This window comes from Curtobacterium sp. PhB137 (assembly GCF_003814955.1).
Taxonomy (GTDB): domain Bacteria; phylum Actinomycetota; class Actinomycetes; order Actinomycetales; family Microbacteriaceae; genus Curtobacterium.
On record NZ_RKQO01000006.1, the window covers coordinates 1 to 115,343 of the forward strand.

Annotated in this window: 105 protein-coding genes and 1 other RNA gene (1 of these 106 running past the window's edge); 39 read left to right on the forward strand and 67 right to left on the reverse strand. The window is 71.0% G+C overall.

From position 1 onward, the window contains the following. Positions 1–199: 199 nt before the first annotated feature. The gene (locus EDF28_RS09680; RefSeq protein WP_123938131.1) at positions 200–430 is read right to left on the reverse strand and encodes a hypothetical protein; all 231 of its coding nucleotides are present in this window, start codon (positions 428–430) and stop codon (positions 200–202) included. 141 nt (positions 431–571) lie between these two features. On the opposite strand from EDF28_RS09680, the gene EDF28_RS09685 reads away from it, so the two are divergent. From EDF28_RS09685 to EDF28_RS09695, 3 genes are read left to right on the forward strand one after another with little or no spacing between them, the layout of a single operon-like run. Next, the gene (locus tag EDF28_RS09685) at positions 572–1,129 is read left to right on the forward strand and encodes an RNA polymerase sigma factor (protein WP_123938132.1); all 558 of its coding nucleotides are present in this window, start codon (positions 572–574) and stop codon (positions 1,127–1,129) included. Then, positions 1,126–1,707 carry a hypothetical protein gene (locus EDF28_RS09690; protein WP_123938133.1) on the forward strand — a complete coding sequence of 194 codons (582 nt, stop codon included), beginning with the start codon at positions 1,126–1,128 and terminating at the stop codon, positions 1,705–1,707. Before EDF28_RS09685 ends, EDF28_RS09690 begins: the two co-directional genes overlap by 4 nt. 9 nt (positions 1,708–1,716) lie before the next feature. Beyond that, the gene (locus EDF28_RS09695; RefSeq protein ID WP_123292741.1) at positions 1,717–2,103 is read left to right on the forward strand and encodes a hypothetical protein; all 387 of its coding nucleotides are present in this window, start codon (positions 1,717–1,719) and stop codon (positions 2,101–2,103) included. Positions 2,104–2,126: 23 nt separating this feature from the next. Here EDF28_RS09695 and EDF28_RS09700 read toward each other — a convergent pair whose 3' ends face one another. Together EDF28_RS09700 and EDF28_RS09705 are read right to left on the reverse strand one after the other, a co-directional pair. After that, positions 2,127–2,786, reverse strand: a complete 660-nt coding sequence (locus EDF28_RS09700; protein ID WP_311394737.1) for a response regulator transcription factor — start codon at positions 2,784–2,786, stop codon at positions 2,127–2,129. A 5-nt stretch (positions 2,787–2,791) separates the two neighbouring features. Then, positions 2,792–3,892 (reverse strand): sensor histidine kinase KdpD, encoded by a 1,101-nt coding sequence (locus EDF28_RS09705; RefSeq protein ID WP_185094202.1) that lies wholly within the window; start codon positions 3,890–3,892, stop codon positions 2,792–2,794. A gap of 184 nt (positions 3,893–4,076) precedes the next feature. Here EDF28_RS09705 and EDF28_RS09710 point away from each other — a divergent pair, with 184 nt between their 5' ends. The 5 genes from EDF28_RS09710 to EDF28_RS09730 all read left to right on the forward strand — a co-directional run bounded on the left by EDF28_RS09710 (position 4,077) and on the right by EDF28_RS09730 (position 8,913). Then, entirely contained in the window at positions 4,077–4,871 is a 795-nt protein-coding gene (locus EDF28_RS09710) for a hypothetical protein (protein WP_123938136.1), read from the forward strand. After that, a complete protein-coding gene (locus EDF28_RS09715) occupies positions 4,868–5,536 on the forward strand; it encodes a DedA family protein (RefSeq protein WP_221182556.1) in 669 nt (222 codons plus the stop codon). Before EDF28_RS09710 ends, EDF28_RS09715 begins: the two co-directional genes overlap by 4 nt. Positions 5,537–5,675: 139 nt before the next feature. Further along, positions 5,676–6,428: an ABC transporter permease gene (locus tag EDF28_RS09720; protein WP_123292737.1), complete on the forward strand. Its 753-nt coding sequence runs from the start codon at positions 5,676–5,678 to the stop codon at positions 6,426–6,428. Positions 6,429–6,673: 245 nt separating this feature from the next. Further along, positions 6,674–7,372 (forward strand): phosphatase PAP2 family protein, encoded by a 699-nt coding sequence (locus EDF28_RS09725; RefSeq protein WP_123938137.1) that lies wholly within the window; start codon positions 6,674–6,676, stop codon positions 7,370–7,372. A 29-nt stretch (positions 7,373–7,401) separates the two neighbouring features. Next, on the forward strand, positions 7,402–8,913 hold the full coding sequence (locus tag EDF28_RS09730) for a hypothetical protein (RefSeq protein WP_123938138.1): 1,512 nt from the start codon (positions 7,402–7,404) through the stop codon (positions 8,911–8,913). Positions 8,914–8,941: 28 nt separating this feature from the next. Here EDF28_RS09730 and EDF28_RS09735 read toward each other — a convergent pair whose 3' ends face one another. The 6 genes from EDF28_RS09735 to EDF28_RS09760 form a co-directional block, all read right to left on the reverse strand. Continuing rightward, a complete protein-coding gene (locus tag EDF28_RS09735) occupies positions 8,942–9,667 on the reverse strand; it encodes an FAD:protein FMN transferase (protein WP_123938139.1) in 726 nt (241 codons plus the stop codon). Beyond that, positions 9,664–10,155, reverse strand: coding sequence for an FMN-binding protein (locus EDF28_RS09740; protein ID WP_123292733.1), 492 nt, complete (start codon positions 10,153–10,155; stop codon positions 9,664–9,666). The genes EDF28_RS09735 and EDF28_RS09740 overlap by 4 nt, the downstream gene beginning before the upstream one ends. Continuing rightward, entirely contained in the window at positions 10,152–11,477 is a 1,326-nt protein-coding gene (locus tag EDF28_RS09745) for a ferric reductase-like transmembrane domain-containing protein (RefSeq protein WP_221182557.1), read from the reverse strand. Before EDF28_RS09745 ends, EDF28_RS09740 begins: the two co-directional genes overlap by 4 nt. A gap of 268 nt (positions 11,478–11,745) precedes the next feature. Continuing rightward, a complete protein-coding gene (locus EDF28_RS09750) occupies positions 11,746–13,110 on the reverse strand; it encodes a HAMP domain-containing sensor histidine kinase (protein ID WP_123938141.1) in 1,365 nt (454 codons plus the stop codon). Next, positions 13,107–13,790, reverse strand: coding sequence for a response regulator transcription factor (locus tag EDF28_RS09755; RefSeq protein ID WP_123292731.1), 684 nt, complete (start codon positions 13,788–13,790; stop codon positions 13,107–13,109). Before EDF28_RS09755 ends, EDF28_RS09750 begins: the two co-directional genes overlap by 4 nt. 1 nt (position 13,791) lies before the next feature. After that, positions 13,792–14,511: a VIT family protein gene (locus EDF28_RS09760; RefSeq protein WP_123292861.1), complete on the reverse strand. Its 720-nt coding sequence runs from the start codon at positions 14,509–14,511 to the stop codon at positions 13,792–13,794. Between the two features lie 124 nt (positions 14,512–14,635). Here EDF28_RS09760 and EDF28_RS09765 point away from each other — a divergent pair, with 124 nt between their 5' ends. After that, positions 14,636–15,100 (forward strand): DUF2231 domain-containing protein, encoded by a 465-nt coding sequence (locus EDF28_RS09765; protein ID WP_123938142.1) that lies wholly within the window; start codon positions 14,636–14,638, stop codon positions 15,098–15,100. Here EDF28_RS09765 and EDF28_RS09770 read toward each other — a convergent pair. The 19 genes from EDF28_RS09770 to EDF28_RS09860 all read right to left on the reverse strand — a co-directional run bounded on the left by EDF28_RS09770 (position 15,097) and on the right by EDF28_RS09860 (position 30,998). After that, on the reverse strand, positions 15,097–16,095 hold the full coding sequence (locus tag EDF28_RS09770) for a cation diffusion facilitator family transporter (RefSeq protein WP_123938143.1): 999 nt from the start codon (positions 16,093–16,095) through the stop codon (positions 15,097–15,099). The genes EDF28_RS09765 and EDF28_RS09770 overlap by 4 nt on opposite strands. Then, a complete protein-coding gene (locus EDF28_RS09775; protein ID WP_260154814.1) occupies positions 16,092–16,454 on the reverse strand; it encodes a metalloregulator ArsR/SmtB family transcription factor in 363 nt (120 codons plus the stop codon). Before EDF28_RS09775 ends, EDF28_RS09770 begins: the two co-directional genes overlap by 4 nt. A 110-nt stretch (positions 16,455–16,564) precedes the next feature. Next, positions 16,565–17,740, reverse strand: coding sequence for a flagellar hook protein FlgE (locus EDF28_RS09780; protein WP_123292728.1), 1,176 nt, complete (start codon positions 17,738–17,740; stop codon positions 16,565–16,567). Positions 17,741–17,796: 56 nt separating this feature from the next. Then, positions 17,797–18,240 carry a flagellar hook assembly protein FlgD gene (locus EDF28_RS09785; RefSeq protein ID WP_123292727.1) on the reverse strand — a complete coding sequence of 148 codons (444 nt, stop codon included), beginning with the start codon at positions 18,238–18,240 and terminating at the stop codon, positions 17,797–17,799. 25 nt (positions 18,241–18,265) lie between these two features. Next, positions 18,266–19,732, reverse strand: a complete 1,467-nt coding sequence (locus EDF28_RS09790) for a flagellar hook-length control protein FliK (protein WP_123938144.1) — start codon at positions 19,730–19,732, stop codon at positions 18,266–18,268. After that, the gene (locus EDF28_RS09795) at positions 19,729–20,463 is read right to left on the reverse strand and encodes a C40 family peptidase (RefSeq protein ID WP_123938145.1); all 735 of its coding nucleotides are present in this window, start codon (positions 20,461–20,463) and stop codon (positions 19,729–19,731) included. Before EDF28_RS09795 ends, EDF28_RS09790 begins: the two co-directional genes overlap by 4 nt. Further along, on the reverse strand, positions 20,460–20,891 hold the full coding sequence (locus tag EDF28_RS09800) for a flagellar FliJ family protein (protein ID WP_123292724.1): 432 nt from the start codon (positions 20,889–20,891) through the stop codon (positions 20,460–20,462). Before EDF28_RS09800 ends, EDF28_RS09795 begins: the two co-directional genes overlap by 4 nt. After that, on the reverse strand, positions 20,891–22,234 hold the full coding sequence (locus tag EDF28_RS09805) for a FliI/YscN family ATPase (RefSeq protein ID WP_123938146.1): 1,344 nt from the start codon (positions 22,232–22,234) through the stop codon (positions 20,891–20,893). Before EDF28_RS09805 ends, EDF28_RS09800 begins: the two co-directional genes overlap by 1 nt. Next, a complete protein-coding gene (locus EDF28_RS09810) occupies positions 22,231–22,893 on the reverse strand; it encodes a hypothetical protein (protein WP_123292722.1) in 663 nt (220 codons plus the stop codon). The genes EDF28_RS09805 and EDF28_RS09810 overlap by 4 nt, the downstream gene beginning before the upstream one ends. Then, complete coding sequence (gene fliG / locus EDF28_RS09815) at positions 22,886–23,944, reverse strand: flagellar motor switch protein FliG (protein WP_123938147.1); 1,059 nt, start codon at positions 23,942–23,944, stop codon at positions 22,886–22,888. The genes EDF28_RS09810 and fliG overlap by 8 nt, the downstream gene beginning before the upstream one ends. A gap of 8 nt (positions 23,945–23,952) precedes the next feature. Continuing rightward, the gene (fliF, locus tag EDF28_RS09820) at positions 23,953–25,626 is read right to left on the reverse strand and encodes a flagellar basal-body MS-ring/collar protein FliF (protein WP_123938148.1); all 1,674 of its coding nucleotides are present in this window, start codon (positions 25,624–25,626) and stop codon (positions 23,953–23,955) included. After that, the gene (fliE, locus tag EDF28_RS09825; protein WP_123338355.1) at positions 25,626–25,961 is read right to left on the reverse strand and encodes a flagellar hook-basal body complex protein FliE; all 336 of its coding nucleotides are present in this window, start codon (positions 25,959–25,961) and stop codon (positions 25,626–25,628) included. Before fliE ends, fliF begins: the two co-directional genes overlap by 1 nt. Further along, positions 25,961–26,356 carry a flagellar basal body rod protein FlgC gene (locus EDF28_RS09830; protein ID WP_235035933.1) on the reverse strand — a complete coding sequence of 132 codons (396 nt, stop codon included), beginning with the start codon at positions 26,354–26,356 and terminating at the stop codon, positions 25,961–25,963. Before EDF28_RS09830 ends, fliE begins: the two co-directional genes overlap by 1 nt. Next, a complete protein-coding gene (locus tag EDF28_RS09835) occupies positions 26,353–26,697 on the reverse strand; it encodes a flagellar basal body protein (RefSeq protein ID WP_123938149.1) in 345 nt (114 codons plus the stop codon). The genes EDF28_RS09830 and EDF28_RS09835 overlap by 4 nt, the downstream gene beginning before the upstream one ends. A gap of 217 nt (positions 26,698–26,914) precedes the next feature. Continuing rightward, positions 26,915–27,253 carry a hypothetical protein gene (locus EDF28_RS09840; protein ID WP_123938150.1) on the reverse strand — a complete coding sequence of 113 codons (339 nt, stop codon included), beginning with the start codon at positions 27,251–27,253 and terminating at the stop codon, positions 26,915–26,917. Beyond that, positions 27,243–27,716: a flagellar export chaperone FliS gene (gene fliS, locus EDF28_RS09845; protein WP_123671835.1), complete on the reverse strand. Its 474-nt coding sequence runs from the start codon at positions 27,714–27,716 to the stop codon at positions 27,243–27,245. Before fliS ends, EDF28_RS09840 begins: the two co-directional genes overlap by 11 nt. 10 nt (positions 27,717–27,726) lie before the next feature. After that, the gene (gene fliD / locus EDF28_RS09850) at positions 27,727–29,115 is read right to left on the reverse strand and encodes a flagellar filament capping protein FliD (RefSeq protein WP_260154820.1); all 1,389 of its coding nucleotides are present in this window, start codon (positions 29,113–29,115) and stop codon (positions 27,727–27,729) included. A gap of 104 nt (positions 29,116–29,219) precedes the next feature. Further along, entirely contained in the window at positions 29,220–30,062 is an 843-nt protein-coding gene (locus EDF28_RS09855; RefSeq protein WP_185094203.1) for a flagellin, read from the reverse strand. Positions 30,063–30,179: 117 nt separating this feature from the next. Next, on the reverse strand, positions 30,180–30,998 hold the full coding sequence (locus EDF28_RS09860; protein WP_123938152.1) for a sigma-70 family RNA polymerase sigma factor: 819 nt from the start codon (positions 30,996–30,998) through the stop codon (positions 30,180–30,182). Between the two features lie 486 nt (positions 30,999–31,484). On the opposite strand from EDF28_RS09860, the gene EDF28_RS09865 reads away from it, so the two are divergent. From EDF28_RS09865 to EDF28_RS09885, 5 genes are all read left to right on the forward strand, one after another. Continuing rightward, complete coding sequence (locus tag EDF28_RS09865) at positions 31,485–31,970, forward strand: flagellar protein FlgN (protein ID WP_123292716.1); 486 nt, start codon at positions 31,485–31,487, stop codon at positions 31,968–31,970. Positions 31,971–31,974: 4 nt separating this feature from the next. Continuing rightward, positions 31,975–33,396, forward strand: a complete 1,422-nt coding sequence (gene flgK, locus EDF28_RS09870; RefSeq protein ID WP_123938153.1) for a flagellar hook-associated protein FlgK — start codon at positions 31,975–31,977, stop codon at positions 33,394–33,396. Positions 33,397–33,398: 2 nt separating this feature from the next. After that, a complete protein-coding gene (gene flgL / locus EDF28_RS09875; RefSeq protein WP_123938154.1) occupies positions 33,399–34,280 on the forward strand; it encodes a flagellar hook-associated protein FlgL in 882 nt (293 codons plus the stop codon). Beyond that, entirely contained in the window at positions 34,277–34,645 is a 369-nt protein-coding gene (gene fliW, locus EDF28_RS09880) for a flagellar assembly protein FliW (RefSeq protein ID WP_111086356.1), read from the forward strand. The genes flgL and fliW overlap by 4 nt, the downstream gene beginning before the upstream one ends. Positions 34,646–35,116: 471 nt before the next feature. Next, positions 35,117–36,076, forward strand: coding sequence for a hypothetical protein (locus EDF28_RS09885; RefSeq protein WP_123938155.1), 960 nt, complete (start codon positions 35,117–35,119; stop codon positions 36,074–36,076). A 35-nt stretch (positions 36,077–36,111) separates the two neighbouring features. Here EDF28_RS09885 and EDF28_RS09890 read toward each other — a convergent pair whose 3' ends face one another. Beyond that, positions 36,112–36,741 carry a hypothetical protein gene (locus tag EDF28_RS09890; RefSeq protein ID WP_123938156.1) on the reverse strand — a complete coding sequence of 210 codons (630 nt, stop codon included), beginning with the start codon at positions 36,739–36,741 and terminating at the stop codon, positions 36,112–36,114. A gap of 38 nt (positions 36,742–36,779) precedes the next feature. On the opposite strand from EDF28_RS09890, the gene EDF28_RS09895 reads away from it, so the two are divergent. After that, a complete protein-coding gene (locus tag EDF28_RS09895; RefSeq protein ID WP_185094204.1) occupies positions 36,780–37,709 on the forward strand; it encodes a hypothetical protein in 930 nt (309 codons plus the stop codon). A gap of 58 nt (positions 37,710–37,767) precedes the next feature. Here the strand turns inward: EDF28_RS09895 and EDF28_RS09900 are convergent, their stop codons facing one another. Next, positions 37,768–38,736 (reverse strand): beta-ketoacyl-ACP synthase 3, encoded by a 969-nt coding sequence (locus EDF28_RS09900; RefSeq protein WP_123938157.1) that lies wholly within the window; start codon positions 38,734–38,736, stop codon positions 37,768–37,770. Positions 38,737–38,881: 145 nt separating this feature from the next. Here EDF28_RS09900 and EDF28_RS09905 point away from each other — a divergent pair, with 145 nt between their 5' ends. Beyond that, positions 38,882–39,853, forward strand: coding sequence for an aldo/keto reductase (locus EDF28_RS09905; protein WP_123938158.1), 972 nt, complete (start codon positions 38,882–38,884; stop codon positions 39,851–39,853). A gap of 139 nt (positions 39,854–39,992) precedes the next feature. On the opposite strand, the gene EDF28_RS09910 is transcribed toward EDF28_RS09905, so the two are convergent. The 3 genes from EDF28_RS09910 to zapE form a co-directional block, all read right to left on the reverse strand. Further along, on the reverse strand, positions 39,993–40,643 hold the full coding sequence (locus EDF28_RS09910) for a tyrosine-protein phosphatase (RefSeq protein WP_123938159.1): 651 nt from the start codon (positions 40,641–40,643) through the stop codon (positions 39,993–39,995). A 143-nt stretch (positions 40,644–40,786) separates the two neighbouring features. Then, positions 40,787–42,061, reverse strand: coding sequence for an ammonium transporter (locus EDF28_RS09915; protein WP_111086361.1), 1,275 nt, complete (start codon positions 42,059–42,061; stop codon positions 40,787–40,789). Positions 42,062–42,266: 205 nt separating this feature from the next. Beyond that, positions 42,267–43,286 carry a cell division protein ZapE gene (zapE, locus tag EDF28_RS09920; protein ID WP_123292707.1) on the reverse strand — a complete coding sequence of 340 codons (1,020 nt, stop codon included), beginning with the start codon at positions 43,284–43,286 and terminating at the stop codon, positions 42,267–42,269. 136 nt (positions 43,287–43,422) lie between these two features. Between zapE and EDF28_RS09925 the strand changes: the two genes are divergently transcribed. From EDF28_RS09925 to EDF28_RS09950, 6 genes are all read left to right on the forward strand, one after another. After that, entirely contained in the window at positions 43,423–44,328 is a 906-nt protein-coding gene (locus EDF28_RS09925) for a sulfurtransferase (RefSeq protein ID WP_123292706.1), read from the forward strand. Further along, positions 44,325–44,783: a SufE family protein gene (locus tag EDF28_RS09930; protein ID WP_123938160.1), complete on the forward strand. Its 459-nt coding sequence runs from the start codon at positions 44,325–44,327 to the stop codon at positions 44,781–44,783. The genes EDF28_RS09925 and EDF28_RS09930 overlap by 4 nt, the downstream gene beginning before the upstream one ends. A 144-nt stretch (positions 44,784–44,927) precedes the next feature. Beyond that, on the forward strand, positions 44,928–50,303 hold the full coding sequence (locus tag EDF28_RS09935) for a DUF6531 domain-containing protein (protein WP_123938161.1): 5,376 nt from the start codon (positions 44,928–44,930) through the stop codon (positions 50,301–50,303). Beyond that, on the forward strand, positions 50,291–50,710 hold the full coding sequence (locus EDF28_RS09940) for a DUF6188 family protein (protein ID WP_123938162.1): 420 nt from the start codon (positions 50,291–50,293) through the stop codon (positions 50,708–50,710). The genes EDF28_RS09935 and EDF28_RS09940 overlap by 13 nt, the downstream gene beginning before the upstream one ends. A gap of 274 nt (positions 50,711–50,984) precedes the next feature. After that, positions 50,985–51,434 (forward strand): hypothetical protein, encoded by a 450-nt coding sequence (locus tag EDF28_RS09945; protein ID WP_123938163.1) that lies wholly within the window; start codon positions 50,985–50,987, stop codon positions 51,432–51,434. A gap of 199 nt (positions 51,435–51,633) precedes the next feature. Continuing rightward, on the forward strand, positions 51,634–51,993 hold the full coding sequence (locus tag EDF28_RS09950; RefSeq protein WP_123938164.1) for a hypothetical protein: 360 nt from the start codon (positions 51,634–51,636) through the stop codon (positions 51,991–51,993). A gap of 128 nt (positions 51,994–52,121) precedes the next feature. On the opposite strand, the gene EDF28_RS09955 is transcribed toward EDF28_RS09950, so the two are convergent. Beyond that, positions 52,122–53,345, reverse strand: coding sequence for an alpha/beta fold hydrolase (locus EDF28_RS09955; RefSeq protein ID WP_165918834.1), 1,224 nt, complete (start codon positions 53,343–53,345; stop codon positions 52,122–52,124). A 23-nt stretch (positions 53,346–53,368) separates the two neighbouring features. Here EDF28_RS09955 and EDF28_RS09960 point away from each other — a divergent pair, with 23 nt between their 5' ends. From EDF28_RS09960 to EDF28_RS09975, 4 genes are all read left to right on the forward strand, one after another. Continuing rightward, complete coding sequence (locus EDF28_RS09960; RefSeq protein ID WP_123938166.1) at positions 53,369–53,950, forward strand: DUF3000 domain-containing protein; 582 nt, start codon at positions 53,369–53,371, stop codon at positions 53,948–53,950. Beyond that, entirely contained in the window at positions 53,947–55,203 is a 1,257-nt protein-coding gene (locus EDF28_RS09965; protein ID WP_395875083.1) for an HRDC domain-containing protein, read from the forward strand. Before EDF28_RS09960 ends, EDF28_RS09965 begins: the two co-directional genes overlap by 4 nt. Before the next feature lie 148 nt (positions 55,204–55,351). Next, on the forward strand, positions 55,352–56,551 hold the full coding sequence (locus EDF28_RS09970; protein WP_395875172.1) for a thiolase family protein: 1,200 nt from the start codon (positions 55,352–55,354) through the stop codon (positions 56,549–56,551). Then, complete coding sequence (locus EDF28_RS09975; RefSeq protein ID WP_123938167.1) at positions 56,548–58,692, forward strand: 3-hydroxyacyl-CoA dehydrogenase NAD-binding domain-containing protein; 2,145 nt, start codon at positions 56,548–56,550, stop codon at positions 58,690–58,692. Before EDF28_RS09970 ends, EDF28_RS09975 begins: the two co-directional genes overlap by 4 nt. 150 nt (positions 58,693–58,842) lie before the next feature. Here EDF28_RS09975 and EDF28_RS09980 read toward each other — a convergent pair whose 3' ends face one another. The 6 genes from EDF28_RS09980 to dut form a co-directional block, all read right to left on the reverse strand. After that, the gene (locus tag EDF28_RS09980; protein WP_123938168.1) at positions 58,843–59,577 is read right to left on the reverse strand and encodes a hypothetical protein; all 735 of its coding nucleotides are present in this window, start codon (positions 59,575–59,577) and stop codon (positions 58,843–58,845) included. 68 nt (positions 59,578–59,645) lie between these two features. Next, positions 59,646–61,577, reverse strand: a complete 1,932-nt coding sequence (dxs, locus tag EDF28_RS09985) for a 1-deoxy-D-xylulose-5-phosphate synthase (RefSeq protein ID WP_123938169.1) — start codon at positions 61,575–61,577, stop codon at positions 59,646–59,648. 200 nt (positions 61,578–61,777) lie between these two features. Continuing rightward, a complete protein-coding gene (acnA, locus tag EDF28_RS09990; protein ID WP_123292691.1) occupies positions 61,778–64,594 on the reverse strand; it encodes an aconitate hydratase AcnA in 2,817 nt (938 codons plus the stop codon). Positions 64,595–64,723: 129 nt separating this feature from the next. After that, positions 64,724–65,515, reverse strand: a complete 792-nt coding sequence (locus EDF28_RS09995; RefSeq protein ID WP_123938170.1) for a DUF3159 domain-containing protein — start codon at positions 65,513–65,515, stop codon at positions 64,724–64,726. Positions 65,516–65,540: 25 nt separating this feature from the next. Next, positions 65,541–66,278: a DUF3710 domain-containing protein gene (locus tag EDF28_RS10000; RefSeq protein WP_228505736.1), complete on the reverse strand. Its 738-nt coding sequence runs from the start codon at positions 66,276–66,278 to the stop codon at positions 65,541–65,543. Then, positions 66,275–66,766: a dUTP diphosphatase gene (dut, locus tag EDF28_RS10005; protein WP_111086382.1), complete on the reverse strand. Its 492-nt coding sequence runs from the start codon at positions 66,764–66,766 to the stop codon at positions 66,275–66,277. Before dut ends, EDF28_RS10000 begins: the two co-directional genes overlap by 4 nt. A gap of 66 nt (positions 66,767–66,832) precedes the next feature. Between dut and EDF28_RS10010 the strand changes: the two genes are divergently transcribed. Further along, on the forward strand, positions 66,833–67,270 hold the full coding sequence (locus tag EDF28_RS10010) for a DUF3093 domain-containing protein (RefSeq protein ID WP_123938171.1): 438 nt from the start codon (positions 66,833–66,835) through the stop codon (positions 67,268–67,270). A 29-nt stretch (positions 67,271–67,299) separates the two neighbouring features. Further along, positions 67,300–69,417: an acyltransferase family protein gene (locus EDF28_RS10015; protein WP_123938172.1), complete on the forward strand. Its 2,118-nt coding sequence runs from the start codon at positions 67,300–67,302 to the stop codon at positions 69,415–69,417. A 99-nt stretch (positions 69,418–69,516) separates the two neighbouring features. Here EDF28_RS10015 and EDF28_RS10020 read toward each other — a convergent pair whose 3' ends face one another. After that, entirely contained in the window at positions 69,517–69,816 is a 300-nt protein-coding gene (locus EDF28_RS10020; RefSeq protein WP_031263038.1) for a DUF4193 domain-containing protein, read from the reverse strand. Positions 69,817–70,092: 276 nt separating this feature from the next. Here EDF28_RS10020 and sepH point away from each other — a divergent pair, with 276 nt between their 5' ends. After that, positions 70,093–71,118 (forward strand): septation protein SepH, encoded by a 1,026-nt coding sequence (sepH, locus tag EDF28_RS10025; RefSeq protein ID WP_185094206.1) that lies wholly within the window; start codon positions 70,093–70,095, stop codon positions 71,116–71,118. Between the two features lie 28 nt (positions 71,119–71,146). On the opposite strand, the gene EDF28_RS10030 is transcribed toward sepH, so the two are convergent. Beyond that, positions 71,147–72,313 carry an alkaline phosphatase family protein gene (locus EDF28_RS10030; protein ID WP_123938174.1) on the reverse strand — a complete coding sequence of 389 codons (1,167 nt, stop codon included), beginning with the start codon at positions 72,311–72,313 and terminating at the stop codon, positions 71,147–71,149. Positions 72,314–72,374: 61 nt separating this feature from the next. Here EDF28_RS10030 and EDF28_RS10035 point away from each other — a divergent pair, with 61 nt between their 5' ends. Further along, positions 72,375–74,861, forward strand: coding sequence for a DNA topoisomerase (ATP-hydrolyzing) subunit A (locus EDF28_RS10035; protein ID WP_123938175.1), 2,487 nt, complete (start codon positions 72,375–72,377; stop codon positions 74,859–74,861). A gap of 257 nt (positions 74,862–75,118) precedes the next feature. On the opposite strand, the gene EDF28_RS10040 is transcribed toward EDF28_RS10035, so the two are convergent. After that, positions 75,119–77,245: a type IIA DNA topoisomerase subunit B gene (locus EDF28_RS10040; RefSeq protein WP_123340520.1), complete on the reverse strand. Its 2,127-nt coding sequence runs from the start codon at positions 77,243–77,245 to the stop codon at positions 75,119–75,121. Positions 77,246–77,413: 168 nt separating this feature from the next. On the opposite strand from EDF28_RS10040, the gene EDF28_RS10045 reads away from it, so the two are divergent. Then, positions 77,414–77,638, forward strand: coding sequence for a hypothetical protein (locus EDF28_RS10045; protein WP_071255055.1), 225 nt, complete (start codon positions 77,414–77,416; stop codon positions 77,636–77,638). A gap of 137 nt (positions 77,639–77,775) precedes the next feature. On the opposite strand, the gene EDF28_RS10050 is transcribed toward EDF28_RS10045, so the two are convergent. The 5 genes from EDF28_RS10050 to EDF28_RS10070 all read right to left on the reverse strand — a co-directional run bounded on the left by EDF28_RS10050 (position 77,776) and on the right by EDF28_RS10070 (position 83,659). After that, positions 77,776–78,549 (reverse strand): type 1 glutamine amidotransferase, encoded by a 774-nt coding sequence (locus EDF28_RS10050; RefSeq protein ID WP_123938176.1) that lies wholly within the window; start codon positions 78,547–78,549, stop codon positions 77,776–77,778. Next, positions 78,546–79,805 (reverse strand): MurT ligase domain-containing protein, encoded by a 1,260-nt coding sequence (locus EDF28_RS10055; protein WP_123938177.1) that lies wholly within the window; start codon positions 79,803–79,805, stop codon positions 78,546–78,548. Before EDF28_RS10055 ends, EDF28_RS10050 begins: the two co-directional genes overlap by 4 nt. 4 nt (positions 79,806–79,809) lie before the next feature. Further along, positions 79,810–81,060 carry an RNA polymerase sigma factor gene (locus EDF28_RS10060; RefSeq protein WP_123292681.1) on the reverse strand — a complete coding sequence of 417 codons (1,251 nt, stop codon included), beginning with the start codon at positions 81,058–81,060 and terminating at the stop codon, positions 79,810–79,812. Between the two features lie 193 nt (positions 81,061–81,253). Then, positions 81,254–82,573 (reverse strand): nitrate/nitrite transporter, encoded by a 1,320-nt coding sequence (locus tag EDF28_RS10065; RefSeq protein ID WP_123938178.1) that lies wholly within the window; start codon positions 82,571–82,573, stop codon positions 81,254–81,256. Positions 82,574–82,729: 156 nt separating this feature from the next. Next, positions 82,730–83,659, reverse strand: a complete 930-nt coding sequence (locus EDF28_RS10070) for a proteasome assembly chaperone family protein (protein ID WP_123938446.1) — start codon at positions 83,657–83,659, stop codon at positions 82,730–82,732. 75 nt (positions 83,660–83,734) lie between these two features. Between EDF28_RS10070 and EDF28_RS10075 the strand changes: the two genes are divergently transcribed. The 3 genes from EDF28_RS10075 to sucB all read left to right on the forward strand — a co-directional run bounded on the left by EDF28_RS10075 (position 83,735) and on the right by sucB (position 88,314). Continuing rightward, positions 83,735–85,213: a leucyl aminopeptidase gene (locus EDF28_RS10075; RefSeq protein WP_123938179.1), complete on the forward strand. Its 1,479-nt coding sequence runs from the start codon at positions 83,735–83,737 to the stop codon at positions 85,211–85,213. Positions 85,214–85,367: 154 nt separating this feature from the next. Beyond that, a complete protein-coding gene (gene lpdA, locus EDF28_RS10080) occupies positions 85,368–86,741 on the forward strand; it encodes a dihydrolipoyl dehydrogenase (protein WP_123292677.1) in 1,374 nt (457 codons plus the stop codon). A gap of 73 nt (positions 86,742–86,814) precedes the next feature. Then, positions 86,815–88,314, forward strand: a complete 1,500-nt coding sequence (gene sucB / locus EDF28_RS10085) for a 2-oxoglutarate dehydrogenase, E2 component, dihydrolipoamide succinyltransferase (protein WP_123938180.1) — start codon at positions 86,815–86,817, stop codon at positions 88,312–88,314. A 110-nt stretch (positions 88,315–88,424) separates the two neighbouring features. Here sucB and EDF28_RS10090 read toward each other — a convergent pair whose 3' ends face one another. Beyond that, on the reverse strand, positions 88,425–89,252 hold the full coding sequence (locus EDF28_RS10090; RefSeq protein ID WP_123938181.1) for a hypothetical protein: 828 nt from the start codon (positions 89,250–89,252) through the stop codon (positions 88,425–88,427). A 128-nt stretch (positions 89,253–89,380) separates the two neighbouring features. Here EDF28_RS10090 and EDF28_RS10095 point away from each other — a divergent pair, with 128 nt between their 5' ends. Further along, positions 89,381–90,094, forward strand: coding sequence for a DUF4191 domain-containing protein (locus EDF28_RS10095; protein ID WP_111087017.1), 714 nt, complete (start codon positions 89,381–89,383; stop codon positions 90,092–90,094). A gap of 184 nt (positions 90,095–90,278) precedes the next feature. Here EDF28_RS10095 and EDF28_RS10100 read toward each other — a convergent pair whose 3' ends face one another. Continuing rightward, entirely contained in the window at positions 90,279–90,734 is a 456-nt protein-coding gene (locus EDF28_RS10100; RefSeq protein ID WP_123292673.1) for an RDD family protein, read from the reverse strand. A gap of 142 nt (positions 90,735–90,876) precedes the next feature. On the opposite strand from EDF28_RS10100, the gene glnA (EDF28_RS10105) reads away from it, so the two are divergent. After that, positions 90,877–92,301 (forward strand): type I glutamate--ammonia ligase, encoded by a 1,425-nt coding sequence (gene glnA / locus EDF28_RS10105; RefSeq protein WP_123938182.1) that lies wholly within the window; start codon positions 90,877–90,879, stop codon positions 92,299–92,301. 395 nt (positions 92,302–92,696) lie between these two features. Here glnA (EDF28_RS10105) and EDF28_RS10110 read toward each other — a convergent pair whose 3' ends face one another. The 6 genes from EDF28_RS10110 to EDF28_RS10135 form a co-directional block, all read right to left on the reverse strand. Next, positions 92,697–94,124 carry a UDP-glucose/GDP-mannose dehydrogenase family protein gene (locus EDF28_RS10110; RefSeq protein ID WP_123292672.1) on the reverse strand — a complete coding sequence of 476 codons (1,428 nt, stop codon included), beginning with the start codon at positions 94,122–94,124 and terminating at the stop codon, positions 92,697–92,699. Further along, positions 94,121–95,731 carry a glycoside hydrolase family 26 protein gene (locus EDF28_RS10115; RefSeq protein WP_123938183.1) on the reverse strand — a complete coding sequence of 537 codons (1,611 nt, stop codon included), beginning with the start codon at positions 95,729–95,731 and terminating at the stop codon, positions 94,121–94,123. The genes EDF28_RS10110 and EDF28_RS10115 overlap by 4 nt, the downstream gene beginning before the upstream one ends. Next, positions 95,724–97,325 (reverse strand): glycosyltransferase family 2 protein, encoded by a 1,602-nt coding sequence (locus tag EDF28_RS10120; RefSeq protein ID WP_123938184.1) that lies wholly within the window; start codon positions 97,323–97,325, stop codon positions 95,724–95,726. Before EDF28_RS10120 ends, EDF28_RS10115 begins: the two co-directional genes overlap by 8 nt. A 503-nt stretch (positions 97,326–97,828) precedes the next feature. Beyond that, the gene (locus tag EDF28_RS10125; RefSeq protein ID WP_123938185.1) at positions 97,829–100,780 is read right to left on the reverse strand and encodes a bifunctional [glutamine synthetase] adenylyltransferase/[glutamine synthetase]-adenylyl-L-tyrosine phosphorylase; all 2,952 of its coding nucleotides are present in this window, start codon (positions 100,778–100,780) and stop codon (positions 97,829–97,831) included. A 13-nt stretch (positions 100,781–100,793) separates the two neighbouring features. Continuing rightward, on the reverse strand, positions 100,794–102,131 hold the full coding sequence (gene glnA / locus EDF28_RS10130; RefSeq protein WP_111087010.1) for a type I glutamate--ammonia ligase: 1,338 nt from the start codon (positions 102,129–102,131) through the stop codon (positions 100,794–100,796). Positions 102,132–102,251: 120 nt separating this feature from the next. Continuing rightward, positions 102,252–102,431, reverse strand: coding sequence for an SPOR domain-containing protein (locus tag EDF28_RS10135; RefSeq protein ID WP_111087009.1), 180 nt, complete (start codon positions 102,429–102,431; stop codon positions 102,252–102,254). A gap of 184 nt (positions 102,432–102,615) precedes the next feature. Between EDF28_RS10135 and map the strand changes: the two genes are divergently transcribed. From map to rnpB, 3 genes are all read left to right on the forward strand, one after another. Next, entirely contained in the window at positions 102,616–103,479 is an 864-nt protein-coding gene (gene map, locus EDF28_RS10140) for a type I methionyl aminopeptidase (RefSeq protein WP_123292854.1), read from the forward strand. 58 nt (positions 103,480–103,537) lie between these two features. After that, complete coding sequence (gene ppgK / locus EDF28_RS10145; RefSeq protein ID WP_111087008.1) at positions 103,538–104,287, forward strand: polyphosphate--glucose phosphotransferase; 750 nt, start codon at positions 103,538–103,540, stop codon at positions 104,285–104,287. A 250-nt stretch (positions 104,288–104,537) separates the two neighbouring features. Then, positions 104,538–104,898, forward strand: an RNA gene (gene rnpB / locus EDF28_RS10150) — RNase P RNA component class A. Positions 104,899–105,195: 297 nt separating this feature from the next. Here the strand turns inward: rnpB and EDF28_RS10155 are convergent. The 11 genes from EDF28_RS10155 to EDF28_RS10205 all read right to left on the reverse strand — a co-directional run. After that, positions 105,196–105,930: a zinc ribbon domain-containing protein gene (locus EDF28_RS10155; protein ID WP_123938186.1), complete on the reverse strand. Its 735-nt coding sequence runs from the start codon at positions 105,928–105,930 to the stop codon at positions 105,196–105,198. 2 nt (positions 105,931–105,932) lie between these two features. Beyond that, a complete protein-coding gene (locus EDF28_RS10160) occupies positions 105,933–106,778 on the reverse strand; it encodes a Nif3-like dinuclear metal center hexameric protein (protein WP_123938187.1) in 846 nt (281 codons plus the stop codon). A 71-nt stretch (positions 106,779–106,849) separates the two neighbouring features. Beyond that, positions 106,850–107,932, reverse strand: a complete 1,083-nt coding sequence (locus EDF28_RS10165) for a hypothetical protein (protein WP_123938188.1) — start codon at positions 107,930–107,932, stop codon at positions 106,850–106,852. Positions 107,933–108,050: 118 nt separating this feature from the next. After that, complete coding sequence (locus EDF28_RS10170) at positions 108,051–108,653, reverse strand: alpha/beta hydrolase (protein ID WP_123938189.1); 603 nt, start codon at positions 108,651–108,653, stop codon at positions 108,051–108,053. A gap of 29 nt (positions 108,654–108,682) precedes the next feature. Further along, on the reverse strand, positions 108,683–109,642 hold the full coding sequence (locus tag EDF28_RS10175) for an AraC family transcriptional regulator (RefSeq protein ID WP_123938190.1): 960 nt from the start codon (positions 109,640–109,642) through the stop codon (positions 108,683–108,685). Positions 109,643–109,755: 113 nt separating this feature from the next. Continuing rightward, positions 109,756–110,169 carry an ATP-binding protein gene (locus EDF28_RS10180; protein WP_123938191.1) on the reverse strand — a complete coding sequence of 138 codons (414 nt, stop codon included), beginning with the start codon at positions 110,167–110,169 and terminating at the stop codon, positions 109,756–109,758. Continuing rightward, positions 110,169–110,504 (reverse strand): STAS domain-containing protein, encoded by a 336-nt coding sequence (locus EDF28_RS10185; RefSeq protein WP_123672788.1) that lies wholly within the window; start codon positions 110,502–110,504, stop codon positions 110,169–110,171. Before EDF28_RS10185 ends, EDF28_RS10180 begins: the two co-directional genes overlap by 1 nt. A 60-nt stretch (positions 110,505–110,564) precedes the next feature. Continuing rightward, positions 110,565–111,773 carry a multidrug effflux MFS transporter gene (locus EDF28_RS10190; protein WP_260154845.1) on the reverse strand — a complete coding sequence of 403 codons (1,209 nt, stop codon included), beginning with the start codon at positions 111,771–111,773 and terminating at the stop codon, positions 110,565–110,567. Positions 111,774–112,078: 305 nt separating this feature from the next. Next, a complete protein-coding gene (locus EDF28_RS10195; protein ID WP_123938193.1) occupies positions 112,079–114,736 on the reverse strand; it encodes a phosphoenolpyruvate carboxylase in 2,658 nt (885 codons plus the stop codon). Positions 114,737–115,014: 278 nt separating this feature from the next. Next, entirely contained in the window at positions 115,015–115,308 is a 294-nt protein-coding gene (locus EDF28_RS10200) for a DUF2470 domain-containing protein (RefSeq protein WP_200849248.1), read from the reverse strand. Next, positions 115,305–115,343: the end of a heme oxygenase (biliverdin-producing) gene (locus tag EDF28_RS10205; protein ID WP_123938194.1), read on the reverse strand. 645 nt of this gene lie beyond the right edge of the window; the window shows 39 of its 684 coding nt (coding positions 646–684); its start codon lies beyond the right edge, outside the window — the gene reads right to left on this strand; its stop codon occupies positions 115,305–115,307. The genes EDF28_RS10200 and EDF28_RS10205 overlap by 4 nt, the downstream gene beginning before the upstream one ends.

Sequence of the window (115,343 nt, forward strand, 5' to 3'; positions counted from 1 at the left end):
CGGAAGTCACGCGGGCCCGACTCCTTCCAGCGAAGTCCCAGAAAGACGGCTGGAGGGCCCGGTCCTTGTCCCCCGACGCGCATCGCGACGGCGTCCGGCGCGCAAAGCGGCCGCGGCGGGACGCGTGCTGTCCCGTTCCCGCGCCGAAGCGACTCAGGCCGTGACCACGCGTGCGCGGCGACGGGAGCAGGACGAGTGCCTACAGGTCCTTGAGGCGGCGCCCGGCGAGCCGGTCGCTCCACCGTGCAACCGCACCGGCGACGGATTCGTGGTGTCCCGCGTGCCCCTCGGCGAGACCGCACCGCCAGCGGTCGAAGACGCTGATGCACAGGTCGCGGGACTGCCGATCGGGCGCGGCGCCGGTCAGCGCTGCGCCTCCGACCGGATCGGTCGCGTCGGACGGGTGGGTGGTGTGGTTGTCGTCGGTCATTCCGCGGTGTGGACGACACGACCACCGGATTCGTCACGGATCGGTCGGGCTCCGGTCCGCCCGGGCGTTTCGCGGCCGCCCGGTGCATCGTGGACGCACGACGGTCGGACGGCCGCCCTGGACGACGACCGGAAGGCGGGGATGGACCACGACGATCCCCTCGTGCGCGCGGTGGACGCCACCCTCGTGGTCCGCGCCGCCGACGGTGACGTGCACGCGTTCGAAGTGCTCGCCCGTCGCCACGGTCCGCTGATGCGGGTGTACGCGGAGCAGATGCTCGGCTCCAACGTGGAGTCGGACGACGTGGTGCAGGAATCGTTCCTGACCGGTTGGCGACGACTCTCGGACCTGAACGACCCCGCGCGGTTCCGCCCGTGGGTGATGCAGATCGTCACCCGCAAGGCGCTCGACCGTCTGCGTCGGCGCCGTCACCACGACGACGTCGAGACGGCGCAGCACCGGGCGGACGCCGCCCGGCAGCCGGAGCGTATCGTCGAGACGCGGATGCAGCTCGATGCGATGTGGGCCGCGCTGGACCGGCTCCCCGCAGACCAGCGACGGTGCTGGCTGCTCCGCGAGACCGCCGGCTACAGCTACCAGCAGATCGCCGACGAACTCGAACTACCGGTGTCGACGGTGCGCGGGCTGCTCGCTCGGGCTCGTCGGTTCCTGACCGCGGAGATGGAGGCATGGCGATGAGCGACCTCGACGACGTCCCCGTGCCCGAGGACGACCTCGACGGCCACACGATGGAGGAACTCGCCGAGTACCTCGACCGGGGCCGTTCGCCCCGTGACCCGTCCATCGAGCGCTCCGCCTCGTGCCGCCTCGCCTTGTCGAACATGGAGCGCCTGCGCGAGCTGTCGCTCGGCGCCCTGCAACACCGGGCCGACGCCGAGCCGGACCGCGAGACCGACTGGGTCGACCGTCTGCTGGCGACGATCCGCTCCGAGGTCCGACCCGGCCGCGACGTGCCGGTCCCCCATCCCGACCCACGACTGCGCCTCACCATGACCGAGGCCGCCGTCCGGGGATTGGTTCGTCGGACCGGTGACACGATAGGCGGGGTCGTGATGGGGAGTTGCGCTCTCGACGGGGAACTCGGCGACCTCGGAGCCCCGGTCCACGTGCGGGTGACCGCCGGGTTGGTGTACGGGGCACCTGCGGCGGAGACCGCGGACCTCCTGCGGTCGCGGATCGCCACGGCTCTCGACCGCCACACTGCCCTGACCGTTGCGTCCATCGACGTCGTGTTCGACGACGTCTCCCTGCCCTAGGAGCACGACGTGAGCGACGAAGCCCTGTCCCGAGTCCTCACCGACCGGATCCGCACCGTTCCGGGAGTCACCGGCGTCTACCCGAGGAGACCGATCGTGCACGCCGCCGCCGAGGCCGTCGCGTCGACCCTCTCGCTGCAGGAACCCGACGTCCTCGTGGACGTGCAGCGCGACGGCGCGGCCCTCCGGGTCGGGGCGGGCATCGCCGTCGACGACACCCGGCCGGCGACCGACACGATCCGTGAGGTCGGCGAACGCATCCGCGACCTGGTCGACGAGCGCACGGGCGCACCCGCTGACGTCGTCGAGGTGACGATCCGGCTCGTCGAGGGCATCGGCCTGGCCGCCGACGCGCCCTCCGGCACCGGTGCGGGCGAGCACGCGTCGACCGGCTGATCTCGGGCGCGCTCCGAGCGGGGTCAGGCTGGCGTGCCGAGCTGGTAGCCGGTGCCGCGGATGGTGGTGATGAGGTCGCGGTCGGTCTTCCGCCGGATGTAGTGCACGTACGTGTCGACGGTGTTCTCCTGCTCGCCGTGTTCGAACACCGCGGAGAGCAGGTGTCGCCGCGAGAACGCGCGGGCGGGTTCCGCAGCGAGGACCCGGAGCAGGGAGCTCTCCTTCTCGGTGAGGAGGACCCGACCGGTGTACGGCGAGTGGATGCTGTGGTCATCGGGGTAGAAGGTCCAGCCTCCGATCTCCACGCCCGTTCCGGTGCCGGTGTAGTCGCGGGTGAGCGCCCGGAGTCTGGCGGCGAGTTCGTCGAACTCGAACGGCTTCACGAGGTAGTCGTTCGCTCCGGCGTCGAGACCGGAGACGCGGTCGCGGAGCTCGCCGAGTGCTGTGAGCATGAGCACCGGGGTGCTGATCCGCTGGCTCCGGATCGCGCTGATGAACTCGGTGCCGTCCATCCCGGGAAGCCGCCGATCGACGACCATGACGTCGAAGTACCGTTCCACTGCTGTGACGAGTGCCTGCTCACCGTCGGACGCGAGGACGACATCCCAGCCCTCGCTGAGCACCTCGGCGACGAGCGGTCCGAGCCTGGGGTCGTCCTCGACGAGGAGCAGGCGTTGTCCCATGGTGTTCATCTTCCCTCGGCGCGACGAGTGATGGTCGGCGCGGACGTCGCCGCGTGCACTGTCGGGATGCGGAGCGCGAGGACGGTGCCGTAATCACCGGTGGACTCGACGGTGACGTCACCGCCGGCGCGGACCACGATCTCACGCACCAGGGCGAGCCCGATGCCGTTCCCCGTGCGGGTTCCGTCCGCGCTGTGGCCGTGGCCTTGACCGTGGCCGCGGCCGGTTCCGTGTGCGAACCGGTCGAACACCCGCGTCGGTTCGATCCCGGAGATGCCGGAGCCGTCGTCCTGCACGCGGACGCACACCCGGTCGTGTTCCGGCGTGGTGGTCACGGTGACGGTGCCGCCCGGTGGGGTGTGGCCGATGGCGTTGTCCGTGAGTGCGACGAGACAGCGGTGCAGCTGTGTCGGCGTCATGCCCACGCTGGCGCTGTGGTCAACGACGTGGAGACGCACGTGCCGATCATCGGCGAGCACGCTCATGTCACGTCGAAGCCTTGCCAGTCCCTCCTGCAGGCCGGCGACACCCGGCTCGGATCGGGTACCTGCAGCAGCTTCGAGGAGGTCGTCGACGATGTCGATGAGGATCCGCGTGTCGCTGGTGAGATCATCGACGATCCGGCGGCGCGGGTCGTCGTCGGGGGTCTGCATGCGGAGCCGCTGGACGCGGGCATGCAGGACGGCGAGCGGTGTGCGGAGTTCATGACTGGCATCCGCGACGAAGGTCCGCTGCACATGCAGCGCCTCCGTCAGCGGCCGGACCGCGCGTCGCGCGATCAACCAGGAGGCGACTCCCGCGAAGAGGATCGCGAGCCCGCCGACCCCGATGATCGCGACCGTCAGGTCGAGCGTGTCCAGGGTGATGTGCACGTCGAAGGGACCGGGCTGCTCCCGCTGCTGGCCTGGGGTGAGCTGCCAAGCGACGTACGCGACGACCAGGGCGATGATCCCGATCACCAACGCCGCAGACACCCCCGCGACGCGGATGGAGATGCCGATGACCGACCGTCGAGAGACGAGGCGATCCGCATCCCGGTCCGGAGCGCCACGGAGGGACCACCGCGCAGTGGCGTCGACGAGTCGATTCCATGCTGTGTCGATCAATCGGTTCCTCCGTTCCTGACACCGCCGTCCGGGGTGCTCCGAGGCTCCCTCACCCAGGGCAAGGAAACACCAAGGATGCGGTCGAATCCGGACACGCGGGTTTCTTGGTGGAGTCTTGCAGGCACGTTCGTACCGTCGACGCACCGACCCGGGCACGAGGCCCGGTCACGACGAGGAGCACGCCATGACCCAGCTGACCGCTCGGCCCCGCCCGAAGCGCAACAAGGTGCCAGACCCCACCCCGTCGTTCTGGATCATCAAGGTCCTCGCCACAACCGTCGGTGAGACCGCAGCCGATCTGCTCAGCGACACCCTCGGGTTCGGTCTCCCGCTGACGACGGCCGTGATGGCCGCGGTCCTGGTCGTGTTCCTGGTGTTGCAGTTCCGCACCCGCGCCTACCAGCCGGTCACGTACTGGGTCACCGTCGTGCTGATCAGCATCGTCGGGACCTGCATCACGGACAACCTCACCGACGGGCTCGGCGTCCCGCTGGGGGTGAGCACGACAGTGTTCGCGGCGGCTCTCGCGGTGGTGTTCATCGTCTGGTACCGGAGTGAGCGCACGCTCTCGATCCACGAGATCGACACCACCAGGCGGGAAGCGTTCTACTGGCTGGCGATCCTGTTCACCTTCGCTCTCGGCACCGCAGCCGGTGACCTCATCGCCGAGCAGACCGGCCTCGACTACCTGCCGTCGCTGCTGCTGTTCGCGGCAGCGATCGTGGCGGTCACTGCCGTCTGGTTCATCGGCCGTCGCGGTGCCGTCACCTGCTTCTGGATCGCGTACATCCTCACCCGCCCGCTCGGTGCGTCGACCGGGGACCTGCTCTCCCAGCCGACACACGACGGCGGACTCGGCATCGGGACCATCACCACCAGCATCGTCTTCCTCGCGGTCATCGCAGCGCTCATCGCATGGGTCTCAATCGGCCGTCGTGATCGCGTCGGGGCCGGCACCCGTGAGCAGCTCTCGTCGTGATCGACCGGTTCCCCCTCGCTGTCCACCTGTTCGACGCCGGATCCGTGCTGCACGCCTTCGGCCCTGCTGTCCTCGCCGGGATCGCGGTCCTGGTCTTCATCGAGTCCGGGGTGCTGTTCCCGTTCCTCCCGGGTGACTCGCTCCTGGTCACTGCCGCGATCACCAGCGCCGCGCTGGGCGTCGCACCATGGCAGGTCGCGGTCGTCGCGTCCTTCGCCGCCGTCGCCGGGGACCAGGCCGGTTACTGGATCGGTCGACGCTTCGGCCGCCGACTCTTCCGTGACGGCGCACGGGTGCTCACGACCGCTCGGCTGGACGAGGCCGAAGCGTTCTTCGCCAGGTGGGGCGGCCTGTCCCTGGTCCTAAGCCGGTTCGTGCCGGTGGTCCGGACCTACGTCCCGCTCGCGGCGGGGACAGCCGACATGCGCTACCGGAGGTTCTTCCTGTGGAACGTCGTCGGTGCGGTGGGCTGGGCGTGCGGACTCACGGCAGTCGGGGTGCTGCTCGGCGGGATCCCGCTCGTCGCGCACAACATCGACGTCCTGATGATCGTCATCGTCATCGTCTCGATCCTGCCGATCCTGATCGGAGTGGTCCGCAAGCGGCTGAGCAGCCGAACGGACCAGGACGACCAGGACGAACAGCCCATCGCGAGCGACCGCTGAGCGCGACCAGCACCCGAACGGTGCCGAACCAGATCACGGATCGGTCCACCGGTGACCGTCAGCGTGGCGGGCGGCGCACGGCCTTCGACGGATGACACCGTGCCGGCCGTACAGTGCACCTGATGACTGAGCAGCAGGCATGACCGCGGACGCCCTGGTGCGCACCCTGCTCGGTGTGCTCGCTCTCGTCGCGGTCGCGACGGTCGTCCTGCTTGCTGCTCGCGCGTCGGCGCCGTGGGCTCCGGCAGTGGCGATCGTCCGCGGCGCCCTGCAGCTCGCCGCCATCAGCCTCGTGCTCACCGGAGTCATCAGATCGCCCCTGCTGATCGGCCTCGCGCTCGGAGTGATGTTCGTCGTCGCGTCCTGCACGTCGGCTCGACGGCTCGGGGACCTCCCGACGATGGTGCTGCCGGTCGCCGGAGCAATGGCGACCGGCATCCTGGTCAGCGCGGTCGTCGTCTTCGGGAGCGGAGCGATCACGCTCTCACCCCGCTACGCCCTCGCGATCGGCGGCATCGTCATCGGGAACGCGATGTCCATCGCGACCATCGCCGGCCGTCGATTCCGCGAGCTCGTCGACGATCGCTGGGACGAGGTCGAGGGGTGGCTCGCGCTCGGAGCGACACCGCGCCGCGCCACCGCGGACCTGGTTCGACGCGCTGTGAGCGCCGCTCTGATACCGACAGTCGACCAGACGAAGACGACCGGACTCGTCACCCTCCCTGGCGCGTTCGTGGGCGCCGTGTTCGGTGGCGTCTCCCCCCTCGAAGCCGGGCGCTTCCAGATCGTCGTCCTCGCGGCGATCATGGCGACGGGAAGCATCACCGCCGTCCTCGTGACCCGCTGGATCGGCCCGGTGCGGACCCGGCCGCACGTGGTCCCGATCCGCTGACGACTCGTCCCGACGACGATCGTGCCGGACCGTCCGGGGTGCTCGCTCGTCTGGTGCATCTGGGTGGTTCCTTGGAGCGGCGGCGGAACGGTGCTGTTCGGAGGTCGTGGACATGACTGTTGGAGTGCTCGGAGGTGCCGGCGCTGTCTCTGCGCTGACCGTGGCGACGGCGGTAGCTGCCGCGTTGCTCGCCGTGGCGACCGTGGCGACCGTGGCGACCGAGGCGGATCGAGGGCGGTCGTCCGATGCGAGGTGAACGCGCACTGTGGCAACTCGGATCGGCGTTCACAGCAGCGGTGATCGTGGTGCTCATCGGAATCACGTTGACAGCCGTTCCGGGTGTCGGAGCGACCGAGACCGGCTTCGACCAGCTGCTGCATGAACGCCTGACGCCGACCGCGCTGCTCATCGCGTCCGGGATCGGCGTGCTCCTCGAGCCCGCCGGCGGTCTTGCGATCCTCGTGGCCATCGGAGCGGTCGTCTGGTGGCGGTCCGATCGGGTCGCCGCGATGCAGTTCGTGGGGATCGCCGGGGTGTCGTGGGTGTCGGTCGAGCCGGTCAAGCTGCTGGTGCACCGGTCACGCCCGGTGCTCTCCGGCGTGCACCACGCGGTGGAGAGCTGGTCGTACCCGTCCGGGCACGTCGCGCTGGTCACTGCCCTGGTGCTCGGACTCGTCGCCGTGACGCACGGCAAGGCTCGAGCGCAGGTCGCCTCTATCGGGACCGTCGTCGTGATCGTGGTCGCGACCTCCCGACTCGCACTCGGCGTGCACTACCCGACGGACGTCCTGGCCGCGATCGTGTGGACGTCCGCAGTCTGGGTCGTCGTGCGTCACATCGCGCTGACCTGGACGAGAGCAAGTCAGACGCCCACTCGTCGCGGCCCCACCGCTGTTGCCGGTCTCCGGCCTCGATCACTCGTGGGGAAGGCGCGAGACCGATGACCGCCGTCGCGTCGCCGAGTGTCGTACCGGTGCGCAGCACACGCGCCCAACCGGTACGGCTGTGGGTGGTCCCCGCACTGGTCGGTGTCGGAACCACGTCCGTGGCGGCGGCGTTCAGCTGGGTGCCGTCCATCTGGTACGACGAGGCCGCGACGGTCGTGTCCGCCACCCGCCCCTGGGCGGCGCTGGCACGCGAGGTGCAACAGGTCGACGTCGTCCACGCGACGTACTACGCCGTGATGCACTGCTGGTTCGCGCTCGTCGGGTACACGCCGTTCACCCTGCGTCTCCCCTCCTCGATCGCGATCGGTGTCGCCGCGGCACTGCTCGTGGTCCTCGGACGCACACTCGCCAGCCCGAGGACCGGTCTCGTCGCCGGGGTCCTCTTCGCGCTCTTCCCACGGGTGACGTGGATGGGGTCGGAAGGGCGGTCGTTCGCCATCGACACCGCCCTCGCAGTCGGGACGACGATCCTCTTCGTCGCCGCCCGTGATCGCACCCGACAGGGAGCCCGGTCGTGGCCGTGGTGGGTGTCGTACGCGGCGATCTCGATCCTCAGCGGCGCGGTGTTCCTCTACTTGGCACTGATGACGGTCGGTCACGGCGTGACCGCGGCGCTGCCGCTGTTGCGGCGTTCTGGCCGTGATCGAGACAGGCGGAAGGTGCTCCTGCGCTGGGGTGCCGCAACTGCCCTGTCGGCGTGTGCGCTGCTGCCGCTCGCCTCGGCATCCGCTGGCCAGGATCGTCAGATCGCCTGGATCGATCCCATCAGTGCGCACACGATCCAAGAGGTGCTGCTGACGCAGTGGTTCACCAAGAACCCGGGCTTCGCGGTCTTCGGGTGCACCCTTGCTGTCGTCGGGGTCGTCCTGATGCACCGGAACGACACTCGCCGGCGGCTCCTCGTGGTGGCGCTGCCGTGGGCGCTCGTTCCCACGATCGGCCTGATCGCCGCGTCGTTGGTGACGAACCCGCTGTACTCCCCGCGGTACGCCGCGTTCACCGCCCCGGCGGTGGCGCTGTGCCTGGGTGCCGCCGTGACCGCCGTACCGACTCGGTGGTCACGACGCGCCGTAGCCACCGTCCTCGTCGTCGCCGCGGCGCTCACCGCACCGACGTGGGCGCAGCAGCGCACGGTCGCAGCGAAGGACGACGCCGCCTGGAACGAGGCAGCCGCCGTCATCGTCGCGCACCGGTCCGAGGAGCCCGTCGGGGAACGCGACGCGGTTGTCTTCGGGCCCCTCGAACGCCATCCCCTCGCCACCTCCAGGACCATCGCGGATACCTATCCAGCGGCGTTCTCCGGACTTCGCGACCCGCTCCTGGTTGCTCCGGCGAGCGAGTCCGCTGGCCTGTGGGGAACGCAACGACCACTGCGGGACATCCGTGAGGAGGTCGGTGCCGCGAAGGTGGTGTGGTTGCTCACCGCGGTCGAGCCCGATGTCCGCACCATCGTGACGCAGGCACTCACCCGCGACGGCTTCCGTCGGAGTCGCACTTGGCAACGCACCCGCACCTGGGTCGTGCAGTACGTGCGATGACACCGACGAAGGGCGTCCACGAGGTTGCTCATGGACACACGACCGACTCGGCCCCCGGTGTCGCCCACGCGATGCCGTCCGTGTCGAACGCGAGCACGTCGACGCTCCCGTTGCCGGTGAGCCCGCGGAGGTCGTCAGCATCGCCCGCGACGACCGCCGTTGCCAGCACGTCCGCGGTGACGATGTCGTCAGCGATGACGGTCGCCTGCACGAAGGTGGGGGTCGCTCGTCGCCAGATGTGCTCGCCGCGCTCGGCGGTCCCCGAGGTCGCGACGGCGCGGCGCGGCGCATCGAGGTGGACGACGCCGACGACCGTGTCGCGGCGTGCCGGTTCGACCACCCCGACGCTCCACGATTCGTCGTCGCGGTAGTGTCCCCGGACGAGCACGTCCCCTCCGGCGCTGATCATCCAGTCGTCGGCGATGCCGTCGAGGACTGCTCCGGCGTCACGGATCGCCAGGGCCTTCACCACACCGGACAGGTCGACGACGCCGTCCGGGCGGTGCGGCGTGAACGCACCACCGGTCCGTTCCCGCCAGTCGAGCGCGAGCGCGTACACGTCGCGCACCGACGCCGGGGTGTCGGACAGCCGGAGCGATCCGTCGGCGACGCGGCTCAGCACCGACGCCGGGTCGTACAGGCTGTACCGGTGGTCGTAGGAGGCGAAGACGGCGCGCACCTCGGCGGCGGCCTCCGGGGTGGCTCCCCGGAGGCTGACGACGGTACCCATGGTCTCGAGGGTCTGGACGCTCACAGCCCGGCCTTGTCGATCGCGGACTGGAGCGACGTCGTGTAGCCCTGACTCGTGAAGGTCGCACCGCTGACGGACTGGATCTGTGCGGACTGCGCCTGCAGTCCCTCCTGGCGCAGGACCGGTGCCGCCTGCTGACTGATCTGCACCGATCGGCCGTCGCTGTTCGTGAGCTGCAGCGGGGTGACGTCGGTGATCGTCCCGTTCGCGACGGTGATCTGCACCTGCACCGGGCCGTACCGGGTCTGCGTCGTGTCGCCGGCGAAGGTGCCGGAGGCGGACGACCCAGCAGTGGTGCCGGTGCCGCTGCTGCCGCCGTTGGTCCCGCTGCCGGCGCTGTCGCTCGTCGACCCGGTGCCGGTCGTGCCGACACCCGACGTCGTGCCCTGCTGTGCCGGTGCGGTGACCGCGGGCTGGCCGCCGAGCTGCCACCCGATGGCCAGGACCGCGATCGACGAGACGACACCGCCGGCGATGATGCGTGCTCTCATGACTCGAACCGTTCCTGGTGGATCTGGTGTTCCGGCACCCCTGCCGACCGCGCTTCGCGGACCACGAGGTCGGACCACGCCCGCGGCCCGCACACGTACAGGTCCGACTGCAGCAGGTTCGGGAACACGGACCGGAGGGAGACCCCGCGCCGGACGTCCTCCTCGGTCATCCAGCTCTCGCGGGAGCGGGATCGGTGGCCGACCATCGTGTACAGCCGGTTGCCCGTCGCCTCGGCGAGGTCCGCGATCTCGTGCCACAGGTACTGCTGGTCGGCGTCGGTCCCGCGCAGCAGCACGGTGGCCTCGCCCGGACGGAGGTCGGTGTCCTCCAGCAGCGAGCGCACGGGGGTGATCCCGATGCCGGAGGCGACGAGCGCGAGGTACGGGGCCGTCCGGGCCCGGCTGGTGAACAGGCCGTACGGACCCTCGAGGGACACGAACGCCCCGGGCGTGATGCGTCCGAGACGGGCGGAGCCTGCACCGAGGTCGCGGACGGTGATCCGTGCACGACCGCGGGCGGGGACCGCCGAGAACGACACCGGGTTCGCGTGCCACCACGTCTTCGCGGTCCAGAACCGCCAGACCCCGTACTGCCCGCCGCGGGCTCCGAGGCGGTCGAGGTCCCGTCCGGCGAGGTGGATCGACACGACCCCCGGCGCGACGGTCTCGATGCCGGCCACACGGATCCGGTGCCGGAACGTCACCACGATCGGCACCGCGAAGCGGTACAGCGCGATGAGTCCGAGCGCCACGACGTACAGGGCGATCCAGTAGACACGCTGCCAGGTGCCCTGCGCGAGGACGCTGCCGACGCTGAGCATGTGGGGCAACGCGACGAGCACCGCGGCGTAGCTGAGCAGGTGGATGAGGTGCCATGCCTCGTACGGCAGCCGACGGCGCACGGCGACCAAGGACGAGACCACCACGACGAGGAACAGCACGAGGCCGAGGAAGGCGAGTGGCATGTCGGGTGTCGAGAAGAGCGCGATCGTCTCGGCGATCGGACCGGTCCCCGCGGACGCGCCGTAGCCGAGTGTGAGCAACGCACCGTGCGCGAGCAGCAGGTACAGCACCGGCTTGCCGAGCGAACGGTGGACCGCGACGGCGTTGTCGTGGCCGAACGTCCGGTCGATGAGCGGTACCCGGGCGGCGAGCACCAGCATCACGAGGACGAGGTCCGTGGCGACGAGCCCTGCCACGATCCCGGCGTCGGTGAGCCAGCCGCCGATCCCCACGACCCTGTGCGAGCCGGGCGAGGCGAGCCAGAGCGTCACGGCGATCGAGGCGGAGACCCATGCGAGGATCCCGAGCAGATCCGTCATGGCCCTCCGGCGGCGACCGGCTCGACGGCGGCGGCGCGCGGCGATGTCGAGGGACTCCGCCGGGGGTACGGCGTCCCGCAGGCGCGCGCGTTCGGTCGTGCTCGGGGGTGTCCTCGGTGTGGCGCGAGCGGTCTCGATCATCGTCTCGGTCCTCTCCAGGATGCGATCGGGTGACTCACAGCATCAGGAGCGGTCCTGTGGACGGACCCCGAACGGAGCGCCCCGTTCGTTCGAGACCTCGAGTGATCGGCGTGGACCGAGGTCCCGGTCAGCGCGCGGGGACGCTGACCGTCGCGACGGCACCGCCGGACGCCGCGTTGCAGAGGTCCGCCGTCCCGCCTGCGCGTTCGACGATGCCGCGGACGAGGGCGAGCCCCAGGCCGCTCCCGCCGAGGACGGCACGTCGGGCGCTGTCGGCCCGGGTGAAGCGGTCGAAGGCCTGCGGAAGGAAGTCGTCCGGGACGCCGGGGCCGTCGTCGACGACGCACAGGTCGAGTCGACCGTCGGCGGACTGGTCGAGCGTGACCCGGACCACCCCGCCGTCCTCCCCCGCGGCGATCGCGTTGGCGACGAGGTTGTCGACGACCCGCGCGAACGCCGCGGGCTCGAGTCCGTAGTGCTCGTCCGGCGCCGTCAGTTCGACGGAGAAGTCGATGTCGCGCGCCCCGACGTGTGTCAAGGCGCGGGCGCGGTCGATCGATCCCATGAGTTCCGTGACGAGCGCAGCGGCCGACGTCGACGGAACACCCTCCGCCTCGTCCAGCCTGCTGAGTTCCAGGAGGGCGTTCGCGAGCGCGACCAGCCGTGCCGCATCGCCCTCGGCGGCGCGCAGCTCGCGCTCGAGCGCGACGGCGTCGCCCGACGAGCGGTGTGCCAGTTCGAGTCGGGCGGTGAGGGCAGCGAGCGGCGTGCGGAGCTCGTGGCTGGCGTCGGAGACCATCCGTCGCTCGCGCTCGGTGTTCTCACGCTGGCGGTCGATGAACGTGTTGAGCGTCCGGGCGAGGGCCGCGAGTTCATCGTCGGAGGCGCCGACTGGCAGGTGGCCGCCACCGTTCCCGGCGCTGAGGCGCTCGGCGGTCCGGCGCATCCGCCCCACTGGGCGGAGGGCGATGGTCGACAGCAGCCAGGCCGTCGCCGCGAAGGCGAGCAGTGCCAGGAACGTTCCGACGACCAGGGACCGGTCGACCCGCGCCACCGTCTCCTGCCCGGCCCGGCCGTCGTGCGCGGCCCACACGACGAACGATCCGGCGTCGTTCGTGACCGGGATGCCGACGACGGTCACGACACGGTGGCCGGTGTGCAGTCGCAGCGTGACGTCGTCGTCCGGGACCGGCGAGGGCAGCACGGCGCGGACGTCGCGCGGCAGCGAGTCCACGACCCAGTCTCCGGTCGCTGACCGGATCCCGACGAGGACGTCTTCTGCTGGACGGTCAGGCGGCTCGTCCGGGTTGTGCCGGAGGTCGGACACGAACGGCGCCGCGTCACCGGATGCGAGGGAGCGGTCGGTCGCGAGCGTCGCGCGTTCGATCTGCACGTGCAGCACGAGAGCGACCCCGGAGAGCACGACCGCACCGACGAGCAGGCTCCCGAGGGTGATCCGAGCGCGGATCGACAGGCGACGGAGGAACCTCACGGAGACGGCACGACCTCGAGCGCGTACCCCACACCGCGCACCGTCCGGATCGCGACGTCGGCGCCCGAGGCCTGGAGCTTCTTGCGAACGTAGCTGACGTACTGGTCGACGATGGTCGGGTCGAAGTGCTCGGCGCTCCCCCAGACCTCTTCGAGCACCTCGGTCCTGGTGCGCGGGTCGGGCGCCCCCTGCATGAGGAACCGCAGGAGCGAGAACTCCTTGACGCTCAACGGCATGTCGCGCCCGCGCACCGACGCACGCACGGCCACGGTGTCGAGCCGCACCGCGCCGGCTTCCACGGTGGTCGTGCCACCGGCGGCACGACGTCGCAGGTGCGCCCGGATCCGCGCGTTGAGTTCGGCGATCGCGAACGGCTTGGTCAGGTAGTCGTCGGCCCCGGAGTCGAGCCCGAACACGCGGTCGTCGACGGCGTCGCGTGCGGTGACCAGGATCACCGGGAAGTCCGACCCCATCTCACGGAGTCGTCGACAGACCTCGAAGCCGGTCATCTCGGGCAGCATGACGTCGATCGCTGCGGCGTCGAACGCCTGCGACCGCGCCTGGACGAGTGCGGCGACGCCGTCCGTCACGACCGTGACGGTGTGCCCCTCGCCGGTCAGTCCGCGCTCGACGAGGGCACCCATCTCGGGGTCGTCCTCAACAACCAGGATGTTCGCCATCTCAGACCACCCCGCTCGTCCCGAGCAGGGATCCGATGACGAAGGTCGCCGCCAGGGCGAGGGCTCCGCCGACGACCACGCGTGCGGTCGCCCGCCGCACCGAGCCACCTCCGATCCGGGCGCCCGTGGCCCCGGTCAACGCGAGTGCGACGAGGACAACGACGAACGTCACGGGTACCCGGACGGCCTCGGGCGACAGGAGGATCGCCAGCAGCGGCAGGACGGCACCGATCGAGAACGCGGCCGCCGACGCGAACGCGGCGTGCCACGGGCTGACGACCTCGTCCTCGTCGATCCCGAGTTCGGTGGTCAGGTGCGCGGCGAGGGCGTCCCGCTCGGTCAGTTCGGACGCCACACGTTCGGCCGTGGACCGTCGGAGACCACGGCCCTGCCACAGCTGGGTGAGCTCCTCGAGCTCGGCGACCGGGTCGTCGGCCAGTTCGCGGCGTTCCTTCTCGATGAGGGACTGCTGGCTGTCCTTCTGACTGCTCACCGACACGTACTCGCCCAGCGCCATCGACACGGCACCGCCCACGAGCGCTGCGATCCCCGCGGTCGCGATCGCCGGGACGGACGACGACGCGCCGGCGACGCCCACGACGATCGACGCCGTCGACACGATCCCGTCGTTCGCGCCGAGGACTCCGGCTCGCAGCCAGTTCAGGCGCGCAGCGAGGTCGCCCGTGTGGGCTTCGCCCGCGTGCGGCTCGGAGGTGCTCATGGTCACAGCGAACCATGTCCGGGTCGCCCCGTTCGTGTGAGGTTTCGAACGATGCGGACCGCGGGATCCTGTTGTCTGGTCGAACACCGCCGGCACCGTCCGGCGCACGACGTGAAAGGCCGTCATGGACTGGCAGTTCGGCGGGATCCCGCTCCACCCCCTCTTCGTCCACCTGACCTCCGTCGCGGTCCCCGTCGCGGCGCTGACCGCGATCGTGGTCGCGGTGTGGCCCGCAGCGCGACGGTGGCTCGCAGTCGGCGCACCGATCATCGGGCTGGTCGCCCTCGTCTCGGTCCCCCTGGCGACCTCGTCCGGTGAATGGCTCGAACACCGCGAGCAGGAGACCGCGCTGCTCGAGCGGCACACCGAGCTCGCCGACGGGCTGCTCCCCTGGTCGATCGCGGTGTTCGTGCTCCTGCTGCTGTGGTGGGGATGGCACCGGTTCGGGACAGCTCGGGTGACGAGCGGTGGCGCGCTGCGGGCAGTCGCGATCGTCGGCCCGGTGCTGCTGCTCGCAGTCGGCGTCGTCTCGATGATCGAGGTCGTCGTCATCGGACACGCGGGCGCCGAGTCCGTCTGGAAGGGCTAGGAACGCACTGCGGAGCGCGTTGGGGTCACCGTGAAGGCGTCGAGGTTTCCCATCGCCCGCCGGACGTGTTCCGCGGCCTGGTCGGTGACGTCCGTGGCGTCCTGCAGATCCGTCGTCATCACCTCGACCGTTGCCGATCCGGTCAGCCGGTGCCCGATCCACCGGAGACGGAGGTCGCGGACCCTGTGGACGCCGTCCGTGTGCTCGCGGACGTGCTCGGCACGTTCGACGAGCGCCGGGTCGACGGCGTCCATCAGCCGCGCGCCGATCGACTTCACCGTGCCCCAGAGCAGCACCAGGATCGAGATCGAGATGAGCAGGCCGATGACCGGGTCGGCGAGCGGGAAGCCGACCATCACGCCGACCGCACCGAGGACCACCGACAGTGAGGTGAAGCCGTCGAGCCGGGCGTGCACGCCGTCGGCCAAGAGTGCCGCCGAACCGATCCGCTGGCCGACCCGAATCCGGTACATCGCGACGACCTCGTTGCCGGCGAAGCCGATCAGGCCCGCGGCGACGAGCAACCAGGGCGCCTCGACCGGGCGTGGGTGCACGAAGCGATCGATCGCCTGCCACCCGGCCACCACTGCCGAGAGCGCGACGACGAAGACGATGAACATGCCGGCGAGGTCCTCGGCGCGGCCGTACCCGTAGGTGAGCCGCCGGGTAGCCACGCGTCGGCCGAGCACGAACGCGACCCACAGCGGCACGGCGGTCAGCGCGTCCGCGAAGTTGTGGGTGGTGTCCGCCAGCAGGGCGATCGAGCCGGTGAACGCGACGAGCACGGCCTGCAGGACGGTGGTGCCGAGGAGCACGAAGAGACTGATCTTGAGCGCGCGGACACCGGCCGAGCTCGCCTCCATGGCGTCGTCGATCGAGTCGGCGGAGTCATGCGTGTGTGGGACGACGAGGTCGTAGAGGAGGCCCCGCACGCCGCCGTGCGGGTGCGCGTGGTCGTGGTCGTGCTGGTGCCCGTCGTGCTCGTGGTCGGTCACGCGCCGGCCTGCTCCCCGCGGTGGTGCGGCGCGGCACCCACGACGTGTTCGGCCTGCTTCACCGCGTCGATCACCAGCTCCGACGCGTGCTCGTCGGTGAGTCGGTAGAAGACCGTCGTGCCCTCACGGCGAGTGGACACCATCCGCGCGAGCCGGAGCTTCGCGAGGTGCTGCGACACCGCCGCGGGGCTCTTGTCGACCACATCGGCCAGGTGGTTCACGGACATCTCCTCGGCGTTCCGGAGCGCCAGGATGATCTTCACCCGGGTCGCGTCGGCGAGCATCGCGAAGACCTCGACCGCCAGTTCGACGTACTCCGACTCGGGATCGAGCCCGCATGGCTGCTTGTCTACGTGCACACGCAGATACTAAGTCATCAGATCCCGAACGGACAGCCGAACTCGTGAGCAGGAATGGTCGGGTTGCCCGGCTTGGACCCGACCATTCCTGCTCACGAAGCGCCGCCCGCCTACCGCTTCAGGTTCGTCAGCTCCTGCAGCACCTCGTCCGAGGTCGTGATGATGCGCGCGTTCGCCTGGAACCCGCGCTGTGCCACGATCAGGTTCGTGAACTCCTGCGACAGGTCGACGTTCGACATCTCCAGGGTGCCCGCCGCGAGCGACCCGACGCCGGCCGAACCGGGACCACCGACGGTCGCGGTGCCCGAGTTGCCGGTGGCACGGTAGCCCGAGGCGCCGGTCTTCTCGAGGCCCGCCGGGTTCGCGAACGTCGCGAGGGCGATGCGGCCGAGGGCGAGCGACGCACCGTTCGAGAACGTGCCCGTGACGGTGCCGTCCTTCGAGATGGCGTAGCCCTGCAGGGCGCCGGCCTCGCGGCCGTTCTGCGAACCGATCGACGCGGTGTTGAGCGAGGCGAAGCCGGTGAGCTCCCCCATGTCGACGGCGATGCCGCCGACCGTCAGGGCGCCGCCGGAGGTCAGCTTGCCGTCGGTGCCGAACGTGAGCGACCCGTTCGTGGTGGTCCCCTGCCCGTTGCGCGCGGTGACGTCCCAGCCGGTGCCGGTGCGCGTGTAGGCGAGGGACATCGTGTGCTTGGCGCCCGAGGCGTCGTAGACGGTGGCCTCGCGGGTGATGGTGTCGCCGACGGCGGTCTCGGACGGCAGGTTGCCGGCGACCGAGGCCGAGGTGGTGCGGACGGCCGGTGCCGCCGCGTCGAGCGGCAGCGTGATGTCGGCGAGGCCACCGTTGTCGTTGACGACGCCGTTGGTGGCCGGGTAGCCCTGCACGATCTTGCCGTCGGCGGTGACCAGGCGGCCGTCCGCGTCGAAGTCGAACGCACCGGCGCGGGTGTAGACGGTGTCGTTGCCGAGGCGGGTGACGAAGAAGCCGTCGCCGGAGATCATCAGGTCGGTGGCCTTGCCGGTGGCCTGGGCCGAGCCCTGCGCGAAGTTGGTGGAGACGCCGGCGACCTGGACGCCGAGGCCGATCTGCGCCGGGTTGGTGCCGCCGACACCGGTCTGCGGTCCGCCGGCACCCTGGGTCATCTGCGACAGGGTGTCCTGGAAGACCGTCGACGAGGCCTTGAAGCCGACGGTGTTGACGTTGGCGATGTTGTTGCCGGTGACGTCGAGCATCTGCTGGTGCGAGCGGAGGCCGGAGATCCCGGAGTAGAGCGAGCGGAGCATGGTGCGTCCTTTCGGAGAGGCAGGGAGAGCAGGAAGGAGAAGGGGAAGGAGAACGGTCAGGAAGCCGGAGCGGTGGTGGTGATGCCGGAGATCACGTCGAGAGCGACCTCCTTCCCGTTCACGGTGACCGTGGGCACGCTGTTCGCGTAGGACACGGCCGAGGCGGTCCCGGTGACGGCGGTACCGGTCGCAGCATCGGTGTAGCTGACCTGCTTGCCGACGAGGTTCGCGGCGGCGATGCGCATCTGGAGCGAGAAGTTCTCGTTCCCCGTCGTGGTCTGGTTGGTGATCTGCTCCATCATCGCGAGCTGCGTCTGCTGGCTGATCATCTGGTTGGTGTCCATCGGCGACGACGGGTCCTGGTTCTGCAGCTGCGTGACGAGCAGCTTCATGAACACCTCGGAGTCCATCGTCTGGGACTTCTTCGCGGTCGAGTTCGCGGCGAGGGCCGCGGCCTGGGCAGCCTGGTCCACGCTGCCGGTGATGCCGTCGATGGGCATGGTCTGGTTCCTGTTCGTGAGCCGGTCAGGCGAGGACGTCGAGTCCCGCGGTGCGGATGGTGGAGGTGGTGGCGGAGGACGCTGGCTGCGCGGCGGAGGTGCGCCGTGCCTCCAGGCCGGTGTCGGCACGCAGGCGGCCGTCGGCCGGTCGCTGGTCGTGACCCGCCGACGTGCCCGGGTGGTTCTGCGACGACAGGTCGAGTGTGGTGCTCAGCCCGGCGCCGGCGGCGTCGCGCCGCAGGTCCGGCAGCACCTGGCGGACCGCGTCGCGGCCCGCCTCGGACGCCGCGAACAGCTCGACGTGCATGCCGTGCGCCGTGACGTGCGCGCGGACCGTGACCGGTCCGAGGCTGTCCGGCACGACCTGCACGGTGACGACGTGCTCACCGGGGCCGGCCTGCGCGAGCGAGAACACCGGGCGCGCGAGCTGCTGCCCGAGGGGCGCGGGCGTGGCCGTCTGGGACGTGACCGGCGCGGCGGCAGCGACGGGGGCGGGCGCGGCGGTCGGCGTGGTGGGCAGGACGAAGGGCGTCTCGCCGCCGCGCGTGGTGGTGACTGCCGGGAGGCCCGGATCACCCGCCGTCGATCCCTGCTGGTCCGCCCCGTGGCCGGTCTGCCCACCCCGCGCGGCGGTCGCCGCTGCCACCGTGACGACGGCCGGGGTCGCGGTCGCGGAGCCGTCGGTGGGCTGGGTGGGCTGGGTTGCCGCGGCGATCGGCTGGAGCGTCGCGGCGGCCGCAGCGGCAGTGGCAGCGGGCGCGCTGCTCGTGCTCGCGACTCCGACGGTGCCGGTGCCGGTGCCGGTGCCGGTCGTCCCGCCGGACGGGGTGCCTGGCCTCGGGGCGGACGCCGGTGACGGTGCGGGGCCGTCCGCGGGGACTGCGGCCGTCGTACCCGGTGCCTGTGCCGTGGCGGATGCAGCGGACGCCGTGGTGGTTGCCGACGGCGCCGTGGTGGCCGGCAGCGGGACCGCGGCGCCCGTGGCAGTGGCAGCCCCGGTGGCAGCGGCGGGGACGGGAGCAGAGGTCGTCGGCGTGGTCGTCTCCGGGGCGGGCGCCGGGGCCGCCGTCGTCGCGGTGACGACCTGCGCCGTCGGCTCGGGCGCGGTCGACGTCACCGGTGAGACCGTCTCGGCAGGGGTCGTCGACGCGACCGGAGGGAGCGAGGCAGGCACCGTCCCGGTGAGCATGGGCGTGGGCGTGAGCGCCTGCCCCTCCCCGGCAGCAGCGGCCGAGCCGTCAGCGGCAGCCGCCACGTCCGTCCCGGTGGCGGTCGTGGCAGCGCTCGGCGGCGTGGTCGAACCGGTGTCGTCGGCTGCGCGGGAGTCGTCCCGGCGCGCCGGTGCACGCTCACCGGCACGACGATCCGTCGCGGCGGCCGCGGACAGGGCGGCGTCGAACGAACCGGCACCGCCGGCGTCGGTCGTGGCGCGGCCGGGCGCAGCGCTGCTCGTCGGAGCGGGCGCGGGCTGGGTGGCGATGGTCAGGCTCATGCGGCGCTCCCGGACTGCATCATGGACAGCAGCGCGGCGGTCTGCAGGTCGGTGGCGCTGCTCGCGGCGGTGGTCGCGGTCGTCGCCGGGGTAGCGGACGCCTGCGCCGGCACGATGCGGCGGATGGTGGCGATGTCGGCGTCCGAGTACCAGTTGTCGACGATGCGGACGTCCTTGCCGGGGCGCGGCGCGTGCAGCACCTTGCCGTCGCCGACGTAGATGACGACGTGGCCCTCGCCCTTCGGGATGATCAGGTCGCCGGGCTGTGCGTCCTTCAGGGAGCCGACCTCGACGCCCATCTTCGCCTGGTCCGGCACGACCCGCGGCATGGTCACGCCGAGGTCCTTGAACACCGTCTGCACCAGGCCCGAGCAGTCCATGCCGGCGGTCGTCGTGCCGCCGAACACGTAGGGCACGCCGAGGTACTTCTTCGCGTCCGCGACGACGTCGGACCCGGTGGCGCCGCTGCCCGTCGCGAGCGTGCCCGCGCCGGCGTCGACGGACGTGGCGGGCGCGCTGCTGGTGGTCGCCGCAGCGCCGGCAGCAGCGGTTGCGGTCCCGGTGCCGGTGGTCCCGGTCGCCGTGGCCAGGGCATCGGCGAAGGCGCTCGACGAGGCGCTGGTCGACGCGGCGGACGACGACGAACTCGTCGCCGCGGCCGAGCCACCGCGCAGGGTGTCGATCTGGGACCGGATCTCGGAGATCCGGGAGAGCACCGCTTCGACGCTCATCGGGCACCACCTTCCGTGCGGCGTCGTGCCGCGATCTCGTCGAGGGCGTTCTGTTCGGTGCGGAGTTCCTCGGCGGCCTGCTCGGCGGCGTGCTTGCCCTCGAGCTTCTCCAGGCCGACCGCGGCACGGCGTGCGGCGGTGTACTCCTCCTGTGCCCGGTCGGCGTCCGCGCGGCGGGTCCGGACCACGGCGTCGAGCTCCTCGAGCATCCCGCGGGTCGCAGCACGCGCAGCGGCGACGGCGCTCAGGGTCGCGGCGTCCTCGATCGGCTGCGCGCCCTCGGCGTCGGCGAGGCTGCGGCGCGCGGCGATCCGGGCGTCGGCGGCGTCGCGCACGCGCTCGTTCGCGGTGGCGAGCGAGGCAGCGGCGCGGTCCTGTTCGGTGTGCCGCAGGCGCAGGAGCCCCGCGAGCGGGAAGCGGCGGGCCATCACGACACCCCCAGCTGCTGCACGAGACCACCGAGTCGCTGCCAGGACGCGTCGGCGGTCGCCCGCTCGTCCATCCCCTGGCGCAGGAACGCGTCGATCGCGCCCTGGTGGTCGACGGCGGCGTCGACGAGCGGGTTCGAGCCGCGCTGGTACGCGCCGACGTCGAGCAGGTCCTGGGCGGCGGCACGTGCTGCCATCACCTTGCGGAGGGTGGTCGCGGCACCGCGCTGCGCCGGGTCCGTCACCTTCGAGGCCACCCGGGACACCGAACCGAGGGCGTCCACCGACGGGAAGTGCCCGGTGATCGCGAGCTTCCGGTCGAGCACGACGTGACCGTCCAGGATGCTGCGGGCGGCGTCGGCGATCGGCTCGTTGTGGTCGTCGCCGTCGACCAGCACGGTGTACATGCCGGTGATGCTGCCGACGCGGTCCGTCCCGGCACGCTCGAGCAGCCCGGCGAGCACCGAGAACGTCGACGGCGGGTAGCCCCGAGTGGCCGGCGGCTCCCCCACCGAGAGCCCGATCTCACGCTGCGCCATCGCGACGCGGGTGAGCGAGTCCATCATGAGCACGACGTCCTGGCCGGCGTCGCGGAACGACTCCGCGATTCGGGTGGCCACGAACGCGGCGCGCAGACGCATGAGGGCGGGCTCGTCCGAGGTCGACACGACGACGATCGAGCGGGCGAGGCCGTCGGCACCGAGGTCGTCCTCGAGGAACTCGCGCACCTCGCGGCCACGCTCCCCCACGAGTGCGATCACGTTGACGGCGGCGTCGCTCCCCCGGGCGATCATCGACAGCAGCGAGGACTTGCCGACACCGGAGCCCGCGAAGAGCCCCATGCGCTGGCCACGGCCGACGGTGGTGAGGGTGTCGAGCACCCGCACACCGAGCTGCATCGGGGTGTCGATGCGGGTGCGTGCCATCGCGTTCGGGGTCGCGTGGTCGAGCGGCACCCAGTCGACGGGCTCGCCACCGGCACCGACGATCGGTCCGCGGTCGTCGATCGGTCGGCCGAGCCCGTCGAGCACACGGCCGAACAGCCCGGCACCCGTCGGCACGAGCACCGGCCGGCCGGTGGGGCGTGCGGGGGTGCCGGCGGTCACACCGGTGAGGCGGCCGAGCGGCATGCAGCGCACGCCGGTGGCGTCGGTCGCGACGACCTCGACGGCGGTCTGCACGCCGTCCTCCGGTCCGACCGTGACGACCTCGCCGACGTGGGCGTCGAGCCCGGCGATCGTCAGCCCGAGGCCGACGGCGCTCGTGACGACGCCGACCCGCTGGGGTGCGGCCTGCTGCAGGGCGTCGTCGAGCCCGCGGGGGCGGAGCAGCGTGGCGGTCACGCGGACACCCCCTGCAGCTCGACACCCAGTGCAGTGCGGGCACGGTCGAGTGCGGTGGCGATCCGGGCGTCGAGGATGCCGTCCGGCAGGTCGACGACGGCGTCGCCGTCCCGCAGCGCGGGGTCGGCGACCACGGGCACCGGCAGGTCGACGTCGGCGACGCGGGCGGCGTCCGCCGGGCTGAGCCGGACGGCCACCGGGACGCTGCGGTCGATGGACGCGAGCGCCCGCCGGACGGTGGTCTCGGCACCGGACGTGATCCGGGCCTCCCGGTCGTCATCGGTACCGACCGCCGGACGGGAGGCACGGATCTCGTACCCGACGATCGCCTCGGCCAGGTCCGTGGCCGCGCTGGCGACGGACGCCTCGGCGTCGCTGAGGACGGGCGCGACCGTGGACAGCATCGCGTTCGTCGCGGCGTCGAGGACGGCGATGCGGCGGACGGTGTCCGCGCGCAGCGACGCGGTCAGCGCGGCGTGCTCGGCCTGCAGGCGGGCGCGCAGGGCGTCCGTCTCGGCCTGTGCGGCGCGGAGTCCCGCGGTGTAGCCGGCGGCGTGGCCGCGGACGTCGGCACCCGACGCACGGTCGGTCGCGGCGGCGGTGCCGATCGCGGGGAAGGCGATGCGCTGCACGGTGCCGGCGGTCGTGGTGTCAGTCAACGAGCTCGTCCTCCTCGGCACGGTGCACGGTGATGACGCCCTGCGCCTCGAGCTCGCGCACGGAACGGACGACCTCGGCGCGCGCTTCCTCGACCTGCGAGACGCGGACCGGGCCCATGGCCTGCAGTTCGTCGTCGAGCAGCGAGCGGTTGCGCTCGGACACGTTCGCGCGGATCGTCTCGACGACGGGTCCGGCGGCACCCTTCATGGCGGTCGCGAGGAGCTTCGAGTCGATGCCACGCAGCACCTGCTGGATGTCGCGGGACTCGAGCTTCACGATGTCCTCGAAGGTGAGCATGCGCGAGCGGATGTCCTCGGCGAGTTCCGGGTCGCGGGCCTCGAGTCCGTCGAGCACGGCCTTCTCGGTGGCGACGTCGGAGCGGTTGATGATGTCGACCAGGGGCGCGATGCCGCCGACGACCTCGACGCTCTCGCGCGGCGACACGACGGCGCCGGCGCGCTGCCGCAGGACACCGGCGACGATCCCGACGGCCTCGGGGGTCGCGCTGCCCATCGTGGCGAACGCCTGCGCGACGTCGGTGCGGACGCGCTCGTCGACACCGGCGAGGACGGCGCTCGCCTGACCGGGCTTGAGGTGTGCGAGGACGAGGGCGATGGTCTGCGGCAGCTCGCCCTCGAGCAGGGTGATGACCTGCCCGGGCTCGGCGTCGTCGAGGAAGTCGAAGGACTGGCCGGCGAGGTTCGAGGCGAGCCGGTCCATCACGCCGGCGGCGCGCTCGGCGCCGAAGGACGCCTCGAGCAGCCCGAGCGCGGTCTCCTTGCCGCCGCGCTTCTGCAGTCGGCCGCTCATCGTGATCCGGTGGAACTCCGACATGGTCTGGTCGACGACGGTGTCCTCGACGCGGCGCATCCGGACGATCTCGGCCGAGATCTCCTCGGCCTCCATCTCGGTGAACTGCTTCATCACCTCGGCCGCGCGGTCGGTGTCCATCTGCATGAGGATGAGCGCGACCTTCTGGGCGCCGGTCAGCGCTCGGTTGTTCGAGCCCTTGCCGGTGCCCGGGCCGTTGCCGTTGCTGCCGCTCGGCATCAGGGCGCTCACACCGGTGCCCGGTCGTCGAGGAGCCCGCGCAGGAGCTCGGCCGTGCGCTTCGGGTCGCGTTCGGCCAGCGCGGAGATATCCTGACGGCGGCGCTCGGCCGTGATCTCGTCGGTCGTCAGCACCTCGGTCGGCGGGTCACCGGCGGGCATCGTCGAGAGCACGGCGGTGGGGGCGTCACCGGCACCGAGGGTCGCGCGGTCGGCGGCGCCGTCCATCGCGAGGGGCAGCTGGAACGTCTCGCCGGCGAAGGCGTCGAGTTCGCCGAGGTCGACGGCCTCGCGTTCCTGCTTCCGGCTGCGACGGGCGATGACGAACATGACGGCGATGAGCGCGAGCAGGATGCCGATGACGATGCCGGCGGTGCGGATCGACGACCACAGGGCTTCCTGCTGGTCGGCCTTCTGCTGCGCCTCGAGGGCCTTCGCAGCCTGGTCGGCACCACTGGTGTCGAAGTCCATCATCGCGACCTTCACCTGGTCGCCGCGGTTCTGGTCGACACCGGCGGCGGCCGACACCAGGTCGTTGATGCTCTGCAGGTTCGCGTTCTGCACGGCGTCGGCCTTCGAGTTCAGCGCGACCGAGATGGTCTGCCGGTCGAGGGACCCCGAGGGGATCTGCGTGGTCTCGGTGGTGTGGTCGACGGCGTTGTTCTTCGTCGCCGACTCGTTGGTGTAGCCGCCGTCACCGGTGCCGCTCGTGGCGGTGCCGTTCGGCACGGCGATGTTGTCCGGGCCGAGGACCCCGGTCGCACCGCTCGACGCGCCCGCGGCGCCGGAGCCGTACTGCTCGGTGGTGCTCGACTCGTTGAGCGCGACCGGACCCGAGGTCGGTGACGTGTAGCTCTCCGACGTGCGCGTGCCGGACTCCTGGTTCATCGTGCCGGAGACCACGACCGTCGCGTTGCCGGCCCCGAGGGTGGTGTCGAGCAGGTCCTGGATCTTCTTGCTCGTGGCGGCGTCGTAGTCGGCGGCCTGGTCGGCGCCGCTGCCGGTCGCACCGGTCCCGACGGCGGACAGCGTCTGCCCCTTGGCGTCGACGACCGAGACGTCGGTGGTCTGCATGCCCTCGACCGAGGCGCTGGTCAGGTGCACGATCGCCTGCACCTGGTCGGTGCTCAGCTGGGTGCCGTTGTCGGTGGCGATGAACACCGACGCCGTCGGGTCCTTCTCCTCGGACACGAACACGGACTTCTCCGGGATCGCGAGCTGCACGGTCGCGGTCTGCACGCCGTCCATCGCGCCGATGGTCTTGGCGAGCTCGCCCTCCATCGCCCGCTTGTAGGTGACGTCCTGCTGGAACTCCGAGCTCGTCACGCCCATCTGGTCGAGCAGCGAGTAGCCGCCCTCGTTCGACGACGGCAGCCCGTTCGACGCGGCTTTGAGGCGCTCCGAGTACACCTGCGCCTGCGGCACCAGGATCGTCGCGCCGCCGTCGGTGAGCTGGTACGGCACACCGTCGGTCTGCAGCTGGTCGGTGATGGAACTCGCGTCGGCCGCGGCCAGCCCGGTGAAGAGCGGCGCGTAGGACGCCTTGCCGAGCCACGCCGCCAGGGCGATCCCCCCGAGCACGAGCGCGGCGATCACCAGGATCGCGATGGTGCGCTGGGCGGCGGAGAAGCCCTTCACGTACGCGGACAGGCGCGCGAAGACGTTCTTGACGGCGACGGGCATCAGGCCTGCATCCTCATGATCTCGTTGAACGCGTCGACGCCCTTGTTGCGGACGGCGGAGACGAGCTCGAGCGTGACCTGCGCGCGGGTGGCGGCGATGGTCGCGTCGTGGATGTCGTCGAGGTTGCCGGTGACGGCCTTGAGCGCGAGGGTCTTCGAGTCGCTCTGCAGCGCCTGCAGCCCGTCGACGGCGTTCCCGAGGCTGGCGGCGAACCCGCTGCCGTCGGTGCTGGTCGCACCGGCGGTGCCGGTGACGTCGCTGGAGGTGCCGGACACACTGGTCAGTGCGTTCGTCATCGCGTTGGTGGTCACACCGTTGACGGCGTCGATGGGCATCAGTTCTTCCCGATCTGCAGTGCCGCCTCGTAGGCGGTCTTGGCACGGTCGACCACGGCGGCGTTCGCCTGGTAGCCGCGCTGGGCCATGATGAGGTCCGCCATCTGCGTGCCGAGGTCGATGTCCGGCATGCGGACGTAGCCCTCGTCGTTCGCGAGCGGGTTGTCCGGGTCGTAGGTCACGCGGCCGGCGGCGCTGCCGAACGCGGCGCCCTTGACGTAAGCGCCGGACACGCCGTTGCCCTCCTGGACCTCGACGTATCGGGCCTGGAACGCGGTGTCGTCCATCGACTTCACGGTGTTCGCGTTCGCCATGTTGTCGGCGACGGCGTCGAGCCACTTCCGGTGCACGGTCATGCCGGTGCTCGCGATGCCGATCGCGTCGAAGGTCGTCACGAGTTCGTCCGCATCGCCGCACGGACGCTCGTGAGCTCGGAGTTCATCGCCTGCGTGGCGAACTGGTACCGGAGCACGGTGTCGACGTTGGAGAGCGTCTCCTCGTCGAGGTTGACGTTGTTGCCGTTCGTGTTCGTCGGCTCGAGGCTGCGGGCGACCGTCGGGGCGGTGTTCCCGCTGCCGTCGGTGATCGACTTCGCCAAGGCGTCCTCGAACTGGACCTTCTCGGCGTGGTAGTCCGGCGTGTTGATGTTCGCGATGTTGTTCGCGATCACCTTCTGGCGCATCGACAGGCCGTCGAGTGCGCTCTGCAGCGCGACGCTCGTCACGGAATCGAACACGGTGGTCCCCTCGTCAGGCGTCGCCCGTGGGACGTCGCCGTGCGGTGGTGGCCGATCCGTGGCCGAACTGGTGAGCGATCCGTGCTCGTGTGGCGCTATCGGTGCCCGTCCCCGGCCGCGTTAGCCCTCGCCCCGAACGGGGGTGGCACCACTTCTGCGACAGACCACTCGTCGATCGACGCGTGCTTCGTCGCGGAACAGGTGGCGGGAGCGCGGGTCAGGCGGACGCGTCGAGGTACACCGCGCCACGGGGCTCGCGGGTCGCGTCGACGGCGCGCAGCGCACCGAGGTGCTCGAGCGTCGCCCGTCGGTCCGACTCCAGTTCCGCGATGCGGTCGCGCTGCGCAGCGAGCAGCCGGGAGGCACGCCCCACCAACTCACGCGGCACCGGACCCAGCCCGGCCGGCTCCGACCACCCCACCACGGCCGTGGGGTCGGCCGCCTGTCGGGCGGCGTCGTGCTCCAGGGAGTCGAGCAGGGCCTCCCAGGCGAGGCGGTGGTCGACCTGCTCGGGCGACGGTGTCGTTTCACGCGACGGTGCCGGTTCAAGCGACACCGAGGGCTCCGCCCGTCGGCTGCTGGCGGGCCGGCGTCGCCGGCAGCGACGCCGCGGCGTCGTGCCACGACTGCCGCAGGGGTTCGAGGATCCGGATGCAGTCGCGCGTCGCCTGCACGTCACGGTGCACGTTCGCGGTGATGAGGGACGTCGACGCGTAGTTGTAGACGGCGAGCAGGCCCTCGCCCCCGTCCCAGACGTCGATCCGCAGCGTGGACGACAGCTCGCCGACGATCGCCTGCGCGTGCAGCAGCTGCTCGCGGGCGGCGTCCCAGTCGGCGCTGGTCTGAGCGGCCTCGGCGCGGTGCAGGTCGAGCAGCAGCCGGTCGTAGAGCATCGTGACGAGCTGCGCCGGGGTGGCCGACAGGACGGCCTCGTTCGTGTACTGGGCGCGACGCTGGTCGGTCACGGTGCGGGGCTGCGCGGCCTGGCGGAAGGCGGCGGCCTGGAAGTCGAAGGTCATGGTGATCCCGTCAGCTCGTCGTCGCCGCGAGCTGGCTGGCGAGCCAGCTGGACTGGGACTGGAGCTTGCTGAGGCTGGTCTCGAGCGACGAGTACAGCGTCTGGAGCGATGCGCGGCGCATCGTGAGTCGGTCGGTCCAGCTGTCGATCTGGGTGTTGAGGTCCTTGGCGACCGCCTGCTGGCCGGTGATCGTCGTGGTGATGGACCCGTCGTACTTGTCGGACGCGGCGGTGGCGGCGGCACCCACGTTCGCGGCGACGCCGGACAGCATCGCCTGCGTGCCCTCGGGGTCGGTGGCGAGGGCCTTCTGGAAGACCTCGGCGTCGAAGGTGAAGCTGCCGTCCTTGGTGATCGAGATGCCGATCGACGACGGCGACTTCCCGCCGACGGGCGCCGACATGGTGCTGCCCAGGCGCTGTACGGCGTCGCGCGTGGTGCCGTCGCCCATCAGGACCCCGGCGGTCGTGGTCGTCGATCCGCTGGTGGCACTCGTGGTGCTCGTCACCGCGGTGTTCGTCTTGTGGTAGGCCGAGACCGCGTTCATCGCGTCGACGAGTCCGGACGCCACGGACTGGGCCTTCGTGGTGTCCTGTGCGACGCCGACCGTGACCGGATCCGTCGACGCCTTGGACACGGTGACGCTGAGCCCGGGGACCAGGTCGGTGAACGTGTTCGTCGCGCTCGTGATCGTCTGCTCGGCGGCGGTGCCGGCCCACAGCGTGACGCTGGCGTCCTTCGCCTGGGCGACGACCGCGGCGCCGACCTCGGTCAGCACGTTCGTCGCGGTACCCGCGGTCACCTGGTCGGCGGTCCCGCGGTACACCTCGAAACCACCAGCAGCCCCGGTCTTGGCGGACGTCAGCTGCAACCGGTAGAGCTTGGTGCCGTCGGCGGCCGCACCCGCGGCGACCTTCGTGGCGGTGACGCCGGCCCCGGACTTGTTGATCGCCGACACCGTGTCGTCGAGGGAGCCCGACGACGGCGTGACGGTGGTCTTCGTGCCGTCGGCGCCCACCAGGGTGATCGGTTCGGCAGCGGCCGACCACGTGGACATCGCGGCGGTGACCCCGACCTGGGCGGACGCGGTCGAGCCGACGCTGAACGTCAGTGACCCGGCGCTCGCGTTCGAGCCGGTGACGGCGGTGACGCCCGACGACGAGCTCGTGGCCGTGAACAGGTCGAGCGAGGTCGCCTTCGCGGCGTCCTTCGCCTTGGTCGCGAGGGCCTGCACCAACCCGTTGATCGTCTGCAGCGACGAGATGAACGAGTTGGTGCTCGTGAGCTTGTTCTTGAGCAGGGTCTGCGGCACGCCCTCGACGCTCATCAACGAGTTGATGAGGTCGGTCGTCTTGAGCCCGCTGACGAGCCCGTCGATCGCGAGGCTGGTGCTCGAGGACACGGACGATGACATCGTCGACACTCCCTGGCGTCGTGGGGATGGTCAGGAGGGCGACGCCGCCTCCCGGGAAGCCTGAACGATCCCGGAAGGCGGCGTCGTGGGTGCTAGCGCAGGAGCGAGAGCACGCCCTGCGTGCTCTGGTTCGCCTGCGCGAGCATCGACGTGCCGGCCTGGCTGAGGATGTTGTCGCGCGTGTACTTGACCATCTCCTCGGCCATGTCGACGTCGGTGATGCGCGAACCGGCAGCGGTGAGGTTCTCCTTGGCCACGTTCGTCACGTTGATGGCGTGGTCGAAGCGGTTCTGGACAGCACCGATGTTCGAACGAGCGGTCGACACGTTCTTGATCTGCGTGTCGATCGCGGTGATCGCAGCCTGCGCGTTGGTGGCGTTGTCGAACGTGAGCGTGCTCACCGCGGTGGCAACGCCCGCGACGTCGGCCCCGGTGAGGTCGACGGTGATCTGGCTGGCGACCCCGGCGTTCGCGCCGACCTGGAAGGTCAGCGAGGCGCCGTTGTTGTTGCCGGCACCCTTCAACAGGTCGATCCCGTTGAACTGCGTGGAGTCCGCGATGCGGGTGAGCTCCTTGGAGAGCTCGGTCACCTCGGTCTGAATCGACGTCCGCGAGTCAGCGTTGTTCGAGTCGTTACCGGCCTGGACGGCCAGGTCGCGCATGCGCTGGAGGATCGAGTGGGTCTCGGTGAGGCCACCTTCAGCGGTCTGCACGACGGAGATGCCGTCCTGCGCGTTGCGGGCGGCGACCGTGAGGCCACCGACCTGGGACTTCAGCCCCTCGGAGATCGACAGACCGGCCGCGTCGTCGGCAGCACGGTTGATGCGGAGACCCGACGAGAGCTTCTCGAGGGACTTCGACAGGTCGTTCTGCGTCGAGTTGAGGTTCCGGTACGTGTTGAGTGCCGAGAGGTTGGTGTTGATGGACATACCCATGGTGGTTTCCTCCGTGAATGCTGGGTCGTACTACAGCCCGTCCGTGGGCTGACGTGGATGACTCTCGACCGGGTGCCGGGAGTCGTTAGGGAATCGACGGAAATACCCGTCGACGGTTCAGCTCGCCGCCACGGCGACCGGCGCGGTCGCGTCGTGGACGGCACGTGCGACGCCGGCGGCGGCGTTCGACGCGACGCGTGCGAGGTAGGCGCTCCGGCGGGCCGCGGTGGTGCGCGAGGCGGGTTCGGCGGCGGCACCGCCGTCCCCGTAGTGGGCGGCCAGTCCGTCGCGGAGCAGGCGCATCGCCTCGGAGCGCTGCTGCGAGACGGCGGAGTGCGTGATGCCGAGTTCCGCGGCGACGTCGGTCACCGAGCGGTCCCCGAAGTAGACGGCCTCGACGACGAAGCGCATCCGCTCGGGCAGTGCCTCGACGGCTGCGCGCAGGTAGCGACGCTTCTCGGTCTCGAGCAGGTCGTCGCCGGGCAACGGCAGGTCGGCTGCGACGAGGTCGTGCACGGTCTCGTCGAGGGGCGCGACGATGCGGGCCGCGTCGCTCATGGCGTCCGAGGCGGTCTGCCGGTCGACACCCATCGCGTCCGCGATCTCCTGCACGCCGACGCTCCGGCCGAGTCGGGCGGACAGGGCCTCCTGCGTGGCGAGGGTCTCGCGGATCCGCTTCCGGGTGCCGCGGGACGCCCAGTCGGCCGAGCGCATGTCGTCGGCGAGGGCTCCGGCGATCCGGGTCCGGGCGTAGGCGCCGAAGGGGACGCCGAGGGTGGGGTCGAACGCGTCGGCAGCGGCGACGAGGGCGAGGGAGCCGACGGCGGCGAGGTCGTCGCGGTCCAGGTGCGTGGCGCGGGAGCGGACGTCGGCGACGATGTAGCCCACGAGCGGGAGGTGCTCCACGATCATCGCGTTGCGTGCGGTGCGGTCCATGCTGATCCCCTGATCGACCTGACGTGACTGTCTCGACTCACCCGTCCCTGGGCACGACGGACGCCGGCCTCGGATGGCCGGTGCGTACGCCGAAGACCCGCCCGGTTCCCTCCGAGCGGTGCACCCCGCGCCCCTTTGAGGCGGTTCGAGGTCGCCCTCGTGGTGCGTTCTGAATGTATCGGCTGGCAATGTCCTGAACAGGGGTTCATCCGTCCCCAGTGCGGGGGCATTCGCGGTGTTTCCCGGTCCACATTTGGGGGGACCCACCCGGCAGAACGCCCGTTCCCGTCCCCCGGACGGGAGGCATCCGCTGGTGCGCATCGCGCCAGCGATGCCGGATGCCTCCGGGCGAGCCTGCGAGCACGGTGCCGAAGACCAGCCGTCTCCACTTACGCGCCACCACCCGCGGTCGATAGGTCTCGGTGTCCGCCGGATGGTGGACCCGAAGACCCGAACACCCGACGACGACCCACACGGGAGGAGCTGATGAGCGTGAACGACCTGTCCGCCGTGCTCTGGCGCGAACGCGAACTGCTCGAGCTGCTCACCTTCAAGCTCGAGGAGGAGCAGCTCCTGCTCACTGCGGGCCGTTCCCGGTGGGTGTCGCACGCCAGCCGCGAGGTCGAGCAGGTCCTCGAACGACTCCGCAGCACCGGACTCGAGCGCGCCGCGTCGAGTGCCGAGGTCGCCGAGGAGTGGGGCGTCCCCGCCGATGCACCCCTGCGCGACGTCGTCGCCGCAGCGCCGAACGGCCCGTGGGGCGAGATCCTCGCCGCGCACCTGACCGCGATGGTCGAGCTGACCACCCAGATCGGCGCCCTGCGCGACGAGAACGACCGCTTCCTGCGCACCGCCGCCCAGGCCACCGAGGAGACCCTCGCCGGCACCGTGACGACCGCCGCGACCTACGACGCCTCGGGCACCTCCGGTCCCGGCTCCGACGGCGCTCGCCTGTTCGAGGGGACCCTGTAACCCCGTGGTCAGCACCTTCGGTTCCCTCGCCACCGCGTACTCCGGCCTCGCCGCAGCCCGCGCCGGCATCGACGTCACCGGCCAGAACATCGCGAACGCCGGCACCGCCGGGTACACGCGGCAGCGCGTCACGCAGAACTCGATCCCGGCGACCCAGACAGGGTTCATGCGCGGCACCGCCGCCCTCGCCGGTCAGGGCGTCTCCGTCGACGGCATCGCCCGCCTGGCATCGCTGACGCTCGACGTCGGCGTCCGGGTCGCCGCGGGGTCCTCCGCCTACGCCGACGCCCGTGCGACGGCACTGTCCGCCCTCGAGACCGGCCTGCACGAGCCCGGCAAGGACGGCCTGAGCGCCAAGCTCGATGCCTTCTGGTCGTCGTGGAGCGAACTCGCCAGTCACCCCGACGACCCGGGTGCCGCCAGCGCCGTCCTCGGCGCAGCGGGCACCGTCGCCGCGGCCCTGGCCGCCGGGTCGAAGTCGGTCGACGCGCAGTGGTCCTCGGTCCGGGGCACCGCGGCCGGCCAGGTGACCCAGCTGAACGACGCCGCGAAGCAGGTGGCCGACCTGAACGGGCGGATCCGCACCGCACTGGCCTCCGGCGGCAACGCCAACGAACTCCTCGACCAACGCGACCAGCTCACCGAGCAGATCGCGACGCTCGCCGGCGGGACGACGCGCACCAACGCGGACGGCACGGTCGACGTGCTGCTCGGCGGCAACCCGCTCGTGCAGGGCACCGACGCCCGCGCCGTCGCCCTCGGCGGTGGCGAACGCCTCGCCGACGGCGCCGCGGTCACCCTGACCTGGACCTCCGGCACCGCCGGCGCGGTGTCCCTGAGCGGCGGGTCGATCGGTGGCGCCCTCGCCGTCCTCGCCCCGGCGAACGCGAACGGCACGGGCGGCGCGCTCGCCCAGGCCGCCGCGTCCTACGACGCCGTCGCGACCCAGCTCGCAGCGACCGTCAACGCCGTCCATGCCACCGGCACGACCCCGGCCGGCACCACCGGCACCGCGTTCTTCGCCCTCGCGGCGGGCGTCCCCGCCGCGCAGGGCCTGTCGGTCGTCCCGACGGACGGCAGCGGCCTGGCGACGCGGAACGCGGCGGGGCAGCTCGACGACTCGTTCGCCGACGCGCTCTCGCGACTCGGCACGGGCCCTGGGGCCGCCGACACGACCTGGGCGACGTTCGTGGCGGGGGTGGGCACCGCCTCCCGGTCGGCCGCGACGGAGTCGACGCTCACCGGACTCGCCCTGACCAACGCGCGCACCCAGCAGCAGTCGAGCGCCGGCGTCGACCTCGACGAGGAGAACGTGAACCTGCTGAGCTACCAGCACGCGTACCAGGGCGCGGCACGCGTCCTGACCGCCGTCGACGAGATGCTCGACACCATCATCAACCGCGTCGGACTCGTCGGGAGGGGCTGATCGTGATCACCCGGGTGACCACCCAGATGTCGATGGCCGCGGCCTCGGCACGGCTGCAGACCGGTGCGGCGCGCGTGGCGCAGCTGACCGAGCAGGCCACCACGCTGCAGGCGATCCAGAAGCCGTCCGACGACCCGGTCGGCACCGCGTCGTCGATGCAGGTGCGCAAGGAGCAGGCCGCCGCCGCGCAGTACACGCGCAACGCGAACGACGCCGTGGCCTGGCTCGCGACCACCGACAGCGCCCTGTCCAGCGTCTACTCGGTGCTGAACAGCGTGCGGGACCTGACCGTGCAGGCGGCGAACTCCGGCACCATGAGCGACACCGATCGCGACGCCTTCATCACGCAGTTCCAGTCGCTGAAGTCCGACCTCGAGGCACGGGCCAACACGACCTACGGCACCCGCTCGGTCTTCGCCGGCGCCTCGACCGCCGCCGCCGCGTACGACCCGGCGACCGGGTGGGCGGCCTCCGGCACGGACGTCTCCCGCCGGATCGGCGACGGCACCACCGTGCGCGTCGACACCGCCGGGGCCGACGTCTTCGGCACCGGGTCGTCGTCGGTGTTCGGGGTGCTCGACTCCATCGTCAGCGACCTGCAGAACGGGGTGAACGTGAACGCGCGGATCAACGACGTCGACGGCGCGCTCGGTGCCGTCCGCGGCGCCCAGGCCGACGTCGGTGTCCGGCACGCGACCGCCCTCGCTGCCCAGGACTCGCTGAAGACCGCGGCCGTCTCGCTCGAGAACCGCCGCGCCGGCATCGAGGACGTCGACCTCGCCAAGGCCGTCCTCGACCTGCAGGTGCAGCAGACCAACTACCAGGCAGCCCTCGCCGTCACCGCGAAGGTCCTGCAGCCGACCCTGATGGACTACCTCCGATGAGCATCTCCCTGACCTTCGCCGTCCCGCCGTTCGGCCTGTCCCCCGCACCGGTCTTCACGCTGACCCCGGTGGACGGCGCCGAGGGCCTGTTCACCCTCGTCGGGGGTTCCTCGCGCTTGTTCGTGCTCGACGCCGCGGTGCACCTGCCGTCGTACTCGCCCGAGCTCACCGACGAGCAGGCCGCTGGGCTCGAGCTGACCGACCCCGCCGACGCGATGCTGCTCGTGGTGGCGAACCCCGGCGCGTCCGGGACGACCGTCAACCTGCTCGCGCCGATCGTCGTGAACGCCCGGACCGCCGTGGGCGCGCAGCTCATCCTGGAGGACCAGGACCTGCCGCTGCGGGCGGAGCTCGCGCGGGCGTAGGTGCTGCGGGGGCTGGTCGGCTGCACGAGCTGCCTGGCTGGTCGACTCGGAACGACGTCCTCGATGTCGTACGACATCGAGCTCGTCGCACCTGCGCGGGTGCAACAGTTGCACGCGCCGCCCGACGACAACATCGACGTCGTGCGACATCGGTGTTGTCGCAGCTTGCACGGGCGTCGGTCCGGATTCGAACACGCGTACGCCCTCGGCCCGGGGCACCGACCCCCGCAGGACCCTGTCACCGGTCGACCCCGAACGAAGTCCTCGATGTCGTACGACATCGAGTTCGTCGCACCCGCGCGGGTGCAACAGTTGCACGCGCCGCCCGACGACAACATCGACGTCGTGCGACATCGATGTTGTCGCGCCGTGCGTCCGCCTCATCCCTCCACAGACTGGAGGCCCGGCTCGTTTCCCACAGATCGTCGCTCCGAACCGACGTGGTCGGCTCGCACCGCCGATCGTTGAGACATGAACGACCGAGTCCTGGCCATCCCCCTCATCCGCACCGGCGACCATCCGAGCGCTGAACGGCGTGCGCTCCAGCGTCGCGTGCATCGCGGCTCGCTTGCCTCGATCCGGCCCGGCGTGCTGGTCGATCCGTCGCTCGTACAGGGGCTGCGGAGCGAAGACCGTCTGCTCCTGCTCGTCCGGGCGACGGTCCCGTCGGTCGGACTGCCCCGGGCGTTCTCGCACTCCTCCGCGGCAACCGTGCACCGGCTGCCCTTCACCGCAGCGGCTCCCGACCGAGTCGAGGTCGTCGACCCTCGGTTGACCAGCCCGGACACCACGGCGCTTGCCCGGGTCAGGCCGGGGCATGCGATCGACGACTCCGGCGGACGATGGGCAGGGACGCCGCCGACCGTGCCGATCGAGATCGACGGGGCGCCGGTGACGTCGTTGGTCCGGACGCTCGTCGATCTCTCGGCCACCGCACCGTTGGACCAGGCCGTTCCGATGATCGATCAGGCGCTGCGCGAGCGACGGGTCCTGCCGGAGATGCTCCGCGACGAACTCTCGTCCCACGAGCGCAAGGGGTCCGAGAAGGCGGGGGTGGCGATCGAGATGGGGTCGGCGCTGTCGGGGTCGCCGGCGGAGTCGGTGTGCCGGGTGCGCTTCCGGCAGGTCGGGGCGCCGGAGCCGGTGCAGCAGCACGAGTTCCGACGGACCGGAGGTGGGACGGCCGTCGTGGACTTCTGGTTCCCCGATCAGGGCGTCGTGGTCGAGGTCGACGGCCGCGCGAAGTACGAGGACCCGACGATGCTCGAGGGGCGGAGCACCGCCGAGGCGCACTGGCAGGAGAAGCGTCGCGAGGACTTCGTCCGCTCGTTCCCCGAGGTCCGGTTCGTCGTCCGGTTGTCGTGGGCCGACCTCATGCAGCCCGACCGCGTGCGTGCAGCACTCCGCCGGGCGGGTGTCCCATGCCGGTGACGAACAGGCGAGCGGCTCCGAGGGGCCGGCCGGGGTCAGTGGCGCGGCGCCTCCGGGTCGTGTTCGCGCTGCCGTTCGATCACGAGCGGTGCACTCGGCACGCCACCGCCGACGATCACTTCGCCGATACCGACCCGCACGCCGTGGACCCGCCCGACACCCTTCACCACACCGGCACGGCGATCGGGGTCGGGCTCGCGGTGGTCGCCCCCGGCTGCGAGCTCGGCGTCGCGGACGGCGACCGTCCCGAGCACCTGGGCACCGGCGCCGAGCTCGGCGGGGCCCTCGACGAGGCAGCCGCCCGACAACCGAGCGCCGTCCCCCACGAGCACGTCCGCCCCGGTCGCCGTGATCGTGACGGGCCCCGGGCCCAGTTCGGCACCGGAACCGATGATCACCCGGGCCGCGGTGGCGACGAGGGTGACCTGGCCCGGACCGAGCCGCGCGCCGGACCCGACGGTGATCGAGCCCCCGGCACGCGTCTCGAGTACGGCTCCGGGGTAGAGCACCACCCCGGCTGCAAGGGTGACGTCCGCGCCGACGAGCACGGAGCCGGGGTCGAGCACCACGACCTCGGGCAGCAAGCCGCGCACCTCGGCGACCGTCAGGAACCCGGAGGCCCGACGAGCGTCGTCAGCCGGACCGGGCGCGCCGTCGATGTCCATCCAGCGAGCCTCCCACATGCCCGGCGTACGGTGAGCGCATGGCCCGCTCCCCGAAGGACCAGGCGATCGTGCCGCTGCCGAACGCCCAGGTCTCCCCCATGCCCGACGACTCCCGGACCCCGCAGCCGCAACAACCCGGTGGGTGGGTCAAGTGGCTCGACCGCGCCATCAGCGTCCAGCGCCCGGTGGTCGTGGCGCACGTCAACGCGATCCGCCGACGCAAGCCGGATGCCACCCCCGCCGAGGTCATCCAGATCCTCGAGCGGCAGTACCTCGCCGCGGTCACCACCGGTGGCGCAGCGGTCGGTGCGAGTGCGGTCATCCCGGGCGTCGGGATGGTGGCCGCCCTCGGGCTGAGCGGCGCGGAGACGGTCGGGTTCCTCGAGACCACCGCGCTGTTCGCCCAGTCGGTGACCGAGGTGCACGGCATCGCCCTGGATGACCCCGAACGGGCACGGACCCTGGTGATGGCGATGATCCTCGGTACTCCGGGCACACAGCTCATCAAGCAGCTCGGCGGGCAGATCGCCGGCGGTCAGGCGCGTACGGCGTTCTGGGGCGAGATGGTGACCTCGTCCCTGCCGAAGCAGGTCGTCAACGGCCTCGGCGGGCAGGTCCGCGACCAGTTCATCAAGCGGTTCGCAGTGCGTCAGGGGACGTCGGTGCTCGGCCGTGCACTGCCGTTCGGGATCGGCGCTGCCGTCGGCGGGCTCGGCAACCACGCGCTCGGGCGGAAGGTCATCCAGGCCTCGCGGACCGGGTTCGGGCCGCCGTCGGCACACTTCCCGATCATCCTCGAGCCCAAGCCCGCGAAGCCCGAGAAGCAGCCGAAGGACAAGCAACCCAAGGACAAGCAGCCCAAGGACAAGCAGCTGAAGGAGCCCAAGCCCAAGCAGCAGAAGCAGCTCGGCTGGCGCCGCGGCTCGGCGAAGGACGAGGACCTCTGGTCGGAGACGCCCGAGCGCTGAGCCGGGCGGCAGGCCCGATCAGAACGACCGACGTCCGATCAGAACGACCGAGGCCCGATCAGAACGACCGCACCGGCGTCCTGACGACCTGTCCGGCGTGCGCGAACCCGCCGCCGAAGCCGAACAACAGCGCGGGGACGCCCTCGGGCAGGTCGCCACGCGCCCACGCCTTCGACAACCCGAGCGGGACGCTGGCGGCCGAGGTGTTCCCGGACTCGACGACGTCGCGGATGACGAACTTCGACTCCCCGCCGAGTGCGGTGACGAGCGGCTCGATGATCCGCAGATTCGCCTGGTGGAACGCGAACACCTCGATGTCGTCCATGGTGAGCCCGGCGGCCTCGACGACCTTGCGGGCGTGCCCCTCGGCCTCGGTGATGGCCCAGCGGTAGATCGATCGGCCCTCCTGGTTGAACCGGCCCGGCGTTCCTTCGACCCGCACCGCGTCGAGCAGGTGCGGCACGCTGCCCCACGAGACGGGCCCGATCTCGGGGACGTCGGCGGCGCCGAGCACGGCGGCGCCGGCCCCGTCGCCGACGAGCACGCACGTCGACCGGTCGGTCCAGTCGGCGACGGCGGAGAGGGTCTCGGACCCGATGACGAGCGCGACGTCGGTGGACCCGACGCGGATCGACTGGTCGGCGAGGGCGAGCGCGTACTCGAACCCGCTGCACGCGGTGTTGATGTCGATGGGCGCCGGGCCGTTCGTCATCCCGAGCGCGGCGGCGACCCGACCGGCGGTGTACGGCGCACGGTCCTGGTGCGTGGTGGAGGCGACGATGACGAGTCCGACGGCCGAGGGCGACACACCGGCGTCGGCGAGGGCGTTGCGGCCCGCTTCGATCGCCATCGACGTGACGCTGTCGTCCGGACCGGCGATGTGGCGGGTCTGGATCCCGGTCCGGGTACGGATCCACTCGTCGTTGGTGTCGACCATGGTCGAGAGCTCGTCGTTGGTCAGGATGCGTTCGGGCTGGTGGTGACCGAACCCGAGGATCCGGCTGCCACGGAGTGCTGGGGTGTTCACCGTCGTCACGGTACTCCTCCCCGAAGCGCGGACATGCCCCGGACGGCATGCAGCCACGCACCATGCAGAACGATGCACCCCAGCATGCAGAACCGGTACTCCCAGGGCCTGGCAGGGTGCCCCTCGGACCGCGTAGACCGGAGTCATGGACTACACACACCTCGGACGGACAGGGCTGTCGGTTTCACGAGCAGTGCTCGGCACGATGAACTTCGGCCCGGAGACCACTGAAGACGACTCGCACGCCATCATGGACCGGGCCCACGAGCTCGGCGTCAACTTCTTCGACACCGCCAACGGCTACGGCGGCTCGGTGGGCAAGGGCGCCACCGAGGAGATCATCGGCCGCTGGTTCGCGAAGGGCGGCGGCCGTCGCGAGAAGACGGTCCTGGCGACCAAGGTCTACGGCGACATGATCGACTGGCCGAACGGCGGCAAGCTCAGCGCCGTCAACATCCGTCAGTCGCTCGACGCCAGCCTGCAGCGTCTGCAGACGGACCACATCGACCTGTACCAGTTCCACCACGTCGACCGTGCGACCCCGTGGGACGAGATCTGGCAGGCGATCGACGTCGCCGTGCAGCAGGGCAAGGTCCTGTACGTCGGGTCGTCGAACTTCGCCGGATGGCACATCGCCCAGGCGCAGGAGGCCGCGAAGCGCCGCCACACCTTCGGCCTGGTGAGCGAGCAGTCGATCTACAACCTCGTGGTGCGCGACATCGAGCGCGAGGTCCTGCCCGCCGCCCGCGAGTACGGCCTCGGCGTCATCCCGTGGTCGCCGCTGCAGGGCGGTCTGCTCGGTGGTGTCATCGAGAAGACCGAGAACGGCTCCCGCCGTCTGTCGGGTCGGAGCGCCGAGTACGTCGAGGGGCACCGCGACCAGCTCACCGCCTACGAGTCGTTCGCCGAGGAGCTCGGCCACACGCCCGGCGAGCTCGCCCTCGCGTGGCTCCTCCACCAGCCCGGTGTGACCGCGCCGATCACCGGCCCCCGCACGATGGAGCAGTGGGAGTCCGCGGTCCGCGCCGTCGACATCCGCCTGGACCAGCGTGCGCTGGACCGGCTCGACGAGATCTTCCCGGGGCACAAGACCTCACCGGAGGACTACGCCTGGTGAGCTGACGGAACGGGCCGGGACCACGGCCCGCGATCAGGACCACGGACGGGAGGCACGGTGCGCGTCGGACGCGCACCGTGCCTCCCGTCCGCCGTTGCGACCACTGCCCGTGGCAAGTCGCCAGGACGACGCACGCCCGTCAGAGCGCTGCGATCTCCGCGTCCGCCAGCCCGGCCCAGCGCAGGTACGCGGTGACACTGCCCCACCGCGCCTCGACGTGCCGGATCACGGTGGTCATGGTCTCCGGCACGCACCGTTGCGCGACAGCGGTCGCCTCGGGGTCCGTGCTGACCGCACGCTCTGCGGCGAACCGGTCCGCCAGCCCGGCAGCGCTCGCGGCGTAGTCGTCGCCGACGGCCTCGATCGATGCGCCCCAGAGCCGGGCGAGCAGTCCGCTGACGACGCCGGTGCGGTCCTTGCCGGCGGAACAGCAGACGAGTACGTCGCCGTCGGACCGGGCGATCGCACGGAAGGCGGCGGCGATCCCGGTGCGGTGGCGCTCGAGCCAGTCGATGTACTGCTCTTCGAGCTGCACGGCCTGGCCGCCGGACTCGACGGTCGACGGGTCGAACAGCGGGACGAGCCGGTAGCCGTCGGTGGTGCCGAGCGGGTGAGGGACGCGGGCGACCTCGTCGTCACGGCGCAGGTCGACCACGGCCGCGAGTCCGTGCGGGTAGGCGTCGGCACCGACGTGTTCGGTGTTGGCGCGGTACACGGTGCGGGGTCGGCTGTCCTGCAGGCCCGGTCCCCCGACCTCGCGCAGGTTGGTGAGGGTCGACGTCGTCGTCATACCCCAACCCTGCCAGACGACAGACGACAGACGACAGACGCAAGACGACAGACGCCGGACCGCACGACGACGGGCCCCGCGCTTGCTGTGTGCGCGGGGCCCGTCGTCGTTCGGGTGGTGCTGGTGGAGCTGGTGTCTGCTGGCTAGCGGACCGAGACCGGCGAGTCGTCGGTCTGCTCGTAGAGGACGTAGCCCTCTTCGCCGTGGACCGCGGTGTCGATGCCGGCGACCTCGTCCTCGGTCTTGACGCGGAAGCCGATCGTCTTCTCGATGAGGAAGCCGATGACGAACGCCAGGACGAAGGAGTAGATGCCGACGGCCAGGGCCGCGGTGGCCTGCTTGCCGAGCTGCTCGAACGAGCCGGAGTAGATCAGGCCGGTGTCGTTGGCGAAGAAGCCGAGGTACAGCGTGCCGACGATGCCGCCGACCAGGTGGACGCCGACGACGTCGAGCGAGTCATCGAAGCCGAGACGGTACTTCCAGTCGATGGCGAAGCAGCAGATGATGCCGGCGACGAACCCGAGCAGGATGCCCCAACCCGGGGTCAGGTTGGCACATGCCGGGGTGATCGCGACGAGACCGGTGACGGCACCCGAGGCGGCGCCGACCGACGTGGCCTTGCCGTCCTTGAGCTTCTCGACGAGCAGCCAGCCGAGGATGGCGGCGGCCGGTGCGGCGAGGGTGTTGACCCAGGCGATCGCGGCGATGCCGTCAGCGGCGCCCTCGGAGCCGGCGTTGAAGCCGAACCAGCCGAACCACAGGATGGCGGCGCCGAGCAGGACGAAGGGCGGGTTGTGCGGCTTGTGCGCACCCTTGGCGAAGCCGACGCGCTTGCCGAGGACGAGCGCCAGGGCGAGACCTGCTGCACCGGCGTTGATGTGTACCGCGGTGCCACCGGCGAAGTCGATGACGCCCCACGTGGCAGCCCAACCCGAGGTCAGGTTGAAGACCCACGAGGCGACGGGGAAGTAGACGACGGTGACCCAGATGCCCGCGAAGACCATCCAGGCGCCGAACTTGGCGCGGTCGGCGATGGCGCCGGAGATGAGCGCGACCGTGATGATCGCGAAGGTGGCCTGGAAGCCGACGAACGCCATCGACGGGTACGCGGCCTGGATGTTCGAGGACTGCGCCTCCTCGAAGGCCTGGCCGAGGCCGATCTGGTTCCAGTCGATGCTGAAGAACCCGACGACACCGGAGACCGCCGTGCCGTCCCCGTGGTTGGCGAAGGCGATCGCGTAGCCGTAGAGCACCCACAGGACGCTCACGAGTGCGATCGCACCGAACGACATCATCATCATGCTGATGACGGACTTGGCCTTCACCAAACCGCCGTAGAAGAAGGCCAGGCCGGGTGTCATGAACAACACCAGCGCCGCCATGACCAACACGAACGTCGTGTTGCCCTGATCAAGCATCTGTTCACCTCTCGATTGCACGAGCGGCTCTTGGACCGCCTCGGGTGACACCGAGTCTGGCGAGGTGACGTTTCACGAGGGGGCACGATGTGTTTCGCGGATGTAACGCGACGGCGCGGTTTGTAAACGTCGTGTTTCGCACGGCCCGATGCCCCCTGGACAGGGGGTGCACCGACCGGTCAGCGGATGCCCCGGACGGTGCGGGTCAGTCCTGGGCGCGGCTCAGGGCCACGACACGGCTCGCTGCGCGCAGGTACTTCTTGCGGTAGCCGCCGTCGAGCATGGCGTCGGGGTACACCTGGTCGAGCGGCGTGCCCGAGGCCACGATCCGGACCTGGGCGTCGTACAGCCGGTCGACGAGCGCCACCCACCGGAGCGCGTCGGTCTGGTCCGTGAAGGCCCGGACGTCGGTGAGCCCGACGGCGTCGAGGTCCTCGACGAGCGCGACGTACTTCGACGGGTGCACCGAGCCGAGGTGCGCGACCACGGCCGAGAAGTCGTCGAGCGTGACGGTGCCGGCCGGCAGCGCCGCGGCCACGTCGGACACCACGCCGGCCGATTCGTCGACCGCGCGGCGGCGGTAGTCGAGCCCGTCGATCCGCATGGTGTCGAACCGGTCGGACATCGCCTGGATCTCCCGCAGGAAGTCCTGGGCCGCGAACCGGCCCTCTCCGAGCGCGCCGGGAGGCGTGTTCGAGGTGGCGGCGAACCGGGTGCCGGTCTCGCTCAGCTCCTTGATCAGGCGGGTCATGACCATGGTGTCGCCCGGGTCGTCGAGCTCGAACTCGTCGATGCAGACCAGCGCGGTCCCGCGCAGCAGGTCGACCGTGCCCTGGAACCCGAGCGCGCCGACCAGGGCCGTGTACTCGATGAACGTGCCGAACGTCTTCCGCCCGGAGGCCGCGTGGTACGCCGCGGCGAGTAGGTGGGTCTTGCCGACCCCGAACCCGCCGTCCAGGTAGACGCCCGACTTCGCGGCGGGCTCGACCGACTGCTTGCGGCGGCCGAACAGCCCGCGACGTGGCGCGTCGGTCGGCCCGGCCGCGACGAACGCGGCGACGGCGTCGCGCACGTCGGCCTGCGAGGCGTAGTCCGGGTCGGGCCGGTACGAGTCGAACGAGGCGGCCGCGAACTGGGGCGGTGGCACGAGTGCCGCGGCCATCTGCTGCGGGGTCACCTGGGGGTCACGGTCGACGAGGTGCGCTGGCGCGGTGTTCGTGGACAATCAGGGACCCTTCCGGGAAGCAAGTCGTGCGGTGTCACGTTGCGGCTGGGGCACGGTACGTCCGCGTACCGTTGCCCACAGGCACCGACGACCGATCCTAGTCCGGTGCCGGATGACCACCTGGAGGTAGCCCACCATGACCGCACCGGTCGACCCGTCCGAGAAGTTCACCGCCTACGCCCACCCGGAGCGTCTCGTCTCCACCGAGTGGCTGCAGGAACAACTGGACGCCCACACCCCCGACCTGGTCGTCGTCGAGTCCGACGAGGACGTCCTGCTCTACGAGACCGGACACATCCCCGGCGCGGTCAAGATCGACTGGCACACCGACCTCAACGACCCGGTGCAGCGCGACTACATCGACGGCGAGGCGTTCGCCGAGCTGCTCGGCAGCAAGGGCATCGGCCGCGAGACCACCGTCGTGGTCTACGGCGACAAGAACAACTGGTGGGCCGCGTACGCCCTCTGGGTCTTCTCGCTGTTCGGCCACGAGGACGTCCGCCTGCTCGACGGTGGCCGCGCGAAGTGGATCGCCGAGGACCGCGCCCTCACCACCGACGAGACCGTCGTCACGCCGGCCGAGTACCCGGTCGTCGACCGGATCGACACCGAGATCCGCGCCTACAAGGACGACGTGCTCGCCCACCTCGGCAAGCCCCTCATCGACGTGCGCAGCCCGGGCGAGTACGACGGTTCCCGCACCACCGCGCCCGACTACCCGGAAGAGGGTGCGCTGCGCGGCGGCCACGTCCCCACCGCGGTGAACATCCCGTGGGCGACCGCCGCCGCACCGGACGGCACCTTCAAGCCGCGCGCCGAACTCGACGCCATCTACCGCGAGGGCGCCGGCATCGGCGATGCGGACGAGGTCATCGCGTACTGCCGCATCGGCGAGCGGTCGAGCCACACCTGGTTCGTCCTCCAGCACCTGCTCGGCTACGACAGCGTCCGCAACTACGACGGCTCGTGGACCGAGTGGGGCAGCGCCGTCCGCGTCCCGATCGTGCAGGGCGCGGAGCCGGGTACAGTTCCGAACCGATGAACGACAGCACCGAGGCCACCCTCCCCGCCACCCTCGCCGAGATCCGCGACGACTTCCTCGCCCTGGGCCAGAAGGACCGCCTGCAGCTCCTCCTCGAGTTCTCGAACGAGCTGCCCGCGCTGCCCGAACGGCTGCAGGGGCACGAGGACGAACTCGAACGGGTCGAGGAGTGCCAGTCCCCCGTGTTCATCACGGTGACCGTGGGCGAGGACGGCGACGCACTCGACGTCGTCCGCATGCACGCGACCGCGCCGCGCGAGGCGCCGACCACGCGCGGCTTCGCCTCCATCCTCGCGCAGGGCCTGAGCGGCCTGACGGCAGCGCAGGTGCTCGCCGTGCCGGCGGACTACCCGCTGACCATCGGCCTGTCCGAGGCGGTCAGCCCGCTGCGGATCCGCGGCATGGTGGGCATGCTCGGACGCGTGCAGCGTCAGGTGCAGGCTGCGGTGTCGTAGACGCGACCGGAAAGCGGACGGGAGGCCCGTGGCGGATCCGCCACGGGCCTCCCGTCCATCTCCCCTCGGCACGCATGCCGTCCTCTGGAATTTCAGTCCGGATCCGTGCCAGGATGGTGCGGTCAGCACCAGGGGGGAATGACGATGGCGAAGATCCACGGGAACGATCCGACCGGCTACTCGTACAGCGCGGCGGATGCACTCAAGTCGGCTTCGACGGCGCTCGCGTCGTCGATCGACGGCCAGTCCGGGTCGCGGTCGTCATCGGTGACGACTGCGCGTGCGGAGTTCCGGGGCTACTTCTCCGAGGTCTTCGCGGACAACGCCGACATCGCCTCGCGCAGCGCGACGAAGCTCGTCGAGTCGCTGCAGAGCCTGTCGGGGTTCGTGCAGCAGCTGCGCGACGCCGCGAAGGACGAGGACGACCGGCGGAAGCAGGCGAAGGCGTGGGACGCCCGCAAGCGTGAACGCGAGGAGAACTTCCTCGTCGCCGCCGGGCACGAGGTCTCGACGTGGTTCGGCGGGGGCGACGACCCGAAGCCTCCGGAGCCCGAGCCGGAGCCACGACTGCAGGCGGACGAGGTCAGCGTCACGGGGCGGGAGTTCCCGGCGGGCGGCGGGACCAGCGGTGGGACGTCGTCCGCCGTCCCCGCGGACCTCCGCTCCTTCGAGGCGACCACCCGGACGCTCGACGCCGATCTGTCCGGCGCCGTCTCGACGTTCCGGAACGCCCTGAGCGACTACGAGGCCGAGTGCAACCCGTGCTGGGGCACCCTGAACGCCCAGTCGCTGCTGACCGCGGTGAACGACTGGCTCACGGCGAACGGGAAGGACGCCGACTGGGCGGGCACCGTCGCAGCGCAGTTCGAGGCCGCCGGTGGCGGTGCCGGGCCTGCGACGCTGTCGGACGCGGCGATCGCGGCCGCGCTGTCCTCGGCGGGGATCGACGCAGGTCGCGACGACTTCACCATCGGGCCGTTCTCGGCGATGGGGACGCCCCCGACCAACGGGTTCGCCGACGACCCGGTCAACACGGCCACCGGCAACTTCCTCGAGCCCGAGACCGACCTGTCCTTCGCGGGGCAGGCCGCGTCGCTCCGGCTCACCCGCATGTACAACTCACTCGACGGCCGCGTCGGGGTGTTCGGACTCGGGTGGTCCTCCATCCTCGACATCCGGCTCGAGGTCAGCGACGAGGCCGCCTCGGTCGTGCTGGACGACGGCCGGCAGGTCGACTTCCCACGGCAGGGGGACGGGTGGAGCCGCGGCGTCGGCGAGGACCTGTGGCTCCGGGCCGAGCAGGACTCGCTCGTCGTGCGGGACAACGCCGGCGGCCGGTGGGCGTTCACGCCGTCCGGACTGTGGCTGAGCAGTGCGCGTGGAGCGGGCACCGCCGTGACCGTGCGACGCGACGAGCACGATCGGATCACGCGGCTCGCGCACGTGTTCGGGCGGTTCGTCGACATCGAGTACAGCGGCGACCGGGTGGCGTCCGCGACGGCGTCGGACGGGCGCCGCGTCGAGTACCACTACGACGAGGGCCGCCGGCTGGTCCGGGCGACCGACGCCGTCGGCAGTCGCCGGTACCGCTGGAACGCGGACGGCCTGATCGACCGGGTGACCGCTGCGACGGGAGTCGTCGAGTGCGAGAACACCTACGACGACCGCGGCCGGGTCGTCGAGCAGCGCACACCGTTCGGTCGACGGGTCCGGTTCTCGTACCTGCCGGGTCGGGTCACCTCGGTCTCCGACATCGACGGGGTCCACGCGAACACCTGGATCGCCGACCGGAAGGGCCGCGTCGTCGGGATCATCGACACCGACGGGCAGCGCCAGTCGATGTCGTACGACCCGCACGGCAACCTCGTCTCGGTGACCGAGCGCGATGGTCAGGTGACCGTCCACGGGTACGACGACCGCGGGCGTCGGGTCCGGACCGTGACGCCGGAGGGCGCCGATCTGACCTTCGGGTACGACGAGCAGGACCGCATGACCACGGTGGTCACCGCGAACGGTGGGGTCGTCGAGTACGGGTACACGGGCGACGACCGGAACCCGTCCGTCGTCATCGACCCTGTCGGCGGTCGCACGCTGCTCGAGTGGCGGGACGGCGTGCTCGTCCGCACCACCGATCCGACGGGCGTCGTCGTCACGTTCCACCACGACGCGTCCGGTGAGCTCGTCGGCGTCGAGAACGCCGTCGGCGACACCGCACGTCTGATGCGCGACGCCGGAGGCAGGATCGTCGAGGCCGTCACGCCGCTCGGCAACCGGACCCGGTACCGCTACGACGCCGCCGGGCTGCTTACCGCGCGCGAGGACCCGGACGGGGGACTGTGGCGGTTCGAGCACGGCGACGGCGGTCGGGTCACGGCGACGATCGACCCGACCGGTGCCCGCACGGAAGTCACCTACGGTCCACACGGCGAGGTCGTCTCCACCACGGACCCCCTCGGTCGCGTCGTCGCGAAGGACTTCGACGCGTTCGGCAACGTGTCGACGATGACCCTGCCCGACGGTGCCGAGTGGGCGTTCGTGCACGACGCGCTCTCCCGGCTCGAAGCCGTGGTCGACCCGGCCGGTGGCACCTGGGAGCGGGAGTACGACGCGGTCGGAGCCCTCGGCGCCACCGTCGACCCGACCGGTGTCCGCACTGAGGTCGGGCGCTCGCGCGCGGACGGCGTCTCCACGGTCCGCGACGCCTTCGACGCCGTGTCCGTGACGACCGACGAGTTCGGGCGTCCGACCCGGCTCGAGCACGCGGATTCCTCTGCTGAGCTGACGACGTACGACGCGTGCGGCCGACCGGTCGAGCTCGTCGACGCGAACGGTGGCCTCGCCCGCATCGAACGTGACCTCGCCGGACGCGTCGTCGCCGTCACCACCCCGGCGGGCCGCACCACCCGGTACGAGTACGACGCGTGCGGCCGACCGGTCTCCGCGATCGATCCCGCCGGCGCACGCACCACGCTGACCTACGACGCCGATTCGCGGGTCGTCGCGCGCACCCTGCCGACCGGCGAGGTCGCACGCACCGAGTACGACCGCCAGGGCCGGGTCGTCCACGCCGACGTCCCCGGGGTCGGCACCGTCCGGTACCGGTACGACCGGGTCGGTCGCGTGGTCTCGGCGCGGGACACCCGCTTCGGCCAGCGGACCTTCCGGTACGACGCCGCAGGACAGCTCGTCGCTGCGGTGAACGGGCTCGGCGGCACCACCCGCTACGAGCACGACCAGCGTGGACGCCTCGTCCGCACCGTCGATCCGCTGGGTGGCGTGACCGTCCGGACGTACACGCAGCTCGACAACGTGGCCTCGTCCACCGATCAGCTCGGGCGCACGACGACGGCGACCTACGACCCCGCCGGACGACAGCTCACCCAGACCGACCCGGACGGCACCGTGCTGCGGTGGGAGTACGACGCAGCCGGTCGGGAATCCGCGCAGTACGCCGGCGACCGTCTGATCGGCCGCATCGACCGCGATGCCCGCGCCCGCACGGTGACGATCACCGATGAGACCCGTCCGGACTCCCCCACTGCCCACGTCCTCGAGTTCAGCCGGCTGGGGCAGCTCGTCCGACGCTCGACCGGCGCCCGGGAAACGCGGTGGACCAACGATGCCGACGGGCTCCGCACCTCGGTGCAGTCCCCCGACGGGTCCACGACCCGGTACACGCACGACGCCACCGGACGGCTCGTCCGGGTCGAGCACTCGGTCTTCGGCGAGGTCCGGTACGAACACGACCCGGCAGGCCAGCTCCTGCAGGCCCGCGCCGGCGATCAGTTGCAGACCTGGGAGTACGCGAACGGACACGTCGTCCGGCACGCGCGCATCGACTCGGACGGCACGCACCTCAGCACCATCGGGCGCGACGCCGACGGGCGCATCACCCGGGTCGACGGACCCGGCGGGAGCACCACCTACGAGCACGACGATGCCGCGCAGCTGGTGGCGTCCGTCCAGGACGGCAGTCGCACGGGCTGGGTCTACGACGCAGCAGGTCGCCTGGTCGAGGAACGAACGGACTCCGGGGCCCGACGGTTCTCGTACGACGCCGCCGGACAGCTGACCAGGGTCGACGCTCCGGACGGGGCGCCCGAGGCGGAGTACGCCTACGACGGCGCAGGTCGACGGATCCAGACGGTCCGAACGGACGGCGTCGCGACCACGTACCGCTGGGCCCCGCAGGGTCACCTCACCGGGGTGGCGGAGACCACCGCGGCGGGCAGCACCACGACCGACCTGCACGTCGACGCCCTCGGTGAACTCGCCGATGTCGACGGCGTCCCGATCGACTGGGACACCGCCGCGTTCGCGCCGACGCTCCTCGCTGTCGGCGACACCCCGGTCGTCCGCGCTCCCGGTGGTCTCACGGGGGTGGGCGACGGGTGGGCAACCAGCGGTCGGCGCACCACGAGAGCAGCCGACGACGCCGACCCGTGGCAGACGCTCCTCGACCTCGGCGGCTCCGGCCTGCCCGGCGGGATCGCCCTCGGCGCCGACGGTTCGCTGCAGGTCGCCGGCTTGGAGTGGATGGGTGCCCGCGCCTACGACTCGTCGTCGCGCGGCTTCCTGTCCATCGACCCGGTCACCGCGCCCGCCGGAGCAGCCTGGGCGGGCAACCCCTACTCGTTCGCCGGCAACGATCCGCTGCACGCCATCGACCCGCTCGGTCTCGCGCCCGTTACCGACGCGGAACTGGAGGCCTACGCGGCGGCCGAACAGGGTCCGCTCGCCCGGGCCGCCGCGGCCACCGGTGACTGGTTCGCGGACAACTGGGAGTACGTCGCCGGCGGCGCGATGGTCGTTGCGGGCGGTGTGCTCGTCGCCACCGGTGTCGGCGGTCCGGTCGGCGCGATGCTCATCAGCGCCGGTGCCGACACCATCATCCAGAAGGCCACCACCGGCGAGGTGAACTGGGGCCAGGTGGCCGTCAGCGGGGCCTTCGGTGCCGTCGGCGGTGGTGCCGGAGCCCTGATCGGGAAACACCTGCTCGGGAACGCGGCAGAAGGAGCGGTCGAGAACGTCGCGAACTACGCGGTGAGTGGCCAGCCGGTGACCCCGGGTGGTCTGCTCCGGAACGCGGCCGAAGGTGCCGCGACGTCGGCGGCCACCGGCGGCACGATGTCGAAGGTGCACCTGCCGACCGCGGTGAACAAGTTGGACGACCTCGCGCCGACCCCGCCTGTCAACGTCCTCCCGTCGAGCGGGAAGACGTTCGTCGTGACGCCACAGGGGACGGCCTACGACATCCCTGCTGGTTGGGACATCGGACCGGCTCGGACCAACCGAGGGCTCGTTGCGCAAGATCCTGCTTCTGCAGCGAACCCGGGCATGCACGACGATGCCAACATGATCCGGGTGATGGAACCCACCGAACGGTATCCGAACGGCTACAGCCGTTACAGCAACGACTACGGGCAATGGCTCGATCCCCGAACGGGGAAGCCCGGCTCAAAGCCGGACAGCCATGTTCCCAGTGAGCACCAGGGAGAGTACCTCGGATGGCCGAACTGACCGCAAATGACGTTCACCTCGCACTCGTCGGCGAGACTGTCGACCTCATCTGGATCGACTTCAGGCTCACCCTCGCGTTCTCGAACCGGAGCATGGTCTCGTTCGAGACCACCTTCGCGATCAGGGATACGGATGGTGTGACGGTCTCGGTGGATCCGGAAGACAAGGATTCCCTGCTCCCCGCTCTCCATCTCCACACACAGAACGTCACGGGAGCTCGGATCGACGAAAGTGCGCTCGAAATCACATTCTCATCGGGAACGACTCTTCGAGCAGAACCGGACGACGATTACGAATCGTGGCATTACTCCGGCCCTGAGACGCCACCGGTCAGAGCGACCGCTCTCGGAGGTGGCAACCTGTTCATCTCGATACCTGGTGACGGCACTCCGATCGAGCGCGGTTGAGCTGAGCTGAGGATGGCCGCGCAGCCAGATGCCTCGACCAGACGAGGTCCGGAACCGACACAACCCATCGTCGGCGGAGATCCGACGGTGACGGACGCACCCCCGGACATCTCGATCGGCCATCTCCGAGCGGTCACCAACGATTCGACTGTGGAGCTCCATCCGGCGGACCTACTCGAAGCAGGAGCCGAACCTCGTACCGTTCATCGACCCACTCGAAGCCCTCGGGGAGGAGGACGTCCTGATCTGTCAGGTCGAGCACGGCGATGAACTGGTGACCGTGGTGCTCTTCGCGACGGATCGAACGCTCGTGGCGGCCACGGCGATCGACCGATTCGTCGGTCTCGTCCACATCACCGTCGAGGAGCTGTGCGCGCGCCTCCGTGTGTCGAACGCCCCGGGGGTGGAACTGGCGCTCGAGGTGGCATCGCAGTGTCGGTCCGAGGAGCGGGTCCGCATCTTCGAGCAGGGCGCGCTGTCGACGGCACGGACGTTCCTGACGAAGTACACGATGGCCGCCGAGAAGGGCTTCGACGTCCGTGGACTCGACGGGTTCGCACGTGCGCTTGTGCCGCTCGGTAGCGAGCAGCCGGGGTTCTGCACCGTGCAGGCTGACGCCGCGGTCGCGATCACCGCGTTCACGCCCGGCAGGATCGACGTCCTCGCCGCCATGAGCGTCGGCGGGCTCTCGCCCCAGACAGGAACGACCGAGGAGAACGGATGACCACGACAGTGCCGAGCGACCTGGGGATGGTCACGCACACGATCCCCGCTGATCACGTCGCGTTACCCGACCTCGTGCAGTTCTTCGCGGGCTCGAAACACTAGGGCTCGAAACGCCAGGGCGCGAGACACCAGGCCTCGATTCAACCGAGCTCGTCTGGGTCCTCACGACGCTGTCCGCCGTCACGTCCCCTGACCATTTGGTCGAGGCGCTCCCCCTCGAACGCCGTGTCAACACGGCGGAGGACCCAGGGCTCATCCTCAACCAAGCCGAGGCGACGGACATCGCCGACAGCATCTGGCAGCTCATCGACGGCGAGTTCCTCGGGTACCTCCCTGGCACGGACCTGACCGACGAGACGAACCTGGTCGTCCGCATCGACGCGTTCGACAGCGGCGAATGGACCGTGACGGTCCGACCGCCGCTCACGACGATGAGCGATGCCTTCGACCGGACGCACGGCCCAGCGCAGCCCGGCCGACCGGCGACTCGTCTCGAGGAGGTCGGGCCTCGCCAGCAGACGACGAACGGAACGAGTGCCACACCGGCCGCTTCGTGAGCAGAAAGGGTCGAGTGCGCGACGGTGATCCGACCATTTCTGCTCACTATGCGACCGAACGGACGCAAGGGCAGACGGGAGGCCCGTGGCGGATCCGCCACGGGCCTCCCGTCCGTCTGTCCCTGCGTCTACCGCGCGCTGGCCGCCCCGCGACGCTGGACCACCTCGGTGAGCCACGCGAGGATGCGGGCGTCGAACCAGTCGGCGTCGTGGTTCCAGAGCTTGGTGTGCCGGGCCGTGGTCTGCACCTCGAGCCGTACCAGGTCGGGTCGGGCGCGTGCGAGGTCGTGCGAGGCCGAGGACGGCACGAACCCGTCGTCGTCGCTGTGCAGCAGGAGGATCGGCACCGTCAGCTCGGCGGACCGGGTGACCATGTCGAGCTCGCGCAGGTCGACCGGCTGCTGCAGGCCGGCGAGCCGGTGCAGCACCGGGGTGCGGAGCAGACGCTGAGCGACCTCGCGAACCGGCCGCGGCAACCCCATCAACTGACTCTGGGACTTGAGCACCGCGTGCCAGTCGACCACGGGCGACTCGAGCACCACGCCGTCGACGAGTCCGGCGAAGCGTGAGCGCAACAGGGTCTGCAGCACGACGGCACCGCCCATCGACCAGCCCATGAGCACGACGCTCTGCGCGTTCTGCGCACTGAGCCACCGGAGGACGGAGTCGATGTCCTCCCACTCGGTGCTGCCGAGGCCGTAGCGGCCGTCGACGCTCGGTGGTGCGACGCCGTCGTTCCGCCACGAGGCGAGCACGACCGAGTAGCCGGCGGCGCGGAAGACGGGGACGGCGCGGATGGTCTCGGCGCGGGTGACACCGCGGCCGTGCACCAGGACGGCCCACGGGGCGTCCGGGTCGTCGGCACGGACGACCCAGGCCGGTGCGGGGCCGTTCGGGGTGGGGATGTCGATGTCCTCGACGGGCACGTCGAGCTCGCCGGGGGTCAGGTAGAACCAGCCGCCCCAGCGACCGCGGCGTGCAGCGGTCGGGTCGCCGGCGTCGATCGCGATGATGCGGCGCGTGACCGTGGTCTCGGTGGTGCCGAGGACCTCGCCGACGCGCATGTGCCCGGTGCCGGCGCCGAACCAGAGCGAGTAGCGACCCTGCAGCTCGGTGTCGGCGGTCCGCTCGATGGTCACCGTCATCCGGACCGGGTCGACGGCGTGGATCGGGACGCGTTCGGTGCGCTTGCGGTCCGGGGTGACGACGGCGCGGGCGACGGCGGCGACGAAGCCACCGATGACGGCCGTCCCCACCGCGGCGGCGGCCAGACCGGCACCGAGGGCGATGAAGCCGGCCGATCGTGCGGTCTCCTGGACGGCGTCCTCGGCGGGTCGCGCGGATCGGGACATGGCCCGGAGCCTAGTCTGCATGTGTGTCCGAAACCCGAGAGCCCGACGCCTTCGCGCGGCTCCGCGCGTTCGTGTCCTCCGGCAGCAGCCGCTCCGAGACCACCGTCACCGAGATCCCCTCGCCCACGCGGATCGCACCGTTCTCGATCGCCCTGGCGGCGGACGTGTCCGGCACCGCGCACGGCGTCGAGTCGGACCTCGGCACCGGACGGTTCATCGCCCTGTACGACCCCGAAGAACCCGAGGGCTGGGGCGGCGCGTTCCGGGTGGTCTCGTTCGCGCAAGCACCACTCGAACCCGAGATCGGTGTCGACGAGTTCGTCGCCGACGTCACGTGGAGCTGGCTCGTCGACGCGCTCGAGACGCACGGTGCCGAGTACGACCACGCTTCGGGCACGGCCACCAAGATCATCTCGCGCGGGTACGGCGACCTCGCCGCACAGGGCGACGGCGCCCAGCTGGAACTCCGCGCGTCGTGGACGCCCCGCGGCGACGACCTCACCGCACACGTCCAGGCATGGCAGGACATCGTCGCCATGCTCGCCGGTCTGCCTCCTGCCTCGGACGGCGTGACCCTGCTGGCCCCGAGGAGGCTCGCCAAGTGACCGACCCCGCCAGTTCGACCCCCGGTGCACCGGACCCCGCGTTCGAGGACTCGCACGAGGCCGTCAAGGTCATCGACTCGCGCGACGACTACCTCGACGCCGTCGCGGCGATCGCCGCCGGTCACGGGCCCGTCGCCGTCGACGCCGAGCGCGCCAGCGGCTACCGCTACTCGCAGCGCGCCTACCTGATCCAGGTGTTCCGTCGCGGTGCCGGTGCGTTCCTGTTCGACCCGATCCCGATCGGCGACTTCTCCGAACTGCAGGCGGCCATCGTCGACGAGGAGTGGCTGTTCCACGCCGCCTCGCAGGACCTGCCCTGCCTGCAGGAGGTGGGTCTCGTCCCGACCCGCATCTTCGACACCGAACTCGGAGCCCGCATCGCCGGGTTCCCCCGCGTCGGTCTCGGCGCCGTCGTCGAGCAGCTGCTCGGGATCACGCTCGCCAAGGCGCACTCGGCAGCGGACTGGTCGACCCGGCCGTTGCCGCAGTCGTGGCTCGTGTACGCGTCGCTCGACGTCGAACTCCTGCCCGACCTGCGTGACGCCCTCGCCGCGAAGCTCGACGAGGCCGGCAAGTCCCGGATCGCGGAAGAGGAGTTCGACGCGGTGCTGCACCGCGCCCCGAAGCCCGTCCGTGCCGAGCCGTGGCGCCGGCTGTCCGGCATGCACGCGCTCCGTGGCGCCCGCGCCCTGGCGATCGCCCGGTCGCTCTGGGTCGCCCGTGACGAGTACGCCCGCGCCGCCGACATCGCTCCGGGGCGCACGATCCCCGACGCCGCTATCGTCGCAGCGGCAGCCGCCGCACCGTCGTCGCGCGCCGAACTCGGCGGCCTGAAGGCCTTCACGGGTCGCGCCAGCCGTTCCGAGCTCGATCGCTGGTGGGCCGCGGTCGACGAAGGCCTGACGACCGAGGACCTGCCGAAGCTCCGCGGATCCGGTGAAGCGACGCTCCCGCCGCCCCGCGCCTGGGCCGACCGCAACCCCGCGGCCGACCGCCGGTACAAGGCCGCACGGGCCGCGGTGACGAAGCGGTCCGAGGAGCTCGACATCCCGCTCGAGAACCTGCTCACGCCGGAGACCCTGCGTGTGGTCTCGTGGGCACCGCCGTCGCCGCCGTCGACCGAGCTGGTCGGGGCCGCCCTCGCCGCACACGAGGCCCGCCCCTGGCAGGTGGAGGAACTCTCCTCGATCATCGCGTCGGCCTTTGTCGCTGCTGCACAGCAGCCCGCGCCGACGGATGACGTCGAGTCGTAGGAACCGCCCAACCGGCATGCGGCCGCCCAGCCTGGGGGCATAGCGTCGGGAGCGTCGCCGGGCGAGGCCCGGCCGGCCGGAGCGACCAGCGTTCCGGCCCGATCGATGAGGATCTGGGAGGCCCGGATTGCCAAAGGCATCAGACGTCGTGTTCGTGGACGGAGTTCGGACACCGTTCGGACGAGCCGGCGAGAAGGGGGTGTTCTGGAAGACCCGGTCCGACGACCTCGCGGTGCACGCGATGCGCGGACTGCTCGACCGGAACGCCTCGCTCGACACCGCAGCGGTGGACGACGTCGCCGTCGCGGCGACCACGCAGCAGGGTGACCAGGGGCTGACCCTCGGCCGCACCGTCGGCATGTTGGCCGGCCTGCCGAAGTCGGTCCCCGGGTACGCGATCGACCGCATGTGCGCCGGTGCCATGACGAGCGTCACGACGCTCGCGGGTGCCATCGCCTTCGGTGCCGCGGACATCGCGATCGCCGGTGGCGTCGAGCACATGGGACGCCACCCGATGGGCTTCAACTCGGACCCGAACCCGCGGTTCATCGCGGAACGCATGGTGTCGAGCGACGCGCTGGTGATGGGGTCCACCGCCGAGCGCCTGCACGACCGCTTCCCGGCGATCACGAAGGACCGCACGGACGCCTACGCCGTCCAGTCCCAGCAGCGCTACGCCGCGGCGTGGGCCGCCGGCAAGCTGCAGCCCGACGTCATCCCGGTCGAGGTGAACAAGGGCGACGGGTGGGACGTCATCAGCACCGACGAGCCGCCGCGTCCGGGCACGACGCTCGAGGCGCTGGCCGCGCTGAAGACGCCGTTCCGCCCGCACGGACGGGTCACCGCCGGCAACGCCGCCGGCCTCAACGACGGCGCGACCATGAGCTTGCTCGCCTCGGCCGAGGGCGCCAAGGAGCACGGCCTGCCCACGAAGATGCGCATGGTCTCGTTCGCCTTCGCCGGCGTCGAGCCCGAGGTCATGGGCGTCGGCCCGGTCCCCGCCACCGACAAGGCGCTGTCGAAGGCCGGCCTGTCGATCGACGACATCGGCCTGTTCGAGATCAACGAGGCGTTCGCGGTGCAGGTGCTCGCGTTCCTCGACAACTACGGCATCGCGCAGGACTCCACGAACGTCAACGCGTGGGGCGGCGCGATCGCCGTCGGCCACCCGCTGGCATCGAGCGGTGTCCGCCTGATGAACCAGCTCGCCGCGCAGTTCGCCGAGCGTCCGGACGTCCAGTACGGCATCACCACGATGTGCATCGGACTCGGCCAGGGCGGCACCGTCATCTGGGAGAACCCCGGCTTCAGCAAGTCCGCAGCACGTTCGGCTCGGAAGGGGGCATGAGCATGACCACCGTCGACACCGACCGTCTGTCCGAACTCAGCGAGGACGAGGTCGTCACGCACTCGTTCGTCAAGCACGTCACGATGCCCTCCGGTGGTACCCTGGCGCTCATCACGCTCGACAACGGCAAGGACTACAAGCGTCCGAGCACCCTCGGGCCGCGGACGCTGCGCGAACTCTCCGGTGTGCTCGACACCCTGAAGACCGAGGCGACGGCCGGCACGATCCAGGGCGTCGCGATCACCGGCAAGGAGTACTGCTTCGCTGCCGGTGCCGACCTGTCGCAGGCAGCGTCCGTGCCGTCGCGGGACGTGGCGCACGACCTCGCGGCCCTCGGCCACGCCACCCTCCGCAAGCTGTCCGACCTCGGCGTGCCGTCGTTCGCGTTCATCAACGGCATCGCCCTCGGCGGCGGGCTCGAGATCGGACTGCACTGCACCTACCGGGTGTTCTCGTCCGCGGCGCAGGGCATCGGCCTGCCCGAGGTCTTCCTCGGCATCATCCCGGGCTGGGGCGGCGCGACGCTGCTCCCCCGTCTGATCGGTCCGGAGCGCGCGCTGCGGGTCATCGTGGAGAACCCCCTCAAGAACAACCGCCTGATGGACGGAGCGGCCGCGGTCGAGATCGGCATCGGCGACGCGCTGATCCCGTCGGTGACGTTCCTGCCGTCAGCCGTCGCGTGGGCCGACGGCGTCATTGCCGGTCGCGTGTCGGTCAAGCGGCCGGGCGAACCGGGCATGCTCGAGAAGGCTGCCTGGGGCACGGTCGTCAAGGTCGCCCGTGGGCAGGTCGCGTCGAAGATCGGGACGGTGCCGAAGTCGCCGTTCCGCGCGCTCGACCTCGTCGCCGCCGCTCGCGGCGGCTCCCTGGACGAACGGTTCGCCGACGAGGACGACGCCCTCGCCGACCTGCTCTCCGGTGACCAGTTCGCCGCGTCGATGTACGCGTTCGACCTGGTGCAGAAGCGTGCGAAGAAGCCCGTCGGTGCTCCGGAGGGTGTCGAGCCGAAGAAGATCACGAAGGTCGGCGTCCTCGGTGCTGGTCTCATGGCATCGCAGTTCGCGCTGCTCTTCGCCCGACGACTCGGCGTCCCCGTCGTGATCACGGATGTCGACCAGTCCCGCGTCGACGCCGGTGTGGAGCGGATCCGCGGTGAGGTCGGCAAGCTGCTCGAGAAGGGGCGGATCTCCCCCGACGACGCGAACCGCATCACCGCACTCGTCAGCGGGTCGGTGTCGTACGACGCCTTCGCCGACGCCGACTGGGTGATCGAGGCCGTCTTCGAGGAGATGAGCGTCAAGCAAGAGGTCTTCCGGAAGATCGAGCAGGTCATCGCGCCGGACGCCATCCTCGCCACCAACACCTCGTCGTTGTCCGTCTCCGAGATGGGCTCGGTGCTGTCCGACCCGTCGCGCCTGGTCGGGTTCCACTTCTTCAACCCGGTCGCCGTGATGCCCTTGCTCGAGGTCGTCCGCACTGCCGACACCTCCGACGAGACGCTCGTCACGGCACTCGCCGTCGCGAAGACCCTCAAGAAGACGGCGATCATCACGGCCGACCAGCCGGGCTTCGTCGTCAACCGGGTGCTCGCACGGGTCCTCGGTGAGGCGATGCGCGGCGTCGAGCAGGGCACCTCGTTCGACGTCGTGGCGGCCGGTGCCGCGCCGCTCGGACTGCCGATGTCGCCGTTCGAACTGCTCGAGCTCGTCGGTCTGCCGGTGGGTGCGCACGTGCTCGACTCGCACCACGCCGCTTGGCCGGAGCGCTTCTACCCCGGTGACGGGCTGAAGAAGATCGCCGAGTACGGGAAGATCCTGACCCGCGACAAGAAGGGCAACGCGACCGGGTACGACCCCGCCGCCGTCAAGCTCGTCGCGCCGTCGAAGAAGGACGCGAAGCCGGTCGACGCCGCCGCGATGCAGCAGCGCTTCGAGGACGCCCTCGCCGACGAGCTGCACCGCATGCTCGAGGACGAGGTCGTCCAGCACGTCGAGGAGATCGACCTCGGCCTGATCCTCGGCGCGGGCTACCCGTTCCAGGCCGGTGGGATCAGCCCCTACCTCGACCGCAGTGGTGCGTCCGAGCGCGTGTTCGGTGGGAGCTTCCACGACCCACTGATCGTCGGCCCGGTTTCCCGGTAGCCGGCGCGAGTCCCCCCCCCCCCCCCGCACAACCGAAGTCACCCCGAACCGCAGATCGCCGTGGTTCGGGGTGACTTCGGTTGTGCGGCACTGATGCGGGCCGCCGCCGCCAGCATCCCCGACGTCCGCCGCCTCCGACAGCGCCCGCCGTCAACCACCGACGCAGTCGTTGCTGCCGCTGAAGCACGGCGGGACCGACGGCCGTGGTGCCGGCGGCTCGGGCGGCTCGTTGTCGTACGACGTGAAGTACGCGGCGCTGTGCGTCACGACGAGCACGTAGTCCGCCCCGCTCGCCCGGACCGCGTCGTCGCGTCCGTCGACGCCGAGACCCGGTGCGGACTGCACGACGGACGACCCCTCCGACTGCCACAGTCCGAGTGACCCGTCCCAACCGCGGACCCGCACGACCGCGAACCGGTCCTGCCCGAGGTCGTTGCCGAGTGCGATCGACTGCCGCCCACCGATGTCGACCAAGTACGGTGTCGAGCCGTCCGGCTGGATCGCCTGTGCCACGAGGTCCTCGTCGGTCAGGCCGCCCGTGCGCAGCGCCGGTCCGGCGATGCGCACCGCGTCGACCGGTGTGGTTGCACCGTCGATCGTGTACACCGCTCCGGCGTCGATCCGACACGTCGTGCCCGAAGCGGGCTGGAAGAACCCGGAGTTGCTCGCGTGGCCGCACGAGTCCGTCCAGGTGGCATCAACCCGGTGGACTGCGGCGGTGCCCTCCCAGTCGACCACACGGTGCATCGTCTGTCTGGCGCCGACCCGGGCATCTGCACCGAGCTCCGGCGTGACCGTGCCGTCGTTCATCGCTGCGCACCCTGAGGACAGCGCCACCACCGCGAGACCGATCGCCACCGCCGTCGTCCTGAACCCCCGTCGCATGCGGCGATCCTGCCAGACGTCCCCGAGGGACATGCCCCTGTCGGCATGCGTGACCCTCCGCGACCCGCCTAGCGGTCGGCGGACTCCCGCGACCGCGCGGGCTTCGCCTGCGGCAACTTCGTCCCGACGACCTGGTCGATCACGTCGCGGGCGATCGCCTGCGCCGTCAGTCCGACGTCGGCGAGGATCTGCGACCGGGTCGCGTGGTCGATGAACTCGTCGGGCAGCCCCAGCTCGTTCACGCCCGTGTCGACCCCGGCGGCCCGCAGGTCCTGCCGGAGTCGGGTCCCGACGCCACCGACGCGCACGCCGTCCTCGATCGTGATGACGAGCCGGTGCGTCCGCGACAGCTCGATGAGCGAGCCCGGGATCGGGACCACCCAGCGCGGGTCGACGACGGTGACGCCGATGCCCTGCGCCTCGAGCAGCGCCGCGGCCTCGAGCGCCGTCGGCACCATGGAGCCGACGGCCACGAAGAGCACGTCCTCGACGCCGTCCGCAGCGGCGTGCAGCACTTCCACACCATCGTGGAGGCGACGGACGGCGGGGATGTCGGGCCCGACCTGGCCCTTCGACCACCGGAGGACGGTGGGGGCGTCGTCGACGGCGATCGCCTCGCGGAACTCCTCGCGCAGGGTTGCTGCGTCACGCGGTGCGGCGATCCGGATGCCGGGCACGACCTGCAGCAACGCGAGGTCCCACATCCCGTGGTGCGATGGTCCGTCCGGTCCGGTGATGCCGGCACGGTCGAGCACGAACGTCACGCCGGCCTTGTGCAGCGCGACGTCCATCAGCACCTGGTCGAAGGCGCGGTTGAGGAAGGTCGCGTAGAGCGCCACCACGGGGTGCAGGCCGCCGTAGGCGAGACCGGCGGCGGTCGTCACGGCGTGCTGCTCGGCGATGCCGACGTCGTACACGCGGTCGGGGTGCTGCTCCTGGAACAGGTGCAGTCCGGTCGGTCGGAGCATCGCTGCCGTGATCGCGACGACACGGGGGTCCGAATCGCCCACAGAAGCCAGGGTCGACGCGAACACCGAGGTCCACGACGGACCCGACGCGGCGTCGAGCGACTCCCCCGTCTCCGGGTCGATGTGCCCGACGGCGTGGAACTGGTCGGCCTGGTCGCGCAGGGCGGGTTCGAACCCGTGGCCCTTCTCGGTGATCGCGTGCACGATCGTCGGGGCGCCGTAGGCCTTCGCCTGCCGGAGCGCTGCCTCCATCGCACGCTGGTCGTGTCCGTTGACCGGCCCGATGTACTTGATGTCGAGGTTCGAGTACAGCGCTTCGTTGTTCGTGAAGCGCGACAGGAACCCGTGCAGCCCCCCGCGCATCCCGCGGTACACGGCCCGGCCGGGAGCACCGAAGCGATCGGCCACGGCCCGGGAGGTCTCGTACAGCGCCCGGTACTCACGCCGCGTGCGCATGGAGCTGAGGAACCGCGCCATGCCGCCGATCGTCGGAGCGTACGAGCGGCCGTTGTCGTTGACGACGATGACCAGGCGGCGGTCGTTGTCGTCCGAGATGTTGTTGAGCGCCTCCCACGTCATCCCACCGGTGAGGGCGCCGTCACCGACCACCGCGACGACGGTGCGGTCGGTCTGTCCGGTCTGCCCGAACGCGCGGGAGATCCCGTCGGCCCAGGACAGGGACGACGACGCGTGCGAGGACTCCACGATGTCGTGCTCGGACTCGCTCCGCTGCGGGTAGCCGGCGATGCCGCCCCGCTCGCGGAGCTTCGAGAAGTCTTGCCGCCCGGTGACGAGCTTGTGCACGTACGACTGGTGCCCGGTGTCGAACACGAAGGGGTCGTTCGGGGAGTCGAACACCCGGTGCATCGCGAGCGTCAGCTCGACCACGCCGAGGTTGGGCCCGAGGTGCCCACCGGTCTTCGCGACCTCGGCCACCAGGAACCTGCGGATCTCGGCGGCGAGTTCGGTCATCTGCACGTCGGAGAGACGCTTCAGGTCGCGCGGCGACGTGATGCTGCTGAGCAGGCTCACGGGCGCTCCTTTCGTGGGGGCTGTCGGCCCACTCTATTCTCGTGGACTCCCATTCAACCGACCTCGCAGGCTCGGTCGGCGCTGGCGCCGCGCGCCGCTGGCGCGTCGCATCATGCGGAGCGCGCGGGAGGCCCGTGGCGGGTTCGCCACGGGCCTCCAGTCCGTCCTGTGGTCGCGTCAGCGACCCGTGCTCGGCTCGCTCAGACGAGCGACCGGAGCACGTACTGCAGGATGCCACCGTTGCGGTAGTAGTCGGCCTCACCCGGGGTGTCGATGCGGACGACCGCGTCGAACTCGACCGGCTGCTTGCCGGCGGGCGAGTGCTCGCTCGGCGTCGCGGTGACGTGCACGGTCTTCGGGGTCCGGCCTTCGTTGAGCTCGGTCAGGCCCGAGATCGAGACGACCTCGGTGCCGTCGAGCCCGAGGGACTCGACCGTCTCGCCCGCCGGGAACTGCAGCGGGACGACGCCCATGCCGATGAGGTTCGAGCGGTGGATCCGCTCGAAGCTCTCGGTGATGACGGCGCGGACGCCGAGCAGGTTCGTGCCCTTGGCCGCCCAGTCGCGCGACGAACCCGAGCCGTACTCCTTGCCACCGAAGATGACGAGCGGGATGCCCTGCTCCTGGTAGTGCTGCGAGGCGTCGTAGATGAACGACTGCTCGCCGTCGGCGGTCGTGAAGTCACGGGTGTAACCGCCCTCCACGCCGTCGAGCAGCTGGTTGCGCAGGCGGATGTTCGCGAACGTGCCGCGGATCATCACCTCGTGGTTGCCGCGACGCGAGCCGTAGGAGTTGAAGTCCTTGCGGTCCACGTCGTGCTCGGCCAGGTACTTGCCGGCCGGGCTGTCCGCCTTGATCGAGCCGGCGGGCGAGATGTGGTCGGTCGTGACCGAGTCACCGAGCTTCGCCAGCACGCGGGCGCCGGAGATGTCGGACACCGCGTCGGGCTGCATGGTCATGCCCTCGAAGTACGGGGGCTTCCGCACGTAGGTCGACTCCTGGTCCCACTCGAAGGTGTCGCCCGTGGGGGTCGGCAGGTTCTTCCAGCGGTCGTCGCCCTCGAACACGGAGCCGTACTCGTGGGTGAACATCTCGGTGTCGATCGACTCGTCGATGACCTGCTGGACCTCGGCCGCGTCGGGCCAGATGTCCTGCAGGTAGACGTCGTTGCCGTCCTGGTCCTTGCCGAGGGCGTCCTTGTCGAAGTCGAAGTGCATCGACCCGGCGAGGGCGTACGCGATGACCAGGGGCGGGGACGCCAGGTAGTTCATCTTGACATCGGGGTTGATGCGCCCCTCGAAGTTGCGGTTGCCCGACAGGACGGCGGTGACGGCCAGGTCGTTGTCCTGCACGGCCTGCGAGATCTCCTCGGGCAGCGGGCCCGAGTTGCCGATGCAGGTGGTGCAGCCGTAGCCGACCGTGTAGAAGCCGAGCTGCTCGAGGTATGTCGTGAGACCGGCCTTCTCGTAGTAGTCGGTGACGACCTTGGAACCGGGGGCGAGCGTCGTCTTGACCCACGGCTTCGAGGTGAGGCCCTTGGCGGCGGCGTTCCGCGCGAGGATGCCGGCCGCCATCATGACGGACGGGTTCGACGTGTTCGTGCACGAGGTGATCGCGGCGATCGCGACGGCACCGTGGTCGATCGTGAACGGGTCGGCCCCGTCCATCGCGACCTTCGTCGGGGCCGAGGCCGTCGACGGGGCGCTCGACACGTAGACGTGCTCGTGCAGGTTGGTGTCCTCGTTGGTCGAGCCCGCGGCGATCGGGTCGGAGGCCGGGAAGGTCTCCTCCACCGCGTCGTCGAGGTCGGTCTGCTCGCTCGGGGTCGTGTAGTTGTTCAGGTCGACCTCGAACTGGTCCTTCGCCTTGGACAGTTCGATGCGGTCCTGCGGACGCTTCGGCCCCGAGATCGACGGCACGACCGTGGAGAGGTCGAGCTCCATGTACTCGGAGTACGCCGGCTCGACCGAGGCGTCGTGCCACAGGCCCTGGGCCTTGGAGTACGCCTCGACCAGGGCGATCTGCGCCTCGTCGCGACCGGTCAGACGCAGGTAGTCGAGCGTGACGTCGTCGACCGGGAAGATCGCCGCGGTCGAGCCGAACTCGGGCGACATGTTGCCGATGGTGGCGCGGTTCGCGAGCGGGACGGCGCTGACGCCCTCGCCGTAGAACTCGACGAACTTGCCGACGACACCGTGCTTGCGGAGTTCCTGCGTGATGGTGAGCACCACGTCGGTCGCGGTCACGCCGGCCGGGATCTCACCGGAGAGCTTGAAGCCGACGACCTTCGGGATGAGCATCGACACCGGCTGGCCGAGCATCGCTGCCTCGGCCTCGATGCCGCCGACGCCCCAGCCGAGCACGCCGAGCCCGTTCACCATCGTGGTGTGCGAGTCGGTGCCGACGAGGGTGTCCGGGTAGGCGTAGGTCTCGCCGTCGAAGTCACGCGTGTAGGTGACCTTCGCCAGGTACTCGATGTTGACCTGGTGCACGATGCCGGTGCCCGGCGGGACGACCTTGAAGTCCTCGAACGCGGTCTGGCCCCAGCGGAGGAACTGGTAGCGCTCTCCGTTCCGCTCGTACTCGAGGTCGGTGTTGCGTTGGAGTGCGTCCGTGCTGCCGAAGAGGTCGGCGATGACCGAGTGGTCGATGACCATCTCGGCCGGGGACAGCGGGTTGATCTTGTTCGGGTCGCCGCCGATGTCCGCCATCGCCTCGCGCATGGTGGCGAGGTCGACGATGCACGGCACGCCCGTGAAGTCCTGCATGACGACGCGCGCCGGCGAGAACTGGATCTCGGTGTCCGGGTCGGCGTCGGGGCGCCAGGAGCCGAGCGCGCGGATCTGCGCCTCGGTGACGTTCTTGCCGTCCTCGGTGCGGAGGAGGTTCTCGAGCAGCACCTTCAGGCTGTACGGGAGCTTCTCGTGCCCGGGCACCGTGTCGATCCGGTGGATCGCGTAGTCGACACCCCCAACCGACAGTGTGTCCTTCGAGCCGAAGCTATTGACTGCAGCCACCGTGCCGCCTCCCTACTGATCGGTTTGCCCTCATCATCGCGGGCCGTGGTCCGTCCCACCAGCAAGGCAAACCTAATCCCGCTGACGCCGGAGCGCCGGACGGGAAAGTCTCTTGATGTCGAGACAACTCTACACCGTGGCGGCGTCGTCCCTCCGCACGAACACGGTGCGCACCAGCAGCCACGTGACCCAGAGCACGGCGGCGTAGAGCGGGACACCGAGGATGAGCTTGAGGCCGGCGAGCAGCTCGACCTGCGCGGTGAGGTAGAGCGGCACCTCGACGGCCAGGCGGAGTGCGAAGAGCCCGACCCAGATCCAGGTGGCGACCGTCAGCACGCGGCGCTTGACCGGGTCGGCGCGCCAGTCGACGTGCGAGCCGTCCTCGTTCGCCGGCAGCAGGAACCCGACGACCAGACCGATGAGCGGCCAGCGGACAGCCAGTGACACCAGGAGCCCGACCAACCACACCGAGTTGATGATGATCCCCGGGATGAAGTTGCTCTCGGCGCGTCCGGTGATGAGGGCGAGGCCGGCCGACACCGCGACGCCGAGGATGCCCGCGAAGGACATAGTCAGCGACTGTCGCTGCACCAGGCGGAGCACGACGAAGACGAGTCCGACGACGACCGGGATCACGACGCTCGGCACGAGCTCCTTCGTGATCGCGTAGACGACGAGGAACGCGAACCCGGGCAGCACCGACTCGGCGAGCCCGCGGATCCCGCCGACGGCTCCGAGCAGCGCGCGCCCGGAGGGCGCCTCGCCAGGGGCGACGCGGGCGATGCCCGCGTTCTGCACCGCGTCGCGGAACTGCGCCGAGAACGACGGCGCAGCCGACGCAGCGTCAGGGATCCCAGCGGACGCGGGCACGGCTTCGGACCCGGCCGTCTCGGGTCGGTGGGTGTCGTCGTGTTCCGGCACCGTGCCTCCAGGGCGGGTCAGGTCGTCAGATCGCGGTCTGCGTCGACTTCGGCATGTGCAGCGGGATGAGGTCGCGCGGCGGCATCGGCGTCGTGCCGCGCACGACGACGACGCTGCGGAACAGCTCCTCGATCTCGCTCGCGTCGTCGGGCTGCTCGGCGGCCTTGCCGGCGATCACCCCGCGCAGGAACCAGCGCGGGCCGTCGACGCCGACGAAGCGGGCCGGCCGGACGCCGGCGGTGCCGCCGTCGCCGTCGACCGCGACGGGCACGGACGCGCGGAGCTCGGGGCCGAACGGGCCGTCGACCTCGGTCACGACACCGCCCTGGCGCTCGATCTGCTCGGCGATCTGTGCGCGGATCTCGTGCCACAGACCCGTCGAGCGCGGTGCGGCGAACGGCTGGACCTGCAGCGTCGAGTCGTCGTAGTCGAGCCCGACCGCGACGACGCGCTGCGAGCCCTCCTCGACCTCGAGGCGCAGGTGCAGGCCTTCGCGCGGCAGGACCTTCACGCCGCCCAGGTCGACGTACGGACGGACCAGGTTCGCCTCGGTCTCGTCGTGCGGGCCGTTCTCGGCGCGGTCCTCGGGTGCGGACTTGTCCGTCGGGGCGACCCCGTCGACCTCGTCGAGGTCCGCGTCGGCGTCCGTCGCGATGTCGACCTCGGGGGTCGTGTCCGCGATCTCGACCTCGTCGGCGACGGCCTCGGCCACCTCGACCTCGGCCACCTCGCCCTCGTCACGCTTGCGTCGACCGAACTTCATGCGCGCGTTCCTTCCTGAACATCATCGGCGGCGCCGGTCACGGCACCGCTCCGGTCACCGTAGCCGGACGAGCCGAAGCCACCCTGGCCCCGGACGCTGTCGGGGAGTTCCTCGACGTGCGTGTACGTCACCCGCGGCACGGGCATGACGATCAGCTGTGCGATCCGGTCACCCACGTGCACCTCGTACGGCTCGGACCGGTCGGTGTTGAGCAGCGAGACCTTGATCTCACCGCGGTACCCGGAGTCGACCGTGCCCGGGCTGTTGACGATGGTGATGCCGTGCTTGGCGGCGAGCCCGCTGCGCGGGACCACGAAGGCGGCGTACCCCTCGGGGAGCGCGATCCGCAGCCCGGTCGCGGCCAGGTGGCGCTCGCCCGGCTGCAGCACGAAGGCCTCGGTCGAGACGAGGTCGGCACCGGCGTCGCCGGGGTGGGCGTGTCCGGGGCGGTTCTCCCCGGTCCAGAGGACGTCGACTGGTTCGGTCACGTGTCGAGGGTAGTGCAGAGACGTGACCCGACCGTGACCTGCCCCGAGTCGTGGTCGAATGGACCCGTGACCCTGTACCGCGAACGACTCTGGGCCCCGCCCGCCCTGTACCTGGCGACGGCGCTCGTCATCCCCGCCACCCTGCTCGTGTTCCTGCCCATCAGCGTGCTCGCCGGTGTGCTCGTGGCGATCGGCATGGAGCTCGGCGTCCTCGTGCTCCTGTGGGCACTCGCACCCACCATCGAGGTCACGGACAGCGAGTTCCGCGCCGGCAAGGCGCACCTCCCCCGCGCACTCGTCGGCAGCGTCGAGGCGTTCGAGGGCGCCGAGGCGACCACGCAGCGCGGCCCGAAGCTCGACGCACGAGCGTGGACGCTCTTCCGCGGCTACGTGCGCGGGGTCGTCAAGGTCGAGGTCCGCGACGACGCCGATCCGACGCCCTACTGGCTGGTCAGCGTCCGGCAGCCCACCAAGGTGGTCGAGGCCATGCAACATACGCGCTGACCTGGTATCTCACATGCCAGTCTGAGGTGATGGATCGTTCTCCACCACCCCGTACGAAACCACCCCGTACGAAACCACCCCGTACGAAACCACCCAGTACGAAGCGGATCGATGTCGAGGCCCTGCGCGGCGTCGCGGTCGCCCTGGTGATCGCCGAACACGCGCTCGGCACCCCTGCCGGCGGGTGGCTCGGAGTCGACGTGTTCTTCGTCCTCTCCGGGTTCGTGATCACGCGGAGCCTGCTCGCTGAGCACGTCCGCACCGGCCGCATCGACCTCGTCGGGTTCGCGGTGCGTCGGATCCGGCGTCTCCTCCCCGCCGCGCTCGTGGTCGTCGTCGTCACCGTGTCGGTCGCGGCGGCGCTCTGGTTCCGGCCCAGGTTCGTGTCCGTGCTCGGCGACGCCCTCGCGGCGCTCGTCGGCACGATGAACTGGCATCTCGTCCGCCAGGATGCCGACTACTTCGCCGAGACCGCGGCCTCGCCGCTCCGGCACTTCTGGTCGCTGGCCGTCGAGGAGCAGTTCTACGCCGTGTGGCCGGTGCTCCTGCTCGCCGTCCTGGCGGTCTGCGGACGTCGGCGCGCTCGTTTGGTCCCTGTTGTGGTCGCCGCACTCACGGCCGTCGGGACCGTCGTCGCCGTCGGTGCCGGTCCCGTCACGGACTCTGCCTACTTCCAGACCTTGGCCCGGGCATGGGAGCTCCTCCTCGGAGCGACCGTGGCGACGCTGCCGACCGTGGCGACGCGGTCGACCGTGACCGCGCACCCGACGCCGCGGGCACTGCCGACAGCCGTCACCGTCGGGCTCGGATCGGTCGGCGCGGGTGGCGTCATCATCGGGGTGCTCCTCGCCCCCGTGTCGCCGTTCCCGACGGTCCCGGTCGTCGTCGGGACCGCATTGGTGCTCGTGGCCGGCGACCTGCAGCTCCGGCTCCCCGCGGTGCGGTGGGTGGTCCGGCCCGTGGTCGCGCTCGGTCGGGTCTCCTACTCGGCGTACCTCTGGCACTGGCCGCTCTTGGTGTTCGCCGCCGTCGTCGCCCCCGGGGCGATGGGCACGGCGGCTGCGGTGACGGTCACACTCGTACTCGCCACCCTCTCGACGCGGTACGTCGAGGAGCCGCTCCGGACCCGACGTCCCGTCGGGCACCGGCCACGACACCGACAGCGCCTCCGACGGCTCCGACGGCTCCCACTGGTGGTCCCGGCGATCGTGGTCACACTGTCGGTCGCCACGATGACCGTCGGGGATCCGGCCTCCGCGGCGCGGCTGCTCGAGCGACCACCCACGAACGCCCCCGAGCGACTCCCGTTCGCGGACGCTCGCGCACTCCGCACCGCCGTGGCCGTCGACGGGCACCCGGACGCCACAGCACTCGCCGCCGGTGCCACCCGCGCCTCCCTGCCGCCCGCCATGCGTGACGGCGGCTGCCTCGTCGGCGTCGGCGAGCCCCTCCGGACGTGCGGCGCGACGACCGGGGCCGATGTGCTCGTGGTCGGCGACTCCACCACCGTCGCGTGGTCGCCGACCGTCGTCGGAGCGCTACCGACGGGTACCGCCATCGGCGTGACAGGCGTGGCGAGCTGCAGCGCCGTCATCCCGACACGCGCGGTGCGGCACCGGTGGTCCGATGCCTGTCTGACGGCCAAACGGGCCCTCCACCGGGCGGTCACAGCGGCTGACCCCCGACTCGTGGTCATCAGCGCCGTCACGGGCGAGTACCGGGAGCACCTCGGCGACCTCCCAGCGGGCCGTGCAGCCGCGCTCTGGGAACGGTCGATGGCCGAGACGATCCGCGCGTTCCGCCGCGACCACCGCCGCGTGCTCGTGCTCAGCGCACCCCAGTACGGTCCGGACACATCCACGTGCCCCGACCGGATCCACGGGTTCGGACCGTGCGCCGCTTCGGTCACCCCGGACGCCCGAGCGAAACGCACCGCGGAGGCCGCCGCGGTCCGCTCGAGCGGACCGGGCGCGGCGTACGTCGACATGGCCGCGTGGTCGTGCAGCAGCGACGGCTCGTCGTGCCCCGCGGTGATCGACGACACGCTCGTCCGGGTCGACCAGGTGCACACCACGAGAGCGTTCGCGGACCGCCTGGTCCCGGTGCTGCGTCGCGCAGTCGACTGGGACGCGTTGCTGCGACGCTGACACGCACAGCTGACGGGAGGCCCGGCGCGCGTCCGCACCGCACCGTACGACGAAGGCCCCGCATCCTGGAGGATGCGGGGCCTTCGGTCATCAGTGCGTCTAGAGCGCTGCGCATTCCGCGCAGACCGGCCCGAGCTTCGACTCGTGGTCGAGCTGGGAGCGGTGCTTCACGAGGAAGCACTCGACGCAGGTGAACTCATCGACCTGCGGGGGCAGCACCACGACGTCGAGGTCGACGTCGCTCAGGTCCTGCCCGGCGAGTTCGAAGCTGCCGGGGTTGTCCGAATCATCGTCGACGACCCCCGACATCTTGTCGGGAACGCGCTCCTTGAGGGCCTCGATCGACTCCGAATCGGAGTTGTCATCGGTCTTCCGGGGGGCGTCGTAATCGGTGGCCATGCCCATCCATTTCTCGTATCGAGAGGTCGTCGCCGGGTGATCGGCGGCGACAGTTTGCACTACGTCCCGCCAGAGTGCAAACCGAGATCTGCGGCGGGTCGTCACGGCGCTGCAACCCGTGACCGGATCGGGACATTCCCGACACCCGTCGCCACTGATGCGCAGACTCCGCGGCACGCCCGTGCGCCTCCGTGGAAACCGTCCGCGACCACTGCATACTCACGGGGTACGACGCACGACCGTACGCGACGCTGGGAAGGCTGGACCATGCAAGACGTGAGAGTCATCGGAGTCGAGGCAGGCGCACTCCTCCTGGCGACCGACGGCGGTACCGAGTTCCGGTTGCCCGTCACGTCCTCGCTGCCGGGGCAGGTGCGTCAGGCCAACCCGGACGCCGGTCCGCAGAAGCGGGTCTCCCCCAAGGACGTCCAGGCCCGCATCCGTGGTGGTGCCGACGCCGCCGAGGTCGCGGCCGCGCTCGACGTCGACGTCGAGTACGTCCGACGCTTCGAGGGCCCGGTGCTCGCCGAGCGCGCGTTCGTCCTCGACGCCTCGCACCGCGTCCCGGTGACCCCGGTCGACGACGAGGCCCCCGACACCTTCGGCGCGGCGATCACCGCGAAGCTCGAGGCCGGCGAGGCCACCGCGATCAGCTGGGGCTCGTGGAAGCACCCGGAGAGCGGCTGGCAGGTCCGGGTCCGCTACACCGCGGCCGAGGTCGAGCACGACGCCCAGTGGCGCTTCGACCCGAAGACCTCGACGCTCGTGCCGGACAACGGCGACGCGCACCGGCTCTCGCACACCGACGACGAGGGCATCGCGCCCCGCCTGCGCGCCGTGGAGTACGAGCAGCAGGACGACGACGGCACCCGCTTCGACTCCGGCGCCTTCCGCGTCGAGGAAGAGGACGAGGCCGTCACGAACCCCGACGTCTCCGACCGCGCACCGCTCCGTGCACCGCTGCCCCGCATCGGCCAGGCGGCCGTCGAGGAGCGCGCACCCGGCAACGAGACCGCCGACCTGCTCGAGGCGCTCCGCCGCCGCCGTGGGGAGCGCGAGGCCGCCTCGTTCGGCGAGCAGCGCGACGAGCCGGCCCGCGGCACCTCGATCAGCGTCGTCGACATCCCGCTGCAGGGGTTCGAGGACGAGCCCGAGGGCGACACCGTCCCGCCGTCGGCCGACGCCCGTCCGGCATCGGCGCCCGAAGCCGAGGGCCGTGCGGAGCGCAAGAAGCGCAACCGCCGGTCGATGCCGAGCTGGGACGAGATCGTCTTCGGCACCCGCCCGGAGGACCCGGCCTGATCAACTCGGACTGACCCGCGGCCGGCTGCTACTGCGCGAACGCGCCGGCGAGCCGCAGCGGGACGAACGTCTCCTCGTCGGTCATCGCGCCGTGCTGACCGATCATGCGCTTCGGAACCTCGCCGTCCCGCAGCGCGCGGTCGTCGTTGAACGCCCACGACCCGCGTGCCACGACGATCACGTCGCCGATGCGCGGGACCACCTGCGGCGAGACCGCACCGAACCACCCGGCGGCGATCGCCTCGTCGCGGCTCGCGACGTACGCCTTCTTGCCGTAGCGCGCCCGGAACGCCCCGACCAGCCCGCGCACGTCGGTGCCCGGCGCCACCGTGAGCTGGCGGCACCGCGGATCGCCCGCCACCCCGACGACGTCCGTCAACAGGAGCGGGTCGATGGCGATGTTCGCGTGGTCGGGCACGTCGAGCACACCGTGGTCCGCGGTGACGAGGACGCCGACGTCCGGCGCACCGCGGGCATCGAGGCGGGCGAGCTCGCCGTCGAGCAGCTCGAGCGTCGCCGTCCACCGGTCGGACTGCCACCCGGACTTGTGCCCGATCGAGTCGAGCTCCGGCACGTACAGGTACACGAGCGACCGACCGGTGGCGGTCTCGGCCAGGGCAGCGTCGATGCGCTCCGGGATCGTGTCCGCCGACACGTACCGCGCGCCGCCGAGGACGTTCGCGGTCATGCCCGACGCCCGGTACCGATCGGGGCCGATGACGACGGGGTCGACGCCGAGCTCCGCGGCGCGGGTGAAGAGCGTCTCGGTGAGGAACCAGTCCGCGGGGACCTCGGTGTCCCACCCGCCCAGGAGGTTCATCACGGCGCCGGTGTCCGGGTTCCAGCCGCTGTAGCCGACGACGCCGTGCGTGCCGGGCGACCGTCCGGTGGTCAGGGTGCTCAGCGCCGCGGCCGTCGTGGTCGGGAACCCGCTGCGCAGCTTCTTCGCGGTGCCGGAGCCCTTGGCGGCCGTGAGCCAGCGGGCGTGCCCGGCGCGAGCCGACAGCGCGACGCTCCCGAGGCCGTCGACCAGGACGACGATCGCGGAACGGGCGGGACGGAGGGCGATCCGGGCCTCCAGGCCGTGGTCACGCGACCACGCGCCGTCCGCAGCCCCGAGCGCCACGAGGCAACTCGGGAAGACGTCGGCGAGGTTCGCGGCGGCGTCGGGGGCCGTCGGTACGCTAGTTCCCATTCCACAGAGTCTCCCAGACGACAGAGTCTCCTAGGCGACTCCGGTCTTCCAGAAAGGTGCCATGGCACGCACGGACGCAGTCGGCCTGCCCGACGGTGAGCGCATCGAGGACGTCGACGTCTCCGAGGAGATGCAGGGCTCCTTCCTCGAGTACGCGTACTCCGTCATCTACTCGCGGGCGCTGCCCGATGCGCGCGACGGCCTGAAGCCCGTCCAGCGGCGCATCCTGTACCAGATGGCCGAGATGGGCCTGCGGCCCGACCGCGGGCACGTCAAGAGCGCCCGCGTCACCGGCGAGGTGATGGGCAAGCTGCACCCGCACGGCGACGGCGCGATCTACGACGCGCTGGTGCGGATGGCGCAGCCGTTCACGATGCGCGTGCCGCTGATCGACGGCCACGGCAACTTCGGCTCGCTCGACGACGGTCCCGCTGCCGCCCGGTACACCGAGGCCCGCCTGGCCGAACCGTCGATGGCGATGACCGAGGGCCTCGGCGAGGACGTCGTCGACTTCGTCCCGAACTACGACAACCAGATCATGCAGCCCGGCGTCCTGCCCGCGGCGTTCCCGAACCTGCTCGTCAACGGCGCGTCGGGCATCGCGGTCGGCATGGCCACGAACATGGCGCCGCACAACCTGGGCGAGGTGGTCGAGGCCGCGAAGCACCTGCTGATGAACCCGCAGGCCACCCTCGAAGAGCTGATGGAGTTCGTCCCGGGGCCGGACCTGCCCTCGGGCGGCACCATCGTCGGGCTCTCCGGGGTCCGCGACGCCTACGCCACCGGGCGCGGCACGTTCCGCACCCGCTCGAAGGTGAGCGTCGAGAACCTCACGCCGCGCAAGGTCGGGCTCGTCGTCACCGAGCTGCCGTACCTGGTGGGCCCCGAGCGCGTCATCGAGAAGATCAAGGACGGCGTCCAGTCCAAGAAGCTCGTCGGCATCTCGGACGTCAACGACCTGACCGACCGCAACCACGGGCTCCGGCTCGTGATCGGCATCAAGAGCGGCTTCAACCCCACCGCGGTGCTCGAGCAGCTGTACAAGCACACTCCGCTCGAGGACGGATTCGGCATCAACAACGTCGCGCTCGTCGGCGGGTCCCCGCGCACGCTCGGGCTGCGCGAGCTGCTCGACGTCTACGTGCAGCACCGACTGTCGGTCGTCACCCGGCGGTCGGAGTACCGGCTCGCGCGTCGTCGCGAGCGGCTGCACCTGGTCGAAGGCCTGCTCATCGCGATCCTCGACATCGACGAGGTCATCCAGGTCATCCGCACCTCGGACGACTCCGAGGCCGCACGGAGCCGGCTCCGTGACGTGTTCGACCTGTCCGAGGTGCAGGCCGAGTACATCCTCGAACTGCGGCTCCGACGCCTGACGAAGTTCTCGCGCATGGAGCTCGAGGCCGAGCGCGACCAGCTGCTCGCCGACATCGCTGCGCTCGAGGAACTCCTGGCGTCCGACGAACGGCTCCGTGCCCAGGTCGCGCTCGAGCTCACCGAGGTCTCCGACAAGTTCGCCACCCCGCGCCGCACGCTGCTCACCGAGGCCGACGCCCCGGTCAAGGGCGGTCGCAAGGCCGCGATCGACCCGGAGTCGCTCCAGGTCGCCGACTCGCCGTGCCGCGTGCTGCTCTCGACCACCGGAAGGCTCATCCGCGTCGACATCCCGACGTCAGAGCTCAGCATCGTCCGCGTGCCGAAGCGCTCCAAGCACGACGCCGTCCGGTCCGCCGTGGTGAGCACCGTCCGGGGCCAGGTCGGCGCGCTGACCTCGACCGGGCGGGTCCTGCGGCTCTCCCCCGTCGACGTCCCGGCGGTGCCGCCCGCCGCGGTCCGCCTCGACGCCGGCGTGCGGGTCACCGACTTCCTGGTGCTCACCAAGGGCGAGACGGTCGTTGCACTCGTCGACCTGTCCGGCGCGTCGTCGGACTCCCTCGCCATCGGTACCGCCCAGGGCGTCGTGAAGCGCGTCGTCCCCGGAGCCTGGCCCGACAAGCCCGAGTTCGTCGCCATCGGCCTGAAGCCCGGCGACGCGGTGATCGGCGCTGCCCAGGCGCCCGAGTCCGACGACCTGGTGTTCATCAGCTCGAACGCCCAGCTCCTGCGCTTCCCCGCGTCCGGCGTCCGTGCCCAGGGGCTGCCGGCCGGCGGTGTCGCGGGCATGGCGCTGGCGTCCGGGTCCTCGGTGATCTGGTTCGGGTCCGTCGCCCGGTCCGACGACGCCGTGGTCGCCACGGTGTCCACGACCTCCACGGCGCTTCCGGGCACCGACTCCGGTCGCGCCAAGGTCTCCGCCCTGTCCGAGTTCCCCGCCAAGGGCCGGGCGACCCAGGGTGTCCGGGCGCACGCGTTCCTGAAGGGCGAGGACGGGCTCACCGTGGGCTGGGCGGGCATCGCTCCCCCGCACGCGGTCGGTACGGACGGCGCCGCGCGGACCCTGCCCGACTGGCTGTCGAAGCGTGACGGGTCGGGGGCGCCGCTCGAGGCCGTCATCGGCTCGATCGGTGGCAGTGCTGCGGCGCTCGACGGCACCGCTGGCGACGCGTAGCGCGCGGACTCCGGGGCGCGGCGCGCGGCGCGCGCTTTCGCGCCCAGCGACAGTTCACGGGCCGATGGCCGCGTGAACTGTCGCTGACCGCGTCAGATCGCACGCCCCGCCGGCCTGGAGGCGCGGGGCGGCCTCGCCACGCGCCGCCGTCGAGCACGCGCGCGGACTTTCGCGCTGAGCGACAGTTGGCGCGCCGCCAGCCGCGTGAACTGACGCTCAGTGCGTGAGAACGCACCGCGCCCGGCGCCGCCGCGCGGCTACGCGTCGATGCGGTCGCGGTCCAGACCCTCGCCGGCCAGGATGAACTCCTTGCGCGGGGCCACGTCGTTGCCCATGAGCAGCTCGAACACCTTCGCCGCGCTCTCGGCGTGCGTGATGTTCACCCGCCGCAGGGTCCGGTGCGCGCGGTCCATGGTGGTCTCGGCGAGCTGGTCGGCATCCATCTCGCCCAGGCCCTTGTACCGCTGGATCGGCTCCTGGTACTTCTTGCCGGTCTTCTCGAGCTTCTTCAGCACGGTCTGCAGTTCCTGCTCGGAGTACGTGTACAGCGTGTCGTTGGGCTTGCCGCGGTTCACCACGACCACCCGGTGCAGCGGCGGCACGGCGGCGAACACCCGGCCCTGCTCGATCATCGGTCGCATGTACCGGAAGAACAGGGTCAGCAGCAGCGTGCGGATGTGGGCACCGTCGACGTCGGCGTCCGACATGATGATGACCTTGCCGTAGCGCGCCTGGTCGATCTCGAACGTCCGGCCGGAGCCGGCACCGATGACCTGGATGATCGACGCGCACTCGACGTTCGACAGCATGTCCGACACGGACGCCTTCTGCACGTTCAGGATCTTGCCGCGGATCGGCAGCAGCGCCTGGTACTCACTGTTGCGGGCGAGCTTCGCGGTCCCCAGGGCCGAGTCACCCTCGACGATGAAGAGCTCGGTGCCCTCGGTCTCCTGCGACCGGCAGTCAGCGAGCTTCGTCGGCAACGAGGAGTTCTCGAGCGCGTTCTTCCGGCGCTGCGTCTCCTTGTGGGCGCGGGCCGAGATGCGGGTCTTCATCTCCGCGACGACCTTCTCGAGCAGGGTCGCGGCCTGGGCCTTCTCGGTGCGTTGCGTCGACGTCAGGATCTCGGTGATGCGCTTCGACACGACCTGGTCGACGATCTTGCGGACCGCCGGCGTGCCGAGGATCTCCTTCGTCTGCCCCTCGAACTGCGGCTCGGGCAGTCGGACGGTCAGCACGGCGGTCATGCCGGCGAGCACGTCGTCCTTGTCGAGCTTGTCCTGCCCGACCTTGAGCTTGCGGGCGTTCGCCTCGACCTGTGCACGGACGGCCTTGACCAGACCGGATTCGAAGCCGGCCTGGTGCGTGCCGCCCTTCGGCGTGGCGATGATGTTGACGAAACTGCGGAACACCGTCTCGTAGCCGTCGCCCCACCGCAGCGCGAGGTCCACCTCGCAGGAGCGCTCGACCGACGTGGACACCATGTGGCCCTTGTCGTCGAGCATCGGGACGGTCTCGGTGAAGGTCCCGGTGCCCTGCACGCGCCAGACGTCGGTGACGGCGGTGTCGGCCGCGAGGTGCTCGACGAACTCGCCGATGCCGCCCTCGTAGCGGAAGCGCTCGACGACCGGGCCGGCCTCGACGGCGGTCCCCGTCGCCTCGGCACGCGCAGCAGCGGCCTCGATCGAGGACACGCGCTCGTCGGTGATCGTGATGCCGAGTCCGGGCACCAGGAACGCCGTCTGCCGCGCCCGGGTGACCAGGTCGTCGGTGCTGAACCGCGCATCGGCGGTGAAGATCTGCCGGTCCGCCCAGTACCGGATCCGGGAACCCGTGACGCCCTTCTTCACCTTGCCGACCACCCGCAGCTCGCTGCCCGAGGTGAACGGGCTGAACGGGGCGTCCGGACCGATGCCCTCGGCGTCGTCGAACGTGCCGGGCTCGCCGCGGTGGAACGACATGGCGTAGGTCTTGCCGCCGCGGTCGACCTCGACGTCGAGGCGCTCGGACAGCGCGTTGACCACTGAGGCACCGACGCCGTGCAGACCACCGGAGGCAGCGTAGGAGCCGGAGCCGAACTTGCCGCCGGCGTGCAGCTTGGTGAACACGACCTCGACCCCGGTCAGGCCCGTCTTCGGTTCGACGTCCACCGGGATGCCCCGGGCGGTGTCGCGGACCTCGACCGAACCGTCGGCGTGCAGCACGACACCGATCTCGTCGCCGTGCCCCGCCAGGGCTTCGTCGACGGAGTTGTCGATGATCTCCCACAGGCAGTGCATGAGCCCACGGGAGTCGGTCGAGCCGATGTACATCCCCGGACGCTTCCGGACCGCCTCGAGCCCTTCGAGGACGGAGAGATGGCGTGCGGAGTAGTCGGAGCTCACCGTCCGATGCTACCGAGCGGCACCGACACCCTCGGCGCGGACACTCGCACTGGGGACAACCGATCCGCGCTCAGCGAAACAGCGCTGCACAATGCATCGTTCTCAGGCATCACGTGTTGAAATGGTGCAACCACCCGGCACCACCTGCGATCCGTGAGGAGCACAGCAATGACCCAGACCGTGCAGGACCCCTCCATCGACGAAGTCAGCAACCACCAGCTGACCGCCGCCGACCGTTGCGACAGCTGCGGAGCGCAGGCCTACATCCGAGCCACCATGTCGAGCGGCGAGCTCTTCTTCTGCGCGCACCACGGCGCAGAGTTCAAGGACAAGCTCGCGGCGACCGCCATCGAGTGGCACGACGAGAGCAGCCGACTCTACGAGTCGAAGTAGCGCGCGAAGGCGCGAGCACAGCAAGACGGGAGGCCCGGGGCCAGCTGGCACCGGGCCTCCCGTCTGTCTGTTGCCCGTCTCAGAACGCGCGGAGACGACGAAGGCCGGGTCCCGTCGGGACCCGGCCTTCGTGAGCGTCACGCGATGCGCTTGAACGCCTTGTCGACGTAGCGATCGACCGTCGCGCGCGCCTCGCGTGCGTAGCGGTCGATGGTCGCCGTCTGCTCCGGGTCCGGCGTGTACTCGAGGCCCACTCGTGCGGCGGCTGCGGCGAGGACACCGTCGGTCAGCTGCGGGTTGAGCGGCAGGATCGGACCCTGCGTGTGCGTGCCGAACGACGTGCCGACGATCGCACCCTCGACCGGGGCGCCCGCCTGGTTGCCGCCGCCGGACACGACGTCGGCGAAGGGGGTGACCCCGGCCGCGAGCTCGATCGTGGTGGCGTGGTCCTCGAAGCCGGCGAGCCGCTTCGACGCGCCGGGGAGCAGCGGGTACCGGGTCTCGAGGACGAAGTAGTTGACCCGACGTTCGGCACCACGGACGGCTCGGGCGTCGAACACGCCGAACCCGGCGAGCGGAGCACCCTCGGTGGGCACGACCTCGTTCGTCGCCAGGTCGAACCCGCCGCCGACGGCGATGATCGGCACACCGTCGCTCGCGAACGAACGGAGCGGAGCGGCGATGCGGGCGACGTCGGCACCGAGCGAGCGCATCGCGCTGAGCGGACCGTTGCCGATGACCACGACGTCGGCCGCGGCGGGCAGGACGTCGCCGGGCGCGTACTCGAGCACCTCGGTGTCGAGGCCGGCCGCGGCGGCACGGCGGACGAGGGCCGCGACGTTGCCGCGGTCCCCCGAGACGCCCATCTGCCGGGGGTAGACGTGCAGGATGGTCAGCCGGTCGGCCGTCATGCGGTCTTCTCCATGTCCGGGTGGCCGAGGGCCTTGCGGGCGATCATCATGATCTCGTAGTTGACGATGAAGTTCTTCGTCCCGCTGGTCGTCGACCCGAGCTGCTCCATGTGCTTGATCGCGGTCTCGACGTCGGGGTCGACCCGGCCGATGCGGACACCGGCGTGCTCGAGGGCGATCGCGATCTGCCAGGCCTTGTCACCGGAGACGACGTCGACGTGGTCGAGCTTCGAGAAGTCGATGTCGTAGATCCACGAGATGTCCGGCGTGCCCTCGTCGATCGCCATGAGGACCTGCTCGGGGCGGTCCGGCAGCGCGTCGAGGTTGAGCTGGAGGCTCGCGGCGTTCTTGAACATCGTGAACTCGGCGGACTCGCCGGCGATCGGGAGTCGTTCCCCGCGGCCGTACGCCGGCTTCATCGTGCCGAAGGCCTTCGTGACGGCGTCGGCGCGGAACTGCGTGCCGAGTGCCGCGCTGGCCGTGGCGGTGGCAGCAGCAGCGTCGACCGCGTAGTGCAGGCCGCGTGCCGGCAGGCGAACCGCGATGTCGGCACCGTCGAAGCGGATCGTCGCGCCGTCACCGGTGTTCACGACGACCTCTGACTCGGCGACGTTCGGCTGGGCGTCCTGCCGGTCGAAGTCGTCGGCGTTCTGCAGGCCGTTCGGTGCGGCGGCGACGACCTCGGCGCTCGCACCGAAGCGCAGCACCCGCTGGCCGGTGCGCGCCACGTAGGCGTCGAGGAACTGGTCGTCACGGTTCGTGATGACGTTCGCCGTGGACAGTGCCGCGGTGTCGAGCATCATGTCGGCGACGCGCTCGGTCTCGAAGAACCGGTACAGCTGGTCGACCTGCACGTTGAGCATCGTCACCGTGGACGGCGACAGGATGCCGGCGAGCTCGACCGCGAAGGCCTCGTCGACCTCGAGGATGCCGATGTCCGCCTTCAGGCGACCGGTCAGCGACACCTCGGACAGCAACGCCGACGCGATGCCCTGCGGCAGGTTCGCCCCGGACGGGTTCGTGAACACGCGGAGCCCGTGCGCCCGGACGATGTCCGAGATCATGTGCGTGGTCGTCGACTTGCCGTTCGAGCCGAGCACGAAGACGACGCCGTTCGGGAACTGCTTCGTCACGTGCTGCAGGAAGTCCGGCACGAGCTTGAGCACGATGAAGCCGGGGTACGCGGATCCCCCGCCCCGCGCTCTGGCGAGGGCACGGAGGATCCGCCCGATCAGGATCGGGATGAAGAACCGCATCGGCCTACTCGAGGTAGTCGCGCAGCGACTGCGACCGCGACGGGTGGCGGAGCTTCGCCATCGTCTTGGACTCGATCTGACGGATGCGCTCACGCGTCACGCCGAACGTGTCACCGATCTGGTCGAGGGTCTTCGGCTGGCCGTCACCGAGGCCGAAGCGCATGCGGATGACGCCCGCTTCGCGCTCGGACAGGGAGTCGAGCAGGCTCTCGAGCTGCTTCTGCAGCATGGTGAAGCCCACCGCGTCGGCCGGTACGACCGCCTCGGTGTCCTCGATGAGGTCACCGAACTCGGAGTCGCCGTCCTCGCCCAGGGGCGTGTGCAGGGAGATCGGCTCGCGGCCGTACTTCTGCACCTCGACGACCTTCTCCGGGGTCATGTCGAGCTCGCGGGCGAGCTCTTCCGGAGTGGGTTCGCGACCGAGGTCCTGCAGCATCTGGCGCTGGACACGAGCGAGCTTGTTGATGACCTCGACCATGTGCACCGGGATGCGGATGGTGCGGGCCTGGTCGGCCATGGCGCGGGTGATCGCCTGGCGGATCCACCACGTCGCGTAGGTCGAGAACTTGAAGCCCTTGGTGTAGTCGAACTTCTCGACCGCACGGATCAGGCCCAGGTTGCCCTCCTGGATGAGGTCCAGGAACTGCATGCCACGGCCGGTGTAGCGCTTGGCGAGCGACACCACGAGGCGGAGGTTCGCGCCGAGCAGGTGCGACTTGGCGCGCTGGCCGTCGCGGGCGACCCAGCGCAGCTCACGCTCGGCCGGCTTGGTCAGCCCGGTCGAGTGCTGCAGCTTGTCCTCGGCGAACAGGCCGGCCTCGATGCGCATCGCGAGCTCGACCTCCTGCTCGGCGTTGAGCAGGGCGACCTTGCCGATCTGCTTGAGGTAGTCCTTCACCGGGTCGGCGGTCGCACCCGTGATGGTCGTGGAGTAGACCGGGGCTTCGTCGTCGTCGGTCTGCGAGATGACGAGCGCGCCAGCGGCGACCGCAGCGGCGGCGTCGGGCTTGATCGCCTTGTCGTCGGTGTCCTCGACGTCCTCGGTCGGCTCGTCGGTGGCTTCGTTCGCCTCGTCGACGGGGTCGACCTTCTTCGCCTTCGGGGCGGCCTTCTTGGCCGGGGCCTTCTTGGCGGGGGCCTTGGTGGCGCGCTTCTTCGGCGCGGCGGTTCCCTCGGCGTCCGTGGCGTCCTCTGCCACAGCACCTTCGGGCTGAGTGTCCTTCGTGGGATCGATCGTCGTGCTCCGGGCAGCCATGCGATCACCTCTCTCGTCGTGCCACGTTCGTGGGGTCGTGGCCTCCCTCGCCGCCCAGGGCCCGAGCCGCAGTCCCCCGCGTCGTCGAGTCCTACCGTTCCGGGCAGCACTAAGACCCATGTCAAGTCCCCCGGGTTGATCGGCGCTCCGAAGTGCTCCGACAGGATGGGGGTCCTGAGTGGGTCCGTGATCATTATTGCACGTGCCGCTTCCGCAGGCGCGCAACGAGTGCAACCCAGAGCGGTCCGACGCGTATTCCCTCCTCCGCGTGGAGGACCCGGCGCGTGCGGTGCCGGGCGTGCAGGAGCATCGCGACACCGAACCCGACCACCAGGTACTGCACCGTGAGGGCCACGCGGAAGTTGTCCCAGGCGAACACGGTCTCACCGGTGACGCGGGACATCACGTCGAGCAGCAGCCCGATCAGGTACATCATCACGAAGGCCGCCAGGAAGCCCCCGACGTTGACGACGCCGTTCGCGGACCCGAGGGAACCGACCGGGTTGAACGTCCGGGCGAAGTCGAACCCGATCAGCGAACCGGGGCCGCCGATGCCCATCGCCACGACGAGGAGCACGAGCAGCCAGGTCGGCGGGTGGCCGGGCCAGAGCAGGATCGCGGTCCACACCACGGCGAGCAGCACGACCACGCCGAGCACGAGGTTCGATCGGCGCATCGGGAACCGCGCGCACAGCAGCCCGAGCACCGGCCCGGCCACGAAGCCCACGGCGACGATGATCGTCAGGAAGCCGGCGGCCTCGGCGGGGCTGTACCCGAGCCCGCGGAGCATCGGGACGCCCCACAGCAGCGAGAACACCGTGCCGGACGACTGCGTCACGTAGTGGGACCAGAACCCGAGCTGCGTGCCCGGTCGACGCAACGCGTGCCCGAACGTCCGGAACGCGGCGCCCCACGAGTGCGGCAGCGGGATCGTTCCGGTCCGCACGACCACGGGGCCGTTGCGGACGAAGACGAACGCCAGGACGAGCCCGACGGCACTCGCGGCGGCGGCGACCCCGAACGCGGGCGTCCACCCCGCGGCGTGCAGGAGCACCGCGAACGGGAACGCCGACAGGATCTGGCCGATCTGCCCGAGGTTGCCCGTCCACTGCGAGATCTGCGGCAGGATCCGGCCACTGAACCACATCGGCACCAGGCGGATCACCGAGATGAAGGTCATCGCGTCGCCGGCACCCACGAGCACCCGGCCCGCGATCGCCGGGCCGATCGTCGGCGAGAAGGCCACGACGGCCTGGCCGACCACGAGCAGCGCGGCGCCGAGCAGGACGAGCTTGCGCGGCCCCACCCGGTCGAGCGCGACGCCCACCGGGATCTGGAGTCCGGCGTACACGGCGATCTGCACGACCGCGAGCGTGGACAACACCGCCGCCGAGACGGCGAACCGGTCCTGCGCGTCCACCCCGGACACCCCGAGCGAGGACCGCTGCACGACCGCCAGGACGTAGGCGAGCACCGCGATGCCCCAGATCAGGTAGGCGCGACGGGAGTTCACCCCGACAGGCTACCGATCCGGCGGAGCCGGATACGCGACGTGTGTCGCCGAAACTGGTGACGTCCTGGTCGCGACCGGACGACCGACGGGAGGAACGGTGCGGGCCCGCCCCGGGCCTCCAGGCCGCCGTTCCGGACCGTTCAGGGCCCGACCCGGCTACTCGCCGCCGTCACCCTGGGTGCGCCGGTCGGCCAGGAAGCGCTCGAGCTCGGCCGCGATCGCGTCCGCGGTCGGCACCTCGCCGTCGACGTCCGTGAGCGGCGACGCGACCGGGTTGCCCTCCATGTACGTGTCGTGCCGTTCCTCGAGCACACCGACGAGTCGCTGCAGCTCGGCGTTGCCGGCGACCTGCTCCTCGACCCGGGTGAGGAACTCCCGACCTGCTTCGCGCAGGGCGTCCGTCGGGAAGATGAGGCCGGTGGCCGCAGCGATGCCGGACAGGGCGGCGACGGCCGCGTCCGGGAACTCGGTGTCCGACAGGTAGTGCGGGACGAGCAGGACGAGCCCGGTGACCTGCGCGCCGGTGGATGCGAGCCGGTGCTCGACGAGGTGCAGGACGTTCGCCGGCGCCTGGGTCTCGGGCTTCCAGACGCTCATCTGCTCGACGAGGTCGGCGCGGGTGCCGGAGACGGTCAGGCTGATCGGGCGGGTGTGCGGGACCGGCATCGGGATCGACTGCACCCAGGTGGTGTCCGCGACCTGGAGCTGGGCGGCGAGGCCGGTGACGGCGTCCACGAACCGGTTCCACTGGAAGTCCGGCTCGTAGCCGGACAGGAACAGGAACGGCTGGCCGATCTCGTCGCGCACGAGGTGCAGCGCCAGCCGGGGCGGCTCCACGGCGGCGATGTGGTCGTGCTCGAAGGTGATGACGGGCCGGCGAGCACGCCAGTCGAGCAGCACGTCGGGGTCGAACTCGGCGACGAGCTGCGTGTCGAGGTCGTCGAGCACCGACGCCGTCACCTGGGCAACGGCCGAACCGGCGTCCGCGAAGCCGGTGAGCCCGGCGACCAGGTGCAGCCCGGCCGGGACGGTCGGGGCGGCCTCGTCGAACGTGTAGAGCTCCTCGGGGTGGTTCACCGTCCCCATGCTAGGCGGGGCCACCGACGCCCCCGCGCGGGACGGCCACGCCGACAGCGAACAGTGCGTGGATAGGGTTGGAGCATGGTCCGACCGACGCTCTCCACCGACTCCTCCGCCCCCTCCTCGATCTCCGCCGACGTCCTCGTGGTCGGCGTCCGGCCCGGTGCCGACGGTGCCCCCGCGACGATCGCCCGGCCGGCCACGACACCGTTCTCCGCGCTCGACGACCTCGACCTCGCAGCGATCGGCGCGACGGGCGCCAAGGACCAGCTCGTACGCATCCCGGCCGTCGGCGTCGACGCCGCGAGCATCGCGCTCATCGGGCTCGGCACCGGGACCGACGCGGCCGCGTACCGCTCGGCCGCCGGCAGCGCCGTCCGCCAGCTGCCGCACGCCGCGTCGATCGCCCTCGCGCTGCCGACCGACACCGACGCACTCGTCGAGGCAGCGCTCGAAGGCGCGGCGCTCGGTGCCTACGCCTTCACGCGGCACAAGGGTGCCGGCACGACCGGGCCGACGCGTGGCGACCAGCGCGTGACGGTCCTCGCGCCGTCCGCCGCGACGGACGCCGCGGTCCGTCCGGCGATCGTGGCCGACGCCGCGTCGCTGGTCCGCGACCTCGTGAACACCGCCGCCGGCGACCTGGGACCACAGGACGTCGCCGACGTGGCGACCGGGCTCGCCTCGGACCTCCCGCTCACCGTCGAGGTCCTCGACGAGCAGGCACTCGAGGAGCAGGGCTTCGGCGGCATCCTCGGGGTCGGCCGTGGTTCGGCGCGTCCCCCGCGCCTGGTCGTCGTCCGCTACGCACCGGAGTCCGCCACGAAGCACCTCGCCCTCGTCGGCAAGGGCATCACGTTCGACTCGGGCGGGCTCTCGCTCAAGCCGGCGGCGTCGATGCTCGGCATGAAGACCGACATGACCGGCGCCGCCACGGTGCTCGCCGCGACCGTCGCCGCCGCACGCCTGGGCCTCGACGTGCGCGTCACCGCCTGGCTCGCACTCGCCGAGAACATGCCGTCGGGCACGGCGACCCGCCCGGGTGACGTCCTCACCCTCAAGAACGGCAAGACCGTCGAGGTCACGAACACCGACGCCGAGGGCCGCCTGGTGCTCGGCGACGGCATGGCCGCCGCCTCGCTCGAGACGCCCGACGCCATCGTCGACGTGGCCACCCTGACCGGCGCGCAGGTCGTCGCGCTCGGCGACCGCACCACCGGCCTGATGGGCAGCGACGACCTCGTCGCGAAGCTCCGTGCCGTGGCCGAGGGCGTGTCGGAGCCGATCTGGCCGATGCCCCTGCCCGAGGAACTCGACGCCCGGCTCGCCAGCGACGTCGCCGACATGGTCAACGCCACGGTCGGCAACCCGGCCGGCGGCATGCTGCTCGCCGGCAAGTTCCTGGAGCGCTTCGTCGGCGAGGGCATCCCGTGGGCGCACCTCGACATCGCCGGTCCGTCCGAGCACAAGGGCGGCGGCTACGGGTGGCTCGGCAAGGGCGCGACGGGTGTGATGGTCCGCACGCTCATCGCGCTCGCAGAAGACCTCCAGTCCGAGTAGTAGGTTTGGTACCGGTGGGACGGGGCATCGACGCGCCTCCCACCGGTACTGCACGGGACGGGACCGGAACCACGCGGTCCGACCGTCGGACGCCGCCCCCGCGGTGTCCACGTAGGGCCCGATCGGCCCGACACGCACGAGGGAGTTGCACCAGGTGACGGAACAGACTTACGACGTCGTGGTCCTCGGTGGCGGGAGCGGTGGCTACGCCGCTGCGCTCCGGGCCGCCGAACTCGGCATGAGCGTCGCGCTCATCGAGGGCGACAAGCTCGGAGGGACGTGCCTGCACCGTGGCTGCATCCCCACCAAGGCACTGCTGCACGCGGCCGAGGTCGCCGACGCGACGCGCGACGCCGAGAAGTACGGCGTGATCGCGGAGTTCGCCGGTGTCGAGGTCCCGAAGGTCATCGAGTACCAGCAGGGCGTCATCACCTCGAAGTACAAGGGCCTGCAGGGCCTCATCAAGGCCCGCGGCATCACCGTCGTCGAAGGCTGGGGTCGACTCACCTCGCAGAACACCGTGCAGGTCGGCGACCAGAACATCGTCGGCAAGAACGTCGTGCTCGCGACCGGCTCCTACTCGAAGTCCCTGCCCGGGCTCGAGATCGGCGGCCGCGTCATCACCTCCGAGACCGCACTGCGCATGGACTACGTGCCGAACAAGGTCGTCATCCTGGGCGGCGGCGTCATCGGCGTCGAGTTCGCCAGCGTCTGGAAGTCCTTCGGCGCCGAGGTCACGATCGTCGAGGCGCTCCCCCACCTCGTCCCCGCTGAGGACGAGTCGATGTCGAAGCAGCTCGAGCGTGCCTTCCGCAAGCGCGGCATCGAGTTCTCGCTCGGTGTCCGGTTCCAGGGCGTCGAGCAGCACGAGAACGGCGTCGTCGTGACGCTCGAGGACGGCAAGACCTTCGACGGCGACGTCCTGCTGGTCGCCGTCGGACGTGGCCCGGTCACGCAGAACGTCGGCTTCGACGAGGTCGGCGTCGCCATGGACCGCGGCTTCGTCACCACGAACGAGCGCCTCGCCACCAACCTGCCGAACGTCTACGCGGTCGGCGACATCGTCCCCGGGCTGCAGCTCGCACACCGCGGCTTCCAGCAGGGCATCTTCGTCGCCGAGGAGATCGCCGGCCTGAACCCGGTGATCATCGAGGACAAGAACATCCCGAAGATCACGTACTCCGACCCCGAGGTCGCCTCCGTCGGCCTCTCGCAGGCCAAGGCCGAGGCCGAGTACGGCGCCGACAAGGTGGACTCGTACGAGTACAACCTGGCCGGCAACGGCAAGAGCCACATCATCGGCACGTCCGGTTCGGTCAAGGTCGTCCGCGTCGTCGACGGTCCCGTCGTCGGCGTGAGCATGATCGGCGCCCGCGTCGGCGAGCTCATCGGTGAAGCCCAGCTCGCCGTGAACTGGGAGGCGTACCCGGAGGACATCGCTCCGCTCGTGCACGCGCACCCGACGCAGAACGAGGCCCTGGGCGAGGCGTTCATGCACCTCGCGGGCAAGCCGCTGCACGCGCTGTGACCCGCACGAGTCCGCGCCCTGTGACAATGACATCCACAACAACTGCAACCCCCCGCGAAGAGGAGTCCACCCGATGAGCGAATCCGTCAGCCTCCCGGCGCTCGGCGAGAGCGTCACCGAGGGCACGGTGACCCGATGGCTGAAGAACGTCGGTGACCGGGTCGAGGTCGACGAGCCGCTGCTCGAGGTCTCGACCGACAAGGTCGACACCGAGATCCCGTCGCCCGTCGCCGGCGTCATCGAGGAGATCCTCGTGCAGGAGGACGAGACCGTCGAGGTCGGCACCGCGCTGGTGAAGATCGGCGACGGCTCGTCCGACTCCGGTTCCTCCGACTCCGGTTCGTCCGACGAGTCCTCGAACGAAGCCGCTGCCGAGGCAGAGGCCCCCGAGGCCGAGCCGAGCACCGAGCAGGAGTCCGAGACCCCCGCCCCGGAGCCCACCGAGCCCGAGCCGGCCCCCGCCGGACAGACGCAGCCCGCGGCCCCGCAGGCCCCGTCCGCACCGCCCGCAGCCGCTCCGGTCCCGCAGGCCGCTCCGGTCCCGCCGCCCGCCGCCGCACCCCCGGCCGCCGTCCCAGCGCCGGCAGCTGCTGCACCCGCACCGGCCGCGCCGAGCGCGACCACCGCCGCCGCGGTGCCGAACCCGACGCAGGACGGCGCAGCCTCCGGCTACGTCACGCCGCTCGTCCGCAAGCTCGCGAACGAGCAGGGCGTCGACCTGTCCACCGTCACCGGTTCCGGTGTCGGCGGGCGCATCCGCAAGGAGGACGTGCTCGCGGCCGTCGCGAAGGCCCCGGCCGCCGGTGGTGCAGCTGCACCCGCCGCCGCGTCCGGTCCGTTCGTCGCCGAGGTCTCGCCGCTGCGCGGCACCCGCGAGAAGATGACCCGCCTGCGCAAGGTCGTGGCCGAGCGCGCCGTGCAGTCGATGACCTCGACCGCACAGCTCACGAGCGTCGTCGAGGTGGACGTCACGAAGGTGGCGCAGTTCCGCGACGCCCACAAGGCGGAGTTCCTCGAGAAGACCGGTTCGAAGCTCTCGTTCATGCCGTTCTTCGCCCTGGCGGCGTCCGAGGCGCTCAAGGCCCACCCGAAGATCAACTCGACCGTGGAGGGCGACGAGATCGTCTACCCGGAGTCCGAGAACGTCTCCATCGCGGTGGACACCGAGCGCGGCCTGCTGACCCCGGTCATCAAGGACGCAGCCTCGCTCGACCTGGCGCAGTTCTCGAAGTCCATCGCGGACCTGGCGGAGCGCACCCGGAACAACCAGCTCAAGCCCGACGAGCTCGCCGGCGGGACGTTCACGCTGACGAACACCGGTTCGCGTGGCGCGCTGTTCGACACCCCCGTGGTGTTCCTGCCGCAGTCGGCGATCCTCGGGACCGGCATCGTCACGAAGCGTCCCGCGGTCGTGAAGGTCGACGGCCAGGAAGCGATCGCGATCCGTTCGTTCGTCTACCTCGCGCTGTCGTACGACCACCGGATCATCGACGGTGCGGACGCCTCGCGCTACCTGGTCGCGGTCAAGAACCGCCTGGAAGAGGGCAACTTCACCCCCAACCTCGGGTACTGACCCCAGCACCACGGCCGACGGCCCCGGTTCCCCCTCGTGGGGAGCCGGGGCCGTTGCCGTTCCCGCTCCGGTTCGTCGGCGTCCGGGGGCGTCCGGGGTGTCCGGGCGCGTCAGCCACCACCCGCACCGGTCCCGGTGTCCGTTCCGGCACCGAGCACGGACACCGCGGCGACGACCGTACCGATCGCGACGACGACACCGACCACGGCGCGGCGGAGCGGCAACCGCCGACCGGCACCGAGCGGGATGCCGAGCTCGACGACCTCGCGCAGTCGAGCTGCCGGGCCCGTCGTGTCGAGCGGCGGGTCCGCCTCGACGAACACCAGGTCGGCCGGCGGTGGGGCCCACCGGAACGGCCGCGGCGGCGCCGCACCCCGGACCGCGTCGAGCGCCGCGCACACGGTGCTGCGGTCGCCGTCGAGCGCCGCGAGGAGCGCAGCGTCCACCTCGTCGCGACTCGGATCGCGCGGGTCGACACGGTCCCAGACGACCCGGGCGGCGAGCACGAGGACCCGTGCAGCATCGTCACCGGGCAGCTCCGTGCCGTCGCGGACGGCTCCAGCCGGGCGATCGCACAGCACCACGGCGCCCGCGTCGTCCACCAGGACGTCGTCGATCCCGGCGACGCCGAGCCGCACCGCGCCGTCCACGGCCGCGACGAGGAGCTCGAGCAGCGGCACGCAGAGGGTCACCGCGACCCCGGTCGTCGGGGTGCCGAGACGGTCCAGCGCCACCGGGAGCGGCGTGCCGCGTGGGCGGTCGAGCAGGGTCACGAGCCCGCCGGCCCCGGTCCGGCCCACCGCCTCAACGGGCACCAGGTGCCGGTGTCCGGTGGCGCACCGATCTGCGATCCAGGCCGCCACGGCAGCGTCGTCGGCCGGCGCGACCCAACGGTCGCTGCGGGCGTCGTCGACGCTCTGGTCGGTGCTCGGGTCCATGGTGACGAGCGTGGCGGAGGCGAGCCGGGCCTCCTGTCCGTCCTGCCCGGTCTGTGGACAACGCGTGTTCGCGCACAGCCGGACCGACTGCGGTCTCCCCCGGACCGCGGAGGCCGTATCCTGTCAGCATGGCACGCAGCACTTCCACAGACACGAAGGCGAAGGAGCCGGGGCGTCTCAAGCAGATGTTCCAGGTCTTCCAGATGACCCGACGGGCCGACCCGTCGTCCGTCTGGTGGTTCGCCCTCGCATTCGTCGGCCCCGTCGTCCTCGGCATCGTGCTGGCGCTGGTGCTCCCGGGCCAGAACTGGCTCGCGATGATCCTGTGGATCGTCGCCGGTGTCCTGATGGGCGTGCTGCTCTTCCTCATCGTCCTCGGCCGGCTGGCCGAGCGGGCGGCGTACTCGCAGATCGAGGGCCAGCCCGGCGCCGTCGGTGCGGTGCTCTCCAACTCGCTGCGTCGGCAGTGGCGCTCCAGCGAGATGCCCGTCGCCGTGCACGGTCGCTCGCAGTCCGCGGTCTACCGCGCGGTGGGGCGTCCCGGCGTCGTCCTCATCACCGAGGGCCAGCGCGGCAACCTGAAGCGTCAGGTCGACGAAGAGCGTCGCAAGGTGCAGCGCATCGTCCCGAACGTCGCGGTCCACGTGGTCAGCGTCGGTGACGGCGACGACACCCTCACGCTGCACAAGCTCCCCCGTGCCATGAACAAGTTCAAGAAGTCGCTCAACCGCAACGAGGTCCTGGCCGTCGCGAACCGCCTCGACTCGCTGACGCAGAGCCCCGCCGCTGCGATCCCGAAGGGCATGGACCCGATGCGTGCCCGTGCCGGACGTCCGCGCTGACCCGTCCCCGAACCACCACGCAGAACGCCCCCGACCGTGCCAGGTCGGGGGCGTTCTGCGTGCGTGCGTTGCGGTCGCTGGTGGCGGCGGGTGGTGCGAGGTTGTTCACTCGGTGCGAGGACGGAACGACGCACGGAGTGATCAACCTCGCACCGTGCGTGCGACCGGTGGCGCGGGGCGCCGGTCAGCGGCGGACGAGCACCGTGCCGGCGATGCGGTCGTGCGCGCCGCGGCTGTCCCGGTCGATGATGAGCGCCGGCACCACAAGGCAGAGCAGGACGGTCCGGACGACCGGACGCCACACCCCCACGTACCCCCCGCGCATCGGCACGACGCGCAGCCCGACGCAGATGTGCCCGAACGAGCCGGACAACAGGCAGATGAAGAGCACCTGGAGCGCGGCGAAGATCGCCAGCTGCACCCACGAGTGCGCGATGTCGCCGGAACCGTTCACCGGCGACCAGACCCCGGTCACGTAGGCGATGAGGTCGGCAAGGGCACCGTCGATGAGCAGGGCGACGATCCGCCGTCCGATCCGCCCGACGCTGCGGGGTCCTTCCTCCGGCAGACCGAGGTCCTTGCCCGGCCAGCCGTCGGGGTGCTCGGAGGGCGCGGACGGACTGGAGGAGCTGCGGGCCATGCCCCCAAGCGTAGGCGACCTGCCGCCCGTAACACGCCCGAAACAATTCAGTCACGTCCGGGAAACCCCGTGTCAATAGCCTCGTCGGAGGTGCCTTGATCGGTACCTCCGACATCACCCAACCCATTGGAGATCGGCCCCCATGTTCAGCGATTCCTCCGAGGTCCTGGCCTTCATCAAGGACACCGACGTCAAGTTCCTCGACATCCGATTCACGGACCTGCCGGGTGTGCAGCAGCACTTCAACATCCCCGCCTCGACCGTCGACGAGGACTTCTTCTCGGTCGGCCAGCTCTTCGACGGCTCCTCGATCCGCGGGTTCGCGTCGATCCACGAGTCCGACATGCAGCTGATCCCCGATGTGACCACCGCCTACGTGGACCAGTTCCGCGCCGAGCGCACGCTCATCATGATCTTCGACATCTACAACCCGCGGAACGGCGAGATCTACGGCCGCGACCCGCGCCAGGTGGCGAAGAAGGCCGAGAAGTACCTCGCGTCGACGGGCATCGCGGACACCGCGTTCTTCGCCCCCGAGGCCGAGTTCTACATCTTCGACGACGTCCGCTACTCCGTCACCCAGAACGAGTCGTTCTACGCGGTCGACTCCGAAGAGGGCGCCTGGAACACCGGTCGTGAGGAAGAGGGCGGCAACCTCGCCAACAAGACCCCCTACAAGGGCGGCTACTTCCCCGTGTCGCCGGTCGACAAGACCGCCGACCTGCGCGACGACATCACCCTCAAGCTGATCGACGCGGGCTTCGAGCTCGAGCGCTCGCACCACGAGGTGGGCACCGGCGGCCAGCAGGAGATCAACTACAAGTTCGACACGATGGTCCACGCCGCGGACGACATCCTGAAGTTCAAGTACATCGTCAAGAACACGGCGGACCAGTGGGGCAAGGTCGCCACGTTCATGCCGAAGCCGCTCTTCGGCGACAACGGCTCGGGCATGCACACCCACCAGTCGCTCTGGTCGGACGGCAAGCCGCTCTTCTACGACGAGAACGGCTACGGCGGCCTGTCCGACCTGGCCCGTTGGTACATCGGCGGTCTGCTGAAGCACGCTCCGGCGCTGCTCGCCTTCACCAACCCGTCGATCAACTCGTACCACCGCCTGGTCAAGGGCTTCGAGGCTCCGGTCAACCTGGTCTACTCGGCCGGTAACCGTTCGGCTGCGATCCGCATCCCGATCACGGGCACCAACCCGAAGGCCAAGCGCATCGAGTTCCGCGCGCCGGACGCCTCGGGCAACCCGTACCTCGCCTTCGCCGCGCAGCTGATGGCGGGCCTCGACGGCATCCAGAACCGCATCGAGCCGCACGAGCCCGTCGACAAGGACCTCTACGAGCTCCCGCCCGAGGAAGCAAAGGGCATCCCGCAGGTCCCCGGCTCCCTCGACGAGGCGCTCGACTTCCTCGAGGCGGACCACGAGTTCCTCACGAAGGGCAACGTCTTCACCGAGGACCTCATCCAGACCTGGATCGACTACAAGCGCGAGAACGAGATCCTCCCGCTGGCCCAGCGCCCGCACCCGTTCGAGTACGAGCTGTACTTCGGCGTCTGATCCTCGCTGACACACGAAGGCCCCGCACCGTCAGGTGCGGGGCCTTCGCCGTGCCGGTCACGTTTCGGGGTGGGCGACACCTCACGGGCTGCGCCAGCCGTGAGGTGTCGCTCAGCGCGTGACGACGCGGCCTCCGTGAGCGGGGGGTACGGACGCGACTGCCTGGAGGCCCGGTGCCGGTCCGGCGGGCCGGCACTGGGCCTCCCGGCTGGTCGCGACGCACGTTCCTTCCCATCGCACCCGGACTGGGAAGCCGAATCGGGCGTACCTGGTCGAAAGTTCCGACCAGGTACGCCCGTTTCGACCACCTGTGCTCGATCCGATCCGACCCGGCACCGCGCACACGGGAACGGGGCCCGTGCCGCCCGGCACGGACCCCGCTTCGCGAACGGTGACTAGCGAGCCGTGGCCAACGAGTCGTTCGTCCCCGCTGCGACGCTCACGGGTGCACCCGTGACCGGCGTGGGCCGCCCCAGGGAACGGACGGTCCACCCCGCTTTGACCCAGTCGTGGACCGGGAGGCAGTTGCGCGCATCGATCACGACGCGGCGACCGACGAGGTCACCGAGGGCGACCGGGTCGGCGGTGATGATCTCGTCCCACTCGGTGAGCACCAGGACGACGTCGGCGCCCTCGATCGCGTCCGCCATCGACGCGGCGTAGCTCAGCGTCGGGAACGAGCGCTTCGCCGGCTCCATCGCCTCGGGGTCCCAGAGGGTGACCTGGGCGCCGCGCAGGTGGAGTGCAGCGGCCACGTTGAGCGCCGGGGAGTCCCGCACGTCGTCGGTCAGGGGCTTGAACGCAGCGCCGATCACGGCCACGCGACGGTTCAGCACCGATCCCCCGGCCGAGTCGATCGCCATGTCGATGACCCGCTGACGCTGGCCCATGTTGATCTCGTCGACCTGCTGCATGAGGCCGACGACCTGGCCCGCCCCGATCTCGTTCGCGCGGTACATGAGCGCCCGGATGTCCTTCGGCAGGCACCCGCCGCCGAACCCGAGGCCGGCGTTCAGGAACTTCCGGCCGATGCGGGCGTCGTGCCCGAGGGCGTCGGCGAGCGTCGACACGTCGGCGCCGGTGATCGCGCACATCTCGGAGATCGCGTTGATGAACGAGATCTTCGTGGCGAGGAACGCGTTGGCGCTGACCTTGACGAGCTCCGCGGTGGCGAGGTCGGTGGTGATGACCGGGGTGCCCTCGCTGATCGGCGCGGCGTAGACCTCGCGGATGACGGCGTCGGCAGCCTCGGACGCGCCGCCCCAGACCAGGCGGTCCGGGTGCAGGGTGTCCTCGACGGCCTTGCCCTCGCGGAGGAACTCCGGGTTCCAGATGAGCTCGGCGTCGATCCCCGAGGGGGTGAACTCGCGGACGATGCCGCGCAGTCGCGCAGCGGTGCCGACCGGGACCGTCGACTTGCCGACGATGAGTCCCGGGTGGGTGAGGTTCTCGGCGACGCCGCGGGTGGCGCTCTCGACGTACGCCAGGTTGGCGGCGTGCGAGCCCGCCTTCTGCGGGGTGCCGACGCAGACGAAGTGGACGTCCGCGGCGGCGACGGCCGAGGCGATGTCGGCGGTGAAGCGGAGCTTGCCGCTCGCGACGTGCTTCGTGATGAGCTCGGGCAGGCCGGGTTCGAAGAACGGGACCTCGCCGGCGGACAACGCGGCGAGCTTCGCCGGGTCGACGTCCACGCCGATGGTCTCGAAGCCCATCTCGGCCATGGCGGCCGCGTGGGTGGCACCGAGGTAGCCAGTGCCGATGACGCTGATGACGGGTGCGGGACGGGTGTCGGCCTGGTCGGGCGACTTCTTGGACGCGGTCATGGCGTGACCTCCTGCAGGTCGTAGTCGATGTCGTTGCGCTTGATGCCCTCGGCGAAGGCCGCCAGGGAGTCGGCTCGCGAGTTGAGTCGCCAGTCGTTCGTGGTGCGTGTGCCGTCGACGATCGTGGTCGCGGTCTCGCTGAAGTACGCGAAGCCGATGATGTCCGAGTTGGCGGGGTCGGCCAGGGCGTCGAAGAGCGAGTTGATCCACTGGGTCTTCTGGGGGTTCGAGACGCTGCCCCCGGTCTCGGTGGCCCCGATCTCGTTGAGCACGATGCCCTTGCCCGGCGCGACCTGCCGGATCTGGGCGAGCGTCGCACCGAAGGTGTTCTCGAAGGTCGGCTGCTCGGTGGCGTCACGGTAGTAGCCGCTCATGCCGACCCAGTCGACGTACTCGGCGCCCGGGTAGTAGTTCTGCATGTACTCGAGCGTCTGGTACTTCGCGTTGCCGAGCTTGTCGATGCGCGACGGCGACCAGTCCCAGATGGCGTACTGGTTCGCGCCGTTGGCCTGGAAGACGTTCCAGACGTGCTGCCACATCGCGGTGTACGAGCCGGCGGCGTTCTGCTGCTTCGCGGATTCGGACCAGTTGTACCACTGGCCGTTCATCTCGTGGTCGAACCGGATGACGAGCGGCTGGCCGTTCGCCGCCAGGGACTTGGCGTACTGCGTCAGGTAGGCGTCGAACTTGCCGGAGATGACGTCCTCGTTGGTGTAGCCCTCGACGTACGGCTCGTCGTTGCCCGTCTTCGCGGGCACCGACTCCCACGTCATCATCGGCAGACGACCGTTCGCCCACGAGCGCTGGACCGCGTTCTGGTTGAAGTCCTGGTCGAAGCCCTGGAAGAAGCCGACCATGTTCGTCGCCTTCCCCACCTCTTGCGAGACCTGGTCGTACTCGGACCAGTTGAACGGGGACTGCGCCGTGTACAGGCCGTACCAGCGGGACTGCTGCCCGAGGATGTCCGCCTTGGTCGGGACCGCCACGGGCGTGGTGCCCGGGTCGGTCGACGGGCCGGGGTTCGGGTTCGTGACCCCACCGGAGCCACCACCCGAGCCGCCGGAGCCGCCACTCGAACCCGACCCACCGGCCGAGCTTCCGCCGGAACCGGAGCCGGAACCCGACCCGGACCCGTTGTCCGAGACAGCGGACCCGCCGGTCCCGGAACCCGAGCCGGAGCCCGAGGTGCCGGCCCCGTTCGCACCGGAACCCGACGCGTTGACGGAGGACGAGCCTCCCGAGCCCTTCGCGGAACCGAGCTGGGACTGGAGCGACGCGACCTGCGCCTTGAGCTCCGTGATCTGGTCGCCACGCGACCCGGCCTGGGCGGTGCGGGAGTCGAGCTTGCCCTCGAGCGCCCAGATTCGGTCCTGGGCAGCGTCGAGCTGCGTCTGCAGTTCGGCGGCCGACACCTTCTTGGCCTTCGGGGCGGTGACCCCGAGGGCCTGGTGCACGGCGGTGGAGACGGGGCCGGCCGGGGAGACCCAGACCGACCAGGTGATGAGCGCGAGGGCGAGCACGATGGCGGTCGTGCCGACGGCCGTCCAGCGGGCGTGCTTGCTCGACTGCGCCCACCAGGTACTGGAGGAGCGGATGATGTCAGACAATGAGGAAGGCCTCCAGGACGAAGATCGCGATGCCGATGCAGTACGGGATCGCGGCGTACGGGTTGTACCGGCGGGCCTTCACGGGGGCGGTCCGTGGGGCTGTGGGCTGCACTGCTGCTGCGGCAGCGGCCTCGCGCCGGGTCGCGAGCACGGTCGTGGTGGAGTTGGTGCTGGCGTCGGCCCCGAAGAGCTCGTCGAACGCGCGGTCCACGGCCACCTGGTCGCTCCCGAGCGGCACGCGTCCGTCGACGGCCCGGGCACGGTCCGCGGCGTCGATCGGGCTGACCGGGGTCTCGGTGCCGAAGGACGACGGCTGCGCGGCATCGGACGGGTCCTCCTGCATCGGACCGCCGGCGTAGGCACCGGCGCGGGTCCCCCAGCCGGACGCGTGCGCCAGGCGGAAGAAGCCGATGAGCCGGATCGGCATGAGGAAGAACGTCGACACGATGATGAACATCGGCAGGCGGAAGAAGTCACTCGGCTTCTCGGCCAGGTGGCGCATCTGCCGGATGGCCATGCTGAGCACCGACGAGACGACCATCAGGGCGGCGACGTAGACGAAGCCCGTCGAGAAGCCGTACTGCGACAGGATGCCCTGGTAGAGGTTCTCGCCCTGCCCGGTGAAGGCCCGGTAGATCCAGCCGGCGATCACACCGAAGAGCATGAACGGCAGGATGATGTCGGTGATGAAGAACGCCGCGAGCACCGGGGCGTGACCGAGCATCCACGGCAGCATGCGCAACGTGTTGTACTGCGAGCCACGGGCCCAGCGGAGCTGCTGCTTGAACAGCTTCTTCACCTGCAGCGGAGCGTCCGTGTAGACCAGCGATGTGTACTGGTAGACGGTCCGGTACCCCTCCTTGAGCGTGAGGTTCGTGAGCGTGCGGTCGTCGGAGACCTCGAGGAACACACCCATGAACTTCTCGTGCATGAACTTGTCCATGACGCGCATCAGGATGTTCCGCCGGAAGGCGATCGTGCGCCCGGGCAGGCAGCCGATCTGCCCGAGGACGCTCTGCGCGGGCATCGAGTAGAGCGCCCGCGAGTTCTCGAGCCAGTCGGCCCAGCGGGTGATCCAGCTGCGCTCGGGTTCGAGGATGCGCTGCCGGGTCGTGACACCGCCGACGGACTCGTCGGCGAACGGCTTGAGGAGTTCCTCGAGCGCGCCGGGGGTCCAGACGGTGTCCGAGTCGACGAGCACCGTGATGTCGCCGTTGGACATCTCGGTGCCGACCTTGACGGCGTTGCGCTTGCCCGGGATGGGCGTGTGGGTCCAGCGGACGAGCGGGGCGAACTCGTCGCAGACGGCTTCGAGCGCCTCGTTGCGGGCGCCGTTGATGACGACGATGATCTCGCCGGGTCGCTGCTCGACCATGCGACCGATGACGTCGCGGAACAGGTCGAGCGGTTCGTCCACGACGGGGACGACGACGCTGGTGGTACCGACGAAGGTGCCGGTGAACGGGCGGTAACGGGCGGAGATGACGACCTTGACCAACCAGAGCAACCAGATCACCGCGGAGTACACGGCGAACAGGTAGAACTCGGGGTGGCCTTCGACCATCTGCCTGATCTGCAGAATGAAGGTGAACACTGATCCCTGCTTCAACGTTCGAGGTGGAGATTCCGCGACGTTGGGGAATCAGGGTCGGTTCGGGTGTCCCAATTGACGCAGAAACCTGAACCCCAGCGCAACGCGACCCCCGTCCGGGGGCGTTTCGAACGCGTTACGGGGTACACACTTGTCCCCATCTCCACCGGGACCGGTGGTCCCCCCTCGTGCTGACAGCACTCCTGCGGACCGCGTTCACCCTGTCACTCACCCTGGTGGGCGGCGATCGCTACCGGGAGGCGCGGATCACCACCTCGGTAAACCCCTGTTCACGACATGGTCACCGGGCGAGTCGGCGCGGACCTCTGGCACGTCCGCCGGCGGCCCGGCGCGTGGTGGTCACGACGAAGTAACGACGAGCCCGTCTGTCCGAATCGGGGTACAGTCCGAAACGAACGGGGGACGGTGCGCGACACGGGGAATTAACCTGCGACGACTCGTCACCTTCGCGTCCGGGGAGCACGCCCGGGCGTGTCGGTGCGGCGTCAGGCGCCGTAGAACTCGCGCTCGAAGACCTGCCGTGCACGTCGGGTGACGCCGAGGTAGTCCTCTTCCAGCTCGCTCGCCGAGCCGGGCGGGTACTCCATCAGCCGCGCGACGCCCTCGAGCTGGACGCGGTCGACGGGCAGGACGTCGGTGGTCTTCCCCGACCAGAGCACCAGCGCACTGCGCGTCCGCGAGGCGAAACGCCAGGCCGCCCCGAGCCGCTCGCCGTCGTCGGCACTGACGAACCCGGCGGCCACGGCACCGTCGAGCGCCTCGAGCGTCGAGGTCGTGCGGAGCGCGGGGAACTCGAGGGCGTGCTGCAGCTGCAGGAGCTGGACGAACCACTCGACGTCGCTGAGCGATCCGCGCCCGAGCTTCAGGTGGCGAGCCGGATCGGCCCCGCGTGGCAGCCGCTCGGACTCGACGCGGGCCTTGATGCGGCGGACCTCGCGCACCTCGTTCTCGTCGATCCGTTCCGGGTAGCGCGTGCGGTCGGCCAGGTGCTCGAAGTCCCGGAGCAGCTGGGCGTCGCCGACCGCGCCACGGGCACGGAGCAGCGCCTGCGCCTCCCACGTCAGCGACCACCGGGCGTAGTAGGCGCCGTAGGACTCGAGCGTGCGCGCCACCGGGCCGTTCTTCCCCTCGGGGCGCAGGTCGATGTCGAGGTCGAGCGGGTGGACGGTGTCCTCGGTGAGCCGGTTCAGCTCGCGCACGATGGTCTGTGCCGTCCGGGAGGCCACCTCGGTCGCCAGGTCCGGCGCGCGGTACACGTAGAGCACGTCGGCGTCGGAGCCGAAGCCGAGCTCACGCCCGCCGTAGCGGCCCATCGCGATGATCCCGAACTCGAAGTCCGCGGGGGCGTCCCGCCGGGCGAGCGCGAGGGCCCCGGCGAGCGTCGCCTCGGTCACGTCGCTGAGTGCAGCACCCAGGGCGTCCACGTCGAGGTGGCCGAGCACCGCAGCCATGCCGAGGCGCAGGGTCTCGCGGCGGCGCGCCGAGCGCAGCAGGCTGGCCGCACCGTCGACGTCGTTGCCGTGCCGCGCGGTCGTCGCGGTCATCTCGGCGAGCAACGAGTCCATCGGGCGGGCACGCAGGAGCGACTCGGGCTCGTCGAGCCAGGCGACGGCCTCCGGGAACCGCTCGAGCAGACCGGACAGGAACGCCGACTCCGACAGCACGGTGGTCAGCGAGTGCGCAGCCCCGGACGAGTCGCGGAGCATCCGGAGGAACCAGCTGGACTCCCCCAGGGTGTCGCTGAGCCTTCGGAACGCCAGCAGGGCCCGGTCCGGCGCCGGCCCCTCGGCCATCCACCGCAGGAGCACCGGCAGCAGGTTGCGCTGGATCGCCGCACGTCGGCTCGTGCCCTGTGTGAGCGCCCGGATGTGCCGCAGCGCACCGGGCGGGTCGACGAACCCGATCGCGCCGAGCCGATCGACGACCTGGTCGTCGGTCAGCACGATCTCACCCTCGGTCGTGGCGACGGCGGACAGGAGCGGACGGTAGAACAGCCGCTCGTGCAGGCCGCGGACCTCGAGCTTGACCGCACGCCACCGGGTCTCGAGGGCCGAGGCCGAGGTGGCCAGACCGCTCGACCGGGCGAGGACGCGGAGTTCTTCCTCGTCGGTCGGCATCAGGTGCGTCCGCTGCAGTCGGCGGAGCTGGATACGGTGCTCGAGGACCCGGAGCAGCGCGTAGTCCGGACCGAAGTGGGCGGCCTCGGCGCGTCCGACGTACCCGGCCGCGGTCAGGGCGTCCATCGCCTCGAGGGTGGAACGGACGCGCACGGACTCGTCGTCACGACCGTGCACGAGCTGCAGGAGCTGCACGGTGAACTCGACGTCGCGCAGACCGCCCGGACCGAGCTTCAGCTGCCGGTCGACCTCGCCGTCGGGGATGTGGTCGGTGACGCGCTCGCGCATCCGCTGCACCGACTCGACGAACCCGGGGCGCGCCGACGAGCTCCAGACGAACGGTGCGACGGCCTCGGCGTAGCGCGCGCCGAGGTCGGCCGAGCCGGCGATCGGCCGCGCCTTGAGGAGCGCCTGGAACTCCCACGACTTCGCCCAGCGCTCGTAGTACGCGACGTGCGAGTCGAGCGTGCGGACGAGGGCGCCGTCCTTGCCCTCCGGTCGCAGGTTCGCGTCCACCTCCCACAGACCGGGTTCGGCGGCCAGGTCGGTGATCGCGTGGGTCGCGGCGATCGCGATCCGCGTCGAGATGCGGACGGCACGGTCGGTGTCGATGTCGTCGGTGGCCTCGGTGACGAAGATGACGTCGACGTCGCTGACGTAGTTGAGCTCGCGTGCGCCGGCCTTGCCCATCGCGATCACCGCGAGCGGGGTCGCAGCGACGTCGGCGGCCGGGAACGGCACCTCGCGCCGGGCGACGTCGACCGCGGCGTCGAGCGCTGCCCCGGCCAGGTCGGCCAGTCCGGCAGCGACGGCCGGGAACGCCTCGGTCGGCGACGAGTGCAGCACGTCGTACAGGGCGATCTGCGCGAGGTGCCGGCGGTACCGCACCCGCAGGCACATCCGTGCGTCCTCGCCGGTGGCGCCGTCGATCGCCTCGAGCAGGGACGCCGTGTACCGCTCCTGCGACCACGGCGCGACGACGGGCTCGAGCAGCAGTGCGAGTTCGGCAGGACGACGGTGCAGGAACTCGCCGAGACCGACCGAGGCGCCGAGCAGGCGGATCAGCCGCTCCGTCGCCGCCTCGTCCGTCAGGACGGGGCGGAGCTCGTCCGGAGCACGCTCGAGCAGCCGTTCCAGCAGCCGCAGCGCGCCGTCGGGATCCGCGGTGATGCCCCAGAGCGCCGGGGTGCCGCTCACCGGCAGCGGCACGACGGAGCCGAACCGCGCCTCCAGGTCGGCGATCCGCTCCAGGCTCTCCGACAGCTCGGCGAAGCCCAGGCGGGCCAACTCGGAACGCGACGACGTCGTCCGACCGGTCATGTGGTGCGCTCGCTCAGAGGGCGCCGAGGTTGGTGTCGAGCTCGAACGGCGTGACCTGGTCGCGGTAGCGCTTCCACTCCTGGCGCTTGTTGAGGAGCACGAAGTTGAACACGTGCTCGCCCAGCGTCTCGGCGACGAGCTCGGAGTCCTCCATCAGGCTGAGGGCGTGGTCGAGGCTCGACGGCAGCTGGCTGTACCCGAGGGCACGACGCTCGGCGTCGGTGAGGCTCCAGACGTCGTGCTCGGCCTCGGCCGGCAGCTCGTACTCTTCCTCGATGCCCTTGAGCCCCGCAGCGAGCAGCAGCGAGTACGCCAGGTACGGGTTCGCCGCCGAGTCGATGCCGCGGTACTCGATGCGCGAGGACTGCCCCTTGTTGGGCTTGTACAGCGGCACGCGCACGAGCGCCGAACGGTTGTTGTGGCCCCACGTCACGAAGGACGGGGCCTCGTCGCCACCCCAGAGGCGCTTGTACGAGTTCACGAACTGGTTCGTGACCGCGGTGATCTCCGGTGCGTGCTTGAGCACACCGGCGATGAAGTGCTTGGCGGTGCGGGACAGCTGGTACTCGCCGCCGGCCTCGTAGAACGCGTTCTGGTCCCCCTCGAAGAGCGAGACGTGCGTGTGCATGCCCGAACCCGGCTGGCCGGAGATCGGCTTCGGCATGAACGTCGCGTAGACGCCCTGCTCGATCGCGACCTCTTTCACGACCGTGCGGAAGGTCATGATGTTGTCCGCCATGGTCAGTGCGTCGGCGTAGCGGAGGTCGATCTCGTTCTGGCCCGGGCCGGCCTCGTGGTGGCTGAACTCCACCGAGATGCCGAGGTCCTCGAGCATCCGGACGGAACGGCGACGGAAGTCGTGCGCGCTGCCGCCGGGGACGTTGTCGAAGTAGCCGGCCTGGTCGACGGGCTGCGGCCCGCCGTCCTTCCACTCGCGGCTCTTGAGCAGGTAGAACTCGATCTCGGGGTGCGTGTAGAACGTGAAGCCACGCTCGCTCGCCCGGGCCAGCGTGCGCTTCAGCACGTTGCGCGGGTCGGCGACGGCGGGCTGGCCGTCCGGCGTCGTGATGTCGCAGAACATCCGCGCGGTCGGGTCGACCTCGCCGCGCCACGGCAGGATCTGGAACGTCGAGGGGTCCGGGTGCGCGAGCACGTCGGCCTCGTACGAGCGGGACAGGCCCTCGATCGCGGAGCCGTCGAACCCGATGCCCTCGGCGAAGGCACCCTCGACCTCGGCCGGGGCGATCGCCACCGACTTCAGCGTCCCGATGACGTCCGTGAACCAGAGTCGGATGAACTTGATGCCGCGCTCCTCGATGGTGCGGAGCACGAAGTCCGTCTGCTTGTCCATGCACGACCTTTCCGTGTATCGGGTGGCCGCGGGCGGGCCTCGTCCCAGGCTAGTGGTCCCGCGGCGTGCGCGGGGCCGTGCGACGCGTCAGTGGTCCGTCACCGTGCCGTCGCCGGTGCGTCACTGGTCGTCGGCGTCCCACTTCTCGTTGTTCGCCGCGATCCGGTCGAGCGCGTGCTGCGCTTCCTCGCGCGTGTCGAACGGGCCGATGCGGTCGCGCTGCGGGGACTGCGGACCCTGCTCGACCTGACCGGTCTTGTCGTTGAACCACCACTGGGACTCGATGCGTTCGTCGCTCATGTCGCCCACCGTACCCAGGTGACTGCCTGGAGGCCCGGTGCCGGCCCGCCGGACCGGCACCGGGCCTCCAGGCGGTCACGCCCACCCCGTCGGGCCGCACCGGAGGGCGGTCACGCTCACCCCGTCGGGCCGCACCGTAGGGCGGTTGCGCTCGGCGCGTCGCGCCGCGGCTAGAGTGGTCGGCATGCCCCGGGACGAACACGGACACCTGACCGCCGGCCGCGTCTCCCCGCTCCGGACCGTCCCGAAGGACATCGAACGCCCGGAGTACGTCGGCAAGGTCGAACCGCACGAGCACGGCCTCGGTGACACGTACTCCCCCGACGAGGTCGAGCGCATCCGCACCGCCGGCCGCATCGCGTCCCAGGCCATCGACGCCGTCGGCGCAGCCATCCGTCCCGGCGTGACCACCGACGAACTCGACCGCATCGGCCACGACTTCGTCGTCGCGCACGGCGCCTACCCGTCGACGCTGGGGTACCGCGGGTACCCGAAGTCGCTGTGCTCGAGCCTCAACGAGGTCATCTGCCACGGCATCCCCGACGACACCGTCCTGCAGGAGGGCGACCTCGTCAACATCGACATCACCGCCTACAAGGACGGGATGCACGGCGACACGAACCGCACGTTCATCGTCGGACAGGCGTCGCAGGAGGTGTCGGACCTGGTGACGCGGACCGAAGAGGCGCTCCGACGCGGCATCAAGGCCGTCGCCCCCGGCCGGCAGGTGAACGTCATCGGCCGCGCCATCGAGGCGTACGCGAAGCGCTTCGGCTACGGAGTCGTCCGCGACTACACCGGCCACGGAGTCGGTCGTGCCTTCCACTCCGGCCTGATCATCCCGCACTACGACGCGCCGCAGTACGACGACGTCATCGAGCAGGGCATGGTGTTCACCATCGAACCCATGTTGACCCTCGGCGGGATCGAGGCCGACATCTGGTCCGACGACTGGACGGTCTCGACGCGCGACAAGTCGTGGACCGCGCAGTTCGAGCACACCCTCGTCGTCACCGAACGCGGCGCGGAGCTCCTCACCGTCTCCTGACCGGACACCCCTTCCTGACCGGGCACTCCGGCAGGCAACCGAAAGGCACGACAACCTCATGACCTCCCTCGCAGTCGGCGTCGACATCGGTGGTACGGGCATCAAGGGCGCGATCGTCGACGTCGCGTCCGGTGAACTGACCACGGACCGCATCAAGAAGGCCACCCCGGAAGGCGGGAAGCCCCACGACATCACCGCCGTCGTCGCCTCGATCCTCGACGAACTCGCACCCGCGGCCGACGTCCCCGTCGGCGTGTGCTTCCCCGCGATCGTGCGGGACGGCAAGACCATGTCGGCCGCGAACGTCTCGAAGAAGTGGATCGGCTTCGAGGCCGAAGCGCTGTTCGAGAAGGAGCTCGGCCGCGCGATCCACTTCGTCAACGACGCCGACGCCGCCGGGTTCGCCGAGCAGCAGTTCGGCGCGGCGAAGGGCAAGGACGGCCTGGTGATCGTGACGACGCTGGGCACCGGGATCGGCAGCGCGCTCATCAACGACGGTGTGCTCATCGTGAACTCGGAGCTCGGACACCTGGAGATCGACGGGCACGACGCCGAGTCGCGCGCGTCCTTCGCTGCCAAGGAGCGCGACGACCTGTCGTGGAAGCACTGGGCGAAGCGCCTGCAGACCTACTACTCGACGCTCGAGGCCCTGCTCTCCCCCGAGCTCTTCGTCGTCGGCGGCGGTGTGTCGAAGCAGTACGAGGAGTTCCTGCCGCTGCTCGACCTGCAGGCTGAGATCATCCCGGCGACACTGCGCAACAACGCCGGCATCATCGGCGCCGCGACCCTGGCTGCCCGGAGCGCCTGACCCGGCGATCGGTCGGACCGTCGGACGGTCGAGCCTGCACTGGTTTGCACCGTGCGGCGTGGGAGTTGTTCGGCACGGCTCGACGCGCCCGGCCGCTGGCGCCGAGGTTCCACGACTCGCCGTCTGCGGTGCGCCGAGGTTCCACGGAGCCCCCTCGTGCGCGCCGACATGCCGAGATCTCGGAACCTCGGGGCGCGGGCACGGGCGGGCACGGGCACGGGCGCGGGGCCGGTAGACTCGGACCTGCGAATGGGTCGGTGAGACGGTCGCGTCACTCCTCCGGGAGTGCCGAGGAACGTCCGGGCTCCACAGAGCAGGGCGGTGGGTAACACCCACCCGGAGCAATCCGCGAGACAGTGCCACAGAAAGCAGACCGCCGGCGGCAACGTCGGTAAGGGTGAAACGGTGGTGTAAGAGACCACCAGGGGTCCGGGTGACCGGATCCGCTCGGTAAACCTCGCCCGGAGCAAGGTCAGACAGAGGACGCTGAGGCTGCTCGCCGAGTCCTCGGGTAGACCGCTGGAGGCCGACGGCAACGTCGGTCCGAGAGAGATGGCCGTCACCGCCGTGCAAGCGGCGGGACAGAACCCGGCGTACGGCCGGCCCATTCGCCCCACGTGCGGCGCTCGCGATCCCGTGCGAGGTTGACCACTCCGTGCGCCGCAACAACGCCGCACCGAGCGTGCAAGCTCGCACCAGGCGAGAGACCCCGCACCGTGCACCGCCACACCCCGAGCCCGCGCCTGCGCCGACAGACCCGCACGGTGCGACGTTCGCGACCCCGTGCGAGGTTAACCACTCCGTGCGCCGCAACAAGCTCGCACCGAGCGTCCAAGCTCGCACCAGGCGACAGACGGCAGGCGCGGTGCCAGCTGGCACCGCGCCTGCCGTCGACAGCGTGCGAGCGCCTACAGACCGGACTCGGCCGTGCGCACCAGGATCGCGTCGCTGTCCGGGCACAGCACCACGTCGTCCGGCGCGGCCCGGCGGATGTCCTGCAGGTCCGAGTTGTTCAGCGCCACGCCCGAGGCCGTCGACACCCCACCCTGCAGCAGCGACGCACCGAAGCCGTAGCGAGCACGCTGCCGGTCGTAGAGCGCGAGCAGCTCGGCCGGCACCTTCGCGGCGACGTCGGCACGGGCCTGCTCGGCGGATGCACGGTCGGACGACAGCCGCGCGATCTCGGCGTCACGCTCGGCGACCAGGCTGGAGCGGGCGGCTTCGACGTCGGCGAGCTGCGCCTCGATGTCGCCGACCCGGGCGCGGAGGCCGTCGAGGTTCTCCATGACCTCGAGCTCGGCGGTCTCGAGGCCACCGATGCGCCGCTGCAGCGACTCCAGCTCGTTCTGCAGCCCGGTCGCGTCCTTCGAGTTCGACACGTTCTGCAGCATCGTGGTGTCGCGCTCGACGCGGGCCTGCGCGGTGGCGGTGTCGGACTCCAGGCGGGCGAGTTCGCGTTCGGCGTCCTCGACCAGGCCGGTCGCGGCGACGAGTTCGCTGCGCAGCCCGGCGGCCTTGGTGCCGAGTCCGGTGAGCTGGTCGCCCTTCTGCAGCGACGTGATGCGGTGCGCGATGCGGGTGACGTCGTTGTCGAGTCGTTGGACGTCGAGGAGGATGACCTGGTCCTCGGGTGCTGCCTTCATGGTCAGACTCCTTCAGTGGGGGTGGTGGGTTCGGCCGCCGGCAGGACGGCGAAGTCCCACGGGTCGGTGCGGAGGTCGCTCACGGTGACGCGGACGCCGGCGGCCTGGCGCAGTTGCGCGGCCGCGACGTCGAGCCAGAGCCACTCGGTGGCCCAGTGCGAGGTGTCGATGAGGGCGGGACCGCCGCCGAGCAGTGCCTGTTCGCGGAACTCGGACGCCGGGTGGTGGCGGAGGTCGCTCGTGATGTACACGTCGGCAGCGAGGACGGCGGGGTGGCCGAGCAGCGAGTCCCCCGCGCCGGCGCACAGTGCCACGGTGCGGACGGGCTGGTCGAAGTCGCCGGACACCCGGACCCCGGTCGCGGTGGGCGGCAGCAGGTCGACGAGTTTCCGTGCCAGGGCGCCGAGGGTCGTGCCCTCGGCGAGGACCCCGACGCGGCCGATGCCCGTCGCGGGGTCGGTGCCGGCGTCGAGCGGTCGCTGGTCGGTCAGGCCGATCCGGTCGGCGAGCACGGCCGAGGTCCCCGTGGTGACGACGTCGGCGTTGGTGTGGGCCGCGATCAGGGCGCTGCCACCGCGCACGAGGGTCGCGAGGACGCTGCCCTTGTACGTCGACTCGGCGATCGTCGTCACGCCGCGCAGGAGCAACGGGTGGTGCGTGAGCAGGAGCCCGGCACCGAGCTCGACCGCTTCACGTGCGGTCGCGGGGACGGCGTCGACGGCCAGGTGGACGTGCTCGACGGTGGCGTCCGGGTCGCCGGCGACCAGTCCGACGGCGTCCCACGACTCGGCTCCTGCGGCGGGCCACAGGTCTTCGATCACGGCCTGGAGTTCGCGGAGCGTCGGCATCCGGTCAGTCTACCGAGGCGACCGCGTCGGCACCGGCAGCCGGTCCGCGCGGGGTGATCCGGGCCTCCCGGTCAGCGGCGACCGAGCGCACGGAGCAGGCCGGCGACGAGTCGCGACCACCAGCCGGGCCGGGCCGGCTCGTCGGTGCCGGTTTCGGTGTCGACGGTCGCCGGAGCGGCCGTCTCGACGACGGGTACGGCGATCACGTCCGGCAGCACGACGGGCGTGCTCGCGGTCGTGCCCTGGTGGGCGGTGAGGGCGGCCGCGAACGCGGCACGGTCGATGACCGTCGGCCCGGTGGCGGGCTGGACGAGCGGAGTGGGTCGCGTGTTCGCGGACACCGGCGACACGGCCGGGAGGCCCAGCACCGGTCGCACCGGCTCGTCGCGTTCCGGGGCGACCAGCGCCACGGCCGGGGTCGCCGTGACGACGTCGGCTCCCGGTGCGGCTGCTGCCGCCGGTGCGGGGCGGACCACGGCCACCGCGGGAGCGGGGGCGACGCCGGTCACGACGGCGACCGGAGCGGTCGCGGCACGGCGGGCGGCTGCACGGTCGCGACGGTCCGACTCGGCGGCGGCGTCCTCGAGCAGGTCCGCGAAGACGGTCTGGGCGAAGGCGCGGGCTGCGGTGACCTCCGGGTCGTCCGCGCCGTCGACGGTGGCCTCCCAGGCGGCGAGGCGGGCGAGGTCCTCGTCGCGGCGACGGACCTCATCCTCGAGCAGGACGATCCGCTCGATGGTGCTGCGACCGGTGGACGACGAGACCTGGATCGCGAGGTCCTCGATGCGCAGGGCGAGGCGCTCCGGCGGTTCGGGGAACGACGGTGCGCAGACGGCGGCGTGCCGGGCGCGGTCGCGGCGGAACGCTGGGGCTGCGGGCGCGGTGGTGGCTTCGGGCGCGGTGCTGGCTTCGGGCGCTGCGACTGCTGCAGCCGCGGTGCTGGCGTCCGGCGTCTGGACAGCGGTGGCGTCCGGCGTCCGGACAGCGGTGGCGTCGGCCACGGCGCCGGGGCGCTGCACCGGGCCGGTGACGGGCGGGACCACGAGGTCCGCCACGTACGGCGTGCGCGTCGCCGGGGCGTCGCGGAGCCACTCCTCGACCTCGCGACCGAACGGGTCGACGAGGGGGGTGCGTGCACCGGACTGGGTCTCCATGTCCGAAGGATAAATATCGCGCGCGCCGAAACTCGGGACATCCGCGGTGTGTCGCAGCAATCCCTGCCATATCGCCCCGAACGTGAACGGCGTGTCGCCCGTCGCCCCGGGGGTCGGGTCAGAGCGTCCGCTCGAACGCGCCGAGGAGCTCCCGACCGGCGGGCCAGGCGCCGACACCGCTGGCGACGTTGACGTGGCCGAGCGGGCCGACCCGGAGTACCGCGGCCCCCATCGTCTCCGCGAACGCCAGAGCACGGTCGGCGGTGCAGTACGGGTCGTCGTCGCTCACCACCAGGCAGGTCGGAACGCGGGCCGCTGCGGTGCCGGCCGGGATCGGGCGGGGCGCGGCGAACCCGGAGGCGGCCGCGGGGAAGCCCGGTGCCGCGGGGTCCGGCGGCGCGACGAGGAAGGCGCCGGCGACGGTGGGACCGGCGGCGCCCGCGACGGCTGCGGCGTCTGCAGCGTCTGCGGCGGCTGCGGCGAGCCAGTCGGCGACGGCGAGCACGCCCAGGCTGTGCGCCACGAGCACCGGCGGTTCGGCGCACGACGCGACCGCGCGGGAGATGGCGTCTCGCCAGTCCCCCGGGTCCGGCTCACCCCAGGACGCCGGTGCGATGCGGACGGCGTCGTCGCCACGCTCCCGCTGCCAGACGGACTGCCAGTGCTCCGCGTCGGAGTTCCAGATCCCGGGCACGATCACCCACGGTCGAGGTCTGCTCACCCGGGCAGCGTAGCGAACCCCGGACGGACCTAGCGCTGCAGTGTGTCGCGCGGGTACTCGGAGAAGCGCGCTGCGTACGCCGCCGAGAACCGACCGAGGTGCGCGAAGCCCCACCGCATCGCCACGCTCGCCACGGTCAGGTCGCCCGTCGACGCACGGCGGAGCTCCTCGCGCACCCGGTCGAGACGGATCCCGCGGAGCATCGCGTTCGGGGCCGTGCCGACCTGCCGCTGGAACGCCTGCTGCAGGCCGCGGACGCTCAGCCCGACGTGCTCGGCGACGTCGGTGGTCGAGATCGGCGTGTGCGCGAAGGCGTGCATGTACTCGACGGCCTCGCGGACACGGCCCGTGGCGCCCTGCGGCAGGGGGACGTCCGGGGCCAGCAGCTTGTGCGGGAAGGTCCGGAGCAGGGACTGGGCGGTGTCCCGTGCGACCTCGGCCAGGGCGAGCGAACTGACCGACGCCCGACCGAGCACGACCGCCGCGGCACGCTGGACCTGCACGTTCCAGCCCCGCAGGTCAGCCGTGCGCGGCGTCGCCGTGTGGTCGAAGACGAGCGGACCCGGCTGCGCACCGTGGACCTCGGCCGCGACGCGCTCCAGGGCGGTGCGGTCGAACTGCACCAGGCTCTGCCGGACGTCCTTCAGGTCGAAGGCGAAGGGACGGCCGGTCGGGAACATCATCGGGGTGGCGGGCGTGAACGCGACCTCTTGCCGGCCGATGTCGACGCGCCCGCCGCCGTCCGTGATCCACATGACGACGTACTCGTCGCGGACGTCCAGCTCACCCTGCATGCGGGCGTCGAACCGGGTCGATCGGAACGACATCACATCGTCGCCGACGACGCGGAAACGGTACGCGAACGGACGCTCCGTGCGGGTCGCAGTGAAGCCCACACTGGCGTAGGCGTCCTCGTACATGTGCACGGCAGCGTCGAGATCGGCCCCCGACGTCTCGAAGCTGATCCTGGGATCCGGTTCGGCTGTCATCGCGCGAATCGTGACACGACGGCCAGGAACCCCGGGAATCCCCCGCGGCACCTTGCGGATTGTGGCCCACGGAGTGCGCGAGACGGACGAAGCGACGGGTCGCGTGGTGGCGGTCAGTGACGGGCGCGCAGGACCGTCCACCGGTTCTCGTCGGCGATCCGCTCGTACCGCAGGTCGTCCACGACCATCCGGACCAGGGCGAGTCCGCGACCGCTCTCGGCGAGTCCGTCGGGCAACTCGGCCGACTCGGTGTCCACGGTGGCGGCGACGCCGTCGTCGGAGAGCAGTGCGGCGAACCGGTCCGCTCCGATCTCGAGGCGCAGACGGCAGGAGACGCCCTCCGGGCGTGTCCCGTGCTCGATCACGTTCGAGGTCAGTTCGACGATCGCGAGTTCGAGGGCCATCCGGTCCTCGACGGAGACCGTGGGCTCGTGCTGCCACACGCCCGCCAGGAACTCGTGCACGGCGGACACGTCGTCCGGCGGGCACGACAACGCGAGCGTGTGCTCGGCAGCCGGGGCGGTCATCACCAGTCGGTGACCGCAGCGTCCCCGTCGGGGTACGTGCGGAGGATCTTGTCGATGTTGGAGAGCTGCAGGACCATCTGCACCTGCTCGGACGGCGCTGCGATGCGGAGGTCGCCGCCCGCCTGCCGCGCGGTCTTCAGGCTTCCGACCAGCGCGCCGAGCCCGGACGAGTCCATGAACTCGACGCCGGAGAGCTCGACCACGACGCGGGCACGTCCGTTGTCGACGACCTTCGCGACCGCCTCGCGGAACGCCGGGGCGGACACCATGTTGAGGCGCCCGCTGCACTCGAGTACCGCGGTGTCGGGCTGCGCTTCGTGTACGACGATGTCCATGCCGGGTGGTCTCCTCTGATCGGTGCGCCTTGCAACCAGCAACCTACCGGCTCCGCCGCGTCAGGTCCCGCTGCGTTCCCGACGCGTCGCGGTGACCTGCACCACGACGGCTGCGGCCATGAGCGCTGCCATGACCCCGCCCATCGCCAGCGCGGTCCCGCCGAGCGCGCCGGCGAGCGGTGTCCCGAGGCCGCCGATCCCGAACGTCAGGCCGCCCTGCAGGGCCGCGGCCGTCCCCGGGTGCGCAGCCCCGACGTGCTGCGTCCGGGTCATCGCCGCGGGCAGCACGAAGCCCCACGCACCCGTGACGACCGCGAGGGCGCACCAGACCGGCACCGGACCGAGGTCGAGCAGCGCCGAGACGAGGACCGCCGCCGCGCCCGCGGTGCCGACGAGCAGTCCGACGGTGAGCAGGGAGTCCTCGGAGAACCGTCCGACGACCCGGCCGAACACCAGCGTGGTGACGATCATCATCGAGGCGTTCGTGGCGAAGACCAGCGTGTACATGCCCTCGGAGAAGCCGAACTGGGTCTGGAACACGAACGAGCTGGTCGCGATGTACGCGAAGAACCCCACGGTGGACAGCACCCCACTCAGCACGTAGGCCCGGAACCGCGGGATCGCCAGCAGCTCGCGGATGCGTCGACCGTTCGCGGCGAAGCCCACGCCCCCGCGTCGCTCCGGCGGCAGGGTCTCGCGGAACCGCAGCACCACCATCGCGAAGAACAGTGCGCCGAGCACCGCCAGCACGACGAACATGATCCGCCACGTGCCGAACGTCAGCACGGCGCCTCCGGCCAGCGGTGCCACGACGGGGCCGATCGCGTTGATCGCGGCGAGCGTGCCGAAGACCTTCGCCATCCGGGTCCCGCTCGCCACGTCCGACACCATCGCCCGGCCGGCGACCGCTCCGGCCGCCCCGCCGAGCCCCTGGGCGATGCGGGCGAGGACGAGCGTGACGACGTCCGGCGCGAGGGCGCACCCGACCGAGGCGAGCGCGAACACCGCGGTGCCGACGACGAGCATCGGCCGCCGACCGACCCCGTCGCTGACGGGTCCGACGAGCAACTGCCCGACCGCGAAGGCGACGAGGAACGCCGTGAGCGACAGCTGCACGGCACCGGGGGTCGTGCCGAGGTCGTGGGCGATCTGCGGCAGCGCCGGGATGTACATGTCGGTGGCGAACGGTGACACCCCGACGATCAGGGCCAGCGGCACGATCGGCGGCAGGGTGGTCGTGGTCGGTTTCCGCGTGCGCTCCGTCGTCACGTCCGACACGCTACGCGCACCCGAATCGATTCGACGGGCCACGGCGCGCAGCTCACGTCTGCCGAGTGGTCACTAACCGTCGCGCGGCGACCGGGCAGCCGACGTCGCGTGACCGCTCGGCGGTGCAGCCCTGGACGTGCGCGGCGCCGGACGGGAGGCCCGGGACAGCGCCGCCACGGGCCTCCCGTCCGCCACGGCGAGCGGTCACGGCGCGCCGCTCACGTCCGCCGAGTGGTCGCGAACCGTCGCGCGGCGACAACGGAGCCGACGGTTCGTGACCACTCGGCGGTGCGGGGCGGCCGGCGTCAGCCGGTGTTCTGCAGGCCGGCGGCGATCCCGTTCACGGTGAGCAGGAGCAGACGGTGGTCGGCGTCCGTCGGGTCGGTGCTGCCCGTCGTCCGGATGGACCGGAGCGCGCGGAGCTGCAGGTGCGACAGGGCGTCGACGTAGGGGCTGCGCAGGCGCACGGCCCGGGCCAGGACCGGACGGTCCTCGAGCACGTCGCTGCCACCCGAGATCCGGAGCACCCAGTCACGGGTCCGCGTCATCTCGTCGAGCACCTTGGCGGCGAGGTCGTCGCGGTCCGCGAGCTCGAGGTACCGGCGGGCGATGTGCTCGTCGGTCTTCGCGAGCGACATCTCGACGTTCTTGATCATCGCGCCGAACAGCGGCCACTCGGCGTAGGCGGCACGCAGGACGTCGACGTCACCGACCGCCTCGAGCGCGGAGCCGAGCCCGTACCAACCGGCCAGGTTGATCCGCGCCTGGGTCCACGAGAACACCCACGGGATCGCCCGGAGGTCCTCGAGCGACTCGACCGACAGCCCGCGGCGGGCCGGGCGGGAGCCGAGCGGGAGCAGCCCGATCTCCTCCATCGGGGTGACCCGTGCGAACCACGGAGCGAACCCGTCCGCCTTGACCAGGTCGTAGAACGCGACGCGCGAGACGTCGTCCAGCTGCTGCGCGAGGTCGGCGAACCGGGTGGCAGCAGCGGCCGTGCGCGCCTCGTTGGACGGCGACGACGCGAACAGCGTGGCCGAGGCCATCTGCTCGAGGTGGCGGGCCGCGATGTCCTGGTCGCCGTACTGCGCGAAGATGACCTCGCCCTGTTCGGTGAGCTTCAGGCGACCGTCGATCGATCCCGGCGGCTGCGCGAGGACGGCCTCGTTGGCCGGCCCGCCGCCGCGGCCGAGCGACCCGCCGCGGCCGTGGAAGAGGGTGAGCTCGACGTCGTTGTCCCGCGCCCAGTCGGCGATGCGGGCCTGGGCGTCGTAGAGCGCCAGGTTCGCGGAGACCGGACCGACGTCCTTCGACGAGTCCGAGTAGCCGAGCATGACCTCGAGCCGACGGCCGGTCGCGGCGAGACGACGCTGGAACGTCTCGGTGCGGACGGCCTCGTCGAGGATGTCGACGCTGGCGTGCAGGTCGGCGAAGGTCTCGAACAGCGGGATGACGTCGAGCACCGGCGCGGCCTCGGGCGAGCCGAGTGCTGCGACGGCGAGCTCGTGCACGTTCGCCAGGTCCGCCGCCGACTGCGTGAAGGACACGATGTACCGGCTGGCGGCACGGACGCCGTAGCGGTCCTGCAGGTCGGCGATGGTCCGGAAGACCGCGAGGACCTCTTCGGTGGTCTCGCTCAGCGCGCCGCCGGCCCGGATCTCCGCCAGGGCCGTTCGGTGCACCTGCGAGTGCTGCCGGACCTCGAGCTCGGCCAGGTGGAACCCGAAGGTCTCGACCTGCCAGATGAGGTTCTGCAGCTCGCCGTTCGCCGGCCGGATCGCGCCGGCGGCGACGAGCGACGCCTGGATCGTGCGGAGGTCGGCGAGCAGGGCGTCCGGGCCGTCGTACGCGAGCGGCGTCGTGCCCTGGCGGGTGGCGTCGATGCGCGCGGCGGTGAACAGGAGCGCGCGACGGTGCGTCTCGTTCGGGGCGCGGACGCCGATGCGCTCGGCGATGCCCGGGTCGAGTGACTCCTGCGCCGCCACGAGCGCGGTGAGCCCGGCGTCGGCCGGGGTGTCGCTCGCGTCGAGGGTCAGGGCGCTGCCGATGCGGGTGGTGGCACGGGTGAGCCCGATCAGGATGTGCTCGGCCGCGATCTCCGCAGCCTGGCGCGTGATGTCGGCGGTAACGTGCGGGTTGCCGTCGCGGTCGCCGCCGATCCAGGTGCCGAACCGCACGAACGCGGGCGCCGTCACCGGTGCGCGACCGGCGTCGTCGCCCTGCAGCCGGTCGTCGAGCAGGCGGTAGACCTGCGGGACGATCTCGAACAGCGTCTGGTCGAAGACGCTCATCGCGGTGCGGACCTCGTCGAGCGGGGTCGGACGGGTCGTGCGGAGCGGCGAGGTGCGCAGGAGCGTCGTGATCTCCTCGAGCAGCCGTCGCTCGTTCTCGGCACGCGCGGTGGCGTTCTTCGAGCGGTCGCGCTCGTCGATGAGGTCCGTGATGCGCCGCACGCCCGTGGTGACCGCACGACGGCGGGCCTCGGTCGGGTGTGCGGTCAGCACCGGGTGGAACCGCAGCGTCCGGAGTCGCTCGGCCGCCTCGGCCTCGCCGACCTCGGCCACGAGTTCCGCGTAGGTCGCCGGGAACGAGTCGCCGGCCAGGCCGCCGTCGTCGCCGCGCTGCCGGAGCACCCGCACGCGGTGGTGCTCCTCGGCCAGGTTCGTGAGGTGGAAGTACGTCGTGAAGGCCTGCGCCACCGCTTCGGCGCGCTCGGCCGACATCGCGGACACGAGGGTCTGCGCGCGGGCAGCACCCTCGGCGTGGTCGCCCTCGTAGGCGTCGATCACGGCCGCACGCAGCGACTCCACGTCACGCAGCAGCTCGTCGCCGCCGTTCTCGCGCAGCACCCGGCCGAGCAGGTTGCCGAGGTAGCGCACGTCGGCGCGCAGGTCACTGTCGACCGCGCCGCTGACGTCGTCCCGAGCGCGCTCATGGCGCGCCGATCCGTCGATCGCCGTCATGGGGTCCTTTCGGGGTCGTCCGGGAACACCGTCCCGGCTCCGAGCAGCGTATCGGCCCGCGGCCACCCGTGACGTCGACCGTCCGGACGGACCAGCGGGCAGGGCGCCCGGAACGCGGACGCGCGCTCAGCGCAGGCATGCAGGGAGGGGGGGGACGCCGGGATCGCGACGCGTCGCGGGAGCACCCCTGCAGTTGCGACGCGGTCCGCGATCCCGGCGGGTCTGTGGTCGGCGCGGATCGGCTCAGATCAGCTCGGATCAGCGCGGATCGGCTCGGTTCAGCTCGGTTCGGCGAGCTGGGCCTGCGCGGCGGAGTGGACCTCGACGATCTGCACCCGCGCCGAGCGGCGGTCGGTCAGCGGCGACGTCCAGGGCACGATGACCTGTTCCTCGTCGCCGTCGTCGAGCCGGGCGAGCCAGACACCGGCGATCGCGTCGATCTCGGTCATGGTCGCGGCCACGGCGGTCGCGGCCCCGTTCGCGCGGACGATCGCCAGGTTGTCGACCGCGTGGTCGGCGTTCATGTGCCGGAGGATCGCTCGGCGCGCCTCGTCGTCGAACGGCTCGGTCACGCGGTCACCGCCACGTCGCCGGCCCCGTCGGTCAC

Bases quoted from the DNA above. Each gene is read 5' to 3' on its own strand.
- EDF28_RS10070 (WP_123938446.1), bottom strand. From the start codon at position 83,659: ATGGGGACGGTGAACCACCCCGAGGAGCTCTACACGTTCGACGAGGCC.
- EDF28_RS09725 (WP_123938137.1), top strand. From the start codon at position 6,674: ATGCGAGGTGAACGCGCACTGTGGCAACTCGGATCGGCGTTCACAGCA.
- EDF28_RS10100 (WP_123292673.1), bottom strand. From the start codon at position 90,734: ATGGCCCGCAGCTCCTCCAGTCCGTCCGCGCCCTCCGAGCACCCCGAC.
- EDF28_RS10000 (WP_228505736.1), bottom strand. From the start codon at position 66,278: ATGAAGTTCGGTCGACGCAAGCGTGACGAGGGCGAGGTGGCCGAGGTC.
- sucB (WP_123938180.1), top strand. From the start codon at position 86,815: ATGAGCGAATCCGTCAGCCTCCCGGCGCTCGGCGAGAGCGTCACCGAG.
- EDF28_RS09765 (WP_123938142.1), top strand. From the start codon at position 14,636: ATGGACTGGCAGTTCGGCGGGATCCCGCTCCACCCCCTCTTCGTCCAC.
- EDF28_RS10135 (WP_111087009.1), bottom strand. From the start codon at position 102,431: ATGAGCGACGAACGCATCGAGTCCCAGTGGTGGTTCAACGACAAGACC.
- EDF28_RS10095 (WP_111087017.1), top strand. From the start codon at position 89,381: ATGGCACGCAGCACTTCCACAGACACGAAGGCGAAGGAGCCGGGGCGT.
- glnA (WP_123938182.1), top strand. From the start codon at position 90,877: ATGTTCAGCGATTCCTCCGAGGTCCTGGCCTTCATCAAGGACACCGAC.
- EDF28_RS09740 (WP_123292733.1), bottom strand. From the start codon at position 10,155: ATGAGAGCACGCATCATCGCCGGCGGTGTCGTCTCGTCGATCGCGGTC.
- EDF28_RS09855 (WP_185094203.1), bottom strand. From the start codon at position 30,062: ATGGGTATGTCCATCAACACCAACCTCTCGGCACTCAACACGTACCGG.
- EDF28_RS10160 (WP_123938187.1), bottom strand. From the start codon at position 106,778: ATGCCGACGCTCCGCGAACTCCAGGCCGTGATCGAAGACCTGTGGCCC.
- EDF28_RS09785 (WP_123292727.1), bottom strand. From the start codon at position 18,240: ATGCCCATCGACGGCATCACCGGCAGCGTGGACCAGGCTGCCCAGGCC.
- EDF28_RS09905 (WP_123938158.1), top strand. From the start codon at position 38,882: ATGGACTACACACACCTCGGACGGACAGGGCTGTCGGTTTCACGAGCA.
- EDF28_RS09745 (WP_221182557.1), bottom strand. From the start codon at position 11,477: ATGACGGATCTGCTCGGGATCCTCGCATGGGTCTCCGCCTCGATCGCC.
- map (WP_123292854.1), top strand. From the start codon at position 102,616: ATGCCCCGGGACGAACACGGACACCTGACCGCCGGCCGCGTCTCCCCG.
- EDF28_RS09895 (WP_185094204.1), top strand. From the start codon at position 36,780: ATGGCCCGCTCCCCGAAGGACCAGGCGATCGTGCCGCTGCCGAACGCC.
- EDF28_RS10050 (WP_123938176.1), bottom strand. From the start codon at position 78,549: ATGACGGCCGACCGGCTGACCATCCTGCACGTCTACCCCCGGCAGATG.
- EDF28_RS10060 (WP_123292681.1), bottom strand. From the start codon at position 81,060: ATGGCTGCCCGGAGCACGACGATCGATCCCACGAAGGACACTCAGCCC.
- EDF28_RS10055 (WP_123938177.1), bottom strand. From the start codon at position 79,805: ATGCGGTTCTTCATCCCGATCCTGATCGGGCGGATCCTCCGTGCCCTC.
- EDF28_RS09910 (WP_123938159.1), bottom strand. From the start codon at position 40,643: ATGACGACGACGTCGACCCTCACCAACCTGCGCGAGGTCGGGGGACCG.
- EDF28_RS09755 (WP_123292731.1), bottom strand. From the start codon at position 13,790: ATGGCGAACATCCTGGTTGTTGAGGACGACCCCGAGATGGGTGCCCTC.
- EDF28_RS09940 (WP_123938162.1), top strand. From the start codon at position 50,291: ATGGCCGAACTGACCGCAAATGACGTTCACCTCGCACTCGTCGGCGAG.
- EDF28_RS09795 (WP_123938145.1), bottom strand. From the start codon at position 20,463: ATGAGCGTCGAAGCGGTGCTCTCCCGGATCTCCGAGATCCGGTCCCAG.
- EDF28_RS10165 (WP_123938188.1), bottom strand. From the start codon at position 107,932: ATGGAGACCCAGTCCGGTGCACGCACCCCCCTCGTCGACCCGTTCGGT.
- EDF28_RS10175 (WP_123938190.1), bottom strand. From the start codon at position 109,642: ATGACAGCCGAACCGGATCCCAGGATCAGCTTCGAGACGTCGGGGGCC.
- EDF28_RS09780 (WP_123292728.1), bottom strand. From the start codon at position 17,740: ATGCTCCGCTCGCTCTACTCCGGGATCTCCGGCCTCCGCTCGCACCAG.
- EDF28_RS09790 (WP_123938144.1), bottom strand. From the start codon at position 19,732: ATGAGCCTGACCATCGCCACCCAGCCCGCGCCCGCTCCGACGAGCAGC.
- EDF28_RS09915 (WP_111086361.1), bottom strand. From the start codon at position 42,061: ATGCTTGATCAGGGCAACACGACGTTCGTGTTGGTCATGGCGGCGCTG.
- EDF28_RS09955 (WP_165918834.1), bottom strand. From the start codon at position 53,345: ATGTCCCGATCCGCGCGACCCGCCGAGGACGCCGTCCAGGAGACCGCA.
- ppgK (WP_111087008.1), top strand. From the start codon at position 103,538: ATGACCTCCCTCGCAGTCGGCGTCGACATCGGTGGTACGGGCATCAAG.
- EDF28_RS10125 (WP_123938185.1), bottom strand. From the start codon at position 100,780: ATGACCGGTCGGACGACGTCGTCGCGTTCCGAGTTGGCCCGCCTGGGC.
- EDF28_RS10035 (WP_123938175.1), top strand. From the start codon at position 72,375: ATGGCACGCACGGACGCAGTCGGCCTGCCCGACGGTGAGCGCATCGAG.
- EDF28_RS09700 (WP_311394737.1), bottom strand. From the start codon at position 2,786: ATGGGACAACGCCTGCTCCTCGTCGAGGACGACCCCAGGCTCGGACCG.
- EDF28_RS10185 (WP_123672788.1), bottom strand. From the start codon at position 110,504: ATGGACATCGTCGTACACGAAGCGCAGCCCGACACCGCGGTACTCGAG.
- fliS (WP_123671835.1), bottom strand. From the start codon at position 27,716: ATGACCTTCGACTTCCAGGCCGCCGCCTTCCGCCAGGCCGCGCAGCCC.
- fliW (WP_111086356.1), top strand. From the start codon at position 34,277: ATGAGCATCTCCCTGACCTTCGCCGTCCCGCCGTTCGGCCTGTCCCCC.
- fliF (WP_123938148.1), bottom strand. From the start codon at position 25,626: ATGCCCGTCGCCGTCAAGAACGTCTTCGCGCGCCTGTCCGCGTACGTG.
- EDF28_RS10030 (WP_123938174.1), bottom strand. From the start codon at position 72,313: ATGGGAACTAGCGTACCGACGGCCCCCGACGCCGCCGCGAACCTCGCC.
- EDF28_RS09685 (WP_123938132.1), top strand. From the start codon at position 572: ATGGACCACGACGATCCCCTCGTGCGCGCGGTGGACGCCACCCTCGTG.
- EDF28_RS09930 (WP_123938160.1), top strand. From the start codon at position 44,325: ATGAACGACAGCACCGAGGCCACCCTCCCCGCCACCCTCGCCGAGATC.
- EDF28_RS10075 (WP_123938179.1), top strand. From the start codon at position 83,735: ATGGTCCGACCGACGCTCTCCACCGACTCCTCCGCCCCCTCCTCGATC.
- EDF28_RS09800 (WP_123292724.1), bottom strand. From the start codon at position 20,891: ATGGCCCGCCGCTTCCCGCTCGCGGGGCTCCTGCGCCTGCGGCACACC.
- EDF28_RS10155 (WP_123938186.1), bottom strand. From the start codon at position 105,930: ATGAAGGCAGCACCCGAGGACCAGGTCATCCTCCTCGACGTCCAACGA.
- EDF28_RS09680 (WP_123938131.1), bottom strand. From the start codon at position 430: ATGACCGACGACAACCACACCACCCACCCGTCCGACGCGACCGATCCG.
- EDF28_RS09980 (WP_123938168.1), bottom strand. From the start codon at position 59,577: ATGCGACGGGGGTTCAGGACGACGGCGGTGGCGATCGGTCTCGCGGTG.
- glnA (WP_111087010.1), bottom strand. From the start codon at position 102,131: ATGGACAAGCAGACGGACTTCGTGCTCCGCACCATCGAGGAGCGCGGC.
- EDF28_RS09885 (WP_123938155.1), top strand. From the start codon at position 35,117: ATGAACGACCGAGTCCTGGCCATCCCCCTCATCCGCACCGGCGACCAT.
- fliE (WP_123338355.1), bottom strand. From the start codon at position 25,961: ATGCCCATCGACGCCGTCAACGGTGTGACCACCAACGCGATGACGAAC.
- EDF28_RS09690 (WP_123938133.1), top strand. From the start codon at position 1,126: ATGAGCGACCTCGACGACGTCCCCGTGCCCGAGGACGACCTCGACGGC.
- EDF28_RS09760 (WP_123292861.1), bottom strand. From the start codon at position 14,511: ATGAGCACCTCCGAGCCGCACGCGGGCGAAGCCCACACGGGCGACCTC.
- EDF28_RS10110 (WP_123292672.1), bottom strand. From the start codon at position 94,124: ATGACCGCGTCCAAGAAGTCGCCCGACCAGGCCGACACCCGTCCCGCA.
- EDF28_RS09865 (WP_123292716.1), top strand. From the start codon at position 31,485: ATGAGCGTGAACGACCTGTCCGCCGTGCTCTGGCGCGAACGCGAACTG.
- EDF28_RS10180 (WP_123938191.1), bottom strand. From the start codon at position 110,169: ATGACCGCCCCGGCTGCCGAGCACACGCTCGCGTTGTCGTGCCCGCCG.
- EDF28_RS10020 (WP_031263038.1), bottom strand. From the start codon at position 69,816: ATGGCCACCGATTACGACGCCCCCCGGAAGACCGATGACAACTCCGAT.
- EDF28_RS09890 (WP_123938156.1), bottom strand. From the start codon at position 36,741: ATGGACATCGACGGCGCGCCCGGTCCGGCTGACGACGCTCGTCGGGCC.
- EDF28_RS10090 (WP_123938181.1), bottom strand. From the start codon at position 89,252: ATGGACCCGAGCACCGACCAGAGCGTCGACGACGCCCGCAGCGACCGT.
- EDF28_RS10045 (WP_071255055.1), top strand. From the start codon at position 77,414: ATGACCCAGACCGTGCAGGACCCCTCCATCGACGAAGTCAGCAACCAC.
- EDF28_RS09710 (WP_123938136.1), top strand. From the start codon at position 4,077: ATGACCCAGCTGACCGCTCGGCCCCGCCCGAAGCGCAACAAGGTGCCA.
- EDF28_RS09860 (WP_123938152.1), bottom strand. From the start codon at position 30,998: ATGGACCGCACCGCACGCAACGCGATGATCGTGGAGCACCTCCCGCTC.
- EDF28_RS09935 (WP_123938161.1), top strand. From the start codon at position 44,928: ATGGCGAAGATCCACGGGAACGATCCGACCGGCTACTCGTACAGCGCG.
- EDF28_RS10195 (WP_123938193.1), bottom strand. From the start codon at position 114,736: ATGACGGCGATCGACGGATCGGCGCGCCATGAGCGCGCTCGGGACGAC.
- EDF28_RS10015 (WP_123938172.1), top strand. From the start codon at position 67,300: ATGGATCGTTCTCCACCACCCCGTACGAAACCACCCCGTACGAAACCA.
- EDF28_RS09720 (WP_123292737.1), top strand. From the start codon at position 5,676: ATGACCGCGGACGCCCTGGTGCGCACCCTGCTCGGTGTGCTCGCTCTC.
- EDF28_RS09925 (WP_123292706.1), top strand. From the start codon at position 43,423: ATGACCGCACCGGTCGACCCGTCCGAGAAGTTCACCGCCTACGCCCAC.
- EDF28_RS09975 (WP_123938167.1), top strand. From the start codon at position 56,548: ATGAGCATGACCACCGTCGACACCGACCGTCTGTCCGAACTCAGCGAG.
- fliG (WP_123938147.1), bottom strand. From the start codon at position 23,944: ATGCCGAGCGGCAGCAACGGCAACGGCCCGGGCACCGGCAAGGGCTCG.